The 115,343-nt window shown below is 47.4% G+C and carries 106 protein-coding genes and 3 tRNA genes (2 of these 109 cut by a window edge); 32 read left to right on the forward strand and 77 right to left on the reverse strand.

All coding sequences use genetic code 11. The features are described 5' to 3' along the window. The 3 genes from DSZ37_RS01585 to DSZ37_RS01595 all read right to left on the reverse strand — a co-directional run. On the reverse strand, positions 1-1,109 hold the 5' portion of the coding sequence (locus tag DSZ37_RS01585; RefSeq protein WP_109725219.1) for a DUF4011 domain-containing protein. It extends 4,660 nt beyond the left edge of the window; only the first 1,109 of its 5,769 coding nucleotides appear in the window; its start codon is at positions 1,107-1,109; the stop codon falls past the left edge of the window. A 134-nt stretch (positions 1,110-1,243) separates the two neighbouring features. Next, positions 1,244-2,119 (reverse strand): hypothetical protein, encoded by an 876-nt coding sequence (locus tag DSZ37_RS01590; RefSeq protein WP_109725220.1) that lies wholly within the window; start codon positions 2,117-2,119, stop codon positions 1,244-1,246. Between the two features lie 14 nt (positions 2,120-2,133). Continuing rightward, entirely contained in the window at positions 2,134-2,799 is a 666-nt protein-coding gene (locus DSZ37_RS01595) for a UDP-N-acetylglucosamine pyrophosphorylase (RefSeq protein WP_109725221.1), read from the reverse strand. Between the two features lie 201 nt (positions 2,800-3,000). Between DSZ37_RS01595 and DSZ37_RS01600 the strand changes: the two genes are divergently transcribed. Further along, positions 3,001-3,894, forward strand: coding sequence for a GDSL-type esterase/lipase family protein (locus DSZ37_RS01600; RefSeq protein ID WP_109725222.1), 894 nt, complete (start codon positions 3,001-3,003; stop codon positions 3,892-3,894). 373 nt (positions 3,895-4,267) lie between these two features. Here the strand turns inward: DSZ37_RS01600 and hisE are convergent, their stop codons facing one another. From hisE to pyrH, 21 genes are all read right to left on the reverse strand, one after another. After that, entirely contained in the window at positions 4,268-4,606 is a 339-nt protein-coding gene (gene hisE / locus DSZ37_RS01610) for a phosphoribosyl-ATP diphosphatase (protein ID WP_028520346.1), read from the reverse strand. Next, entirely contained in the window at positions 4,606-4,956 is a 351-nt protein-coding gene (gene hisI, locus DSZ37_RS01615) for a phosphoribosyl-AMP cyclohydrolase (protein ID WP_072951279.1), read from the reverse strand. The genes hisE and hisI overlap by 1 nt, the downstream gene beginning before the upstream one ends. After that, entirely contained in the window at positions 4,953-5,345 is a 393-nt protein-coding gene (locus DSZ37_RS01620) for an SdpI family protein (RefSeq protein WP_109725223.1), read from the reverse strand. Before DSZ37_RS01620 ends, hisI begins: the two co-directional genes overlap by 4 nt. Before the next feature lie 3 nt (positions 5,346-5,348). Further along, positions 5,349-6,104 (reverse strand): imidazole glycerol phosphate synthase subunit HisF, encoded by a 756-nt coding sequence (gene hisF / locus DSZ37_RS01625; protein WP_109725224.1) that lies wholly within the window; start codon positions 6,102-6,104, stop codon positions 5,349-5,351. A 2-nt stretch (positions 6,105-6,106) separates the two neighbouring features. Continuing rightward, positions 6,107-6,832, reverse strand: coding sequence for a 1-(5-phosphoribosyl)-5-[(5-phosphoribosylamino)methylideneamino]imidazole-4-carboxamide isomerase (gene hisA, locus DSZ37_RS01630; protein ID WP_109725225.1), 726 nt, complete (start codon positions 6,830-6,832; stop codon positions 6,107-6,109). After that, the gene (locus DSZ37_RS17900; protein WP_242978537.1) at positions 6,829-8,001 is read right to left on the reverse strand and encodes a tyrosine-protein phosphatase; all 1,173 of its coding nucleotides are present in this window, start codon (positions 7,999-8,001) and stop codon (positions 6,829-6,831) included. Before DSZ37_RS17900 ends, hisA begins: the two co-directional genes overlap by 4 nt. Beyond that, positions 7,998-8,603, reverse strand: a complete 606-nt coding sequence (gene hisH / locus DSZ37_RS01640; protein ID WP_109725226.1) for an imidazole glycerol phosphate synthase subunit HisH — start codon at positions 8,601-8,603, stop codon at positions 7,998-8,000. The genes DSZ37_RS17900 and hisH overlap by 4 nt, the downstream gene beginning before the upstream one ends. Continuing rightward, positions 8,603-9,184: an imidazoleglycerol-phosphate dehydratase HisB gene (hisB, locus tag DSZ37_RS01645; RefSeq protein ID WP_109725227.1), complete on the reverse strand. Its 582-nt coding sequence runs from the start codon at positions 9,182-9,184 to the stop codon at positions 8,603-8,605. Before hisB ends, hisH begins: the two co-directional genes overlap by 1 nt. An 11-nt stretch (positions 9,185-9,195) precedes the next feature. Beyond that, entirely contained in the window at positions 9,196-10,254 is a 1,059-nt protein-coding gene (locus DSZ37_RS01650) for a pyridoxal phosphate-dependent aminotransferase (protein ID WP_109725228.1), read from the reverse strand. Between the two features lie 63 nt (positions 10,255-10,317). Continuing rightward, a complete protein-coding gene (gene hisD / locus DSZ37_RS01655; protein ID WP_109725229.1) occupies positions 10,318-11,607 on the reverse strand; it encodes a histidinol dehydrogenase in 1,290 nt (429 codons plus the stop codon). Continuing rightward, positions 11,604-12,233, reverse strand: a complete 630-nt coding sequence (hisG, locus tag DSZ37_RS01660; protein WP_019678602.1) for an ATP phosphoribosyltransferase — start codon at positions 12,231-12,233, stop codon at positions 11,604-11,606. Before hisG ends, hisD begins: the two co-directional genes overlap by 4 nt. Next, positions 12,230-13,426: an ATP phosphoribosyltransferase regulatory subunit gene (gene hisZ / locus DSZ37_RS01665; RefSeq protein ID WP_109725230.1), complete on the reverse strand. Its 1,197-nt coding sequence runs from the start codon at positions 13,424-13,426 to the stop codon at positions 12,230-12,232. The genes hisG and hisZ overlap by 4 nt, the downstream gene beginning before the upstream one ends. Positions 13,427-13,502: 76 nt before the next feature. Then, complete coding sequence (locus DSZ37_RS01670; protein ID WP_109725231.1) at positions 13,503-17,828, reverse strand: PolC-type DNA polymerase III; 4,326 nt, start codon at positions 17,826-17,828, stop codon at positions 13,503-13,505. A 69-nt stretch (positions 17,829-17,897) separates the two neighbouring features. Beyond that, a complete protein-coding gene (gene ispG / locus DSZ37_RS01675) occupies positions 17,898-18,935 on the reverse strand; it encodes a flavodoxin-dependent (E)-4-hydroxy-3-methylbut-2-enyl-diphosphate synthase (protein WP_109725232.1) in 1,038 nt (345 codons plus the stop codon). Between the two features lie 12 nt (positions 18,936-18,947). After that, on the reverse strand, positions 18,948-19,862 hold the full coding sequence (locus DSZ37_RS01680; RefSeq protein ID WP_109725233.1) for a ribonuclease Z: 915 nt from the start codon (positions 19,860-19,862) through the stop codon (positions 18,948-18,950). Then, positions 19,855-20,928, reverse strand: coding sequence for a M50 family metallopeptidase (locus tag DSZ37_RS01685; RefSeq protein WP_109725234.1), 1,074 nt, complete (start codon positions 20,926-20,928; stop codon positions 19,855-19,857). Before DSZ37_RS01685 ends, DSZ37_RS01680 begins: the two co-directional genes overlap by 8 nt. A 27-nt stretch (positions 20,929-20,955) precedes the next feature. Further along, positions 20,956-22,107 (reverse strand): 1-deoxy-D-xylulose-5-phosphate reductoisomerase, encoded by a 1,152-nt coding sequence (locus DSZ37_RS01690; RefSeq protein WP_109725235.1) that lies wholly within the window; start codon positions 22,105-22,107, stop codon positions 20,956-20,958. Positions 22,108-22,212: 105 nt separating this feature from the next. Continuing rightward, positions 22,213-23,103: a phosphatidate cytidylyltransferase gene (locus tag DSZ37_RS01695; RefSeq protein WP_109725236.1), complete on the reverse strand. Its 891-nt coding sequence runs from the start codon at positions 23,101-23,103 to the stop codon at positions 22,213-22,215. Continuing rightward, complete coding sequence (uppS, locus tag DSZ37_RS01700) at positions 23,103-23,843, reverse strand: polyprenyl diphosphate synthase (RefSeq protein ID WP_109725237.1); 741 nt, start codon at positions 23,841-23,843, stop codon at positions 23,103-23,105. Before uppS ends, DSZ37_RS01695 begins: the two co-directional genes overlap by 1 nt. Before the next feature lie 10 nt (positions 23,844-23,853). Continuing rightward, the gene (frr, locus tag DSZ37_RS01705) at positions 23,854-24,408 is read right to left on the reverse strand and encodes a ribosome recycling factor (RefSeq protein ID WP_109725238.1); all 555 of its coding nucleotides are present in this window, start codon (positions 24,406-24,408) and stop codon (positions 23,854-23,856) included. Positions 24,409-24,444: 36 nt separating this feature from the next. Next, positions 24,445-25,155 carry a UMP kinase gene (gene pyrH, locus DSZ37_RS01710; protein ID WP_028520325.1) on the reverse strand — a complete coding sequence of 237 codons (711 nt, stop codon included), beginning with the start codon at positions 25,153-25,155 and terminating at the stop codon, positions 24,445-24,447. Positions 25,156-25,423: 268 nt separating this feature from the next. Here pyrH and DSZ37_RS01715 point away from each other — a divergent pair. From DSZ37_RS01715 to DSZ37_RS01725, 3 genes are all read left to right on the forward strand, one after another. Then, positions 25,424-25,512: transfer RNA gene (locus tag DSZ37_RS01715), tRNA-Ser, on the forward strand. Positions 25,513-25,549: 37 nt separating this feature from the next. After that, positions 25,550-25,639, forward strand: a tRNA-Ser gene (locus tag DSZ37_RS01720). A gap of 246 nt (positions 25,640-25,885) precedes the next feature. Further along, positions 25,886-26,839 (forward strand): glycoside hydrolase family 5 protein, encoded by a 954-nt coding sequence (locus DSZ37_RS01725; protein ID WP_109725239.1) that lies wholly within the window; start codon positions 25,886-25,888, stop codon positions 26,837-26,839. 41 nt (positions 26,840-26,880) lie between these two features. Here the strand turns inward: DSZ37_RS01725 and DSZ37_RS01730 are convergent, their stop codons facing one another. Together DSZ37_RS01730 and DSZ37_RS01735 are read right to left on the reverse strand one after the other, a co-directional pair. After that, entirely contained in the window at positions 26,881-28,821 is a 1,941-nt protein-coding gene (locus DSZ37_RS01730; protein WP_109725240.1) for a hypothetical protein, read from the reverse strand. Between the two features lie 11 nt (positions 28,822-28,832). Beyond that, entirely contained in the window at positions 28,833-29,390 is a 558-nt protein-coding gene (locus DSZ37_RS01735; protein ID WP_181380194.1) for an RNA polymerase sigma factor, read from the reverse strand. A gap of 238 nt (positions 29,391-29,628) precedes the next feature. On the opposite strand from DSZ37_RS01735, the gene DSZ37_RS01740 reads away from it, so the two are divergent. Together DSZ37_RS01740 and DSZ37_RS01745 are read left to right on the forward strand one after the other, a co-directional pair. After that, positions 29,629-30,264, forward strand: a complete 636-nt coding sequence (locus DSZ37_RS01740) for a glycerol-3-phosphate acyltransferase (protein ID WP_109725242.1) — start codon at positions 29,629-29,631, stop codon at positions 30,262-30,264. An 81-nt stretch (positions 30,265-30,345) separates the two neighbouring features. Beyond that, on the forward strand, positions 30,346-31,710 hold the full coding sequence (locus DSZ37_RS01745; RefSeq protein ID WP_109725243.1) for an MATE family efflux transporter: 1,365 nt from the start codon (positions 30,346-30,348) through the stop codon (positions 31,708-31,710). 77 nt (positions 31,711-31,787) lie between these two features. Here DSZ37_RS01745 and DSZ37_RS01750 read toward each other — a convergent pair whose 3' ends face one another. The 5 genes from DSZ37_RS01750 to DSZ37_RS01770 all read right to left on the reverse strand — a co-directional run bounded on the left by DSZ37_RS01750 (position 31,788) and on the right by DSZ37_RS01770 (position 36,972). Further along, the gene (locus DSZ37_RS01750) at positions 31,788-32,405 is read right to left on the reverse strand and encodes a rubrerythrin family protein (protein ID WP_109725244.1); all 618 of its coding nucleotides are present in this window, start codon (positions 32,403-32,405) and stop codon (positions 31,788-31,790) included. 44 nt (positions 32,406-32,449) lie between these two features. After that, a complete protein-coding gene (locus DSZ37_RS01755; protein ID WP_109725245.1) occupies positions 32,450-32,677 on the reverse strand; it encodes a hypothetical protein in 228 nt (75 codons plus the stop codon). Positions 32,678-32,784: 107 nt separating this feature from the next. Continuing rightward, positions 32,785-34,533 (reverse strand): NADH-dependent [FeFe] hydrogenase, group A6, encoded by a 1,749-nt coding sequence (locus DSZ37_RS01760; protein WP_109725246.1) that lies wholly within the window; start codon positions 34,531-34,533, stop codon positions 32,785-32,787. A gap of 14 nt (positions 34,534-34,547) precedes the next feature. After that, on the reverse strand, positions 34,548-36,407 hold the full coding sequence (locus DSZ37_RS01765) for an NADH-quinone oxidoreductase subunit NuoF (RefSeq protein WP_109725373.1): 1,860 nt from the start codon (positions 36,405-36,407) through the stop codon (positions 34,548-34,550). A 70-nt stretch (positions 36,408-36,477) separates the two neighbouring features. Then, a complete protein-coding gene (locus DSZ37_RS01770) occupies positions 36,478-36,972 on the reverse strand; it encodes a complex I 24 kDa subunit family protein (protein ID WP_109725247.1) in 495 nt (164 codons plus the stop codon). Between the two features lie 607 nt (positions 36,973-37,579). On the opposite strand from DSZ37_RS01770, the gene DSZ37_RS01775 reads away from it, so the two are divergent. Together DSZ37_RS01775 and DSZ37_RS01780 are read left to right on the forward strand one after the other, a co-directional pair. Further along, the gene (locus DSZ37_RS01775) at positions 37,580-37,756 is read left to right on the forward strand and encodes a DUF4250 domain-containing protein (RefSeq protein ID WP_109725248.1); all 177 of its coding nucleotides are present in this window, start codon (positions 37,580-37,582) and stop codon (positions 37,754-37,756) included. Between the two features lie 52 nt (positions 37,757-37,808). Further along, complete coding sequence (locus DSZ37_RS01780) at positions 37,809-39,233, forward strand: InlB B-repeat-containing protein (protein ID WP_181380195.1); 1,425 nt, start codon at positions 37,809-37,811, stop codon at positions 39,231-39,233. Positions 39,234-39,304: 71 nt separating this feature from the next. Here the strand turns inward: DSZ37_RS01780 and DSZ37_RS01785 are convergent, their stop codons facing one another. The 22 genes from DSZ37_RS01785 to DSZ37_RS01895 all read right to left on the reverse strand — a co-directional run bounded on the left by DSZ37_RS01785 (position 39,305) and on the right by DSZ37_RS01895 (position 58,632). After that, entirely contained in the window at positions 39,305-39,871 is a 567-nt protein-coding gene (locus tag DSZ37_RS01785) for a manganese efflux pump MntP (protein WP_181380196.1), read from the reverse strand. 234 nt (positions 39,872-40,105) lie between these two features. Beyond that, positions 40,106-40,606: a GNAT family N-acetyltransferase gene (locus DSZ37_RS01790; RefSeq protein WP_109725250.1), complete on the reverse strand. Its 501-nt coding sequence runs from the start codon at positions 40,604-40,606 to the stop codon at positions 40,106-40,108. A 53-nt stretch (positions 40,607-40,659) separates the two neighbouring features. Next, positions 40,660-41,394: a YebC/PmpR family DNA-binding transcriptional regulator gene (locus tag DSZ37_RS01795; protein WP_109725251.1), complete on the reverse strand. Its 735-nt coding sequence runs from the start codon at positions 41,392-41,394 to the stop codon at positions 40,660-40,662. A 4-nt stretch (positions 41,395-41,398) separates the two neighbouring features. Next, positions 41,399-41,821: a Mini-ribonuclease 3 gene (locus DSZ37_RS01800; protein ID WP_109725252.1), complete on the reverse strand. Its 423-nt coding sequence runs from the start codon at positions 41,819-41,821 to the stop codon at positions 41,399-41,401. A 1-nt stretch (position 41,822) separates the two neighbouring features. Then, positions 41,823-43,100: a GTPase ObgE gene (obgE, locus tag DSZ37_RS01805; protein ID WP_109725253.1), complete on the reverse strand. Its 1,278-nt coding sequence runs from the start codon at positions 43,098-43,100 to the stop codon at positions 41,823-41,825. 67 nt (positions 43,101-43,167) lie between these two features. Further along, positions 43,168-43,452 (reverse strand): 50S ribosomal protein L27, encoded by a 285-nt coding sequence (gene rpmA, locus DSZ37_RS01810; RefSeq protein WP_019678572.1) that lies wholly within the window; start codon positions 43,450-43,452, stop codon positions 43,168-43,170. A gap of 2 nt (positions 43,453-43,454) precedes the next feature. Continuing rightward, a complete protein-coding gene (locus DSZ37_RS01815) occupies positions 43,455-43,766 on the reverse strand; it encodes a ribosomal-processing cysteine protease Prp (protein ID WP_173369986.1) in 312 nt (103 codons plus the stop codon). A gap of 2 nt (positions 43,767-43,768) precedes the next feature. After that, positions 43,769-44,080, reverse strand: a complete 312-nt coding sequence (rplU, locus tag DSZ37_RS01820; protein WP_024859279.1) for a 50S ribosomal protein L21 — start codon at positions 44,078-44,080, stop codon at positions 43,769-43,771. 179 nt (positions 44,081-44,259) lie between these two features. Beyond that, on the reverse strand, positions 44,260-45,468 hold the full coding sequence (locus DSZ37_RS01825) for a DUF6348 family protein (RefSeq protein WP_109725255.1): 1,209 nt from the start codon (positions 45,466-45,468) through the stop codon (positions 44,260-44,262). Positions 45,469-45,518: 50 nt separating this feature from the next. Beyond that, positions 45,519-46,484 (reverse strand): 50S ribosomal protein L11 methyltransferase, encoded by a 966-nt coding sequence (prmA, locus tag DSZ37_RS01830; RefSeq protein ID WP_109725256.1) that lies wholly within the window; start codon positions 46,482-46,484, stop codon positions 45,519-45,521. Between the two features lie 15 nt (positions 46,485-46,499). Then, a complete protein-coding gene (locus DSZ37_RS17465) occupies positions 46,500-47,711 on the reverse strand; it encodes a dockerin type I repeat-containing protein (RefSeq protein ID WP_146198141.1) in 1,212 nt (403 codons plus the stop codon). A gap of 13 nt (positions 47,712-47,724) precedes the next feature. Continuing rightward, a complete protein-coding gene (locus DSZ37_RS01845) occupies positions 47,725-50,034 on the reverse strand; it encodes a transglutaminase domain-containing protein (RefSeq protein WP_109725259.1) in 2,310 nt (769 codons plus the stop codon). Positions 50,035-50,037: 3 nt separating this feature from the next. After that, positions 50,038-51,210, reverse strand: coding sequence for a DUF58 domain-containing protein (locus DSZ37_RS01850; protein WP_109725260.1), 1,173 nt, complete (start codon positions 51,208-51,210; stop codon positions 50,038-50,040). Continuing rightward, positions 51,207-52,145, reverse strand: a complete 939-nt coding sequence (locus tag DSZ37_RS01855) for an AAA family ATPase (RefSeq protein WP_109725261.1) — start codon at positions 52,143-52,145, stop codon at positions 51,207-51,209. Before DSZ37_RS01855 ends, DSZ37_RS01850 begins: the two co-directional genes overlap by 4 nt. A 227-nt stretch (positions 52,146-52,372) precedes the next feature. Then, positions 52,373-53,050 (reverse strand): hypothetical protein, encoded by a 678-nt coding sequence (locus DSZ37_RS01860; RefSeq protein WP_146198142.1) that lies wholly within the window; start codon positions 53,048-53,050, stop codon positions 52,373-52,375. Between the two features lie 61 nt (positions 53,051-53,111). Then, positions 53,112-54,029 carry a translation elongation factor Ts gene (gene tsf / locus DSZ37_RS01865; RefSeq protein WP_109725263.1) on the reverse strand — a complete coding sequence of 306 codons (918 nt, stop codon included), beginning with the start codon at positions 54,027-54,029 and terminating at the stop codon, positions 53,112-53,114. Positions 54,030-54,109: 80 nt separating this feature from the next. Then, positions 54,110-54,874 carry a 30S ribosomal protein S2 gene (rpsB, locus tag DSZ37_RS01870; protein WP_028520297.1) on the reverse strand — a complete coding sequence of 255 codons (765 nt, stop codon included), beginning with the start codon at positions 54,872-54,874 and terminating at the stop codon, positions 54,110-54,112. Positions 54,875-55,033: 159 nt separating this feature from the next. Continuing rightward, positions 55,034-55,327, reverse strand: coding sequence for a YlmC/YmxH family sporulation protein (locus tag DSZ37_RS01875; protein WP_242978548.1), 294 nt, complete (start codon positions 55,325-55,327; stop codon positions 55,034-55,036). Positions 55,328-55,365: 38 nt separating this feature from the next. Beyond that, positions 55,366-56,457 carry a leucine-rich repeat protein gene (locus DSZ37_RS01880; RefSeq protein WP_109725265.1) on the reverse strand — a complete coding sequence of 364 codons (1,092 nt, stop codon included), beginning with the start codon at positions 56,455-56,457 and terminating at the stop codon, positions 55,366-55,368. Between the two features lie 142 nt (positions 56,458-56,599). Next, positions 56,600-56,767 carry an LPXTG cell wall anchor domain-containing protein gene (locus DSZ37_RS01885; protein WP_109725266.1) on the reverse strand — a complete coding sequence of 56 codons (168 nt, stop codon included), beginning with the start codon at positions 56,765-56,767 and terminating at the stop codon, positions 56,600-56,602. Positions 56,768-56,900: 133 nt separating this feature from the next. Next, positions 56,901-58,352, reverse strand: coding sequence for a [FeFe] hydrogenase H-cluster radical SAM maturase HydG (gene hydG, locus DSZ37_RS01890; RefSeq protein WP_109725267.1), 1,452 nt, complete (start codon positions 58,350-58,352; stop codon positions 56,901-56,903). A 31-nt stretch (positions 58,353-58,383) separates the two neighbouring features. Next, entirely contained in the window at positions 58,384-58,632 is a 249-nt protein-coding gene (locus tag DSZ37_RS01895; protein ID WP_028520294.1) for a TM1266 family iron-only hydrogenase system putative regulator, read from the reverse strand. A gap of 434 nt (positions 58,633-59,066) precedes the next feature. On the opposite strand from DSZ37_RS01895, the gene DSZ37_RS01900 reads away from it, so the two are divergent. The 5 genes from DSZ37_RS01900 (at position 59,067) to DSZ37_RS01920 (ending at position 62,091) form a co-directional block, all read left to right on the forward strand. Next, on the forward strand, positions 59,067-59,582 hold the full coding sequence (locus DSZ37_RS01900; protein WP_242978538.1) for a hypothetical protein: 516 nt from the start codon (positions 59,067-59,069) through the stop codon (positions 59,580-59,582). A 55-nt stretch (positions 59,583-59,637) separates the two neighbouring features. Further along, positions 59,638-60,540, forward strand: coding sequence for a hypothetical protein (locus tag DSZ37_RS01905; RefSeq protein WP_109725268.1), 903 nt, complete (start codon positions 59,638-59,640; stop codon positions 60,538-60,540). Between the two features lie 113 nt (positions 60,541-60,653). Further along, entirely contained in the window at positions 60,654-61,133 is a 480-nt protein-coding gene (locus DSZ37_RS01910; RefSeq protein ID WP_109725269.1) for a hypothetical protein, read from the forward strand. Between the two features lie 112 nt (positions 61,134-61,245). Continuing rightward, positions 61,246-61,330 (forward strand) — tRNA-Leu (locus DSZ37_RS01915). A gap of 44 nt (positions 61,331-61,374) precedes the next feature. Continuing rightward, complete coding sequence (locus DSZ37_RS01920; RefSeq protein ID WP_109725270.1) at positions 61,375-62,091, forward strand: potassium channel family protein; 717 nt, start codon at positions 61,375-61,377, stop codon at positions 62,089-62,091. A gap of 40 nt (positions 62,092-62,131) precedes the next feature. Here the strand turns inward: DSZ37_RS01920 and DSZ37_RS17905 are convergent, their stop codons facing one another. Together DSZ37_RS17905 and DSZ37_RS17550 are read right to left on the reverse strand one after the other, a co-directional pair. Beyond that, positions 62,132-65,467, reverse strand: a complete 3,336-nt coding sequence (locus tag DSZ37_RS17905) for a family 43 glycosylhydrolase (RefSeq protein ID WP_242978539.1) — start codon at positions 65,465-65,467, stop codon at positions 62,132-62,134. Between the two features lie 12 nt (positions 65,468-65,479). After that, positions 65,480-65,773 (reverse strand): hypothetical protein, encoded by a 294-nt coding sequence (locus DSZ37_RS17550; RefSeq protein ID WP_181380207.1) that lies wholly within the window; start codon positions 65,771-65,773, stop codon positions 65,480-65,482. 160 nt (positions 65,774-65,933) lie between these two features. Here DSZ37_RS17550 and DSZ37_RS01930 point away from each other — a divergent pair, with 160 nt between their 5' ends. Beyond that, positions 65,934-66,233, forward strand: a complete 300-nt coding sequence (locus DSZ37_RS01930) for a metal ABC transporter solute-binding protein, Zn/Mn family (protein ID WP_109725271.1) — start codon at positions 65,934-65,936, stop codon at positions 66,231-66,233. Further along, positions 66,211-66,525 (forward strand): hypothetical protein, encoded by a 315-nt coding sequence (locus tag DSZ37_RS01935; RefSeq protein WP_146198143.1) that lies wholly within the window; start codon positions 66,211-66,213, stop codon positions 66,523-66,525. The genes DSZ37_RS01930 and DSZ37_RS01935 overlap by 23 nt, the downstream gene beginning before the upstream one ends. A 317-nt stretch (positions 66,526-66,842) precedes the next feature. Here the strand turns inward: DSZ37_RS01935 and DSZ37_RS18190 are convergent, their stop codons facing one another. Next, positions 66,843-67,061: a zinc-ribbon domain-containing protein gene (locus tag DSZ37_RS18190; protein WP_109725273.1), complete on the reverse strand. Its 219-nt coding sequence runs from the start codon at positions 67,059-67,061 to the stop codon at positions 66,843-66,845. A 154-nt stretch (positions 67,062-67,215) separates the two neighbouring features. On the opposite strand from DSZ37_RS18190, the gene DSZ37_RS01945 reads away from it, so the two are divergent. From DSZ37_RS01945 to DSZ37_RS01960, 4 genes are read left to right on the forward strand one after another with little or no spacing between them, the layout of a single operon-like run. After that, positions 67,216-67,731: a flavodoxin gene (locus tag DSZ37_RS01945; protein ID WP_109725274.1), complete on the forward strand. Its 516-nt coding sequence runs from the start codon at positions 67,216-67,218 to the stop codon at positions 67,729-67,731. Further along, positions 67,710-68,096 carry a nuclear transport factor 2 family protein gene (locus DSZ37_RS01950; protein ID WP_109725275.1) on the forward strand — a complete coding sequence of 129 codons (387 nt, stop codon included), beginning with the start codon at positions 67,710-67,712 and terminating at the stop codon, positions 68,094-68,096. The genes DSZ37_RS01945 and DSZ37_RS01950 overlap by 22 nt, the downstream gene beginning before the upstream one ends. Before the next feature lie 9 nt (positions 68,097-68,105). After that, the gene (locus DSZ37_RS01955; RefSeq protein WP_109725276.1) at positions 68,106-68,978 is read left to right on the forward strand and encodes a LysR family transcriptional regulator; all 873 of its coding nucleotides are present in this window, start codon (positions 68,106-68,108) and stop codon (positions 68,976-68,978) included. Between the two features lie 59 nt (positions 68,979-69,037). After that, the gene (locus DSZ37_RS01960; RefSeq protein ID WP_109725277.1) at positions 69,038-69,637 is read left to right on the forward strand and encodes a maltose acetyltransferase; all 600 of its coding nucleotides are present in this window, start codon (positions 69,038-69,040) and stop codon (positions 69,635-69,637) included. 71 nt (positions 69,638-69,708) lie between these two features. On the opposite strand, the gene DSZ37_RS01965 is transcribed toward DSZ37_RS01960, so the two are convergent. The 5 genes from DSZ37_RS01965 to DSZ37_RS18090 form a co-directional block, all read right to left on the reverse strand. Further along, positions 69,709-70,674, reverse strand: a complete 966-nt coding sequence (locus DSZ37_RS01965) for an aldo/keto reductase (protein ID WP_109725278.1) — start codon at positions 70,672-70,674, stop codon at positions 69,709-69,711. A gap of 12 nt (positions 70,675-70,686) precedes the next feature. Beyond that, a complete protein-coding gene (locus DSZ37_RS01970) occupies positions 70,687-71,151 on the reverse strand; it encodes a nuclear transport factor 2 family protein (RefSeq protein WP_109725279.1) in 465 nt (154 codons plus the stop codon). Between the two features lie 90 nt (positions 71,152-71,241). After that, positions 71,242-72,099: an SDR family oxidoreductase gene (locus DSZ37_RS01975; RefSeq protein WP_207655902.1), complete on the reverse strand. Its 858-nt coding sequence runs from the start codon at positions 72,097-72,099 to the stop codon at positions 71,242-71,244. 12 nt (positions 72,100-72,111) lie between these two features. Beyond that, complete coding sequence (locus tag DSZ37_RS01980; protein WP_109725280.1) at positions 72,112-72,345, reverse strand: aldo/keto reductase; 234 nt, start codon at positions 72,343-72,345, stop codon at positions 72,112-72,114. Beyond that, a complete protein-coding gene (locus tag DSZ37_RS18090) occupies positions 72,321-72,449 on the reverse strand; it encodes a hypothetical protein (protein ID WP_278297857.1) in 129 nt (42 codons plus the stop codon). Before DSZ37_RS18090 ends, DSZ37_RS01980 begins: the two co-directional genes overlap by 25 nt. Before the next feature lie 155 nt (positions 72,450-72,604). Between DSZ37_RS18090 and DSZ37_RS01985 the strand changes: the two genes are divergently transcribed. After that, positions 72,605-73,489, forward strand: coding sequence for a LysR family transcriptional regulator (locus DSZ37_RS01985; RefSeq protein ID WP_109725281.1), 885 nt, complete (start codon positions 72,605-72,607; stop codon positions 73,487-73,489). Positions 73,490-73,832: 343 nt separating this feature from the next. Continuing rightward, complete coding sequence (locus tag DSZ37_RS01990) at positions 73,833-74,327, forward strand: SMI1/KNR4 family protein (RefSeq protein ID WP_109725282.1); 495 nt, start codon at positions 73,833-73,835, stop codon at positions 74,325-74,327. A 155-nt stretch (positions 74,328-74,482) separates the two neighbouring features. On the opposite strand, the gene asnB is transcribed toward DSZ37_RS01990, so the two are convergent. The 6 genes from asnB to gltB form a co-directional block, all read right to left on the reverse strand. Beyond that, positions 74,483-76,060: an asparagine synthase B gene (asnB, locus tag DSZ37_RS01995; protein WP_109725283.1), complete on the reverse strand. Its 1,578-nt coding sequence runs from the start codon at positions 76,058-76,060 to the stop codon at positions 74,483-74,485. 69 nt (positions 76,061-76,129) lie between these two features. Further along, the gene (purF, locus tag DSZ37_RS02000) at positions 76,130-77,551 is read right to left on the reverse strand and encodes an amidophosphoribosyltransferase (protein ID WP_109725284.1); all 1,422 of its coding nucleotides are present in this window, start codon (positions 77,549-77,551) and stop codon (positions 76,130-76,132) included. An 11-nt stretch (positions 77,552-77,562) separates the two neighbouring features. After that, complete coding sequence (locus DSZ37_RS02005) at positions 77,563-78,144, reverse strand: ANTAR domain-containing response regulator (RefSeq protein WP_109725285.1); 582 nt, start codon at positions 78,142-78,144, stop codon at positions 77,563-77,565. Between the two features lie 12 nt (positions 78,145-78,156). Then, complete coding sequence (locus tag DSZ37_RS02010) at positions 78,157-79,434, reverse strand: glutamine synthetase family protein (protein ID WP_109725286.1); 1,278 nt, start codon at positions 79,432-79,434, stop codon at positions 78,157-78,159. A gap of 11 nt (positions 79,435-79,445) precedes the next feature. Beyond that, on the reverse strand, positions 79,446-80,930 hold the full coding sequence (locus tag DSZ37_RS02015; RefSeq protein ID WP_109725287.1) for a glutamate synthase subunit beta: 1,485 nt from the start codon (positions 80,928-80,930) through the stop codon (positions 79,446-79,448). Between the two features lie 3 nt (positions 80,931-80,933). Next, the gene (gene gltB, locus DSZ37_RS02020; RefSeq protein ID WP_109725376.1) at positions 80,934-85,463 is read right to left on the reverse strand and encodes a glutamate synthase large subunit; all 4,530 of its coding nucleotides are present in this window, start codon (positions 85,461-85,463) and stop codon (positions 80,934-80,936) included. A gap of 424 nt (positions 85,464-85,887) precedes the next feature. On the opposite strand from gltB, the gene DSZ37_RS02025 reads away from it, so the two are divergent. The 5 genes from DSZ37_RS02025 to DSZ37_RS02045 all read left to right on the forward strand — a co-directional run bounded on the left by DSZ37_RS02025 (position 85,888) and on the right by DSZ37_RS02045 (position 93,526). Further along, complete coding sequence (locus DSZ37_RS02025) at positions 85,888-87,675, forward strand: ammonium transporter (protein WP_109725288.1); 1,788 nt, start codon at positions 85,888-85,890, stop codon at positions 87,673-87,675. Between the two features lie 100 nt (positions 87,676-87,775). Then, positions 87,776-89,377 (forward strand): CTP synthase, encoded by a 1,602-nt coding sequence (locus DSZ37_RS02030; protein ID WP_109725289.1) that lies wholly within the window; start codon positions 87,776-87,778, stop codon positions 89,375-89,377. Between the two features lie 2 nt (positions 89,378-89,379). Further along, a complete protein-coding gene (locus DSZ37_RS02035) occupies positions 89,380-91,467 on the forward strand; it encodes a glutamine synthetase III (RefSeq protein ID WP_109725290.1) in 2,088 nt (695 codons plus the stop codon). A gap of 5 nt (positions 91,468-91,472) precedes the next feature. Further along, positions 91,473-92,309 (forward strand): diaminopimelate epimerase, encoded by an 837-nt coding sequence (gene dapF / locus DSZ37_RS02040; RefSeq protein ID WP_109725291.1) that lies wholly within the window; start codon positions 91,473-91,475, stop codon positions 92,307-92,309. Positions 92,310-92,320: 11 nt separating this feature from the next. Then, entirely contained in the window at positions 92,321-93,526 is a 1,206-nt protein-coding gene (locus DSZ37_RS02045; protein WP_109725292.1) for an LL-diaminopimelate aminotransferase, read from the forward strand. A gap of 91 nt (positions 93,527-93,617) precedes the next feature. Here DSZ37_RS02045 and DSZ37_RS02050 read toward each other — a convergent pair whose 3' ends face one another. The 3 genes from DSZ37_RS02050 to DSZ37_RS02060 form a co-directional block, all read right to left on the reverse strand. Then, positions 93,618-94,841, reverse strand: a complete 1,224-nt coding sequence (locus tag DSZ37_RS02050) for an extracellular solute-binding protein (RefSeq protein WP_109725293.1) — start codon at positions 94,839-94,841, stop codon at positions 93,618-93,620. Positions 94,842-94,868: 27 nt separating this feature from the next. Continuing rightward, a complete protein-coding gene (locus DSZ37_RS02055; protein WP_109725294.1) occupies positions 94,869-96,062 on the reverse strand; it encodes a diguanylate cyclase domain-containing protein in 1,194 nt (397 codons plus the stop codon). A 512-nt stretch (positions 96,063-96,574) separates the two neighbouring features. After that, positions 96,575-98,950 carry a hypothetical protein gene (locus DSZ37_RS02060; RefSeq protein WP_109725295.1) on the reverse strand — a complete coding sequence of 792 codons (2,376 nt, stop codon included), beginning with the start codon at positions 98,948-98,950 and terminating at the stop codon, positions 96,575-96,577. 265 nt (positions 98,951-99,215) lie between these two features. On the opposite strand from DSZ37_RS02060, the gene DSZ37_RS02065 reads away from it, so the two are divergent. The 3 genes from DSZ37_RS02065 (at position 99,216) to DSZ37_RS02075 (ending at position 103,603) form a co-directional block, all read left to right on the forward strand. Beyond that, positions 99,216-101,417: a helix-turn-helix domain-containing protein gene (locus tag DSZ37_RS02065; RefSeq protein ID WP_181380198.1), complete on the forward strand. Its 2,202-nt coding sequence runs from the start codon at positions 99,216-99,218 to the stop codon at positions 101,415-101,417. Positions 101,418-101,772: 355 nt separating this feature from the next. After that, positions 101,773-103,083, forward strand: coding sequence for a class I SAM-dependent methyltransferase (locus DSZ37_RS18145; protein WP_347504344.1), 1,311 nt, complete (start codon positions 101,773-101,775; stop codon positions 103,081-103,083). A 25-nt stretch (positions 103,084-103,108) separates the two neighbouring features. Continuing rightward, positions 103,109-103,603 (forward strand): hypothetical protein, encoded by a 495-nt coding sequence (locus DSZ37_RS02075; RefSeq protein ID WP_109725297.1) that lies wholly within the window; start codon positions 103,109-103,111, stop codon positions 103,601-103,603. Between the two features lie 82 nt (positions 103,604-103,685). Here the strand turns inward: DSZ37_RS02075 and DSZ37_RS02080 are convergent, their stop codons facing one another. Beyond that, positions 103,686-104,864 (reverse strand): nucleotide disphospho-sugar-binding domain-containing protein, encoded by a 1,179-nt coding sequence (locus tag DSZ37_RS02080; RefSeq protein WP_109725298.1) that lies wholly within the window; start codon positions 104,862-104,864, stop codon positions 103,686-103,688. Positions 104,865-105,248: 384 nt separating this feature from the next. Here DSZ37_RS02080 and DSZ37_RS02085 point away from each other — a divergent pair, with 384 nt between their 5' ends. Next, entirely contained in the window at positions 105,249-106,232 is a 984-nt protein-coding gene (locus DSZ37_RS02085; protein ID WP_109725299.1) for a GDP-mannose 4,6-dehydratase, read from the forward strand. Positions 106,233-106,348: 116 nt separating this feature from the next. Here the strand turns inward: DSZ37_RS02085 and DSZ37_RS02090 are convergent, their stop codons facing one another. The 4 genes from DSZ37_RS02090 to DSZ37_RS02105 are packed head-to-tail and all read right to left on the reverse strand — an operon-like array spanning position 106,349 to position 112,735. Further along, positions 106,349-106,849, reverse strand: coding sequence for a signal peptidase I (locus tag DSZ37_RS02090; protein WP_109725300.1), 501 nt, complete (start codon positions 106,847-106,849; stop codon positions 106,349-106,351). After that, positions 106,830-107,438, reverse strand: a complete 609-nt coding sequence (locus tag DSZ37_RS02095) for a SipW-dependent-type signal peptide-containing protein (protein ID WP_109725301.1) — start codon at positions 107,436-107,438, stop codon at positions 106,830-106,832. The genes DSZ37_RS02090 and DSZ37_RS02095 overlap by 20 nt, the downstream gene beginning before the upstream one ends. 10 nt (positions 107,439-107,448) lie before the next feature. Then, on the reverse strand, positions 107,449-109,854 hold the full coding sequence (locus tag DSZ37_RS02100; RefSeq protein ID WP_109725302.1) for an MSCRAMM family protein: 2,406 nt from the start codon (positions 109,852-109,854) through the stop codon (positions 107,449-107,451). Further along, complete coding sequence (locus DSZ37_RS02105) at positions 109,829-112,735, reverse strand: hypothetical protein (RefSeq protein ID WP_109725303.1); 2,907 nt, start codon at positions 112,733-112,735, stop codon at positions 109,829-109,831. The genes DSZ37_RS02100 and DSZ37_RS02105 overlap by 26 nt, the downstream gene beginning before the upstream one ends. Positions 112,736-112,806: 71 nt before the next feature. On the opposite strand from DSZ37_RS02105, the gene DSZ37_RS17470 reads away from it, so the two are divergent. Then, positions 112,807-113,160 carry a hypothetical protein gene (locus DSZ37_RS17470; RefSeq protein ID WP_146198145.1) on the forward strand — a complete coding sequence of 118 codons (354 nt, stop codon included), beginning with the start codon at positions 112,807-112,809 and terminating at the stop codon, positions 113,158-113,160. A 65-nt stretch (positions 113,161-113,225) separates the two neighbouring features. Here the strand turns inward: DSZ37_RS17470 and DSZ37_RS02115 are convergent, their stop codons facing one another. Then, a complete protein-coding gene (locus DSZ37_RS02115; RefSeq protein WP_109725305.1) occupies positions 113,226-114,254 on the reverse strand; it encodes a 3-deoxy-7-phosphoheptulonate synthase in 1,029 nt (342 codons plus the stop codon). 281 nt (positions 114,255-114,535) lie between these two features. On the opposite strand from DSZ37_RS02115, the gene DSZ37_RS02120 reads away from it, so the two are divergent. Beyond that, positions 114,536-115,099, forward strand: coding sequence for a DUF3592 domain-containing protein (locus DSZ37_RS02120; protein WP_109725306.1), 564 nt, complete (start codon positions 114,536-114,538; stop codon positions 115,097-115,099). A 128-nt stretch (positions 115,100-115,227) separates the two neighbouring features. On the opposite strand, the gene DSZ37_RS02125 is transcribed toward DSZ37_RS02120, so the two are convergent. After that, positions 115,228-115,343, reverse strand: the 3' end of a protein-coding gene (locus DSZ37_RS02125) for a rhodanese-like domain-containing protein (protein WP_109725307.1). 187 nt of this gene lie beyond the right edge of the window; the window shows 116 of its 303 coding nt (coding positions 188-303); its start codon lies off the right edge, out of view; the stop codon is at positions 115,228-115,230.

Raw genomic sequence — 115,343 nt, forward strand, 5'->3', positions numbered from 1 at the left:
TCCCTGCCCTCACCTGCGGCAATAGCCTGCTGAGCTATCTCATTGGGAGCAGAGGTTATCTCCGACTTCTTTCGGCTGCCGTAGTCCACAGCCTTGAATGTGCCGTTTTCGGATATTCTCGACGGTACGGGGCGTATTCCGCTTGAACGTGTACGGGTTATATCTATGGCAAAACAGAACTTTGCCGCATCATCAAGATGTGCCGCAGCGTGCTTCTCGGCACTGTCAAAGTCTGTATTCTTTCCTGCAACAAAATCCGTACACTCAACTATGCTGATTGCGTCTATACCGTGAGCGATACGCTTTGTAACTGCGGACATATCGTATTGCAGGCAGTCGGAAAAGGTCTCCTCCTCCAGCCAGCAGCCTGCAAAGGCGTGTCCCTGTATCATAATAAGCAGTGGATTGAGTCCCACAGCCTCAAGGCATGAGCAGTACAGCACAGCCAGATCGAGGCAGGTTCCCTGTTTGCCGTCAAGGACCGCATCGGGCATACGGATACGCTGTGCCTCCTCAAAGCTTGCGGGGGGCATGGTGTAGGCTATATTCTGCTCCTGAAGAGCCGCATAGATCGCTCCCATCTGCTGCTTGACGATGTTAGGGTTTCTGGTCTGATAGCCTGTGAATGCAGGATCGCCGCACCATTTCTTCATATAAACTCCCGCCGCAGAAATGATCTCCTGCACCTTGGGATGATTGGGCGTGACAAAGGCTGCTGCGGTCTCGGGCATAAAGTTTATTCCCGACCACTGATCGTAGGCAAGAAGCTCAATAGTCCTGCTCTCCTGTCCTATGACCTCATCGCCCTGAAGGGCTTCGATGGTGACGCTGCCCACAAGCTTCTCCGTAAGGTTGAAAAGCTCATCGGCAAGCATGATTATATTTACGGGAGCTATCTCAACGGGCTGAGATGGCGCAAGATCCACGGGTACTGACTCGAAGGTCTTTGCAAATTCAGGCTCAAAGCTGATCCTGAGACGAACGCTTTTCAACTCCTCATCGGTATTATTTGTCATTACCATATTTCTGAACACGGGAACGTAGTTCTGCTGCATCGCAAAATTGATCTGTGCGGTCATACTGCCGCTGAAAACAACTTTATTCTCCATACAGTCCTCCAATCTGCCAAAGGCTATGCGAATACTATTTCTATGATACCACATTTCGGCAGATTTTACAATATTTACTTTAAAAAATATATAAAAAAGCTGCCGCGGAAAAGCTCCGCGGCAGCAATTCTGTGTCAGCTGACGTAAAGATTTATATGATGTCCGTCTGTCTCGTTGAAGTTTCTTCCGTCGGCAGTGAATACGCCCTCAAAGTCGATGAACTTCTGATCCTCGGTCTTTTCCATCCACTCAGAGCCTGTGAAGCTTGCGGTTATCCTGCCGTCGGGAGCGATATTCGTTATCTGTCCCACGCTGATAAAGCTTGCTTTTTTGCCTGCTTCGGGCTCGAACTCGAATACAGCCTGAAGCTCGCCGTGAACGTCGGCAGTCTCTATATTGAACTTTATACGGTTATCGCCCTTGTCGGGAGTATATTTTCCGTCATAGCTGTTGAGAAGAATGCTCAGGTCTGCACCTGCGGACTTCTTCAGGTTAATCTCGTAATCGTCTGAGGTGAGAGTGCCGTTCTTCAGGTCAAATTCACCCGTAAAATCAAGGATATGGTATGTATCGGGGTGCTTCTCCCACTCCGAGCCTGTGAACTCCACCTTGATGATGTCATCATCGTCAGAGTCCTTTACAGTTCCCTGCATGAGATAGCTTCCCGTTGGAACGCCCTTATTGGCAGGGTCCTCATGGAATGAGAAAAGTGCCTGTATAACGCCCTCATCATCGGTACCGAATACGGAAAAATCGAGAGCGGTAAGTCCCTGTGTAGCTACATATGTACCCGAATATGTATTCACCAGCTCGGGATACTCTTTCTTTGCTGCTGTGGTTGCTTCTGTTGTAGCTTCTGTCGTTGTGACTGTAGTAGTTGTCTCTGTCTCGGTTGCGGTCGTAACTATCTCCGAGAGGTAGTCATCAGTATTATTGTCCGAGCAGGCAGCTGTAGCCGCAAGCCCCATAGCGCAGGCAAGAACTGCCGCAGATATTATCTTCCTTTTCAATTTTCCGCCTCCGTTCAGGACTTATGAACTACTACTCCGCCTGTCTTGTATATGCTGTCCGCAGGGATAACTCCTCTTACGCAGCTTGTGGGGTAGATATTGGAATTTCTGCCGATAACTGTACCGGGATTGAGAACGCTGTTACAGCCCACTTCTACACAGTCGCCCAGCATTGCGCCTATTTTCTTTATGCCTGTTTCAAGCTGCTCGTTCCCGTCCTTGATAACGACATTGGTCTTGTCGGACTTGACATTGGAGGTTATGGAGCCTGCTCCCATGTGGGACTTGTAGCCGAGAATGCTGTCACCCACATAATTGTAGTGTGGAGTCTGTACGTTGTCAAAGAGTATTACGTTCTTCAGTTCAACGGAGTTGCCCACAACACAGTTCTCGCCGACGAGAGCGCTCCCTCTTACGAAAGCACCGTGGCGCACCTCTGTACCTGCTCCGATGATGCAGGGAGCCCCCAGATAAGCTGTGGGGAAAACCTTTGCGGTCTTATGTACCCATACGTTCTCGGAGGGATTATCATACTCATCGGGACTGAGAGTCTTTCCCAGCTCGATTATAAAGCTGCTGATGCCCTTGAGAGCTTCCCACGGATATGTGAACCTGCTGAGATAATCCTTTGCAGCTGTATGAGAGAGATCGTAAAGATCTGATATTTTAACATTGTTCATGCTATTCAACTCCTGATCAAAATATATGCAACTATAATTATACCCTTACTTCGCCACATTGTCAAGAAAATATGTGCAAAATCTGTCATATCTGTCATATCTCTTTACTTTTATGGTAATATGTGGTAAAATATAATGCGGCAGTAATGAAGCTCGTCTGTGAGCCTCGGAAGCTGCCGCTAAAAAACAGGAAGTGTTTATATGAAAAGCTTATTATACAGTCTCAGGAGCAAAAGTCACATCTTCTGCCTCATACTGTTCATGTCGATCATATCACTGTTCTCCCTTACATCTGCCGATATCCCGGCACCTCCGCCAAGAAGTGCTGACAGTGTTCTTGTAAGCGCAATGAACAAGGCTGCCGAGGCAATATCAGAGGAGATGACACAGTATACCTTCACCACTTCGACTACCGTAACAACTACCACCACTACAACAGTCTCGGTATCGCCCTACGCTGTATGCGCTCCGACCACTTACACAGGAAGCTCCCCTAACAGTCAGTTCTATCAGGACAGGCTCGCCGTTGCAGGCGACTCCCTTGCACTGGGACTTGACGTATACGGCTTTGTACCCGATATACATAACATCGCTGGCGAATCCGTGTCCATGTGGAATCTGGACTACTTTACCTTTGATGTGGGCGGCGGTGAGATGGGACTTATCGACGCGGTGGAGTACATACATCCCCAGCTGCTGTATATCTCCATTGGTATGAACGATGTCAACATGAACTATCCCGACCCCTATGTGACACGCTACCGCGAGGTCATTGACGAACTCATACGGCGTATGCCGGATATAAATATTGTTGTCGCTTCAATTACGCCTGTCTGCTCCTACTGCGAGGTGGTTCGCAACGACATCATAAGGGAGTACAACGCCGAACTCAAAAAAATGGTTGATGATATGAACTCGCCGCAGGTGGTCTTTTTCGACGTTTATTCCGTAGTCTGCGACGAGAATCTTGACCTCCGCGAGGACTATACCTCGGGAGACGGTCTGCACCTTTATATCCCCTGCTACAGTGATATACTGTCTGCCCTGTTCGATTTTCTCGATACAACTGATTTTAAAGCCCGAATGGGCGGATAATAAAAGCTGCCTATTAATCGTGGTGCCTATATACCAGTTTATGTGTAATTATCGGGGACAAACCTTTCTGAGGAAAGGTTCTCCTCTGACGGAGGCGCGCCCCTCTGTCACTGCGTGACATCTCCCCGCACTGCGGGGAGTCACCCCGAGCCCCTTTTCCAAAGACTTTATAACTGAATTTAGCCCCGACAGGGCGCTCCACACAAGATGTGAAAATCAGTAATAATACTGAGAGCGCCCTGACTGGGCTAAATTTAATGCTGAAAGATTTAGGAAAGGAGTTTGAGGAAGAACCCTTTTTCAAAAGGGTTTTCCTCAATATCACTTGTAAAACTTCTATAAGAGTACCGCCCTTAAACGGCAGCTTTTTTCATCATGTATTCTTATCTACCTCATGGAACTTCTTGAGGTTTCCGATCTTCTCATTGCGCTCGTCAAGTACCTTCTCCACCTCGGACCAGTCAAGTCCCTGATTTGCACAGAGAACCATAACATGATAGAGCAGATCATTGATCTCGTTCTTCAGCTCGTCGTTGTCACCGTTCTTTGCAGCGATAACAGTTTCGGTAGCTTCCTCGCCGACCTTCTTGCATATCTTGTCGACACCCTTGTCAAAAAGATAGCAGGTATATGAATTCTCAGCAGCAGTTCCGTTCTCGAACTGCTTTTTTCTTTCCTTGATGACCTCAAAAATTTCCTGATAAACTGTCATTATTCATTCTCCTCATTATTATATATTTCGTTGAAAAAGCAGCTGTAGCTTCCTGTATGACAGGCAACTCCCGTCTGCTCAACATTTACCAGCAGTGTGTCATTGTCACAGTCTCCGTATATAGAGACAACCTTCTGAAGATGTCCCGAAGTAGCGCCCTTGTTCCAGTACTCCTGACGGGAGCGGCTCCAGAACCATGTATAGCCTGTCTCGAGAGTCTTTTTCAGGCTCTCCTTGTTCATATACGCAAGCATAAGAACAGTTTTTGTATTGACCTCATAGCATATCGCAGGGATAAGCTCTCCCTTAACGAAGAACTTGTCAAGGTCATTAAGATCGATCTTGATCATTTTTTACTCCTTTTTTCGATAGGTTTACCGTTTTCATCAAATTTATCACTGATGCTCCTTGAAACATTAATAACCGATACACACTGTATTATAGTGAAAAACTCCAGATAAACAAACAGGAGAGCTATTGCGATACTCTCGCCTTTCCACCAATACATCATCATTGCTATGGGCATTCCAAGGCATATCTCGATCACTCCGACTGCCATCCAGCTTCTTCCGCAGCTGATATTCGCAAATTCCCATGCTTCCCTGCTCTTCAGGGAACCTGAGATGCGGAGACCGTGCTTCATAGCCTCGTCCTTCGGCGCCCTGTATCTCATGTAGTATCCGCCGAGTATTGCCGCTGCAGCCATAATTATATCAATTATCAGAAACAGCCCGAACATATCCTACCTCACGATGACGCCCTTGCCGCGGCAGTAATCCTTGACCTCGCCCACAGTGAGCTCCTTGAAGTGGAAAAGTGAAGCCGCGAGTGCAGCTGTTGCGCCTGTCTTCTCGAATACCTCGTAGAAGTCGTTTATCCTGCCTGCTCCGCCGCTGGCGATAACAGGTATTGAGCAGTTATCACAGACAGCCTTCAGCATGGGGATATCAAAGCCCTCCTTGGTGCCGTCGGCGTCAATGGAATTGAGGCATATCTCGCCTGCTCCCAGCTTTTCGATGGTGTGTACCCAGTCTATAAGGTCGATTCCCATATCCTTGCGTCCGCCGTTGATATAGACGGTCCATTTGTTGTCGGCTATCTTCTTTGCATCGATACCGACGCATATACACTGGCTGCCGAAAATATCAGCTCCGTCCTTTATGAGCTGCGGATTCTGCACAGCCTGAGAGTTGACAGAGACCTTGTCCGCACCTGCTCTCAGCGCCTCGCGAATGTCGTCAACGGTCTTTATTCCGCCGCCGACGGTAAGTGGCACAAAGACCTTCTTGGCAGTATCGCGGACCACATCGAGGAAAACTCCGCGTCCCTCGAATGATGCGGTTATATCATAGAATACGATCTCGTCTGCGCCCTGCTTGTTGTACTCCTCCGCACACTCAACAGGATCGCCTACGTCGCGTACTCCTTCAAAATTTACACCCTTGACTACCTTGCCGTTTCTGACATCAAGGCATGGGATTATTCTCTTTGCAAGCATTTTTACACCTCCGCGTACTTTACAGCCTCTCTCAGGTCAAGAGTGCCCTTGTATATGGACTTTCCGCAGATAGTGCCGTAAAGTCCCATTTCCTTGCAGGCGATGATGTCATCCATGGTGTGGACTCCGCCGCTTGCAACTATATTTGCTCTGCCCTCGGTTGCATCGGCAAGCTTTTTGAGCTGCTCACGGTTGACGCCCGAGAGAGTTCCGTCCTTTGAGATGTCGGTAAAGATGAAGTACTTGACACCTGACTCAATCATTTTGTTTGCAAGGTCGATGTAGTGAACATCGGAGCTCTCCAGCCAACCCTCTGTTGCCACCATCTCATTCATGGCATCTATCCCAACGACTATCTTCTCGCTGCCGAACTTCTCAACAGCATCGCGGACAAGCTTTGGATCTTTCAGAGCGACCGAGCCGAGAATAACTCTTGTGATACCCATTTCAAGGTACTCCCTTATGGTCTCAAGGCTGCGGATACCGCCGCCCAGCTCAACTTTAAGTCCTGTTTTTTCGGCAACATCGTTGTATATCTTTGTGTTGACAGGTCTGCCCTCCTTGGCGCCGTCAAGGTCCACCATGTGTATCCACTGAGCACCTGCCGCCTCAAAGCTCCTTGCAGTCTCGAGGTAGTCGGAAGCCACCTTTTCAACTGTGGAAAAGTCACCCTTGAACAGGCGGACGCAGTTGCCGTCCTTGATATCTATTGCAGGAAAAATTATCATAAACTATCTCCTCTGTAAGTGTTGTTATACTCCGAATATTTACGGAAACTGTATTTTCTTGCAGGAATGTCAAAGCTTTCGATGCAGGGCACTCCGTCACTGTACACCCAGCGCTGGATGTAAGCCGGACGCAGCACAAAGAGCCTTTCGTTTTCAAGCCCGGAATATGCGTCATAGGAGCCCTTGAAGCAGCTGCGGAATACCTCGCAGAAATCAGGGCTGTTAACAGGCCTTCCTGTTTCCTCGCATACGCCCTCTATCTGAATATTGTCAATGCAGAGTGCTGCATTTTTATTGGCGGAAAGCTGACGATACTTCCTCAGCTCTGTATCCGTTTGAAAGTAAAAGCCATCGTCTATCCTTACTACGCTCATCATCCTTGACGAGACCCTGTCATTTTCGGAGGTTGAGAGCACCATAGTCCTGCCGCTTCCGAAATCGCTGAGAAAAGCGCTCAGCTTTTCCGTGAACTCGTCTGTACCTATGAGCCTTTGCCTTATCATATCCGCATGAGCGGCTGTCAGCCCCAGAAACTCAAAGTAGTTCTCAACAGTGCCGAAGCGCTCTCTGAAAAGCTTCATAAAGCCCCTCATACTCTTTTCGTTGGCAAAAACTGTCTCCCTGTTGACCTCAGGATGTGCAGCCAGAAAGGCAGCAAGTCTCTCCTTGTTGTATTCACGGCTGACCACATAGTCGCTGACTATGCTCTCCTCCTCGGCTCCGCAAGCCATAAGGATTATAGCTGAAACTACGCCAGTCCTGTCCTTGCCTGCGGTGCAGTGGAAAATGACTCCGCCCTCGGCTTCCGCCATGGTCTTCATTACCTTCGGCATATTCTCGGCGGTTGCAATGGTCATGTAAGACCGCGGAACAGCTTCAAGGCTTTCGGGAACTCCGCTTCCCTCGGTTATGGGAAAATGCTCATAGTCAAAGCCCTCCAGTTCAGCAGTTCCGTCGGGAGCCTTCTTAACCTCGGCTTCAGTACGCATATCTATGATAGTGGTCATGCCGCTGCTGAGCAGCTTCTCCATGTCCTCTGCTGAGAGAGTTCCGAGTGTATCGCTGCGCCAGAATACGCCATTTCTTGTGAAACCGCAGTTAACTGTCTTTATTCCGCCAAGCTCTCTTGTATTGCGTGAGCATGAAAGCAAACTGACATATTCGCTCATTTTATAAGCCCTCCGAAGCTTCTGAGAATCTTCAGACCTGTCTCACCGCTCTTTTCGGGGTGAAACTGTGCTCCGTAGACGTACTTTCCGTCGTATACAAGTGCAGGAACTCTGCCGCCGTATTCAACATACGCAGCTATATCCCTGTCCTCGCAGTGTGCCTTGTATGAGTGAACGAAGTAAACATACTCGTTGTCCCCAACGTTCTCCAGAAGCGGACATTCATTGAGCTTCTCAAGCTTGTTCCAGCCCATGTGGGGAATTATCAGCTCGGGCTCCTCCATCTTGCGGACAGTTCCGCCGATAAGTCCCAGACCATCGCACTCCTCGAACTCATAGCCCTTGTCAAAAATGAGCTGCATACCGAGACAGATGCCGAGAAAGGGCTTTCTTGCAGCCTCCTCCTTGATGGTGTCAACAAGTCCCGTAGCCTCAAGTTTTCTCATTGCCGCAGTGAATGCTCCTACTCCCGGAAGAATAACAGCATCGGATGCCTTTACGGACTCCTTGTCGCTTATCAGTCTGCTTTCAAGTCCAAGGTAGTCAAGAGCGTTCTTTACGCTGAAAATATTGCCTGCGCCGTAGTCGATTATCGCTATCATCAGAGAACTCCTTTCGTGGAGAGTGTTGAACCGTCGGCATTCTCGGTCACAGCAGTTTTCAGTGCGTGTGCCACAGCCTTGTATATCGCCTCTGCCTTGTGGTGGTCATTGCTTCCGTAGAGGAGGTTTATATGGAGTGTCATTCCCGAATTGAATGCAAATGCGCGGAAGAACTCCTCTGTCATGCAGAGGTCGTAGCCGCCGCAGCTCTGATTTGTAAACTCACAGTTGAATACCAGAAATGGACGGTTGCTCAGGTCAAGGCTTGCCATGGCAAGAGACTCGTCCATGGGGATATATGCTGTTCCGTAGCGGACTATGCCCGATTTTGTACCGAGAGCCTGTCCCAGAGCCTGTCCGAGAGCTATTCCCGTGTCCTCAATAGTGTGGTGGCAGTCAACGTGCAGGTCGCCCCTGACCTTGATATCCATGCTGATACCGCTGTGAACGGAGAGAGCTGTGAGCATATGGTCGAAAAATCCCACGCCCGTATCTATATCAGCCTTTCCCTTGCCGTCAAGGCTGACGGATATCTTTATCTGAGTTTCCTTGGTATTGCGCTCGATAGTTCCTGTACGCATAATTACCTCCCTTATTTACTGAAATATTTTTCAAGCACTTCGATAAATCTTGCATTTTCCGCTTCTGTGCCTGCGGTTATCCTGATAGCTCCCCTGAACTTTCTGATAGCTATAGAGTTTTCCAGCATAAACTTGTATATATCCTCATACTTGTCCGTAATGATGAATACGAAGTTTGTGCAGGGCTCCATTATCTTGTCAAAGCAGCTGTACTTCTCGTTTATGGCAAGAATATCGCTGTAAAGCTTTTTTGTATTGGCAACTATGATGTCACGGCACTCCTTCAGATATTCCTTTTCGCTGAGGATATCGGAAACTATTGTCTGTGCCACGGTATCGTTATTGTAAGGCGACTTAGCCGCCCTGATAGCGTTGGTTATGGTCTTGTTTGAAACTGCAAAGCCGAATCTCACCGCCGCAAGTCCTATTGCCTTTGAGCAGGTCTTGAGGATAATGAGGTTGTCGTAGTTGTTGACCTCGTCAAGGAGAGACTGATCCCAGAAGTCCATGTAAGCCTCGTCAAGAATGACCAGACAGCCGTCCAGCGACTCAATTATCTTTCTTACGGAAGCCCTGTCAAGTCCCAGAGATGTGGGATTGCAGGGGTTGGAAAAGATAAGTCCCTTTGCGCCATTTTCCTTGCAGAAGGCGATGAGCTTGTCGGGGTCTATGGTCAGGTCGGCTTCCTTCTGGTAGGTGGCAACTTTTACCTCATAGAGCTGAGCATAGAACTCATACATCGAAAAGTCGTAGGAAACATTTACAATGGTGTCCCCTGCCTCAAAGAAGCAGCTGGAGATGATGCTGATGAGCTCGTCGGAGCCGTTTCCTGCACTTATAAGCTCCTCGGGAACGTTGTAAAGCTCCGAAAAAGCTTTTGTGGGAGCCTTTGCAAGGCAGTCGGGATAGCGGTTGAAGTCTATCTGCGAAATACTCCTGCCTATCTTTTCCTTTAAGCTGTCATTAAGGTTGAAGCAGCTCTCGTTTGCGTCCAGTCTTATGTCATAGTGTCCTGTGATTGGATCATAGGGCACCAGATTTATCAGCTTTTTGTTCAGTTTGTAACTCATATTCTATCCTTTCCGAAAAACACCTAAAGGGCAGCTGTTTTTCAAGCCGCCCCATTGCGTGATTCAGTCTTCAAATCTTACCTTGATAGCATTGGCGTGAGCGGTAAGTCCCTCGCGCTCTGCAATGAGAACGATGTCGTCCTTTGCCTGTCTCAGTGCGTCCTCTGTGTAGTAGGTATAAGCTGTACGCTTTGTGAAGCTTGCAACACCCAGAGGCGAGAAGAAACGAGCAGTACCGCTTGTGGGAAGAACGTGGTTTGGACCTGCATAGTAGTCGCCCAGAGGCTCGGAAGCATAGTGTCCGAGGAATATTGAGCCCGCATTGTCAAGGCTTCCCAGAAGCTCAAAGGGGTTCTCCATAAGCACCTCAAGGTGCTCGGGAGCTATCTCGTTTGCCAGCTCTACGCACTTTTCGCGGCTGTCAGCGATGATGATTGCACCGTAGTCCTCAAGAGACTTCTCAATGATAGCCTTTCTCTCAAGGTACTCCTTCTGGCGGTCGATCTCCTTCATGGTAGCGTCAGCCAGCTTTTCGCTGGTGGTCACCATGATAGCGGAAGCCAGAACATCGTGCTCTGCCTGTGACATAAGATCTGCAGCAGCGAACTTGGGATTTGCTGTATCATCGGCTATAACAAGTATCTCGCTGGGACCTGCGATCATATCTATGTCAACAACTCCGTAGAGCAGCTTCTTGGCTGTGGCAACATAGATGTTTCCGGGACCTACGATCTTGTCGCACTTTGGTATCTCCTCTGTACCGTATGCAAGGGCTGCAATAGCCTGTGCTCCGCCTGAAAGGAACACTCGGTCAACTCCGCAGATAGCTGCTGCAACAAGTATGTCCTTGTTGGGTGTGCCGTCCTTCAGAGGAGGAGTTACCATGATTATCTCCTTGACGCCTGCGATCTTTGCAGGTACAGCATTCATGAGAACGCTTGAAGGATAGGCAGCTGTGCCGCCGGGAACGTATAGTCCTACTCTGTGGAGTCCGCGGACACGCTGTCCCATGATAACGCCGTTCTCCTTGGGAGAGATGAAGCTCTGCTCCACCTGTCTCTTGTGGAAGTCGGCAATGTTCTCCTGAGCATTCAGGAGAGCGTCAACAAAGTCCTGATCTGCCTCTGTGAGGGCATCGTTTATGACATCACGGGGAACCTCATAGTACTGAGGAAGATTTCCGTCAAATTTGAGAGTGTAGTTCTTTACAGCCTCGTCACCGTTCTCCTTAACATTCTCGATGATCTCGGAAACTACCTCTGTGACCTTCTTATTTGTCTCGCCGCTTCTCTTTTTGAGGTCATTGAGGAAAGCGACCTCATCGGTTCCGTTTGCAAATATTTTTTTCATCAAAGATTCTCCTCTATAAGTGTGATAAGTCTGTCTATTTCAGCGTGTCTCATTTTGAGACTAACGGTGTTTGCGATAAGTCTTGCAGAGATTGGTGCAACGTCCTCAATGACCTCGAGACCGTTCTCCTTGAGAGTTGTACCTGTCTCAACAATATCAACGATACCGTCAGCCAGCTCCAGAAGGGGTGCCAGCTCAACCGATCCCTCGATCTTGATTATCTCTGTATCCATGCCCTTCTTCTCAAAGAAACTTCTTGCAACATTCGGGTACTTTGTGGCGATGGTCTTAATACCGTAGCCGCTGTAAAAATCGTAGCCCTTCTTGGTTGCAAGAGCGAATTTGCATTTTCCGAAGCCAAGGTCAACAAGCTCGTAGAACTTGCCCTTCATCTCCATGATAGTATCCTTGCCCACAACACCCATATCGCACACACCATGCTCAACATAGGTGATAACATCGTTTGCCTTTGCGAGAACTACCTCGAGATTTGCATCGGGAACAGGAAGAATAAGCTTTCTTCCCTTTTCGCGTACTGCTGTGCAGTCAAATCCCAGCTTTTCAAGGAGCCCTACTGTGTCCTTTTCCAGTCTGCCCTTTGTAAGAGCCATTCTGATAGGCTTGTTCATATATTGACCTCCTTGCTTTCTCCGTCGATAACAACGACCTTGGCTATCTTCTTCTCCATAGCGTACTCGCGGACGCTCTCAAGGTCGTCAAAGAGAGCATTCTCAACGATAAGTCCCTGCTCACGCAGCTCTCTTGCCGCCTTCAGTGCTGCGACCTCACAGCCCTCCTCGGCGTAGACGATAACATCTGCCTTGGGCTCTGCGGGAAGAACATCGCTTTTTTCCATAAGCTTTGCAACTGCGTTGATATTTACAGCAAAACCAATGGCAGGAACGTCATAGCCGAACTCTGAAATGAGTCTGTCGTATCTTCCGCCGGAGAGGACTTCCTCTCCGTGCCCCTGTAAATAGCCCTTTATTATAAGACCTGTGTAATAATCGGTCTTGTTAACAAGTCCGAGGTCAACAGTTATTGAACCGTCACCGCCGCAGAGCTCGGAAGCATCTGCGTAGACCTCTCTGAGCTCGTCAAGTATATGCTTGATATTCTCATCGGGCATGAGCTCCTCAGCCTTCTCGAATACCTCCTCACCGCCGAAAAGTGCGGGAAGCTTCTTCAATGCTGTAATAACGGGAGAACTGCCGAAGCTGTCAAGCAGGTCGTTGAGAGCAGGGAAATTCTTGTTCTCGATGAGCTTTCTGATAGCTTCCTTGTCCTTGTCGGAGGCTTCAAGCTTGCCAACAAGCTCCTTGAAAATGCCAATATGGCCAAGTTCCAGAGAGAACTCCATGCCGAATGAGCTGAGGGAGTCTACTGCTGTGGAGATGACCTCAAGGTCAGCCATTTTCAGCTGTGAACCGATAAGCTCAATACCTGTCTGTACAACTTCATCGCTTCTGCCCTTCAGTGAAGGCTCGGTAGTGTAAACCGCCTGAGCATAGCAAAGCTTCAAAGGCAGATCAGCGTCTCTGAGACGAGTAGCCACAATTCTTGCGATAGGCATCGTATTGTCGGGACGCATAACAAGGAGCCTTCCCTTGCTGTCGGTGAGCTTATAAAGGTTCTCCTGCGGGAAATAGCGTGAATTAAGGTTGAATACATCGTAAAACTCCAGACCGGGAGTAATTGTCTCGCTGTATCCCCTGCTTCTGAAAAGTCCCATAAGGGAACTCTCTATATTTCGTCTGACTATGCACTCGCCGAAGAGCAAATCCTTTGTGCCCTCGGGAGTGATAAGATCGTAATTCTTCATAATTACCTCCTTGGGTATTATCACTTTAGTCTGCTAACATGATAATATGATAACATATTACTAAAAGAAAGTCAAGTTAAAAGAAGGACATCTGAGTTGATTCGGGTAAATCACCAAAGGCTCCTATGTTTTTCAACATATCAATTGTTGTTTTTGACGCTCCGCTCTCGCTCTGGAACTCCTCTATGGACATGAAGCCGCCCTTCTGGGCTGCCTCGTAAATGCCCTTTGCAGCGTTGTCGCCGACACCGCTCATAGCCGAGAAAGGTATCCTCAGCTTGCCATCCTCCACAAGGTAATCCGTAGCGTGGGACTTGAACAGGTCAATGGGCAGGAACTCGTATCCGCGCGCCATCATCTCGTTGGTGATGAGCAGGATATCATACAGAGCACTCTCCTTATTGGACTTATCGTTGCCCAGTGCCTTTATCTCCTCTATTCTTGCTCGGACTGCAGCCCTGCCCTTTACGGCAAGCTCTGCGTCAAAGTCCTCGCCTCTTACAGAGAAGTATGTGGCGTAGTATTCCAGCGGCATATGCAGCTTGAACCATCCCAACTTTATGGCGGCGATAACGTAAGCTGCCGCGTGAGCCTTGGGGAACATATACTTTATCTTCAGACAGCTCTCGATGTACCACTCAGGCACATTATGGTCACGGAGCATCTGGATTATCTCGGGTGTGAACTGCTTTGGAGCCTTTCCCTTACGGGTCCACTCCATTATCTGAAACGCCATCTTCGGCTCTACGCCCTTATATAAAAGGTAGGTCATGATAGAGTCACGGGTTCCGATAACGTCGGAAATAGTACAAACACCGTTATCGATGAGGTCCTTTGCGTTTCCCAGCCAAACATCGGTACCGTGGGACAGTCCCGATATCTGGAGGAAGTCGCTGAACTTGGTGGGCTTGGCATCCAGAAGCATCTGTATAGTGAAACCCGTACCCATCTCGGGGATACCTAGACTTCCCGTCTTGCAGTAGATGTCCTCGGGAGTTACTCCAAGCACATCGCAGTTGGTACACATACGGATAACATCGGGGTCAGACGTCGGAACGTCCTTTATCTTTATGCCCGTCAGGTCCTCAAGATGCTTGTAGAGAGTCGGAACAACGTGTCCCAGCTCGTCAAGCTTCAGGATAGTATCGTGGAGTGAGTTGAAAGTGAAGTGCGTGGTGATTATCTCAGAGTCCGCAGTATCCGCAGGGTGCTGAACGGGAGTGAAGTCGTAAACATCATAATCAGACGGAACAACGACCATTCCTCCCGGGTGCTGACCTGTGGTCCTCTTGATACCTGTACAGCCGATAGCAAGTCTGCTCAGCTCTGCGTTGTTGAGAGTTATTTCGTTCTCCTCGCAGTACTTCTTGACGTAGCCGTATGCGGTCTTTTCCGCAACTACGGATATAGTTCCTGCCTTGAAAACGTTTGACTTTCCGAACAGCTCCTCCGTATATCTGTGAGCCCAGAACTGATACTCATCGGAGAAGTTAAGGTCTATATCAGGAGCCTTGTCACCGTCAAATCCAAGGAATGTCTCGAAGGGGATGTCATGTCCGTCGCGGTTCATATCCTTGCCGCAGTCGGGACACTTTTTCGGCGGCAGGTCAAAGCCTGAACCGTAAACACCGTCCAGCAGGAACTCACTGTGCTTGCAGTTGGGGCATACATAGTGAGGCGGCAGCGGATTTACTTCCGAGATACCTGCCATAGAAGCTACGAATGATGAACCGACGGAGCCTCTTGAGCCTACCAGATAGCCATTTTCAACGGAGTTCCAAACAAGCTTCTGTGCGATGATATAAAGAACGGAAAATCCGTGCTTGATGATAGACGAAAGCTCTCTGTCAAGGCGCTTTTCTACAAGCTCGGGAAGCGGATCGCCGTATATCTCATGAGCCTTGTCGTGTGTTATCTTGACAAGCTCCTCCTCCGCACCATCGATAGTGGGAGTAAATGTGCCCTTGGGGATAGGTCTCACCATCTCTATCTGGTCGGCAATGGCATTGGTGTTGGTGATAACTACCTCCTTTGCCTTTTCCTCGCCCAGATACTCAAACTCAGCCATCATCTCCTCGGTAGTACGCAGATAGAGCGGAGCCTGCTGCTCGGCGTCCTTGAAGCCCATGCTGGCAAGGATTATCTTACGATATATAGCGTCCTTAGGGTCAAGGAAGTGGACATCGCAGGTAGCGCAGGTGGGTATGCCGAGTCGGTCGCCCATGTCAACGATGTAGCGGTTGAAGTCCTTCAGCTCCTCATCGTCCTTTGCAACACCGTCACGGACCATGAACTCATTGTTGCCTATGGGCTGTATCTCCAGATAATCATAGAACTTTGCCAGATCATCGATGTAGTCCTGATCACGCATATCCAGCATAGCCTGAAAAAGCTCTCCTGCCTCACAGGCGCTGCCGTAGATAAGTCCCTCACGGTGCTCTATGAGCTTGGACTTGGGGATAAGCGGCTTTTTATAGAAGTATTCAAGGTTGCTGAGTGATACCAGTCTGTAGAGGTTTTTCAGTCCTGCCTGATTGCGGACAAGTATGATGTGGTGGTAGCTTTTAAGCTTCTTGGTCTCTATCTCGCCCACCAGCACATTGAGCTGCTGGAGCGTGGAAAAGCTTCTCTCGCTCTTTAGTCTGCCAACGAGCTCTATGTATATCTTTGCGAGCATGAGAGCGTCGTCGGAAGCGCGGTGGTGGTCGAACTTGCCCAGCTTCAGTTGCTTTGCCACCATATTCAGCCTGTGTCGTCCCATTTCGGGAAGCATGGACTGACACATAACAAGGGTGTCTATCCATGTGTAATCAAAGTCGATGCCCTGACGCTTTTTCACCTGATTTATCATGTTGGTATCATAACGGGCATTGTGGGCAACAAGCACGGGCTTGTCTCCGCAGAACTCCATGAACATACGGAGCGCTTCTGCTTCGTCGGGTGCGTTTGCCACATCGGCATCGCTGATACCCGTGAGCTCGGTTATCTTTTCGGGGATATGGAAGCCCGGGTTCACCTTGGTATTGAAGCTGTCCACCACCTGAAGGTTTTTCAGCTTTACAGCACCTATCTCGGTGAGCCTGTCATTTCGGAAGCTGAGACCTGTGGTCTCAACGTCAAAAACTATTATCTCGTCGTCAAAGCTTCTGTCATCATCGCCGTAAATGACCATATCACGCTCAATATCATTTACGACGTAAGCCTCCATGCCGTAGATGACCTTGAAGTTCTTGGGCATATTGTACATACAGTCGGGGAAAGCCTGCACGCAGCCGTGATCGGTTATCGCCATGGCAGGATGTCCCCACTCTGCCGCCCTGTTTATGAGCTTGACGGGGTCAGTGACAGCGTCCATTGCTGACATATTGCTATGGCAGTGGAGCTCAACGCGCTTCTCGGGATAGCTGTCGGTCTTTGGAATGCGCTTTACCTTGATGAGGGAGTTTACTGTAATAACGATATCACGGGCGTAGGAGTCATAGTCCAGCTTGCCAGATACAAGAAGTGTAGCACCGCTCTTGATGGAGCCCAGTTTCAGTTCCTCCACTTCCTCGTTTTTGGCAAATATTTTCAGCTTCAGCGAACCGCTGTAATCGGTGACATCAAAGGTGACAACGGTCTTTTCGCCCCTTATCTCCTTGAATTCCGAGGCAAAAACATCGCCGACCACTACTACCTTCTCCCCAAGGCGCTGTACCGCCTCACAAATGGGAGTTGGCTTTTCGCGGATAGCTCTGCCCTTGACGATCTCAGCAGACTCTGCGTCAAAGTCCTTGTTAAGAGCAGTAACATCTATGGTGGCAGTTGGAATTACAGACTTCATCTCCTCCGCCCTTATCTCCTCGGCAGTCTTGTCGGGAACGAGCTGTGCGCTGTAATCAGGCATATCCGCCTCGATGCGCTCTATCATCTCGTCAAACTGCTCCTCGCTTACGGAGCTCTCTCCGTCAAGCACTACCTTGATGCGGACTCCGAACTGATTATATATCATCCGTGAAAAATTCTGGCAGAAATAGAACCTGTCCAGTATATCCCTGCCGCCGTGAACTATCTTTATTCGGAGCTCCCCGTTGCTGAGCTGTACCTCAGCATCATCGAGAAAGCCATTTACCACGGGGATATCGCGTTTCAGAAGCTTTACCAGCTCGCCGTAGCAGTCCATTCCGAACTTCTCAGAGGGATATCGGCAGGCAAGTCTCACCTGCTCTACTTTTATAGCTGCTTCAACAGCCTTCTCAAATGCGAATATATCATCGCTGGGAACTATCTCGGGAAAAAGCGCATGAAAGCGTATGCTTTCAAGGTTTTCCGTATAGGTGAGCTTGAATATCTCACCGCCTGTGACAGTCTCGGGCAATTCCGAGGTATACTCCTTGAGAAAATCGGATATTTTTACCTGCATCTTAAAACTCCCGTCCATAAAATTGAGAATGAATATGTCCATACGCGGACATATTGCAATTCTGCATCCTTAAAGCTTGTCAACCTCCGCAAGAAGCTCGGGAACGATCTCCTCCTCCCTTATCTTGCGCTGAGTGCCGTCCTTGCGGAAAATGATAGCGCAGCCGTCGCCGCCTGCAATTCCCACATCGGCTTCGCGGGCTTCTCCCGGACCGTTGACGATACAGCCCATGACAGCCACGGTAATGTCCTTGTCCATGTCCTTGACTGCTTCCTCAACCATTTTCGCAGCCTTAACAAGGTCAATACGGGTCCTTCCGCAGGTGGGACATGAAACTATCCTTACTCCGCCTCTCTTGCCGATACTTTTCAGTATATCCTTTGCGGCAGCTATCTCCCTGATGGGATCGTCTGTAAGGGAAACTCTTATAGTCTCGCCAATGCCGTCACATAGCAGCGAGCCTATACCGATAGCGGACTTGATAAGTCCCATGCGCTCAGTGCCTGCCTCGGTAACGCCAAGGTGCAGAGGATAACTGCACTTCTCGGCAGCAAGACGGTATGAAGCAATCATTCTGCCTACGTCCGAGGACTTGATAGAGATAACGATGTCATTGAAGTCAAAATGCTCCAGCATAGCCGCATGGTTGAGAGCGCTCTCCACCAGCGCTTCGGGAGTGGGCGAACCGTACTTGGCAAGAAGCTCCTTTTCCAGCGAGCCCGAGTTGACACCGATACGGATGGGAAGCTGTCTTGCGCGGCAGGCATCAACAACAGCCTTTACCCTGTCCATTCCGCCGATATTTCCGGGGTTGATCCTTATCTTGTCAACACCTGCGGCTGCGGACTCTATTGCCAGCTTGTAGTCGAAGTGTATATCCGCTACCAGAGGTATCTTCACAGCCTCCTTGATGGCAGGGATAAGTTTTACGGCTTCCATGTTGGGTATGGCTGCACGGATGATCTCGCAGCCTGCCTTTTCAAGCTCAACCGCCTGTCTGACACTGCCTTCGATATCGTCCGAGCGCATATTCAGCATTGACTGTATGTATATATGTTTTCCGTCGAGGACACAGTCCCCTACCTTTACAGGTCTGACATTTCTCATAATATCCTCCATTTAAAGAGTTATTTTTTCCCCGTCCGCAGAGATAACAGCTTCGGGAAATATCCTGTGAAGCTCCTCGGCATAAACGGCAGGTTCCTTTTCCGCAGGGCTGTAATGTGTCAGCCACAGCCGCTTTGCCTTTGCCTCTGACGCTAAGCTGCAGGCGTCCTGCATGAGCATATGGCGCTTCTCGTTCATGGAAGCCTTTTTCTCGGGCTGTCCGTACATACCCTCGCAGATGAACAGGTCTGCTCCCTGTGCAAACTCGGCAATATCCTCATCGGGCAGTGTATCGGTGGTGTAGGTTATCTTCATGGGTGCTGGTTTCGGTCCCGTAACTGCCTCGGGAGGAACTCTCGTACCGTCCTCAAGAACTACAGTCTCGCCGCTGTGGAGCTGCTTCCAGAACTCCACGGGAACTCCTATCGCCTTTGCATTGTTGGGCAGGAACGGCGGCTTCTTTTTCAGCAGCAGTGTATATCCCAGACAGCTTACCCTGTGTGAAAGGGGCAGCGTCCTCACCGAAAGCATGGGATCGACCATGTCAGCTGTAAAGCCGAATGGTCTGTCCTCGGGAAGTCCGCGTATCTCCAGCTCATAGGGCAGTCCGCCGCAAATGCTCACAAGATTTTTAATAACAGGCACACAGCTCTCGGGAGCCGCTATGATAAGAGGCTCTGTCCTTGAACTGTTGCCTATGGAGAGCAGAAGTCCCGGAAGTCCCGCCACATGGTCGGCGTGGCAGTGAGTGATGAGTATAAGCTCTATCCTGCTCATTTTAAGTCCATGCTTTGCGATGGCGACCTGTGTACCCTCTCCGCAATCTATAAGGACAGCCTTTCCGTTATACTCCGCATAAAGAGATGTGAGAAACCTGTCCTTCAGCGGCATCATGCCGCCTGTTCCAAGCAGACATATCTCAGCCATTCTTAACTCCCGTAATTAATCTTACTATATCGTTGTATGTTGCGAATATCATTACTCCGAAGAGGAGCACCATTCCTGCAAGGTGAACATATCCCTCATGCTCCGGCTTTACAGGCTTGCGGCGTACAAGCTCTATGAAGCAGAAAAGCAGTCTGCCGCCGTCAAGTCCGGGAATGGGAAGAAGATTGAATATACCGACATTTATAGTTATAAGCGCTGTCATGTAGATGACCTGGAAAAGCGCATCAAGGAAGCTCTCCGACTCCTCGGTGGACTCGCTTATGGCGGAAACTACGCCAACAGGTCCCGAAACGTCCTCTTTGTGAAGCTGTCCCGAGAACATCTGCTTTATGGACAGTCCGACGATATGGGTCATGGACATGAACAGGTCTCCCGAGCCCTTTATGACGGTCAGCGGATTTTTGTTCTTGTATATGACCGCAAAATCGACTACACCGCCGTCGCCGTAGGTATTCTTGAAGAATACACCGTCCAGCTTCACGCGCTCTCCGTCGCGCTTTATAACTACCTTGTGTCCCACATTCGGGTCGCAGGTATCAAAAACATAGTTGAGATCAAGTGTGCTGTATATCCTTGTTCCGTCAATTGAGATTATCTTGTCATTCTGTCTGAGTCCTGTTTCGTAGCTCTGTGCGTAGTATGTAACAGCACCGTCAGCTGCGATCGTCCTCTTGAAGTCATCCACGGTTGTGGTGGGAACTCCGTCCATCATGCTGACCAGTATGATGAGCATTACAAAGCCGAGAACGAAGTTCATGCCTGCTCCCGCAAAGAGAACAATGATGCGCTTCCAGAGCTTTGCGTTGCGGAAGCTTCTGGGGTCGCTGTTTGTGGAATCCTCGCCCTCCATAGCGCAGTATCCGCCTACGGGGAGAAGTCTCAGGGAGTATTTGGTCTCCCCCTTTGCCTTCTGTAAGAGCTTGGGACCCATGCCCACTGAAAACTCCAGCACTTTTATTCCGCTGAGTTTTGCACAGATAAAATGACCGAACTCATGTACTGTTACGATAAGTCCGAAAATAAGTATTGCGATAACTATGCCCATTTGTTTTTCCTTTCTCTATACGGGAGCTTACTTTGCGGCTATGCGCTCCCTTACATATGCTCTTGCCGCTTTGTCTGCTTTCATTACGTCCTCGTAGCTGTTTATCTCCGATGGAGCAAAATGCTCAAGGACAGATGATACCGTCTCGCCGATGTCAATGAATCCAGTCTCATCATGGAGGAACGCCTTTACGGCTTCCTCATTGGCTGAATTTACAAGACATGGATATGCTCCGCCGCGCTTTATAGCTTCGATAGCCGCCGAAAGACACTTGAATGTGTCGTAGTCGGGCTTCTCAAAGGTCAGCTTTCCGTAGTCCGTCAGTGAGAGACGTCCCGTAGGACAGCTCATGCGGTCCGGATAAAGCAGAGCGTACTGTATTGGTATCTTCATGTCCGGAACTCCCAGCTGAGCGATCACCGAGTAATCGTTATACTCAACAGCTGAATGCACCACGCTCTGACGGTGTACCACTATCTCGATCTGGTCGGGAGCAAGGTCAAAGAGCCACTTTGCCTCGATGAACTCCAGTCCCTTGTTCATAAGTGTAGCAGAGTCGATGGTTATTTTATTCCCCATGTCCCAGTTGGGGTGGTGGAGAGCCTGTGCCTTGGTGACAGTTTTCAACTCCTCATAGCTTCTTCCGAAGAAGGGACCGCCCGAGGCTGTCAGGATAATCTTGCTGAGCTGCGAGCGCTTGTTGCCCTGCAAGCACTGGAATATAGCCGAATGCTCGCTGTCCACGGGATATATCCTCACGCCCTTGTCGGCAGCAGCCTTCATTACCAGTTCGCCGCCTGCCACAAGAGTCTCCTTGTTGGCAAGAGCTATGTCCTTGCCTGCGTCGATGGCAGTAAGTGTGGGGAGAAGTCCCACCATTCCCACAACGGAATTGAGTATTATATCAGCCTCATCCAGTGAAGCGAGGGTGCATAGTCCCTCCATGCCCGTGAGGAGCTTGACGTCCATATCCTTTATCCTGCATTTAAGGTCGCTGTATTTGTCCTCGTTGAAAATACAAGCGTATGCAGGGCGGAACTTCCTTATCTGCTGCTCAAGAGCCTCAACGCTGCTGTGAGCAGCAAGTGCAGCCACCTTCAGTCCGTGCTTCTCACAGACCTCAAGGGACTGAGTACCGATAGAGCCTGTGGAGCCGAGTATCGACACCGTTTTATTCATTATATTTTCCCCTTTTCGCGGAAATAACTTCCCGATATATTTTCAGAACAAAGTTCATTATAAAATGCGAAAGGGACTATCCGTAAATAGTCCGTTTCAACAATATCACTGTACGCCGAATAAGGCGATGAATGCATAAAATGTGGGCAGCACGAAAAGAACGCTGTCGAAGCGATCCATGAGTCCGCCGTGTCCCGGCATTATCTTGCCGTAGTCCTTGAAGCCTATCTGGCGCTTTACCATAGAAGCGGAAAGGTCTCCCACAGTACCGATGACTGCGCAGACTGCTCCCGTAACGAAAGCAATGACTGCTCTCTTTGCGGTAAAGCCGTAGTAAACTGAAAATGCCACGGTATATACGATAGCAGTTGTAAGGATACCGCCCACAAGTCCCTCGATAGTCTTCTTGGGGCTTATTTCGGGGCAGAGCTTGTGCTTGCCGATAGCTACTCCCGTAAAGTAAGCTCCCGTATCAGCTATCCACGCGCCGCAGAGTCCCATAATGAGCAGGAAAAGTCCGCTGCTCAACATATCATCGGTCATCTGCCAGCTGCGCTCAATGCGGATCATAGTAGTCATAGCCTGGGGTACAAGTATCATTACCGCAAGTACGAAGAATACCTGCTCGTAGCGTATCTCCTTGTGCTTTCTCAGCCATGTTACAAATATGACAAAAGCCGCTGCAAGCACTATACAGAAAAGTATGATATGATAATGATCATCAGGCGGATCTATTGTCTTGAAAGATCTGATAAAGTAGTGAAAATCCTTTACCTCATGCGAAATATGGTAAAGTATTGGCACGGCTATTCCGCAAGCCTCTGCCGCTATGAGTATGGGCAGACACTTGTGGAGCTTTACTGCGCGGAGAAGCTCAAAGAGCATTACTGCGATTATGGCTGCCACCGCTATGGGCAGAACAATGGTGTCGTGGAAGAAAAGCACAGCGCCCAGCAGTACAACTCCCACAGCTCCCGAAATGATTCGTGTAAGCATCAGACACCTCCGAAGCGGCGGTGTCTTCCGTCGAAGTCGATGAGAGCCTTGTCAAGCTCGGCAGGAGTAAAATCAGGCCAGAGAATGTCCGTAAAGTAGTACTCCGCATAGGCGCACTGCCAGATAAGATAGTTGGAGAGTCTCAGCTCGCCGCTGGGACGTATAACAAGGTCCACATCGGGGATACCCTTGGTGTAGAGCTCATTTGCGATAGACTGCTCGTTGATGTCCTCGGGACGTATCTCGCCGTTCACAGCCTTCTGCGCAAGTATCCTTGCAGCATGGGCTATCTCGTCACGGCCGCCGTAGTTGACCGCCATCATGAGAGTCATCTCGTCATACTTGGCGGTGTCCTCTTCAAGTTTTATCATTTTTTCCTGCAAGTCCTCGTCAAAGGCGCTCTTGTCCCCGAGGAATATCATACGGGTGTTCTCGCTGAGGAAGTTTCTTACGTCCACGATATAATCACGGAAAAGCTCCATGATAGTGTTTACCTCATCAGAGGGGCGCTGCCAGTTCTCTGTGGAAAAGGCATAGAAGCTGATGTTCTTCAGTCCGATGTCCTTGCAGTAGCGGACGATCTTCTTGAAGTTCTTTGCACCCTCACGGTGTCCGAAGGAACGGGGCAGACCGCGCTTCTTAGCCCATCTGCCGTTTCCGTCCATTATGAAGCCGACGTGCTCGGGAAGCTTCTCGGGCAGCGTCAGCTCAGTTTTTTCCTTTTTTCCGAATAATGCCATATTTCACCAATCAGACTGTCATGATCTCTTTTTCTTTGTCTGCAACCATCTTGTCAACGTCAGCACACATCTTGTCTGTAAGGTCCTGGACCTTCTTCTCGCAGTCCTTCAGATCGTCCTCTGTGATCTCGGAGTTCTTCTTCATAGCCTTGTACTTTTCCATAGTATCGCGTCTGATAGAGCGGACTGTTACCTTACACTCCTCGCCGTACTTCTTGATGCTCTTGCAGAGCTCCTTACGGCGGTCCTCAGTGAGCTGAGGGAAAGCAAGACGGATAACGTTTCCGTCGTTTACGGGCTGGATACCGATATCCGAAGCCTGAATAGCCTTCTCGATGAGCTTGAGTGTTGACTTGTCCCAAGGCTGGATAACGAGTATTCTTGCCTCTGATACGGAAACTGCTGCCATCTGATTAACAGGTGTGGGAGCTCCGTAGTAATCTACCATTACCTTGTCAAGCACGCCGGGATTTGCTCTGCCAGCACGGATAGATGCGAATTCGTTGCCGAGAGCGTTAAGGCTCTTGGTCATTTTTTCCTTAGCAATATTAAGCTGTTCTTTCATAGGTGTAACATTCCTTTCGGTTGAGTTTTTGGTTTATCAGTCCTCGGATACAACTGTACCGATGTTTTCGCCCATAACGGCGTCATAGATATTGTCGGGACGGCTGAGATCGAATACCAGCATCTTCATGTGGTTATCACGGCACATTGCAGCAGCCGTGCTGTCCATAACACCAAGGTCCTCGCCGATGACCTGTGAGAAGGTAAGGGTATCGTACTTCTTGGCGTCGTCAAATTTGTGGGGGTCCTTATCATATACACCATCAACGAGGGTAGCCTTGAGAAGGATATCAGCCTCGATCTCTACAGAACGGAGAGCAGCAGCTGTATCTGTGGAGAAGAAGGGGTTACCTGTTCCGCAGCCGAATATAACTATCCTGCCCTTGTCAAGGTGTCTTACAGCTCTGTTGCGGATATAGGGCTCCGCTACCTGAGACATCGCAATAGCAGTCTGTACTCTTACAGTACAGCCCAGTGATTCAAGAACGTCTGCGAGAGCCAGAGCATTCATGGTAGTTGCAAGCATACCGATGTGATCTGCGCGTGTTCTGTCCATAGCGCCGCTGGAGCGTCCTCTCCAGAAGTTGCCGCCGCCTACAACAACAGCTACCTGAACGCCTGCGTCAGCACACTTCTTTATGCTTTTGCAGATCTCTGTTACAACATCATAGTTGAGTCCAGTCTTATTGTCGCCTGCAAGAGCCTCGCCGCTGACTTTTAATAAGATTCTTTTATACTTTGGTTCCATATAAGCACCTCACAAAAAATATATCTATAGTTTATTTTACACTAATTTCAATGATATGTAAAGTATATTTTCCGAAAAAGCCGAAAAAAATTCTCGGATATTTTTACTTCTTGCCGAAAAACCGAGATCAGAAATATCTTCGCGAAGAATACCGTCATTATGCACAAAAATGTTGATAAATTATTGTTGCTGTTCATTTTGTTTTTTTCTTGACAACTCCTGCCCGTCGTGGTATAATATAAAAGCTGATTAATTCGGCAGTAAAAATGGAGAGGTATCGAAGCGGTCATAACGAGGCGGTCTTGAAAACCGTTTGACTTAACGGTCACGTGGGTTCGAATCCCACCCTCTCCGCCATTATTTTTTTATCGGTGGGCTTCTCGCTCGTCGGTTTGCGGATTTACCCAAGTGGTGAAGGGGCTCCCCTGCTAAGGGAGTAGGTCGGGAAACCGGCGCGAGAGTTCAAATCTCTCAATCCGCGCCATGAACCTGTATCGTCTGATACAGGTTTTTTATTTTATACTATGCTATATTATAAAGAAAAGCCCCTCCGAACGGAAGGGCTTTTCTCGTAGTAGAAGTTCTGTGATCTCTCACAGCTATATTATATACCCGCTTTCACAGTTTGTCAAGTACATTTTTGATATATCATAAATTTACTATTTTTTACATTATTCATGTATATTTTTCTTACTCAGTCTGCTATACTGTATACAGGAGGCGATATGAGATGAAAAAAATAAACGGTTTCAATAAAGGGGTTAATTTAGGCGGCTGGCTCTCACAGTGCAGCTACGAAAAGGAGCACCTGGACACCTTCGTCTGCGAAAAAGACTTTGAAATAATCGCGTCGTGGGGAGCTGATCATGTGCGTGTTCCCTTCGATTACAATATAATCGAGAACTCCGACGGCACTTTCAGTAATGAGGGCTTTGCCTATCTCGACAAGGCTGTTGCCTGTGCAAAAAAGAACGGTCTGAACATCATTCTCGACCTGCATAAGACTGCCGGCTTTTCCTTTGATTACTACGGCGAGAGCGAGAGCGGCTTCTTTGACAGTGCCGAGTATCAGGAGCGTTTCTACCGCCTGTGGGAGGAAGTTGCAAGGCGATACGGCTCACTTGCTCCCAATGCAGCGTTCGAGCTGCTCAATGAAGTAACCGATGCCGAGTTCATAGACAAGTGGAACATGATCGCCAAAGAGTGCATAAAGCGCATCAGAAAGATAGCTCCCGATATCCTTATACTTGTGGGAAGCTACCACAACAACAGCGCCGATACAGTTCAGTTCCTTGACGAGCCTTTCGACAGCAACGTCATCTATAATATGCACTGCTATGAGCCCCTGAAGTTCACTCATCAGGGCGCATACTGGACTACCGCTATCGACCCCAAGGAGCGAATCCCCTTTGAGAACAGCGTTACCTCTCCGGAGTACTTTGAGGAGCTTTTCTCCACCGCCATTGCCAAGGCTGAGGAAAACGGAAGCGGTCTCTACTGCGGCGAGTATGGCTGCATAGACGTGGTAAGTCCCGAGGATACCGTAAAATGGTTCAGAACTATTAACTCCGTATTCAAAAAGCACGGCATCGGCAGAGCCGCATGGAACTACAAGGCTATGGACTTCGGTCTTTCCGACCGTCGCCTTGACGGCGTCCGCAGCCAGCTTATCGAATTACTTTAAAAAAGTGATCCCCTTTGCACTCCGCAAAGGGGATCTTTGTTTTAGCCGTCTGATCTGGCGTAGCCGGTAAGGTCAATATCTATATGTTCAACAGGCATATTGAGTTCGATGCTGCTCACGCTCATCATATGAACCTCGGTGGAATTGTCAAGGTCCTCAGTATATCGCATAATGATACCTGTTCTCAGATCCATGAGCATCTCCTTAAAGTAGCCGTTTTCCTCTGTTCTGACAGCTACACACTGTCTTCCGAGTATTTCCTCAACGCCTTCGATATACCAGTTTTCAAAAATGTACCAGTTTCCGGGATATGTATAAAGGCAATCATATTCGATGCTTCCAAGGATGGACGGGAAGCATATCACTGCCCAGCCCGGGTCTGAGCCCATATACTCAAATGTACGGTAATTATCAGGGACGTAGTTAAACTCATAATCAAGATTGGATGAGTCAGAGGTCGTGAATGTTCTCTCGAAATTATCTGCTTTAGTCAGAATCCCCTGATTATAGCACGCGCTGTCGGAAACAGGCTGAGTACCTGTATCTACGGTGGTGTCTACGCGGAAGTAATTGGCTCTGTTGTCAACTATCTCGTGTCTGTTAGTGATCCATGTCTTTTCCGTAGATTGACCGTTGATAGTATAGCTCACCTCTGCCGTGTCAAAATAACGGTATGAATTCATAAGCACATGATATACATAGCTCTTGTTCTCAAGAGTATTAAGCTCATCGAACGAAGCAGCGTTCCAGATCTGTTGTGTATACTTCTCTGTATCCACCTTTTTGAACTGATATGTGCCATTCATCCAGCCATAGTTTATTTCATCAAGAAGCGCATTCGCTTCATCGTCATTTGCAAATACAGGGACCTGATGGAGCTGAAGCTCGCCGAACTCTCCGTTGTTAGCATTTACAGATGAAGTGGTAACGGGAACTGTGGTAACGGCAGCTGTGGTAACGACCTGATCCTCAATATTCTCTCCAACGTTATACGAACCAATCTTCCATGCGTTATCCTCGTTGACAAGAATGAGCTCTGCTCTTACTCTTGTGCCGTCCTTACGCTGATATATCCTCTTGCAGGTCATGGTCTCAAGACCGTCATCAAGGAGACCGTCTTCAATGAGTCCCTTTATGCGGTGCTCATCATTGGGCAGGAACTCCGAGGAAATAAGCTCATAATTGCTGAAGTTGAATGTATTTGCAAAATTTGATGAATAGCTTGCGTTTGGCATTACCGATGCTTCGGAATACACGTTGCCGTTATAGATTATGAACGCCCGCAGGTTCTGCTTTATAAAGCTTGCGTCATTGAATCCTACACCGTTCTCGTGTTCGCTCATATCTCCGCCCATATACTTCTCACGGGTATTGCTGCTGTAAGTGGACTCCATTATCTTCTCATATTCATCAAAAGTATCAAGCTTTTCATCGGTAACACGGTAATAGTTTATATTGGAAGGAGCATTTGCATCAATAGTGCTGATGAATGTCAGGCTGTCATCAATATCAACACCTTCCTGAGACATTGCTTTGTGGATATGCTCCAGACCATCCGTAAGCTTATCCACGACCTTATCCATGTCCACCCTGACGATCTCGCCGTCATCGGTGATGGTAGTCACCTCAACAGCCGTGACTGTCTCCGCAGGATTACTGGACTCGATATCTATCCTGTCGACCTTCTTCGACCTTGTAAGGAACACACCGCCGCATACTCCCGTCAGGAGCACTACTGCCGCAGCCGCCGCACTTACAAAGCGTATCCACTTTGGACGTGAATATCTCTCTACGCCCTCGGCTTCCTTTATAAATCCGTCCTCTGAGGTGTTTGCTTCCTCCTCTCTGAGTATATTGTATTTCTTTCTTGTGATTTCATATATCTTTTCTTTCTCTTTGTTCCCTGCCGCAGTATATTTCTCTGCGACTCTATCTATGTCACTGTCCTTATTGCTGAACAGGTAATCAAGTTTATCCTTCATCATCTATCCTCCTATCTTGTGAAACCTGCCGAAAGCAGTATATCCTTCAGGCGCTTGACTGCCCTGCTGCATCTTGCTCTAACATTATCTGACGACAACTGTACTATATCCGCGATCTCCTTGGAGCTTCGCCCGAAAAAGTACTTCTGTATGATTATGGTCGAGTCGGGTTCGCCAAGCTCCTCCACCTTATCGTAGAGCAGCTTTCTCATTTCCGACTCCTCGGCAGACTGTGCGATATTCTCTCCTGATTCTATCTCGCCTGCGTCGTCTATTGGGATATTGCTGCTGTGTCTTATGACTCTTCTGTATGTATCTATCGCCTTTCTTCTTGCCACAGAAGCCGTAAAAGCTTTCAGATTGCCCTGAACGACCTCCTGCTTATCAAAGAAGATGAAGCACTGTGCGAAAACATCTCCCACGCACTCGTCCACATCCTCTATTGATGCAATCGTCTTCAGTTTTGCAAACACGATGGTATACACATAATTGAAGTATTTGTCATAAAACGCACGCTGACCCTTTTCGGGCTCAGCTTTCAGCAGATGCTGAAGCTCATTATCTGTCATTTTCATCTCTCCTGATCATGCGCATGATTTTTTCCCCTTCATATACTCTAATCGCAGATAACTGCCGATACGAAACAGGGAACAATTATTTTTTTATTTTAACCTTTTATTTTTAAAAAAAATCAAAAATGGTACTTTACTTTTAAACGCAAATATGCTATTATATTATGTATGTAAGGTCAGTTCGACATATATTTAACGATCCGTCCTTTTGTTTTTATTTCATGGGGGGGTTTTTATGCAGATCGCACTCTGCGCTCTTATAGGTTACTTTTTCGGAAACATCAACCCTGCATTCATCATCGCCAAGATCAAGGGCTTCGACATAAGACAGAGAGGCTCGGGAAATGCAGGTGCATCAAACACTGTTATCACTATCGGAAAAAAAGCAGGGCTTTTTGTGGCGCTCTTTGACATTGCAAAGGCAGTCGCAGCTTCTCTTATAGCCGCTTACTTTTTTCCACAGATCAAATTCGCAAAGATACTTTCGGGATCATGCTGTATACTGGGACACATCTTCCCCGTACTTATGCGTTTTCACGGAGGAAAGGGTCTCGCCTCTCTCGGCGGCACCATACTCGCCTTCAATCCCTGTGTATTCATCCTTCTTCTCGGCTTCGAGATAATCCTCGGTTTTTCCATGGATTACGTCTGCATCGTACCTGTTACGGGCTCGGTAATATTCACTCTGATATATGCCCTGCTCACAGGCGACTGCATCGGAACCGCCATACTCTCAGCAGTCTCACTTATCATACTTTTCAAGCATATAGAAAACTTCAAGCGTATCCAGAACGGCACGGAAGCCCATATAAGCTTCCTGTGGAAAAAGGATCAGGAGATCGCAAGGATCAGAAAAAACGGAAGTACATGATAAAAAGTCCCTTCGGGGGCTTTTTTGCGCCCTTACGCGCAGCCGCAGCGCCATAATATGCGGCAGAACGGAGTCTTTTTTATGCCAAGAAAAGCAGCGGATATGTGTGAGGGTCCTCTTATAAGCAGGATCATACTCTACACCATACCGATCATACTCACGGGAGTTCTTCAGCTCCTGTTCAACGCCGCCGATCTCGTAGTCGTTGGTCGGTGCTGCGGAAGCAATTCCGTGGGAGCTGTGGGCTCCACCGGAGCTATCATCAACCTCATGGTAAACCTTTTCATAGGTCTTTCCGTGGGCGCAGGCGTTACTGTTGCACACGGTCTCGGCTCGGGAAGGGTCGAGGACGTCCGCAGGACAGTCCATACTGCTATCCCCACGGCTATCGTCAGCGGAGCAGTTCTCACGCTGGTGGGGGTGCTGTTTTCCGGAAAATTTCTCAGCCTCATGGACACGCCGAAAGAGCAGCTCCACCTCGCCACATCCTATATGCGCATCTATTTCTGCGGAACTATCGCCAGCATGATATACAACTTCGGCTCGGCAATTCTCCGCGCCGCAGGTGATACACAGAGTCCCCTCTACTATCTGACAGCCGCAGGAGTTCTCAATGTTCTCCTCAATCTGTTTTTTGTAATCGTTTTCAGAATGGACGTTGCAGGGGTAGCACTTGCGACAACTATATCACAGATACTGTCGGCACTACTTATACTCCGCGCTCTCATGAAGCGCGAGGACGCCTGTAAGCTTGACCTAAGGAAGATGCATATCTACGGCAGACAGCTGAAAAGGATAATCCAGATAGGCTTTCCCGCAGGTATACAAGGCTCGCTGTTCTCAGCTTCAAATGTTATCATACAGTCATCTATAAACTCGTTCGGTCCCATCGTCAACTCGGGAAACGCCGCCGCTCAGAACATTGAAGGCTTCGTATACACATCCATGAACTCCTACAGCCAGACCGCTCTCAACTTCACAGGTCAGAACTTCGGTGCAGGCAAATTCGACCGTATCCGAAAGATAATGTGGATATGCCTTATCGCTGTCTTCTGCACGGGTGCAGCACTCGGTGTGACTGCACTTTTCTTCGGAAAGCCTCTCCTCGGCATCTATATTACCGATTCCGAGGAAGCCATAAAGTACGGACTTGTGAGAATGACCTACATTATGCTCCCATACTTTCTCTGCGGACTCATGGATGTTACTACGGGACTTATCCGCGGTCTGGGAAGCTCCGTGACCCCCATGCTCATAACCATAGCCGGAGTGGTCGGAATACGTCTGGGCTGGATATATGTTGTTTTCAGGATACCGCAGTATCACTCCATCAAGAGTCTTTACCTTTCATATGCCATTTCATGGGCAATCACCTTCCTTGCTGAGCTGATCGTTTTTATAGTGCTGATGAACAAGCTGAAGAAACGGCAGAACAAACAAGAATAGTTCGGACTTCATACAGAAGTTCAGCCCCGAGTTTTACCTCGGGGCTTGTTTATTTTAATAAAGCATATGCATAAGACTTACGCTGATACGGTGTCGCAGGAAGTGAATGCCGCTTCCTCACGGCGGATAAAATATCCCTGTTCAGCCCTGCACACGGGGCACTCCTGAGGTGGTTCGCTGCCCTTGTGGATGTGTCCGCAGTTAAGGCAGATCCAGCACTGCTCTGTGTCATTGCTTCGGAAAAGCATACCGCTGCGGTAAAGCTCTCCGTAGTATCTGAACCGCGCTCTGTGGCTGTTTTCTATATCGGCGATCATCCTGAACTTGGACGCTGCCTCGGTAAAGCCCTCATCGGCAGCAATTCGTGCAAAATCAGGATACACCACCGAGAACTCCTTCTTCTCCTCCCTCTCGGAAGCGTCAAGGAGCTTCTGTATCTCCTCGGTGACCTCGGCAGGAAAGCCTGCTGAGATGTCTATATCTTGTCCCGTCCCCTCCTTCAGCAGCTTCCAGAACACAATGGCATGGCGCTCCTCCTGTTCGGCGGTAAAACGGAACATCCGCTCAAGTCCCACAAGCTTCTGCTGCTGGGCGGTCAGGGCAGCCTGATAATACCTCTGCCGAGACTGACACTCACCTGCAAAGGCTCGCATAAGATTGATACGGGTCTGACTTTCTGAAAAACTTGTCTGCATGATAATACCTCCTTTTGGAAGTAGTATGTGCAGATATTTTTTTATTATACACTTTCCCCCGGGATAGTATAGCGGTATTTCATTATATTCTCGGGATTTTTGAGGCGAAGGTTCTGGATATGACCGCAGCGCGGACAGGCATCACAGATGACCTGACTCCTCTTCGGCTTCAGTTTTTGCTCCTCACCTTCCGGATAAAACTGGACAGCGTAGGGTGTAACGAGAGTACCTGATACTACCTTTGCTGCGCAGAATTCACATACGTTATCCATATTGTTTCCCCCTAATTTAAGATATTACAATTATAGCACTTTGCGCTGTTCATGTCAATAAAGAAGGGCGGACAAATTTGTCCGCCCTCAATGAATTCAGCTTTTGATTATATCTCGTTAACTTTTCTCTTAACGTAGGATGTGTGGAGAACCTCGTGAGCCTTGTGGCTGCCGGGCTTCTCAAAGAACTCCTCGTAAACCTTCTTGATAGCAGGGTTCTCGTGAGACTGTCTGAGAGGCATTGACTTGTCGAGGTTGTAGAGAACCTTAGCTCTCTCCTCTCTGATGTCAACGAAGTTTCTTACGCCCATAGGAACCTGAGGCTGACCGCCGCCGTTTACACAGCCGCCGGGACAAGCCATAACTTCTACGAACTGAGCATCGCACTTGCCTGCTCTTATATCGTCAAGAACCTTTCTTGCATTTGCAAGACCGCTTGTTACGATGACCTTGACATCGTTGCCTGCAACGTTGTATGTAGCTTCCTTGATAGCCTTTGTACCACGAACCTCGGGGAGATCTGTTACGTTCTCGCCTGTGAGTGTGTATACAGCTGTTCTGAGAGCAGCCTCCATAACACCGCCTGTTGCACCGAAGATAACGCCTGCACCTGTAGAGATTCCAAGCGGATCATCGAACTTCTCATCGGGAAGTGAGTTGAACAGGATACCTGCGCGCTCGATCATTCTGCCGAGCTCACGGGTTGTAAGAGCGTAATCAACATCGGGTACGCCTGCAGCGCTCTGATCGGGTCTGCCGATCTCGAACTTCTTAGCTGTACAAGGCATGATAGATACCATAACAATGTTCTTGGGATCAAGACCCATCTTCTGAGCGTAGTATGTCTTAGCAGTTGCACCGAACATCTGCTGAGGAGACTTACATGAAGAAAGGTGATCGAGAAGATCGGGATAATAGTGCTCACAGAACTTGACCCATCCGGGTGAGCATGATGTGATGAGAGGAAGTGTTCCGCCGTTTGTGAAACGATCGAGGAACTCGTTAGCCTCTTCCATGATAGTGAGGTCAGCAGCAAAGTCTGTATCGAATACCTTGTCGAAGCCCAGTCTGCGGAGAGCAGCTGCCATTTTGCCTTCAACATTTGTACCTATAGGATTGCCAAAGCACTCGCCGAGACCGGCACGAACAGCAGGAGCTGTCTGAACGAGAACAGTCTTCTCGGGATCAGCGATAGCTGCCAGAACTTCCTTGGTGTAATCCTTCTCTGAGAGTGCGCCTACAGGACAAACAGCGATACACTGACCGCAGGATACACAGCTTGTCTCGCCGAGACCCATGTCAAATGAAGAGCCGATATATGTCTTGAAGCCTCTCTCGTTAGCACCGATAACACCGATACCCTGTGTCTTTGCACACACTGCTACGCAGCGGCGGCAAAGGATACACTTGTTGTTGTCACGGTACATATGTGCAGCAGTGTTGTCTACCTCATACTCATTCTTGATGCCGTCGTATACAGTAGCGTCCTCAACACCGTAATCCTTAGCAAGCTTCTGGAGCTCACAGTTGCCGCTTCTTACGCAGGAGAGACACTTTCTGTCATGAGTTGAAAGAATGAGCTCGAGAGTTCTCTTTCTTGACTCGATGACCTTGGGTGAGCTTGTGAGTATCTCCATGTTGTTGGAACAGGGATATACGCAGCCTGCTACGAGACGGAAGCCTCTGCCCTCGTTTACCTCTGTAACGCAGATACGGCAGGCACCGATCTCGTTGATCTCTTTCATATAGCAAAGTGTAGGAATTTCAAAGCCGGCCATGTGAGCAGCTTCAAGAACAGTAGTGCCCTTGGGGACTTCTAATTCTACACCGTTGATTTTAACAGTTATATTTTCCATTACTATTCCTCCGCTTACTTCTTGATGATTGCCTTGAACTTACATGTTGCGATACAAGCGCCGCACTTTACGCACTTGCTCTTATCGATCTCCATAGCGGCAAGCTTCTTGCCGGGAGCGATATAGTCAGTTCTTGTGATAGCGGATGCAGGACACTGCTTAGCACACATACCGCAGCCGATACACTTGTCCTTTTCGATCTCGAAGCTGAGGAGGTCCTTACATACGCCTGCGGGACACTTCTTGTCAACAACGTGAGCGATGTACTCGTCACGGAAGCATCTGAGTGTGGAGAGAACAGGGTTAGGAGCTGTCTGTCCAAGACCGCAGAGTGAGTTAGCCTTGATGTGATATGCCAGTTCTTCCAGCTTGTCAAGATCCTCGAGAGTACCCTTGCCCTTTGTGATCTTGTCAAGGATCTCCCACATTCTCTTTGTACCGATACGGCAGGGTGTACACTTACCGCAGGACTCATCAACAGTGAACTCGAGGAAGAACTTAGCGATGTCGACCATACAGTTGTCCTCGTCCATAACGATAAGTCCGCCAGAACCCATCATTGAGCCGATACCGATGAGGTTATCGTAATCGATGGGGATATCGAAGTTGGATGCATCGATACATCCGCCTGAAGGACCACCTGTCTGAGCAGCCTTGAACTTCTTTCCGTTGGGGATACCGCCGCCGATCTCTTCGATAACTTCGCGGAGAGTTGTACCCATAGGAACTTCAACGAGACCTGTGTTCTTGATCTTGCCGCCGAGGGCGAATACCTTGGTACCCTTTGACTTCTCGGTACCCATAGATGCGAACCAGTCAGCACCGTTGAGGATGATCTGGGGGATGTTTGCATATGTCTCAACATTGTTGAGGATAGTAGGCTTCTGGAAGAGACCCTTTTCAGCAGGGAAAGGAGGTCTCGGACGGGGCTCACCACGGTTGCCCTCGATAGATGTCATAAGAGCTGTCTCCTCACCGCAGACGAAAGCGCCTGCACCGAGACGAAGGTCGATATCGAAGCAGAAATCTGTTCCGAAGATGTTCTTACCGAGCATACCGTTCTCACGAGCCTGCTTGATAGCGATATTAAGACGCTCAACAGCGATAGGATACTCAGCACGAACGTAGATGTAACCCTGTGTTGCGCCGATAGCGTAACCTGCGATGGACATAGCCTCAAGTACAACGTGGGGATCGCCCTCGAGTACAGAACGGTCCATGAATGCACCCGGGTCGCCCTCGTCGGCGTTACAGCATACATACTTCTGGTCAGCGTTGGGAACGATGTTTCTTGCAAGCTTCCACTTCATACCTGTGGGGAAGCCGCCGCCTCCGCGTCCGCGGAGACCGGAGTCGAGGATAGTCTGGATAACGTCCTCGGGAGTCATAGTTGTGAGGACCTTGCCGAGAGCCTGATAGCCGTCACGGCCTATGTACTCATTGATGTCCTCGGGGTTGATAACACCGCAGTTTCTGAGAGCAACACGGTGCTGCTTTTTGTAGAATGATGTATCGTCAAGTGCCTTGATCTCGTCGCCTGCAACAGTCTCCTCATAGAGGAACTCCTTGACAGGATTGCCGCCGATAAGGTGCTCATCAACGATGCGGGGGATCTCATCTACCTTAACACGTGAGTAGAATGAGCCCTCTGGATATACGATCATGATAGGACCGCGCTCGCAAAGTCCGAAGCAGCCTGTCTTAACGATCTTTACCTTATCTGTAAGTCCCTTTTCTGCGAATTCCTTCTCAAGCTCCGCAATGATCTTGGGTGAGCCCGAAGAGGTACATCCTGTACCGCCGCAGACAAGGACGTGTCTTTCATATTTTGAAGAAGCATTGCCATGTGTTCTGAGAGCGACCTCGCCCACCATGCTGTCTCTGACAACCTTGAGTTCTTCAAGAGTCTTCATAAGTTAACCTCCTAAATGGTAATGTTTGGAATTAAGCGTATTTTGCAATGATCTTGTCAACGTCGTCAACAGTGAGACGGCCGTAAACATCTTCATTAACTGTAAGAACGGGTGCAAGTCCGCAAGCGCCTATGCAGCGGCAAGCATCAAGAGAGAACTTACCGTCGGGAGTGCATTCGCCACCGCCGATTCCAAGCTTTTCCTGGAGCTTATTGTAGATATCTCCGGAACCCTTTACATAGCAAGCTGTACCGAGACAGACTGAGATCGTGTACTCTCCCTTGGGATAGAGTGAGAACTGAGCGTAGAAGGTAACAACGCCGTAGATCTTTTCAAGCGGGATGCCTGTGTTGTCGGAAATAAGAGCCTGGACCTCAATTGGAAGGTAGCCGTAGATCTCCTGAGCCTTCTGGAGTATCGGCATAAGAGAACCCTTATCGTTCTTCTTTTCTTCGATAACCTTGAGAAGCTCAGCTTCCTGCTCGGGAGTACCCTTGAAGGGAACAGTTGATTTAGCTGAATTCATTTAATGGACCTCCTTGTTTTAGCTGTGAAAAATGTAACAATGTCACGCATAAAAAAGATAATGAGACAACATATCACATCTCACATATCTTAATGTATTATACCATATATAAAAGAAAATTTCTATCTCCAATTTAGCCTAATTCGGCTTTAGATTACTGTGCATTTTATACAATAATGTCGAATAATCGATTGTTAGTATCATATAACATTTACAAGTGTCAATGTTCTTTAGTTTCCCCTATTATCTTTATCGTCAAGCTTCAGGTTTATGTCATGTCAGAGTTTGAACTAATTGTAAATAAAGCATATGTAATTCTAATTAAAAATTGTTCTGCTCACTGGCATTTTCGCCATAAAACCATAGCTGATTATGCATTTTTTGTTATCCCTTCGCCTGAAGATAAAAATATTAAAACAGATTACATATTTACCAAAAGTTCTATTTTTCGTTTTTTCAAAATTTATTGACAAAACCTCGTTCTTATTGTATATTAATTTTAGAACATATAAATAAGCGCAGAATTTCGCGTTTTCTGCTCAGCTGTGGTAATGTCCTGCACTGCATTCCACCGCTGTTTTACCGTCTGAATGGCAAAGGAGTTATTATGAATTTACCAAACGATCCCGTTATTTTATTAAGCTATGTAAATACTCTCCTCCGTGATGAGTATCCGTCCTTCGAGGAGCTCTGCAAAAGCCTGTGCGTCCCCGAGGAGGATATCAGCAGCAAACTGAGCAGCATCGGATATGTTTATGATCCAAATTCTAATTCATTCAGATAGTGACCCGTCATGACGGTCACTGACGATGCTGCCGCATCGGATGGGAGGGCTTATGAAATCAATCGCTAAAACTATCACGTCTCTCACAGCAGCCGCTGTGATGACGTTCTGCTCCGCAAATATCGGTATGTCTTTCGGAGCAGATACAGAGACAAAAGACAAATGTATCGTACACTATGACATCAGCGGAGAGGGTATCTTTATCCCCGATGATGAGGATGGAAATCCACAGAGCATCGAGGACGAGGAAACTTCCCCCAACAGCTCTATCTTTATAACAGATATCGAGCCCGAGCGCGAAGGCTATTATTTCAGCTGCTGGACCTACGATGATGTTTACGCTTATACTGCCGGCTCAGTTATGCAGGTATTCGACGATGATATCACTCTGCACCCTGTATGGGTCGAAAAGGGAGACACCACCGTCCATAAGATCACATTCAGAGTTGAATATGACGGAGTTATAGATACCGCAGCCGAAAAGGCCGTGCCTCCGCAAAAACAAGTGGCGGGAAGATATGTAACCATCCCTCATACTTCATTTGCACCCGACGGCTACAAGCAGAGAGGCTGGACCGATGGTATACATGAGTTCCCCGGCGATTCAAAAATGCTCGTAGGCAATGAGGATATTATTCTCCGCCCTAATCTCAAAAAGATATATATGCTCAGATATTCTGTTGGTGATGTCGACGGTATCATCGGTACCACCTCGCAGGAATACGAAAACGCAGAGACAGTCGCAACAAATCTTCAGGCTGCCGATCGTTTCTCAAGAATTGGATACGAGATCAAGAGCTGGCACTGTGTTACAGACGGCAAGGACTATGAACCCAACGCATATTATGTAATGCCCTCAAGTGATGTTCTCATGGTCCCCAACTGGGAGCCTATCAGATACGTCGTAGTTTTCAGACCCGGCACAGGCACAAAGGACAACATCAAGGTCCCGGGTTACACAGGTTCAGAGATAACGGTTCCTGAGTGTACAGTCACTAAGGACGGCTTCACATTCGGAGGTTGGCAGATAGAAGATACTATCGTTCAGCCCGGTGAGCAGTACACCATCAAGGGAGCAGCTCCGGGTCTCGGAATTTCCTTTAACGCTGTATGGAACGCTGCGGGTTCAGAGGTAACAACTTCCACAACTACCACTGTTACCACAACTACGACCACTTCTTCTGAAACAACTACTACCACATCGACCACATCAGGTCCCGTGTCGGAGATCGTTTACGGCGACTCAAACTGTGACGGCACAGTCGAGCTTGCTGACGCTATCCTTCTTATGCAGTCAATGGCTAACCCCAACAAGTACGGCACAAAGGGCAGCGATGAAAAGCACCTGACTGATCAGGGCGTTCTCAACGGTGACGTTGATAGTTCTGTTGTAGGTATCACAGCAAATGATGCTCTTATGATACAGGAATTCCTGCTTCATAAGATCAATACACTGACTCCAGCTGCAAAGGCATAAAAAAAGACTGCACAAAGCAGTCTCATAAAGTAAGTTTACCGAGGGTCCTTCAAAAAGCCCTCGGTTTTCTGTTATATAACACCGAGCCCGTCAAGGAGCAGCTTTACGCCTATAAGTATAAGAATAACACCTCCTGCGATCTCTGCTTTCTTTTCGTACTTATTGCCAAACCGGTGTCCGATAAATACTCCTGCAAATGAGAGCAGGAATGTAACGACTCCGATGACCGTAACGGAGAATACGAGAGGAGTTCCTTCGGCGGCAAATACAATACCTACTGCCAGAGCATCTATACTTGTAGCAACTGCAAGCACAAAAAGTTCCTTTATGTCAAGACTGTATTCCTTACAGTCCCCGTCATTATTCTCCCTTACAGCCTCTATCACCATTTTTCCTCCTATAACGGCAAGGAGTCCGAAGGATAACCAGTGGCTGAATGAGCTTATGACATCTGCAAAACGGCTTCCGAGGAAAAATCCTATCATTGGCATGAGTGCCTGAAAGACTCCGAAGAACAGTGCGGTTATAACTCCGCCCTTCAGATCAAGCTTTTTCATGCTCAGCCCCTTACAGACAGACACCGAAAAAGCGTCCATAGCCAGCCCCACAGAAATGAGCAGTAACTCTGTTATTCCCATACAAACGTCCTCTCAAAAAAAATTCGGATACCTGCGTACCCGAAAGATCGCTCAGGTACAGCAAAAAACTATACATGAGTCTCATTATTCAAGGCAAAACCGGACGCATGATGCGTCAGTATGTCGGCTTGCCGCACACATCAGTGTGTTAACTACTCCCTCATATAACATAGCTTATTATACATTATATAAAAGAGCAAGTCAATATATTACTGTTTGTATCTTAAAACCTTATCAAAGCTCATAGGTCATTATGTAATCGTCCATCACATAACCGCCGCCGATATCGGTGACCACCTCATCGGTAACTGTAAAACCCTTTTTCTTGTATACATCTATTGCATGGTCGTTGTGCTTGTTTACTGTGAGATATACCTCAGACTTGCCGTTGTCTCTTGCCTCCTCAAACACCTTTTCAAGCATCTGTGAGGCAATACCGCTTCCGCGCTTATCCTTGCGAAGATAAAGCTTACTGAGGAAGAAGCGGCTGTCTTTCTCGGGTCTGACTCCGATATAGCCGCAAAGCTCTCCATCGTCACGAACTGCAAAATAACTGTAATCCTGATCGATGAGCTGCTTTGTCATAGCCTTGTATGACTGGAATTTATCGACCATATAGTCGATCTGTCCTTCACTTATTATGCCCGTGAAGCACTCGTGCCAGATAATGTCCGCCAGCTGCGCTGTCTCCTTGAGTTCGGTATCGCTGCCGATCTTCTTTATGGTAATAGCCATATACAAGCTCCTGTTCGCTGTAATAGTGGGGGCAGCGGAGCTGCCCGCGGTGGTTATTCTTCCTCGGGCATCTCCCAGTTATGATATACGTTCTGAACGTCGTCGTTCTCCTCAAGGTGCTCAAGAAGCAGATTCATTTTCTTGATGTGATCCTCATCGGTGAGAGTTGTATAGTTTGCGGGGATCATTTCAGCCTCTGCTGAAAGTACGTTGTAGCCCTTTGCTGTAAGAGCCTCACGAACCTCGCCTACACTCTCGGGAGCACACTCGATCTCAACAGTCTCCTCATTGATATCGAAGTCATCTCCGCCGCACTCGAATACATCGTCCATTACCTTGTCCTCATCGAGACCTGTGTTCTCAAGGATAACGATACCCTTGTTTGTGAACATGAAAGACACGCATCCGATAGTACCGAGGTTACCGCCGAACTTGTCGAAATAGTGACGAATCTCGCCTGCTGTTCTGTTTCTGTTGTCGGTAAGGCACTCTACGATAACAGCAACACCGTTAGGGCCATATCCTTCGTATGTTATGTTCTCGTAGTTGTTCTTGTCGCCGTCGCCGGCTGCCTTCTTGATGATACGCTCGATATTGTCGTTAGGCACGTTGTTTGACTTTGCCTTGGCGATAAGGTCACGAAGCTTTGCGTTGTTGTTGGGGTCGGGACCGCCTTCCTTTACAACGACTGTGATCTCACGGCCGATCTTGGTGAAGATCTTGCCCTTTGCAGCATCGGTCGCTTCCTTCTTGCGCTTGATATTATTCCATTTTGAATGACCTGACATAGTTTTACACTCCTATCTGTTCATTTACGTTTAGATCTGAATTTATGATAAGTTCAAACAGCTCGCTGATACGCTCGTTTCCGCCTGTCAGATAAAGGTATCCGAAAAGGCACTCAAGAGCAGTGGCGCGGCGGTACTCCGCAGCGTCTGCGTGCTTCGGAACAGTATTGCCCGTAGCATTGCGTCCCCTTTTTAAGACCGCAAGCTCATGCTCCGAAAGCTGCTCTGCAACGAGATCGTATGCTTTTGACTGGAACTCCGCACAGACCAGTCTGATCTTGGCTGAGTGGAGCTTCGCCACAGGCATATTCGCCTTGCGGAGAAGATACTCCCTCACCAGTGTATCGTACACGCTGTCACCCAGAAAAGCAAGAGTCAGCGGACTGTATGAATTAGCTTCACGCTCTGTAAGTTTTTCTCTGCTCATATCAGTTTACAAAGTCGAACTCGAAGCCCTCAAGGCTTACGGTATCGCCCTCCTGAATGCCCATTTCCTCAAGCTTTGCAATGATACCGCTGTTGATGAGAACGCGCTGGAAATACTGGAGCGACGAATAGTCGTCGGGGTCAACAGTACGCATGATAGGCTGTATCCACGGAGCGTCCACGAAGTAAATGCCGTCCTCAACGGTTATCTCGAACTTCTTGTCAACGCCCAGCATCTCATCCAGCTCCTCCTGCGGGATAGGCTCTGCCTCAAATTCCCTGATGGGAGGAAGGGTATCCAGCACCTCCGAGACCTTGTTAATAAGCTCGGCAGTACCCTGTGTGGTGGCTGCTGATATGCAGAAAAATGGTATATTCTTGTCCTCAATATATTTACGGAACTTCTCGATCTGTTCCTCTGTCGCCATGTCGGACTTGTTTGCCGCTACGATCTGCGGACGGACCGCAAGCTCCTCGTTGAACTTTGCAAGCTCAGCATTGATGACCTCGAAATCCTCGCAGGGATCACGTCCCTCAATGCCTGAAACGTCTACAACATGGACTATAAGGCGGCATCTTTCAACGTGTCTCAGGAACTCATGTCCCAGACCGACACCGTCGCCTGCACCTTCGATAAGTCCGGGGATATCCGCCATAACGAAGGACTTTTCCTCATCCACCCTGACAACTCCGAGAACGGGAGTAAGGGTAGTAAAATGGTAATTTGCTATCTTAGGCTTTGCGGCGCTCACAACAGATATAAGTGTTGACTTTCCCACATTGGGATAGCCCACAAGTCCCACATCCGCAAGGAGTTTCAGCTCCAGAGTGACCTCGAACTCCTCGCCGGGGAAACCGGGCTTTGCGAACTTGGGTATCTGGCGTGTTGAGGTGGCAAAATGGACATTGCCCTTGCCGCCCTGACCGCCTCTCGCAAGCACCTTTGGCTCGTCCGTGGACATATCAGCCATTATCCTTCCGCTTTTGGCGTCGCGTATAACGGTACCTCTCGGCACCTTGATTATAAGCGGCTGAGCGCTTTTGCCCGTACAGTTTCTGCTGCTGCCGTTCTCACCGCGGTCCGCCACATATTTTCTCTTGTATCTGAAGTCTATAAGGGTCGAAAAATTATCATCGACCTGAAAAACTACATCTCCGCCGCGTCCGCCGTCGCCACCGTCGGGACCTCCCGCCGCAACATATTTTTCACGGTGAAAGGACACTGCTCCGTCGCCGCCGTCACCTGCTTTGATCTTTATCTTCGCCTGATCAACGAACATTTCCGACCTCCGTTTCTAAAGAAAAAACCCAAGCAAATGCTCGGGTTTTATTGTCACGTTATGGCTGTTACTGCTCAATCTCGTAAACAGAAACCTTCTTACGGTCGCGGCCGTAACGCTCAAACTTAACCTTACCGCTTACTGTAGCGAATAATGTATCATCTGAACCGATACCAACGCCGTTACCGGGATGGATATGTGTACCTCTCTGACGAACGAGAATGTTGCCTGCCTTAACGAACTGACCGTCTGCTCTCTTGACACCGAGTCTCTTAGCCTCAGAGTCACGTCCGTTCTTAGTAGAACCAACACCCTTCTTATGAGCGAAGAACTGCATACTGATCTTTAACATACTTACACCTCCGAAATAATGATTTTGATCGTGTTAGGGAACTCTTCCAGTATAGCCTCAAAATGCTGTTTCAAAACATTCAGCAGTCGCGGCGGTATCTCTCCGCCGTCCTCGCAGATACATTCGATGACGTTATCGCCGACAGTGATCTTCGGCTGCAGCCCGAACTCTCCGAGGATATTTGCGGTAAGCTGTACAGCTGAGGAAACAGCCGCACAGGCCACATCCTCGCCTGCCTCGGCATAACCCGAATGGCCGCTGAACCTAAAGCCTGTCAGAAGTCCCTGCTTTTCATAAAATTCTGCGCGGATCATGATCAAGCCTTGATAGCTTCGATCTTCACCTGAGTGTAAGGCTGTCTGTGACCCTGCTTCTTCTTCTCACCCTTCTTAGGCTTGTAAGTGAAAACAGTGATCTTCTTAGCCTTGCCGTTCTTCAGAACCTTAGCGCTTACTGCTGCACCGTCAACATAGGGTGTACCGATCTTGAGTCCATCGTCTGCTCCGAGAGCAACTACCTTATCAAAAGTAACTGTCTCATCAGCCTCTGCTGCGAGCTTCTCGATGAAGATGATATCTCCCTCATTAACCTGATACTGCTTTCCGCCGGTTTCAATAACTGCGTACATATTGTGGCACCTGCCTTTTCAATAAACTCGCTGTTACAGGCGTGTGATGGCACAACTTTAGAGCCTGTTTACAAGCGGCAATAATATTTTATCACAAACAAAGGGCTTTGTCAAGCTTTTTTTACTATATTTCGTGAAAAAAACTTCCCCTGCACAGTACAGGGGAAGTGTAGATGGTCTTACCAGACTCTGTAGCCCTCATGGCCGATCTTATAGGAAGTTCCGGGAACATAAAGATCCTCCGGCTTCAGTTCCTTACCGTCAGCCTTTGCAGCGTCAAGAGCCTTCTTCAGCTCTCTGAACGCAACGCTGTTGGTAACGATACGGGAAACGTCCTCCTGAGAAGGCCTTGTGCTGAGATACTCAAGGATAGCCTGCTGGAGGTAGAAGTATGAGCGGAGCTGAGTCTTCTTGAACTCGATGCTCTGCTGCTCATCGCCTTCACCCTCAAGGAGGAAGAGGCTGTCGCCCTCGCGGTAGCCCAGAGTGAGCTTAGCTAATATCTCGGGAATGAATACTCTGATCTCGGCAGCAAGGTCCTTGTTGCCCTCTGTGAGTTCCTCGAGCTTTTTGGACATTTCCATGTACTCCTCTCTCGAGGTGATCTTTGTCATAGCTTCGATCGTCTCCTTAGCGGCAGACATTACGAGGTCCTTCTTGAAAGGACACTGATCGTCCTCAGTCTGAACGAAGATAGCATACTGCTTCTCGGAAACAAAAGTATCCTCGCCGTTCATCTCTTTCTCAACATACTCCTTGAAGTACTGAGGAAGCTCCATGAGCACAGAGCCGTTGAGTCTTACCTCGATGATCTGCTTTTCCTTGTACTTGGCAAGGTATATCCTGAGCCAGTAATATTTCTTTGAGCCGATGTACTTGGGTATCTCGTTCCTGATGAAGTTTACCAGCATTGTAGGCTCCTTGTCCTTAACGCCTATTCTCACAACAGACTGGCAGTACATATCGAATTCATAGTGCTGTCTGAGGTAGTTGATGGAAAGGTGCTGAGGATTTTTCTTGGCACAGCTCTGGTCGATAGGATGCCAAACCGCGCCGTAGAATATCTCAACAGCCATATTGGAAGCTTCCTCATCAGTGGTGCCCTGTGAGTCAACAGGCTCGATGAGGGGCTCGTCGAAATCGTCATGTTTTACGATGAAAATTGTCTGGAGCACCTTAATGCCATCAGTCTCCTCAAGTCTTCCGATCTGAACGTCGATCGTAAAGCCCTTGGGCATGATAACGCAGTCATCATAGAGTGTACCGTTGAGCTTAGCGTTCAGCCCGTCAAGTACCATCTTCTTGATGCTTTCTCTGGGGTCTGCTGCAGAAGCAGCAGCGGCAGCTGCTTCTTCCTTCTGATTATTCTTCTTCTTAAAAAGTCCCATTTTCTATTCTCCTTATATGATGATGATATCAATATATGCTTTGCATAATATTAAACTGTAAATTTGACGGCTGCCCAGCCCTCGCGGACTTCGGGCTCGGGGTCCTTGAAGCCCACTGACTTCAGCGCGTCGATGACCTCGTCCATGCGCTCCTCAATGATGCCCGATACAATAAGGATACCGCCTTTTTTCAGATATCGGAGGAAGCTTTCCTTCATTGCGATGAGCACATCGGCAACGATATTTGCGGCGATGATATCATACTTATCATCTATTTCGTCCGCCAGCTTCTCATCTGTGAGGATATTGCCGAAGTAGGTCTTGTACTTCTCCTTTGGAATGTGATTCTTGACAGCGTTCTCAAGAGCTGTTACCGCTGCGTTTTCTTCGATATCAACTGCAACTGCACTGTCTGCTCCGAGGAGCATGGCTCCTATGGAGAGTATACCGCTTCCGCAGCCCATATCCAGCAATCTGTCGCCCTTATTGAGATACTTCTCAAGCACCTCCAGACAGAGTCTTGTGGTGTGGTGTTTGCCTGTTCCGAAGCTTGACGCAGGGTCTATCTCGAGGATCAACCTGCCGTCACTGTTATCGTAGTCCTCCCATGAGGGCTTTATGACCAGCTTCTCGCCGACCTTGAAGGGTTTGAAGTACTGTTTCCAGTTGTTTGCCCAGTCCTCCTCGCGGATACTTGACATCTCAGCTTCAAGACGTCCGTAAACGCCCTCGGTGTCAGCAGCCTTCATCTCGGCAAGCATCGACTTTATGGCAAGAAGCATTTCTGCTCCCTGTCCGTTTGAGGGTATGTATACCGTGATACAGGTCTCACACTCGGAAAGGCCCATAAGATCGTCGTCAATGTAATCCCACTGACCGTTCTTGTTTTCAAGGAACTCCTTGAAGTCCTCGGGATCCTTGATAGAAAATCCCTTGATGCCTATATCCGTTAGCTTAGAGCAAAGAAGCTCTATACCCTCTGTTGTGGTGTAAATATTGACTTCTGTCCATTCCATCAGTAAAAGTTCTCCTTAATTACAGATGCGCATGAGATACATGATAACATCCGTATCGTCTATCAGACCGTCGCCGCTTATATCCGCAGCAGCAATCTCCGACTTTGTCAGCACGGAAACGCCCTCGGGAAGCCTTGAACGGCTGATGATATATTCATTTATAAGTGCTAGATCATATGTGTTGAAGGCACCGTCGTTATTGATGTCTCCCAGCACCAGATCAAGCTCCTTGCCTGCAAAGACAAGCTCCGAAAGCTTTACTCTGCATTTCTTTCCGTCTATGATAACTTCGCCCATATTGCCGTTTACAGCAGTTACATCTACGATATTGCCTTCCTCCAGAACAGCAGCAGTATCCTTGCCGTTTTCTGACCATACCGTAACCGTTCTGCTGCCTGCACAGTAATACTCGCCCTTGCAGTATGTAACTGTTGTGGAAACAGGCTTTGCAGTAGTCGCCGACGTTTTTGTTGTTGACACCTTGGCAGTAGTTGTCGCCTTAGTCGTGGTAGTAGTTGTAGTAGTTGTCGTGGTGGTGGTTGTAGTAGTGGTGGTAGATGTTGAGGTCGAAGAAGTGGTCACAGGTGCTTTTCCCGCGGGTGTATACAGAGGAGTAAATCCGCTGTACGGCTTTTTGCCCTTGAGAAGCTGATATACTGTGATGTTTGCATTGCTGTAAGCGTCAAACATGAGTATGTCGTCCTTTGCAGGATCAGCCATATACACATCGTCGCCGATGACACCGTCGATATAGACCCAGTGTCCGCCAACATTGCATATCACATAGCTGCCCTTGTCAAGAGCTGCTTTGATCTCGGCAGCCTTTCCCTTCCGGTCTGATGACTTGAAGCTGAGGTTAGCCGAATCGATGCTTATCTCGTTTACTACCTTGTTTACGGAAGCCCATGAGCTGAGTCCGCCCGAGTAGTTGAATGCGCCTATGTTATTGAGCTGCTGAGCAAACACTCCCGGATTGAAGCTCGATGTGTCTCTGGCGCCCGAAGCGACTGCGACCATAGCGATCGAGGTGATATAGCAACCCGATCTGCGTACATTTGAGCCGCCAATGGCTGTGTTTCCCCAGCGGCTGTCCATCTGGCGCCACAGTCGGAAATCCTCTGCAGCCTTAGCCGTCTGAGATGGTCTGTACACTCCTGCCATCACTCCCACTATTATCAGGAAAGTGAGCAGGAGCCGCATTATTCCGTTGTCTTTTACCGTTCGCATAATTAACCTCCATTCACGAGATTTGTCGGTTTGTTATGCCCCTTCTTTTTTTAGATTGCCTGAGCGCTGTATATGCAGCGATATATTCGCCCAGAGCTGTATATTTCTCGCTCTCGCTGAGAGCTTCCCCACCGTATGCTGCTCTGTCGAAAAGCAGTGCGGTCTCGCAGATATCTGCGCCTGATCTCTCGCGGACCAGTCCCGCCGCCTCCGCAGATGTATTGACGTCCTCTATATCATACAGTCTGCATATCCTGAGCATGATGCTCTTGACAACATCCGCAGGAGCCTTCTTCTGAGCACTTCTGACAAAGAGCTTGTGAGAAAGACGCGGATACAGGAACAGAGCAAACAGCACAAGAAGTGCGCCTGCAAGAATGATCAGACCTGCTCTTGCGAGCATATTAGTAGCCGATACATCATTATTTTTGGTCAGAACGGGATCTGTAACTGTCGGCTCAAAGTCCATCCAGCCGTAGCCTCTTATGTACAGCTGAGGGAAGCCGTGAGCATCCTTTGTTGTAACGACATGGTCAGCAGAAGGATTCCAGTAGCCGCGTTCTCTTTGTGTCATACTGTAGCCTTCACAGTATCTTGCAGGGATGCCTGCGGCTCTTGCAAGAAGTACCATTGATGTTGCGTACTCATAGCATACGCCTGTTTTCGTCTCAAAAATGAAGTCCTCGGCGTTCTCGCCTTTAGCCTTTACATATTCAAGATCGTAGTTATAATCATTATTATAGAAATAGCTCTCAAGTATACGAGCCTTGTCATAATCCGACTCGGCGTCCTTGGTAAGCTCATCTGCAAGCTGCTTTATTCGCTCATTGTCACCGTAGTCAAGGAGATCGCTCAGATAATCGTCATAGTATCTGTAGTCAGTGGCGAAACTATCATACGCCAGCTTGATATCCTCTTCATCGCTGTATTTTTCAAACATTAAGGCATTTTCTGTATCCTCAAGGAGCTCCTTGTAATCATACTTCTCGAGATGCTCCACAAACTCCTTATTTACGGGAGTATTGAAGAAATCATCGGGAACATACTCAAACGTGAAGCTATCGGAATTGCTGAACTCAGACTTGACAGCAACGACAGTTCCTCCTGTCAGTGTAGCAAGCTCGCCCTTCTTTGAGCAGCGTGTCAGCCTGACAGCATTCTGCGGTACAGGAGCCGTATCGTTATTGTAGCCGAGACCGCCGGCACCTATTACAGTGTAAAAAGTTGCTTTTTTTACTTCCGGAGCTTTGAGCCCGCTGTCAAGATATTTTTTCAGGTCATACTTTTCAGCGTAAGTCTCGTCCACCTCTGCGGCGTGCAGGAAAGCGTCAGCCAGTCCCATGGGAGAGCCGATATCAAGAGGAAGCTCCTCTGTTCTCTGATCGTAATACAGATCGAGATCGCCTACGTTCCATGTGTCCTCATCATAATCATATGTTGAGAACGTAGCCATCTTCAAGTGGAAATCGTCATCAGACCTGACCTCAAAGACGACCACATCTCTAACCTTTGTCCTGAAGCGCTGACCTCCCGTAGAGCTTCGGAACATATTCAGCATATTTACCAGCTTATCAGTAAGGGCATCCGCACTGATAAGGGTCTCAAGAGTAGTTCTGTCCGCCTCGATATAAGGCTTCGGGAACAGTGCAGCCACAGCTGCAAATATGACAGCATAGGCAGATATGGTCTTCCATGATCTTCGCCTTTCAACGAAAATCGTATCATCTGAATTTTTCAGCTGCCTGTAATACACCATCAGCAGGATATATCCTACTGCAAGGAGTATTATCATAAGAGTAGGCATTTTCTCATATTCCTTACCGTAGATCACGAAGGGAATGATGAAGATCAGGAAATTCATGAATATCCTGTATCTTACCCTCGTAAAGTAATATATGACAGACGTCATGAATATAAGGAACAGCAGAAAAAAGGTTATCGCAAACCAGAAATTGTAGTCAACAGAATCCTGCGGAGTCAGGAACCAGAGCATCCATGTGATGGGATAGTCTTTCTGTCCCAGCAAAAGGGTCACCTTTACCGCTATGGCAAAGGCTCCCACAGCCGCCAGATAGGCAGCCGAGCCGATGATATGGTGCTTCTGGATAAAATCGAATAACCTGAAAAGCAGCCAGCCGACGACAAGTGTCACCGCTCCGCATCCGAGAGCAAGAATATATCCCAGATTGTCGTCCTTGTCCCTGTTGCGGAAATGATACATGAGAGATGTCATTATCAGAACAGTATACCAAAGAACAGGATCGGTGAGAGTCCTCAGCATGAATGACTTCAGGCTGAATGGTTTTTTGTTGGTTTCTTTCATTATTTATACCGATTTGAAGTTATTTTCCTCATCAAGATACCACATTGGCAATGAAGTACCATTGGGAGTTGTGGGTGACAGACCGATAATGCTGATATTATCGGGGCTGTCCACATGACGTGTGATGACACCGAAATCTCCGGCAGCATCCGTAGTCGCTATGACGCAGGCACAAACTGAACCTCCGACGTGTGACAGATCAACTCGTTTGTCGGGGATCACCTTGGCAGCAAGAACTTTCAGCAATAGCTGATCCGGATAATCGGGATTATCCACACACTCACTGACAGTCTCTCCCGAGCTTGTGCGATAGATGAAATTGCAGGCTATCCCCTGCTTTACAAGAAGTGAAAGGAGCCCGAAAACAGACCTTATGAGCTTTTCCTCGCCGATCACCACATTTTCAACAGGGAAAACGCTGTGACGGTAAAGGTCAAGCACTACAACAGGCTGTACAGAGGCAACCGCCTCATCAAGACGCACCATCATCTTGCCCTTTTTCGATGAAAGCTTCCAGTTGATACGCTTCAGGGGATCGCCCAGCTCATACTCGCGGTGTTCATATCCCGGTGAGGTATTTGCCGAGAACAGCATAGCCGTATCATTCTCCTCCTCTTCATCACTGGTCAGCACCACATCCGCAATAGAGCGAAAAAGCTGTGATGAAGCCTTTATCTCGGGGACAGGCGGTATAACGCCGATAGAGATCGGCTGCGGGAGCGGAGTTCTCAGCGGTAGCTTGAAAAAGCCCATAAATCCGCATGAATACATCTCTTTTATGCCAACTTCACCGTTTCCGCCGATAAGAGCATCAAGCTCAATGGTGAAGGTCCTTCTGGTCTCATTAAACATGGTAAGCTTTCGCTTTTTTATATCCTGCCCGAATATCTCGGATGCATAGGGAACTATCTCCACGATAGCAAGCGGGAATATTCCCGTCTTTGTCACAGTGACCTTAACGGGAAGCTTTCCTCCCTTGGGCACATACGCATCGCAGTTGAAGCTGACCTTCACTCTTTTTCTTGCATAGAGCAGGAATCCCAGCGAAACAAGAGGGGCAAACAGGACAAACGCCAGCAGTATTATGCCCATTTCGCCGTCAATATAAAAAGTGAAGATGTAGACAAGAAATGCGACAGCAATAACGCTTACTATGCTTTTGATATGCTTGATCATCTGATCATTGCAGGGACCTGACAGGTCCTCAGGAGGTTTTCGATATAAGCCTCGCCTGTGCCGAATGCAGTCTTGCCCTGCGGCGAAAGGATTATCCTGTGAGCCAGTACAGAAACAGCAACGTGCTTAACATCGTCGGGAGTAACATACTGTCTGTCATAAATGTACGCGAAGGCTCTTGAAGCCTTGAAAAGTGCAATGCTTCCACGGGGACTTATGCCGAGAACGACATTTCTGTCCTGACGGGTCGATGCCACAAGGTTTACGATATAAGCCTTGACATCGTCAGTTACCATTATGCGCTTGACCTCCTCCTGCATTGCAGCGACGTCATTAACATTCATAACGGGTTCTGATATATTAGCGATAGGGTTATATCTTTCTGTTCTGCCAAGGATCATGATCTCCTCCTGAACAGTGGGATACCCCATAGAAAGCTTCATAAAGAATCTGTCCATCTGAGCCTCTGGCAGATGGAAGGTACCATAGGTCTCAACAGGGTTCTGCGTAGCCATTACAAGAAATGGTCTGGGAAGTTTATGTGTAACGCCGTCAAGACTTATCTGGCGTTCCTCCATAGCCTCCAGCAGCGCTGACTGGACCTTCGGCGAGGCACGATTTATCTCATCTGCAAGGAGAAAATTACACATTACAGCACCGTCGCGGTAAACAAACTCGCCCTTAGCAGAATCAAGCATTGTAAAGCCTGCGATGTCAGAGGGCATGATGTCGGGAGTAAGCTGTATTCTGTTGAATTTTCCGCCGATAGAACGAGAAAGAGCGGTTATGAGCTGGGTTTTGCCTACACCGGGGACATCCTCTAGAAGAACGTGACCCTCACACAACAGAGCTGCGATGAGCTTCACGATAGTATCCTGCTTTCCGACGATGACTCTGCTGACGGATTCGGCAAGTCTGCTTATATTTGCATTCATATTTGTACCTCATCATTCTGAATATATTATCCAATTAAAACTATTATATCATATTTTGACAATAACTGCAAGGGAAATCCATACGAAAAAAAGCCTGTATTATTGTAACATCTCACAATAATACAGGCACTATAATGTGGAAAATTTGTCCAATTAGTTTTTCAATCAGGTGATTTCGCTCAGAAGAAGCACTTCTGTACCTAACTGCGAAAACAGTGTTTTTCTGATCAATACCGTGGTCCCGACGCCATTTTTTTCTTTTTCATTATAGGAATGATTATTCCTCCGGCTCCGTATAACAATCCCACGACTCCAATTATGATCAGTACAAAGGAGGTTTTGTCGGGTCTTGAGTCCATGGCCTTGAGCTCGGCAAGCTCCCAGTCCTCAATGCCCATATCCTTTAAGGCGTCGCTTCTGAAGTTTTTATAGTCATCATCAGTCGGCTGCTCCCAGAGTCTGCCTTCAAAGTGAACAGGCTCAGGAATAGTCTCTGTTTCTTCGTCAAAAAAGTCGTTCCAGCCATCGATATTCTCATCGAATTGCTTTCTCAGTTCCTCCGAACTTACAGATACAACATAAACAAAAGCGCCATTTGGATAGTCACCTGTCTCGAGATACTTATTGATCTGGTCTGATGTAAGGCTCTCAACCATATAATAGTATGTCTGTTTCGTGCTTGTTGTTATAAAACCCAGAGCTTTGCTCTTTTCCTCAATTACAGCAAATTGAGTATCAACACAGGCAATGTCGCCTTCAACTACGTTTTTCTCAGAAAAGTCCTCCATTGTTGCAGTGCTGAGGTCCATTGATTCACCGCTTAGGTATATCCTCGTCTCATTTATACCGATAACCAGCAAACCTATTCCTACGATTAATGCTACCAATTTATATGCTATACTCATAATAAATCACCTTAATAAAAAAGCGGCAGCGCAAAAACGCCGCCGCTGTATATACCATTGATCACTTGATCATCTTAGCGATCTCGTCAGCAAGGTTGTCTTCCTTCTTCTCAACGCCTTCGCCGCGCTCGTAACGAACAACGTCAACGACCTTGATAGAACCACCGAGCTTCTTAGCCTCAGCATCAACATAACCCTGAACACTCATCTTGTCGTCCTTAACGAAAGCCTGCTCGAGGAGGCAGTTCTCACTGTAGTACTTGCCTATCTTACCCTCAACGATCTTCGCACGAACCTGCTCGGGCTTGGAAGCCATCTTGGGATCCTCAGCCATCTGTGCCATCATGATCTCCTTCTCCTTCTCAAGTACCTCAGCAGGAACCTGCTCACGGCAGAGGTATGCAGCGTTAAGAGCAGCAGACTGCATAGCTACGTCCTTACCGATAGAAGCTACCTGATCAGCAGCAAGGTCTGTGTCCATCTTTACGAGAACGCCGATGCTGCCGCCATTGTGGATGTAAGAAGCAAGCTTGCCCTCGAGTCTTACGAAACGACGGATAACGATGTTCTCACGGATCTTCATGCCTGCGAGCTCTGTGAGGACCTCGCCTACTGTATTGCTGCCGCCGCTGATCTGCATCTCCTTGAGAGCTTCAACGTCAGCAGGATTCTTCTCAATGATAGTGTTAGCTACATTAGCAACGAAGTTTCTGATATCGTCTGTGTTAGCAGCGAAGTCAGTCTCTGTGTTTACTTCGAGGAGAACGCCTACCTCGCCTTTTACAACAGCAGTTACAACGCCCTCAGCAGCAGCTCTGCCGCTCTTCTTAGCCTGTGTAGCAAGTCCTTTTTCTCTGAGGAACTCGATAGCCTTGTCCATATCGCCATCGTTCTCTTCGAGAGCCTTCTTACAGTCCATCATACCAACGCCTGTGGACTTCATGAGTTCTTTAATTTCAGCAACGGAAACCTTTCCCATTGTAATTACCTCCTGTTATTTTAATATTAAATCCGCAAAAACCCGAAGGGTTAGTTCGGGTTTTTGATTGTATTCTATGATTATTCAGCGTCAGCCTCAGCTGTTTCAGCAGCAGCTTCCTCTGCGGGAGCCTCCTGAGCTTCCTCAGCAGCAGCTGTGTCATCGCCCTGTCTGCCTTCGATAACAGCGTTAGCGATCGTGCCTGCGATAAGCTTTACAGCTCTGATAGCGTCGTCGTTACCGGGGATAACGTAGTCAACTTCATCAGGATCGCAGTTTGTATCAACGATAGCAACGATCGGGATGTTGAGCTTCTTAGCCTCAGCTACAGCGATCTTTTCCTTGCGGGGGTCTACGATGAAGAGTGCTGCGGGGAGCTTCTTCATTGTCTTGATACCGCCGAGGAACTTCTCGAGCTTCTCTATTTCAAGGTTGAGCTTAACAACTTCCTTCTTGGGGAGGAGTGCGAATGTGCCGTCCTCTTCCATAGCGTGGAGCTGCTCAAGTCTCTTGATTCTTGTCTGGATCGTCTTGAAGTTGGTGAGCATACCGCCCAGCCATCTTGCATTTACATAATGAGCACCTGCTCTTGTAGCCTCTTCCTTAACGGAATCGCCGGCCTGCTTCTTTGTACCTACGAAAAGAACCTCGCCGCCCTGTGAAGCGATGTCGCGAACGAACATATAAGCTTCCTCAAGCTTCTTTACGGTCTTCTGAAGGTCGATGATGTAGATGCCGTTTCTCTCTGTGAAAATGTAGGGTGCCATTTTCGGGTTCCATCTTCTTGTCTGGTGTCCGAAATGAACGCCTGCCTCAAGAAGCTGCTTCATTGATACTACTCCCATGGTGTAGTCCTCCTTAAAATTGGTTATTATTAATCCTCCGCCCGACTTAGCTCAGCAGCAACACAGACATCTGTGCACCAACCGCCGAAAGTACAAGCGTGCGAATTGCCTTAATATTATATCATTTTCCGCGATATTTTTCAAGCTTTTTCGCAATATCTATTTCAACAAACTTGAAAGTGAGTTTCTGCGCTTTTTTGTCGATTTCAGCTCATGAGGCTTTGCAGAGCGCTCCACAAGGATGATATCCTCCCCTACTACCCGTATCTCATCGCAGCTCAGTATCGTATCATCGTCCCTGCCAAGAAGACCGAAAAGTCTGCTGCTGCCGAATATGATGAGAGAGGTTATCCTCCCGCCGGAAATATCCAGCTCCACATCGTCTATGAAGCCGAGTCGCTCTCCCGATATCATATCTATGACTTCTTTCCTGCATATCTCATCGAAGCACACCTGCAAGTCATCGCCCCCTCATACATTATATATGTATATCAGCGCTGGAAAAAGAACTCCTCGGGAGTGTAATTCTTGCCGCTTGAGATAAACGCATAATAGGAAAGAACAAGTGAAGCGTCGATGGCATCCACAACAAAATCATCGTTCAGATCTGCTTTGAGTGCCTCAGAGTGTGAAAATGCGGAAACATTATCTTTAACGGAGCTGTTTGCGTAGTCCGCAAGTATCAGCGAAGCATCGTTTGCGTCCACTTTGCCGTCATTGTTCATATCTCCGTACTTAAAGTCGAATTCCACAAAATCAAAGCCATGATTCTTCGCATACTGCTCAGCCGCAGTTCCCTTGACTCCGAATATCTCGATATCCAAGGGCTGATCATAATCTCCTTCAAAATATGTATAGCCTATACTGTACGGTGCTATATCGGTCACAGTTGGTGGGATTATAACGCGCTTCTGATACATATTGTTAAGCGCAGCATCCTTCTCTACGATCTTTACGCCCGTGCAGAGTCTGAGTGTGTAAAGACTGCTCATGAACTGACAGGTGTGGTCTGTGAAAACCTCCATTCTGCCGGGGATAGAAAGGCTCTTTGCACCTGTGCATGCCTGAAATACTGCTATTTCCATTTTTTCAAGGCCTCTGTTTAATTTTATGGGCCACAGGTCATAGCAGTTGCTGAAAGCAAGGGCGTCTATCTGTTCAAGGCAGTTAGGGAAATTGAACTCATGAAGATTTTCACACTTAAAAAACGCATAAGTACCGATGGTCCTTATAGACTCTGGAAGCTTTACGGAGTAGAGTTCCTTCCTCTCTTTAAAGGCATATTTTCCTATCCTGTCAACTATGAGATTGTCCACGACCTCGGGCACCTCTATTTCCCTGTCATCAGTAAGGCAGGACTTCACTTCCAGCCTTGTGGGACCAAGCTGATAAACAGAGAACTTCAGTCCGTCCTTGATTATTTCATCGCCGATATCATAGTCCCAGTCGGATTTTATCGGCGTTTCAGTAGTTTCTTCCGTTGTTTCTACAATAGTTTCACCGTCGTCCGCAAATGCTGTAAAAGGCACAGCTGATGTAAGCACGAATGCTGCGAGCAAGGCTGCAAATGGTCTGTTTTTCATACCGATCACTCCGTTCTTAATTATAATGTATTGCTGACTATCACAACAGCTCCACGTTCATGAAAAGCTGTTCATCATCCTGCACAGCTAAAAAAACCGCGGCAGCCGCTATTGCAGCCGCCGCAGCTATCAGACTATGACATTATTCCTCGTCGTCGTCATCATCGTCCTTGCTCTTTTTCTTGGCAAAGACAGCTGTTCCTACAGCAAGGAGCAAAGCTCCGATAATGATACCGATGAGTAATCCCTTGGGGAAAGTATCTCCTGTCTGCGGAATTGCCGCAGCTAATACAGCTAACATTTCTGCCATTTTATTGTCCTCCTGTTATATGTATATTGCTTCACTGATTATTGTAACACATTGAACCTGATTTGTCAAATATCAAAAAGCCATGCTTAACCGTTGGATTTGTACAGCAGTTTTACGGGCAATATTGATTTGATCAGAATCTGAAATCACGCTTGCCGCCGTTCTTTATTTCGTCAAGATAATCCATAGCACGCTGTCTGCGCTTCTCGTCGGGAACGTTGAGTATCTCCTTTGCGATGAGAGCCTCGCCTACCGCCTTCGTCTCGGGCGAAGCATAATCGGTAAGGTACTCCTGAAGGGTCATTAGCGCATTGGGGTGACAGCAGTTCTGTATCTGCCCCACCTTACAAAGAGCCATGAAGCGGTCGCCTGTTCTGCCCTCGCGGTAGCAGGCTGTGCAGAATGACGGGATATGTCCCATGTCCATGAGCCATTTTACTACCTCATCGAGAGAACGCTGGTCGGAAACGTCAAACTGCTCTGTATCGTGAGGTCTCTCCTCGGGAGTATATCCTGCATAGCCGCCGACAGATGTTCTCGAACCGCCTGAGATCTGTGATACGCCAAGCTCAAGCACCTTTTCACGACATGACTCATTCTCACGGGTAGAAATGATCATGCCGGTGTAAGGAACTGCTATTCTGATACAAGCGATTATCTTTGCAAAGGTATCGTCATCGATTCCGTTGTCGAAAACAGTGGGGTCGATATCGGAAGCTCTCTTTACTCGTGGAACGCTTATGGTGTGGGGACCTACACCGTGAACTGCTTCGAGGTGCTCAGCGTGCATGAGAAGTCCAGCGAACTCATACTTGTACATATCAAGTCCGAAGAGAACGCCCAGACCAACATCGTCGATACCGCCCTCCATAGCGCGGTCCATAGCTTCGGTATGGTAAGCATAGTTGTGCTTGGGTCCTGCAGGGTGGAGCCTCTCATAGCTCTCCTTGTGGTAGGTCTCCTGAAAAAGGATATATGTACCGATGCCGGCATCATGGAGCTTCTTGTAGTTCTCAACAGTTGTAGCCGCAATGTTTACATTAACACGGCGGATAGCTCCGTTCTTGTGTTTGATGGAGTAGATAGTATTGATACATTCGAGAATGTACTCGATAGGATTGTTTACAGGGTCCTCGCCCGACTCGATGGCAAGACGCTTGTGACCCATATCCTGAAGAGCAATGACCTCCTGACGAATCTCATCCTGAGTAAGCTTCTTTCGGGGAATCTCCTTGTTCTGCATATGATAGGGACAGTATACACACTGATTAACGCAGTAATTGGAGAGGTAAAGAGGAGCAAACATAACTATTCTGTTGCCGTAGAAGGCTTCCTTTATCTCACGTGCAAGGTCGTACATCTTCTCTGTCATCTCGGGGATATCACAGGCGAGAAGCACACTTGCCTCACGGTGTGAAAGACCAGCACATTCAACACCTCTGCCTGTCTTTCTGGGTCTTGCCTTTTCCAGTATCTGCTCGATGAGAGCGCGGTTATGCTTGTTCTGCTCTGCATACTCCAGAGTAGCCTTTATTTCTTCATCGTTTATAAACTCCTCAGCCTTGAGGGACTTCATATCGTACATAATTATTCCTCCTGTTTGAAATTTAAACCTATTACTTTTTGGATATTGCAGCCTTTACAGATACTCCCTGTATCTGCCCGAGCCTGCCTGTGAGACTGCTGATAACATCAGGCTCTGCGTCAAGAGCAACGGATATCAGCGATATTCCGCGCTCTTTGTACGGTATTCCCATACGTCCGATGATGATGTCGCTGTAATCGTGAAGAACATTGTTCACCTCTACAGCTGCAGACTGCTCATCGATTACGATAGCAGCTACCGCGATACGTTTATTTTCCATTTCTCCTCCTTTGAAGGCAGAAAAGCGGCAGTCAACAAAAAACTCCGCCCATAGTACGGGCGGAGATAGTCTGCTATATGATACTCATATGGATCAACTGCCATCCGATAACAGAGTATACACCCTGCTGCCCGAAAACAATATTTTTTCACAGCCAAACAAAGAATAAATCCCCAGTTCCGCTGTATACATTCTAACACATTGTTATAACATTGTCAATCTCAATTTGTTAGTATCCACTAAGTTGTACAGCTGTAAAGCTTGTATAATTAATATTACGGTTTATATAACCAGTAAGCAGTAGTATCCTTTGTGCAAATCAGACAATGCGGCACCTTATTTTTCAAATAAATATATAATTTTTCAAAAATCACTGGACAAAAGAATTTATTTGTGATATACTTATTTTAGATTTATTTTTGAGGTGATTATTAATGGGTTTATTCTCATTTTTCCAGGGCGGAGCTAAATATTTCGATAAAAAGATCGATCCTAAGTGCGATTACTGTTCATTCGGTAAAAGGACTAAGGACGGAAACAGAGTCCTCTGTGAAAAAAGAGGTCTTGTTGAACAGAATTATTCATGTAAGGCATTCATCTATTCTCCCCTCAAGAGAATACCTGTAAAGCAGCTCAGATTTGTCGGCAGTATCGCTGACGACGATCTCTACATAGAGTCAAAGGGCGACCGTTCAGAGAAGGAAGCAGCTGAAAAGCTGGCAAACGAGGAGAACGCTGCAAAGGACAGCAAGGATGCAAAGGCACCTGCTCAGGCAGCAGCTCCTGCTCCTGCACAGCCTGTCGCTCCCGCACCTGCTCCTGTTCAGGAAGCTCCTGCAGAAGCTGCTCCCGTACAGCAGGCTGTAAACGAAGCTGCTCAAGGAGCTTCATCACTCGCAGAGGCTGCTAAAGCGGCTGAGGAAGCGCTCAACGGCGCAAATAACGAATAAGATACTATCACAAAAGAGGAACGTTATGCTCCTCTTTTTGTTTTTCGGAGGTCAAATGATAATTCAGAGCATTAACGGTATAAGCTACAGACTAAGGACCGCACATGATCTGTCGTGGCTCAGTAATTACGGCAGGGTCTTTTCAGTTGTCGATGAAACAGGCTCGGGATGTATCTGCTTCGGAGTTGAAAAAAACGACGGCAGATTCTTCTTCAAGATCGCAGGTGCCGATACCATAGAGGGTGAGGTCTCGCCTGCTGAGTCTGTGACAGCGCTGAAAAATGCGGTGCAGATATATCGCGATCTTGCTCACCCGTCCCTCATATCTCTCAGGGACAGCTTCCGGCATGGTGAGCTGTATGCTGCGGTTTTCGACTGGGCTGACGGTGAGGGACTGTTCGATCACTGGAACTTTGATAAATATTCAGCCGAGAATATAACTCCTCCATATCAGCGATTCAAAAAGCTTCCCATAGATAAGCGTCTGAATGCAGTATCGGATATTATCTCATTCCTCGAGAATACTGCCGCCAAGGGATACGTTGCCTGCGACTTCTATGACGGCAGTCTTATCTACGATTTTGACCGTGATAAGCTCACCATCTGCGATATCGACTTATTCCGCAAGGCACCTGTGGTTAATTCTGTCGGTGAGGACTACTGGGGCACTAAACGCCTGAAGGCTCCCGAGGAGTACATAAAGGGAGCTGTTATAGATGAGGCCACTAACGTTTTTACTCTCGGAGCTATTATATTCGATATCTTCGGAAGCTTCTCCGACACAGATATAGCCAAAAGATACGAAAAATGTGCATTCGTCCCCTGCTCCCGCGACAAATGGGAGCTTTCCGACGCGGCTTACAAAGTGGTCCTCAGAGCTGTGTCCCACGAAAGAGAGCAGCGATATATGTCCATTAGCGCCTTTGCGGAACATTTCCGCAATGCTCTCAACAAGTGATATATTTTCCCCTTGACAAATTCCTTACAAAACTGTATAATTAATATTGTGTTGTTCACAAGTAATGTCACACACCTACATCGTTTTTCCTTTCCATGTCATTGGAGTATTCTATGTTTGGTAAAAAGCAATCTTGTACATTCAGAGTATGCGGTCCTTTCGATATTATTTTATATGGCTATGATTACGCTGAATCTAAAACGCTTCTCCCCGATATCATGGAGCTTCTTGATGTTACTGTAGATGTCGGAGAAGTAGAAAAGACCTTTTTGAACACTCCTTCCGGTCAGGGAGATATATGGGTCTATGGAGATCACACAAGTAACTGTCTTGTTTTTGACTTATTCCGCGATCCCACAGATCAGATGGATACCATTGAATTCGGTGTAGTTTGCAGCAATAAAATGTATGACAGAATGTATGAACTTTTTTGGGCAATGTACAAGGAGATCGATAAGAAAATAAAATACAGCGCGTATGACATTAATACAACAACTTGGGGACAATCAGTTATCAATGGTGATGATGTTTTAGAATACTATAACTATAGGGATAAAACTCTTGCTACACAGAAAATCAGATATATAAAGTAAATATGCGGGTATGGCGAAATTGGCATACGCACCAGATTTCGTTCGCGCTACGTCATTGGTTTTATAATACTGCTCCTGTCGGCAGTCCAAATCGACAGTAAAAATTTAATATGCGGGTGTGGTGAAATTGGCAGACACGTCAGATTTAGGTTCTGATGCCGTAAGGTGTGCAGGTTCAAGTCCTGTCACCCGCACCATTCAAAAAGTCCGATTATTCGGGCTTTTTTAATAGGGTGATAATATGAGAGAAAAGCTTTTTAAGATAATCGACGTAAGTACCGAGGACAATTCCCTGAGTCACGGTTATGACAGCTTTATGATGATCGTTATCATAGTCAGCCTCGTTCCATTAGCCTTTAAAACAACAAATACTGTTTTTCTGATAATTGAATATGTTTCAACTTTTGTTTTTATTATTGACTATCTACTCAGACTGATAACCGCTGATTTTAAGACAGGGCTAAAGCATCCTGCTGCTGCCATTGTTTATCCATTCACGCCTATGGCAGCTATTGATTTGCTTGTTATACTCTCATCTTTCTCTTTTTTAAGCAGTGGATTTCGTGTTCTTAAAGTTCTGCGTTTATTACGCACGTTAAGAGTGCTTAGAGCCGCAAAAATGTTAAGATATTCCAAGAGCCTCCTTATTATCATTAATGTGTTCAAAAAAGAAAAACACGCTCTATCAGCAGTTGCAACAATGGCGATTGCATACATTGTAGTTTCTGCTCTTGTGATTTTTAATGTCGAACCCGATTCGTTTGAAACATTTTTTGATGCTATATACTGGGCAACTGTTTCTCTAACAACGGTAGGCTATGGCGATATTTACCCAGTTTCAACGATAGGAAGAATCGTCACAATGATTTCTTCGGTATTTGGCATTGCTATTATTGCACTTCCATCAGGTATTATAACCGGTGGTTATCTTAATGAAATTAATAAAAAAGATGATTAATAAATTGATAGCCGCAGGTCTCCCTGCGGCTTTTTCTGCTTTAATCGTTAATCTCAAAGCACCCAGTGCTTGTATCCTTGAAGTCACCGTTGAATTCAAGGTTTACATCAAGGCTGCCGTCCTCGTTTTCGTGGACGTTTATCTTCCGAACGAGCAGGCGCATATTCGCATCCGAGATGTACGGCTCCAGTAGCACCTTGTCAATCAGCTCTGCTGTGGACATCAGCTCGTCACGGCGCTTCTTGCTGAATTCGTCGAACTTCCTGCATCCCTCTATTTTCTTTGTCAGCTCAGCTATCTCAGCTTCACGCTTTTCGATCATGGAATTGTAGACCTTGGCGTTTTCGCGCCAGCGATAAGCATAGATAAGGTAATAGTCGCCGTAATAGCTTCCGTCCTCATGCTGACGTCTGTACAGCCACGGAGCTTCGGTATACATATTCAGTCCTCTGCCACGGTAGAAAACATCTCCGTTCGTACCTTCGCCGCCGAATGTTATCTTACCGTCTCCGTTAAGGTCCTGGATACTTATCATATCATCATTAAGCTCACAGATATAGTATCTGCTGTTGCCCCATGCAAGATATTGATGTTCCACACCATTCTTATCATTCTCGATCCATACTGTAGGATCAATATCATCCCAATTGCTGGACTGATCATTAGTATGCGTTCCCCTTACAAGTGGATATCCGATGTCCCTGAACGGTCCTTTCGGAGAATCGGAAACTGCGACTCCTATTGACTGTTTTCCTTCGGACGTTCTGTCCCAAGAGCAAAAGTAAAGATAGTATCTGCCATTGTGCTTCGTTACCTGTCCTGCCCATGCACTTTTGGGGTCTCCCCATGAAACATCCGACATCTTCATCACTACGCCCTCATAATTCCAATTGATGAGGTCTTTAGTAGAATAACAGAGGTACTCGGGTATATTATAGATCGCTCTGTCCACTTCCGCGTTAGTAGAGACATCATGTCCTGTATATGCATAGACCGTGTCACCCTCAACAAAGGCAGCAGGGTCTCCACCGTAATTGTAATGCTCATTCTGCTTTGTGATATTGCCCGCAAACGGATTTGTATTCCTGCTCACAGCCAGCCCCACAGGCAGACATACATCAGTAGTATCATTCTCCGCCTCGGATACAGCCTCCAGAACAAAGTGCTGTCCGTCACCGCCCCAGTACTCCCACTGGCAGATGTTCACACCGTCATCAAGGCTTATCTCATAAACGTCCGCACACCTTGTACCGCCAGATGAAACTGTGAGCAGAGAATATGTGCCGTCCTTACTGCACTGAATGATGAATTTCTGAGAGCTGTCGCCCCTGAATTCAGCAAGCTTTATGTCAGCACCGTCCTCAGCAGAGTTATTCTCAACTGTAAGAGCCTTGCTATCAGCAGTCTGAATGGTGTATGTGCCGTCATTCTGCTTGGTAATGTTCCAGTTCTGTGCATCGCTCTGTACTGCACTTCCTTTATTGTCAGCAATGTATCTTCCGCTGTTGAGATTCTTTATGGTGTATGCACCGCTTGGAACTGTTGGACATACTGCCTCGATCTTCCAGAGCTGGCAATCATATTCGTTATATGCGTACTGATTTACATTGCCGCCGTTCTCAGTGGACCACTCAAATACGTCAAGAGCCCCCTTGCCTGCCGAGCACTTGGAAACGATTCCGTAATAGCTGCCGCTTTTAACAAGTCTGAAAAGCTGATTATCAGCGCCTGTATATGTCTGTAATTCCACATTGATACCGTCCTTTGCGGAATTCTCCGAAACTGCAACACATTTGCTCTCATCACCGATAGAAACGATGCGGAAATAGCTGTCATCCACAGAAACAAGTCTCCACTGCTGTGCCCAGCTCTTGTTGAAGTCCCACTGCTGGATATTTCTACCTGCGTCAAGTGCTCCCTCGGGCAGATCAAGTGAAAGGCCGCTGTTTTTGTTGGTTATATAATATGTTGCACCGCTGATAAGATCGGTACCGCTGAGCTTCACTGACTTGCTCTTTTCGCCGACTGTTTCGGGAGCCATTACCAGTTCCGCCTCCGGATTGGTATAATCAGAAAGAGAAGCTCTTTCACTGCCTGTGTATTTCTTGTTCTGAGCGCCCCATATGCTTTGATTATTGCTGCCAACTGCCGTAAATGACATTACCTTGGTGCCTTTTTCATTCTCGGCAGCTATGAAGTATCCGCTGTAACGCTGATTACCGATAGTGAGCGTTGCAGCAGCACTGTCCGCAGCCTGCTCCCACTTACCCGAAACTGCGCCAGAAATGGTATGGTCTGCGTTGAGCTTGATATTCTGATAGTTTATAAGATTTGCATTTGTACCGTTTCCGTGATTGATATACTCATAATCGCCTGCAATATCGGCTTCTTCGTAGCCGCCGTCGGAGATGTGATCTCCGACGTATTCAAATGGTGTGGCAACAGGCCAGCCGTCCTCGCTGAAGAACATTTCGTGTACCCTTACCTGATGCATATTATTGTTCTGGAAACGTGTATGGTATATAAGATACCAGCGGCCATCGTCATCTCTGAGGACTGAGTTGTGACCGGGAGCAAAATATGCCGCGTCCAGCGTGCTGAACTTGTAATTGCCCATTACCTTGACACCAACGCTGTCAAGATTTGTAGCAGGGTCAAGAACAGCTTTCCTTCCCGCCGCATCTGTAAACGGACCCAACGGGCTCTTTGAGCGTGATACACGCATATTGTATCCGCCATCCCAAGCAAGTCCTCCGTAGGTCGTCCAGAGGTAATAGTAGTCTGTATCGGGATTATATTCAATAAAGGGACCCTCGCCTGACTTTCCGTAGCCTCCTGCTATCTTGGTACCAAAATAGCTGTCCACCATTCTGCCGTCCGATGTAGTTCCGGTCTTCGGGTGGATAACACGGCCTGTTTGCGGATTGATCTCAAGGGTAAAAATACCTCCCGACCACGAACCATAGGTCATGTACATCTTTCCGTCCGTACCATAGTAGATCGTAGGATCGATGGCGTTGGGGAAAAGCTGGTTGTTGAAATTATTTCCGCTGAACCAGCTGTTATTCATTGTTACCTCACCCTTTTCGATAAGGTCGTCAACATTTGTTGTTGTGTACTTCTTGTTTACATTCTTTGTGGCGCTTGATACATACTGGTCATTCTTTGTAAATCCGGAATATATGAGTGTATCACCAAATGTATAGGGTCCCTGTATGTTCTTGGATGTGGTAAAGCATATGACTGATCTTATATAAGTCGATGAGGTACAGAAATACATGACATATGCACCTGTTGTACCGTCAGCGTTACGAAAATCAGGGTTCCAGATCACATCAGGCGCCCATACAGCAAATCCGCCTGCACAGTCCTCCAAGTCTTCACCGCTTCATGCAAACGCCTTTTTCAGATTTTCCGAAAGTTTGCCGAACTCCACATTATTCGTTCTGGCATAGCCGTTTGAAAAGCGTGTCCAGTTCTGAAGGTCATTGCTTTTTGCAGCATCAATATGCGAACCGAAGATGTAAGAAGAATTCCCGTCCTTGATAACAGAGGGATCATGAACAGAAACGCGGGCTTTGTTTGCAGCTGCATCTGATGTAATAACTTGAGGCGAAATATGCGGCGACACTATAAGCATAGCACCTGAGAGGGCAAGTGCTGCCGCTTTGTGCAGTATCATTATAAAACCTCACTCTGAACATACAACTCTTATTTCGCTTAAAGTAGAACTTCTGAATTGAATTTTTCTGACCATATATTATAAACTCTTGTTCTGATATCCCACCTGATATATTACGAACAATTTCGATCTAATTATTCAATTCGGAGGTTCTATCTTTATGTTTAAGAAAAAAATCGGCATTTATGCCTTAACATTCGCTATGGCTGCAATCGGAATGACAGACTGCTCATCGGGCAGTTCTTCAAGCAGCAAGACAGAAGTGACCACACAAGCTGCTAATAAAGCAAGCTCTGAGCCCTTCAGTGTAGTTTGCACTATTTTTCCGAAATATGACTGGGTAAGAGAGATACTCGGTGATCACGCGGACAATGTGGATATATCCTATCTTCTTGACAGCGGCGTTGACCTGCATAACTATCAGCCTAAGTGCAGGTATGGTATACGCACAGGTATATGATATGGTCAATAACGGCGACAACTATCTTGGTAAAACAGTAAAGGCTAAAGGTCCGTTTTCATATTTTCAGGAATCAGACGGCAGAGAATTTTTTGCAGTTATTATCAGTGACGCCACTGCTTGCTGTTCCCAAGGTATAGAATTCGTTCTCGATGGAGACTATTCATATCCTGATGATTATCCTGCCATTGGTACAGAGATTACCGTTGTCGGTAAATTCAACTATTATAAGGAGGGTTTTTATACCTACTGTCAGCTTACGGATGCGACTATGGCGGCTGATGAGACTTAAAACTGTCAGCAGCCGTGTAATAAGTCGAAAAGCTTTATACATATATATATGCCCCAAAAAACAAGCCGCAGGGAGACCTGCGGCTTTGACTTTACGGTTCATCATAGAAATGACATTATTCTATTTTTATCATCATTATCGGTCTTATATTTCCATATAAATCCTCCTATAGTCTCTCCTTCACCTCTGCATACCTTATGTATTGATTTTATTCCTGTTTGTCTTTCAGCTTCCATTGCACTTGAATATTCAGCAATGATTGTTACATCTAATGAATATGTATTACTGACTTCGCCTTTTGATCATTTGCGGGTGCTTTACGACATTTTTGGACAGCCTCCCCCCATTGCTCTGCTATTTACATATGCTTCCCATTCATATCCATTTTGACATATCCACCGGACTTTTTCTGATCCGAGAAGTATCATATTTGGAAGCAAACCTCCATTTTTTATAGGATGCCACTGCTTTGCAAGTTCGGAATTCAGCGTTTTTAGGTCATAAATACCTGCTAACTCCCTATGACCTGAACATATAGGGCATCATCTACGAGACAAACCAAATAGCGTCTCGTTCAGAGATTTTTATATTGATAAGAATAACTTATCTTTATTAGCTGAATTCCAGATTGATTTATCTAAAAAACTATGTTAAACTATAATTACCAAATCAATCATGGAGGTAATCACTATGGCTAATATACTTATGGTTTACTATTCCCGCAAGGGCGAAAACTACTGGAACGGCGGTCTTAAAACTATCACAAAGGGCAATACCGAGCGGGTTGCCGAATTCATTCAGAACGCAGTGGGCGGCGAGCTCTTTGAGGTCGATACGGTAAAACCCTACTCCGAGAGCTACATGACCTGCATCGAGGAGGCAAAACAGGAGCTTCGCAGCAAGGCACGCCCCGAGATCAAGGAATATCCCGACAATTTTGAGGACTACGACACTATCTTTGTGGGCTATCCCAACTGGTGGGGAACGATGCCCATGTGTATGTTCACGCTGCTTGAAAAGTACGACCTGACAGGCAAGACTATCATTCCCTTCTGTACCAATGAGGGCAGTGGTATGGGTTCCAGCGAGCGTGATCTGAAAGCTCTCTGCAAGGGTGCAACTGTCAAGGCTGGGCTTTCGGTTCACGGTGCAGAAGCCGCCGAGAGTGAGAGCAAAGTCGCAGCATGGGCGAAAAAAAACGTATGACCGACAAGAAACAGATCATTCAGCTCTACAATGAGATGTACTCCGCAATGGTGAACAAGGACAAGGCAGAGCTTGAACGTGTCCACGATGACAGCTTTGTGCTTGTTCACATGACGGGTATGCGGCAGAGCAAGCAGGAATATATAAATGCGATCATGAACGGAACGCTTAATTATTATTCTGCCGAACATGAAGATATGCAGGCGGAAATCAAAGGTGACTCCGCTGTGCTGGTAGGCAGAAGCCGTGTTACTGCGGCGGTGTTCGGCGGCGGAAAGCACACATGGCAGTTACAGCTTCGGTTTCAGCTTGTGAAGAAAAACGGCGAATGGCGCTTTGCACTTGCAAGCGCCTCGACCTATTGAGGTGAGATCATGCTGAAACAGATACGCTATTTTCAGTCGGTGGTGCGGCTCGGCAGCTTCACCGCCGCCGCAGAGGAACATTATATCTCCCAGTCGGCAATTTCGCAGCAGATCAAGGCACTGGAGGAAGAACTTGGCGTGACGCTTCTTGAACGCAAAAAGCGCAGCTTCACATTGACACCCGCTGGCGAGTTTTTCTACAAGAAAAGCCTTGTGCTGGTGGCGGATTATGATAACATCGTCCGTGAGCTGCAAAAGGTTTCGGGCAATAGCGGCGAGCTTCTGAAGGTCGGACTGCTCAAGGGCTACAGCGGCAAGGAGTTTAACAGCGCCGTGTCTGAGTTTACAGTGCAGTATCCCGATGTAACGGTGGAGGTCACTCACGGAAATCACGACGCACTTTATGCCCTCCTGCGAAACGGAGAGATCGATATTGTTCTGAATGACCAGCGCAGAGCGTTCTCGGACGAATATGTGAACATCGTTCTCGATATTCGGGAATATTATGTGGAAATATCGGCTAATTCTCCCCTTGCACAGCTTGACGAGGTCGAAATATCAGACCTGAAAAACACGCCTCTGATACTTCTCTCCTCCCCCGACCAGCAGGAAACAGAGCGCAGCTTTTACGCGAATGACTTGGGCTTTCAGAGCGAGATATATTTCACGGAATATATCGACGATGCACTTATGCAGGTCATTCAGGGCAATGGCTTTATGCCCATAGAGGGCAGCGGTGAAGCGGTGCAGACCACTACAAAAGCCTTGCGGCTCCTGCGGAACGGCAAGCCCATCATCAGGCGGTACTGTGCTTTTATGAAAGCTGATAATCCGAAAAAACATACGAATGAGTTTATCGAAATTCTGAAGAAACAATTCTGAGGATCGACACGGATAAGGAGCAAAATAAGGAATACGAAAGCGGCTATGTATATGAGCTTATGGATAAAGGCGGTCCGACAAAAGTGACCGAGCCTTACTTCAAAGAAGCAGTTGATGAAATGATGAGGGCGAGAACGCTGTGTGCAAAGGCAAATGCATTCCTTCCCGATGATACGTCCTATATCGACTATCTGGAGGAACTTTTCGGGCGCAAGCTCAATGATGTCAGGATACTCACACCGTTTACCTGTGATTTCGGAAACCGTGTGAAATTCGGAAAGGGCGTATTTATCAATCACTCTGCTATCCTTTCTGCATCGGGCGGTATCGAGTTCGAGGACGGCGTAATGGCTGCACCGGGACTGAGAATTGCTACGATCAATCACGATATGTACGACCGCCACACCACCTACACCTACGGCAAAGTCACGGTCAGGAAAAATGCTTGGCTCGGTATGGGCTGTACGATCTGTCCGGGCGTGACCATCGGCAAATATGCTGTAGTTGCGGCAGGGGCAGTTGTCACAAAGGACGTTCCCGATTATGCGGTAGTCGGCGGTGTTCCTGCCAAGGTGATCAAAATGCTTGACCCTGAGCAACAGCACAGGAGTTCAGCTCCGATACACAGCAGTCCGTTCGTGACTGGCTTGACGGTTTAGGATTTTAGTGATAATATAAACGGCGGTTCAATAATGAATCGCCGTTTTGTTCTGCTATTTTTTATACTGTTTTAAAATCCTCCAAGCCCACGGTGTCCGTAAACCTTGTGCTTGTTCAGCTTGCTGTCAAGCGCCTTGAATTCCTCGTCTGTAAGCTCCACATCGGCAGCGTTCAGGTTTTCGATGATACGCTCCTTGTTTTTCGAGCCGGGTATCGGCACTACATTCGGGTATTTGTGCAGCATCCACGCAAGGGAGATTTGTGCAGGCGTGGCGTTCTTCTTGTTTGCAAAATCCTTCAGCATTTCCACGATCGGCATATTGCCCTCGATATTCCGACGAGATAACTGCGGCACCCAATTCCGCACATCGTCATTGCGTTCAAACTGCGTTTCGGCGGTTATCTTTCCCGAGAGCAAACCGCTTGCGATGGGTGAAAACGGCACAAAACCGATGTTATGCTCCATGCAGTATGGGATAATTCGGCGCTCGCAGTCACGTTCCACCATTGAGTAGATGTTCTGTATTGCCGTCAGCGGAGTGACGTTTTGTGCTGCGTCTATCACATCAACATCGACCTGAGAAAGTCCCCAGCCACGGATCAGACCGTCATCAATTAGCCTACCCATAGCTTCTGCGATCTTTTCCACAGGCACACCGCCCATTCGGTGCAGATAATAAATATCCACATAGTCGGTTCTGAGTCGGTCAAGTGAGCCTTCAAGGTGTCGGAGAACTTCATCATAAACGCTCTTACGGAAACCCACAGAATGGAGCATCAGCTTTGTGGCAATAACTACATCATCGCGCACATCTTCCAGCGCCTTGCCTACTATCAGTTCATTGTGACCTATCCCTGACAAATTCGGGCTGTATACCTCCGCCGTGTCAAAGAAATTGCAGCCGTGCTGATAAGCGTTCCGTATCGCGTCGATGCTGTACTCCTCGGACGGTATCTTGCCGTAGCCGTGGGAAAACGCCATGCAGCCCATGCCGACTGCGGAAACTTCTATATCTTTCAGTTTTCTTGTTTTCATTATGACTCCTCCTTATCGGTCAGGAGAATTTACGGCGATCCATTCACCGTCACGCTTTTCGTAATAATGCGTGCCTTTCATGCGATATGTTCCTCTTGCACCGTAGGCATTGGCATTCAGCACCGAGGTATAAGTCACACTTGCGGTATCGCCGCTGACCTCGATTTTCGGGCTGTCCATACCGATCGTGAAGTACCGCAGGCTGCCGTCGGCGATGTCTGCAAAGTATTCCTCACGGGTCTGTGTCATACCGCTCATGTGGGTATAGGTCATATCCTCGGAGACAAGCTCACGCATTGTATCAATATCCTCATCGGTCATAGCCTGACAGTATCTCGCCTGTGCGTACAGAACAGAAAGCTGTTCATCGTTCATCGAACCGAGGTCTGCATTTATCAGCTCAACATTTGTCAGTGCTGAAAAGTTGTAATTCTTCATATCATCACCGCTTTCGATCGTGGAAATTTCGGAGTTCATACTTATAGCTGATCGCTCGTCATTTTTTTGCAAGAGGTCAGGCAAAACATTGCTGCGACTAATAGAATAGCTGACTTCATCGTGAAATTCTCATCTGCCGAGGTTAAATTTTTTGTTTTTCAGCGCAGCTATCGTTCCGCCGTCCACCAGCAGGTCTGTGCCAGTCACATAGCTTGCGTCATCGCTGAGCAGGAACGCACCTGCCGCACCTATCTCGTCGGGCGAACCCACACGGCGCATCGGTGTTGCGTCGATCATTCGCTGATAGCCTGCACCATTTGCATTGAACTCGTCATAGGCAAGGGGTGTGACAATAACTCCAGGGCTAATGGTGTTTATCCTTGCACCTCGCTCGCCCCATTCGTGAGCTGCTGAATACTGCACCTGCAAGTGATTTGCCTTTTTTGAAACGATGTAAGCCGTTCCCGAATTGGTGATACGCTCGGGTGACAGGCAGGGCAGGTCTTTCAGCTTATCCGCAGGAGTGGTCATGATCTGATACTCCTCCTCGGCGGAAAGCGGCGGGAACATATAGCCTGTCTGACTGGAGATCAGCAGCCCTGCACCGCCCTTTGCGATGACCTTTCCGAAAGCATCGAGTGCATACTTTGAGCCGATGAGATCAAGGTCGATGATCTTCTCAGGGCTTGCCTGATTGGGCGAATGTCCTGCTGTGTGAATGTAGTATTTCACCTCACCAAGCTCAGCTGCTTTTGCGGCAAAGGCTTCGATGCTCTCTTTACTGTTGGCATCCACCACCATTGTTTCCACCGCATAGCCGTAACCCTGATACTCACGCTTTACTTCATCAAGGCGCTTCTCGCTGATATCACCGAAAAGCAGCGTCATTCCTGCACACACACGGCGCAGGATCGCTGTTCCCATGCTGCCTGCACCAAGCAGAACAGCAACCTTTCTGTTCTCGTTTCTGTCAAATACCATAGCCATAAAAATACCTCCTTAATAGTCCGCAAAGCGTTCGTTTTTATCAATTGCAGTGAGCTGTGCCATTTCGTCAGCACTTAGCTCAAAGTCGAATATCTCGCAGTTTTCCTGAATGTGGTCGGGATTGCTGCTGCCGGGAATTGAGATATTCCCAGCCTGCAAGTGCCACCGCAGAATGATCTGTGCAGAGGTCTTTCCGTGAGCCGCTGCGATTGACGAGATAGTCAGGTCATTGAATAGTGTCTGCATTTTTTCCCGACAGCTTCCTCCGTCGGACCATTGTTCGGTACCATAAATACACCGAAGCCTGTTACGGGAATTGTTGTATTATCGTTGAGTGTAAAATTCGTCATACAGATCACCTCATAAAGATTTCTTTAATACCATTTTATCACATTAATAGTGGTAAGTCTAATAGAAAACTTTAATAACCGATAGAAAAATTAAATTACTCAGTATACCTTTACAAAACAAAATGACTATGCTATAATTGATCCGAGGTGATACCATGACCACAAAGCAGCTTACATATGCCGCCGAGCTTGCACGCACGCAGAATTTCAACCGAGCAGCCGAAAATTTATTTATCTCCCAGCCCACACTGACCTACCAGATACGCCTTTTAGAGGACGAGATCGGCTTTGAGATATTCGCGCGTTCTGGCAAGGGCGCGACCCTCACTCCCGCAGGCGAGCAGTTTATCGTGACGATCAGAAACGTGCTGACAGAGCTGAACAAGGCGATCGAAAACGGACAGAATTTCAGCTCAAAGTACAAGGGCAATATCAATATCTGTATGCCCGTGCGGTCTGCACTTTATTATCTGCCGCAGATCATCATGGAGTTTGCAAAGGTCTATCCCGATATTTCCGTCACGCCGTACTTTATTTATTCGGGCTACTTAGAGCGATTTTTCGCAGGAGAAATGGACGTGACTTTCTCTCTCGAACATCAGATGAAGCGTATCCATGATGTGAAAAAACACCACCTTTTCGACAGCGGCATTTACCTTATCTGCAAGAAGAATGATATGCTATCACGCAAGCGGATTATCCGTGAAAGCGACCTCTCGGGGCGGACACTTATGGTGGGCAATACCTCGCCGCCCGAACTGAAAGCTGTGCAGCAGCGTCTCATCGCAGGGGGCAATATCAGCTATTTCAACAGTCCCGACCACAACACCACGCTGACAAATGTAGCGTCCGAGCGTGGCATCTGCCTGTCACCGGGTTTCCTCAACGACCATACGGGAGAGTTTGTGTGGATACCTTTTGACTGTCAGGAGAAAATGCCCTGTGCCCTTTATACCCACAAATCCGAGAGCCGAAAGTTCGTGCTGGATTTTGTAAAAATGGTTCAAGATAAATATAAAGACGATCCGCTTGATGTATGACGATTTATTTTTTCTATCTGCTATTAAATATTTCAATTAGACTTACCTCTGCTCTGTATGCTACAATAGAAGTAGCAAATTAGAACGGAGGTATTTTTATGAAACACTTTATTTCTTTGGTACTTGCAGGTGTGATGACCGCTGAATTCAAGCGTTACGTCAAGGACCGCTTTTCTACCTGCGCAACCGTAAACAGTCTCGACGAACTTTTTGAGTGTGATACACACATTCTATTAGCATTTTACTGAAAGTCGGCATTGTTTTTTCATGATCTGTATGGTATAATAAAAACTGAGGGAACTTTGTCTATTACTCTTAATACATTTTCAAGGAGAAATCTATTATGTTTACGGAAGAAATTGAAATCATGAAATTACTATCTGAAAAATACTCTGATGATATTCGTATCTTCTTTAAATCGCCAAAAAGCATTGATGAAATAATAAGCTTTGAAAAGGAAACCGGTATCAGACTCCCTGATGAACTCAGAGAATTATACAAGCTGACAAATGGATTTGACAGCAATATAGCATACATGAATCTATGGAGCCTTGAAACTATCAAAAAACATTTCAATGAGGGATATAATGATTGGATCGAGGAGGGTGACAGTGATAAATACATCGTGTTAGGGTCTGATGGCTCATGTGGGTATTTACTGATGGAAATTGCCACAGGTAATTATCTCAGCTATGGTGATGAAGGTGAAGTTATGCCTATTGATTCCATAAAGGATCTGTTGTGTTGGAATATAGATCATATATACGATAGTGTACGCGATTTTGAAGGAGATGATAAAGTGAATAATTACCTTGAACGAAATGCAGATAGATTATAATGATATTTACAAGCAGTGGAACGATTCGTCGCTCCGCTCTATAAGCATACAATTGAGTTTATTGAAATACAGAAAAGCCTGAAAGCAATTAGTTTGCTTTCAGGCTTTTTTCAGCTTTTATCATCAAAGGGCGTCCTTTCGGAACTCCCTTATTATCACATTCCGCTCTCTCCGTAGTTCGAGAGTACACGGGCTGACGGGTCGTTTACGTTGCAGCCTTCCCACTCCTTGTTCGGCATCCAGAAGTCCGCGATCATTTCGCTGTTATCCTTATAGTATTTCTCGAATATCTCGCGGTACAGCAGTGACTCCTTTGTAAACGGTCTTGCATGATCGTATTTCGTACACAGAAGCTCATATTCCTCATCTGAGTAATAATCCTCTGCATATTCTTTAAGATGATCCACCATTGAATGTCCCACGGCATCGGAAAATGCAGCCTTTTCACGGTAAAGGATATCATGCGGCAGATAGTCTCCCTCAAAGGCATGGCGCAGCAGATACTTGCCCTTGTTATACTTGTTCAGCTTCATTTCGGGGTCAACTGCCATGACATATTTCACGAAGTCAAGGTCACCGAAAGGAACTCTTGCTTCAAGGGAATTTACGGAGATACACCTGTCCGCACGGAGAACATCGTACATATGGAGCTCGCGGACACGCTTCACTGACTCTGCCTGAAAAGCCTCTGCTGAGGGAGCAAAATCAGTGTACTTATAGCCGAAAAGCTCGTCGGATATCTCGCCTGTGAGAAGAACACGGATATCGGTCTGTTCGTGTATAGCCTTACAGAGCAGATACATTCCCATACTTGCACGGATAGTGGTGATGTCATAGGTCCCGAGGAGGTGGATAACGTCCTCAAGGGCAGCTATCACATCGTCCTTGGTGATGATCACCTCTGTATGCTCACTTCCTATGTAGTCAGCCACCTGCTTTGCGTATTTCAGGTCGATAGCGTCGGTATTCATTCCTATAGCAAAGGTGCGTATCGGCTTATCCATTTCGCGCTGAGCAATAGCGCAGACCAGTGAGGAGTCCAGTCCGCCAGACAGCAGAAAGCCCACCTTTGCGTCTGCGTCAAGGCGTTTCCTGACGCCTGACACAAGCTTATCATGGATATTTTTGCAGACAGTCTCAATATCATCGTGAATTACACTGTCAACGGCAGTTATATCACAGTAACAGCAGAACTGACCGTCCTTGTAGTAATGACCCGGCGGAAAGGGCTTTATTTTATTGCACACCTTCACGAGGTTCTTAGCTTCACTGGCAAATACAATGGTTTCGCCGTCATAGCCGTAATACAGGGGACGAATACCTATGGGGTCACGGGCAGCTATAAACGTGCGCTGCTCGCTGTCATATATGATGCAGGCAAATTCAGCGTCCAGCATCGCAAACATATCCATGCCGTATTCTCTGTACATGGGCAGCAGTATCTCGCAGTCGCTGTCACTGCGGAAGCTGCAGCCCTTTGCGATAAGCTCCTCCCGTATTTTTTTGAAGCCGTATATCTCGCCGTTGCATACAGCGTAATTACCGTCAAGCTCAAAGGGCTGCATCCCCTCGGGAGTCAGTCCCATTATGGAAAGGCGCTGAAAGCCCAGAACGCCGTCTTTCAGGTCAATTATCCTCTCGTCGTCGGGACCTCTTGACACAGTAGCCGTAAGTCCCTCCGAAACCTTCTGCATACCGCAGTCCTTGCCGCAGTATCCCATTATCGTACACATTTTCTATTCCTCCGAATTATTGTAATATTAAGAGCCTGTATCCCCATTGATACAAGCCCTTTGAAAATGTCACCCATGTATTTTTTCGTCAAATTTGTTCTTGCTGCCTGCTCCCGTCGTATCAACGGGGTAATCACCTGTGAAGCAGCCGCAGCAATAGCCGCACTTCTTATCTATGAGCTCGCCAAGGGCGTTAATTGGCAGATACGCCAGTGAATCCGCGCCAATGTACTCCGCTATCTCCTCAGTCGAATGGCACCTGCCTGCAATGAGATTTTCCTCGGAGTCTATATCCGTACCGAAATAGCAGGAGTGCAGAAAGGGCGGAGATGATATGCGGACGTGTACCTCTTTCGCACCTGCATCTCGAAGAAGCTTCACTATTCTCGCACTTGTGGTGCCTCTCACAATAGAGTCATCTATCATTATGACACGCTTTCCCGCAACGCTCTCACGGACCGCATTGAGCTTAATCTTAACGGCATTTTCGCGCTGAGCCTGCTGGGGCTGTATAAAGCTCCTGCCGATGTATTTGTTCTTGATGAAGCCGATACCGTAAGGGATACCGCTTTCATTTGCATAGCCCAGAGCCGCATCAAGTCCCGAATCCGGAACGCCGATGACTATGTCCGCATCCACGGGACTGTGCTTAGCGAGGAGCTCCCCTGCTTTGAGCCTTGCGTGGTGAACGGATACGCCCTCAATTACAGAATCGGGACGGGCAAAATAGATATACTCGAATATGCAGATATTCTGCTTTTTACCGCAGTTGGTATCTATTGAGCGCAGACCGTCCTTTCCGATGACCACTATCTCCCCTGCCCTGACATCGCGGACGAACTCCGCTCCCACAGTCTCAAGGGCGCAGGACTCGGAAGCAACAACATAGGCTCCGTCGTGAGCTCTGCCGATACACAGCGGACGGAATCCGTCGGGGTCACGGAAGGCAATGAGCTTGGTGGCAGTCATAAGTATGCAGGAATATGCTCCCCTGAGACGGGGCATCGCACGCTCCACTGCCTCCTCAGTAGAGTGGCAGTTAAGGCGCTCACGCACTATCTCATAGGCTATCGCCTCAGTGTCGGATGTGCCGTGGAATATCGCACCCGACATCTCGAATGAACGTCTAAGCTCCGCCGCATTGACCAGATTGCCGTTATGGACAAGAGCCATATTTCCCTTGATATGGCGGATAACAAGGGGCTGGATATTGTTGGGATTATGCCCTCCCGTAGTGGAATAGCGGACGTGTCCCACAGCTATATTGCCCTTTCCCAGCTTGTCGAGCTCCTCACGGCTGAACACCTCCGATACAAGACCGTCAGCCCTTTTGTGCCTGAAAACTCCGTCGTCGCAGACCGCAATGCCGCAGCTCTCCTGACCGCGGTGCTGGAGCGCGTACAGTCCGAAATATGCCGAGGAAGCGGTATCACCGCGGCTGTCTTCATATATGCCGAAAACTCCGCATTCCTCATGTATGGAATCAAACATTTTTACACCTCTTACAGATACTGCTCGTTTATCCTGTCAATCAGTTCAAGAGCCGCAATGCTTTTCTTCTTGCGCTTGTTCATGGCGTACTGCTCCAGATATGCGTGAGCCTCAGCCTCCGTCATTTCCTTGTACTCCATGAGCAGGAACTTTGCCTTGTCGATAGTCTGTATCTCTCTTATCTTCTCCTCGAGACGGAGGTTCTCGCTGTACAGCTTCAGAGAGCGTGTCACAGCAATATCCAGCGTCTTTAACAGCTGATAAAGGAGAGTCCTGCTGAAGGGCTTGCCCACGATGATTATACCGCATTTTTCGGCGCGGTCATTAATCTTTTCGATGTGCTCTTCCTTTATCATAAAGATACAGTTTGCGGCTGTTTTTTCGATTATGTACTCCGCAAGCTCAAAGCCAGATTCGTCCATCAGGGGTGAGTTTATGACAGCCAGCTCCACAGAGGGCTCACTGTCGAGATAAGTCTTTGCCTGATAAGCCGATTCCACCAGCTTTGGCGTACATCGGAACGAGTCACGGATAAATTTTACGAGAGCTTCAGAGGCGCTTTTATTGCTTGATATTACAAGTACCTTTTCCAAAGCCGACCTCCGTTATAAACTGTAAAAATACTTCTGATCTTCAAAAGCTTCCTTGTCATAGGCGGTGGAATACTCCTTCCACTCAGTCCTGCTGTATGATATGAGAGTTTCAAGGATATTCTCAGGAATGTATTTTCTGATGAAGTCCGAGCCCTCAGCACAGTCCGCCGCATCTTCAAGCGATACGGGCAGCCTGCCCCTGCTTTCTTTTTCCGCAGGGAGCTGCGCCTTTCCGGATATGCCCTCCAGAGCAGCATATATCATAAGTCCAAGCACAAAGTAGGGGTTGCACACACAGTCAGCCGCTCTCAGCTCCACAGCAGTCTCATCGCTGTCAGGATTCATTCTTATGAGCTGCGAGCCCTCATCGGAAGCCCAGAGTATATCTCGCGGAGCTGTGAACTCTCCCAGTCTTTCATAGGAATTAACAGTAGAATTGGTAAACAGCGTAAAGTCACGGATATGCTCCATTATGCCTGCTGCTGCGCTTTTCAGCTCATCGCCTGTTCCTGTGCTGCGCTCCTCGAGAAAGTCGCTGTCGGGGAAGATATTGAAGCTGATGTGCATACCGTTTCCGCAGTCTGTTCGCAGCGGCTTTGGCATGAAGCTTGCATGGACACCGTGAGTCTCTGCCACGGATTTCACCGCAGACTTGAAGCTGAGAAATGTATCCGCGGCTTTAAGTGCCGATGAAGCGTTGAAATCTATCTCATGCTGACCGCAGCCGCTCTCGTGACGGGATGATACAGGGTGTATGCCCATCTGCTCCAGCGTCAGACAAACATCGCGGCGGATATTCTCTCCCTTGTCATCGGGAGCTGTATCGCAGTAGCCTGCGTTATCGTGAGGTATCTTTGTAGGGATTCCATTCTCGTCATTTCTGAAAAGTGTGAACTCGCAGGACGTTCCGAAGCGGAAGCAGTAGCCTGCGGAAACTGCGGCTTTCATGGCTTTTTTCAGGAAATATCTTCCGTCACCCTCAAAAGGAGTGCCGTCCTTATAGCGGATATAGCAGAACATTCTGATAACTCTGCCCTGCTGAGGTCTCCACGGCAAGACCATCATTGTTTTTGCATCGGGGAAAAGATAAAGGTCCTTTCCGTCAGCGACTTCAAAGCCTGATATCTTCTTTGCGGTTATCCTTGCTCCGTTTTCAAAAGTAACAGCGAGCTCGGAAGAAAGTATTGAGATGTTTTTAAGTCTGCCGTGCAGGTCACAGAAGGTCAGCTTCACGAACTTGACATCGTTTTCCTCAATATACTGTAGTATTTCATTTTCCGAATATATCATTTCGTCCTCCGTTAAAGATTTGTATAGCCCATAAGGTATCTGTCCGTCTCTGCGGCAGCGTCCCTGCCTTCACGGATAGCTCTTACCACAAGAGACTGTCCGATATGCATATCGCCTGCGGTAAATACCTTGGGAATGTTTGTGGCATGACTGCCTGTTTCGGTCTTTATGTTTGTACGCCGGTCAAGCTCTGCCCCGAAAGCCTCGGCAACATAGCTCTGACATCCGAGGAAGCCTGCGGCAATAAGACAAAGCTCACAGGGAAGTATCTCCTCGCTGCCCTCTATCTCCTTTAGCACCTTTCTTCCGCTTTTCTCATCTGTGACAAATTCAAGCTTTACCGTCTTAACTGCGGTAAGAGCGCCCTTGTCGTCCTTGATGAACTCCTTTACAGTGGTAGTATAAATTCTCGGGTCGTGACCGAACACAGCTATGGCTTCCTCCTGACCGTAGTCCGTCTTGCAAACTCTCGGCCACTGAGGCCACGGATTGCTTTCCGCTCTCTCATCGGGGAGCTTAGGCATCATTTCCAGCTGTGTCACTGACTTACAGCCGTGACGGACAGCTGTTCCCACGCAGTCATTTCCCGTATCACCGCCGCCGATTATTACAACATTTTTATCCTTTGCGGAAATGGCTTTGCCGTCTGTAAGGTTGGAATCCAGCAGGCTCTTTGTGGTTGCCTTCAGGAAGTCCACAGCAAAGTAAATGCCCTCTGCCTCCCTGCCATCAGCCTTTATATCACGGGGATTTGATGAGCCGCAGGCAAGTATCACAGCGTCAAAGTTCTTCATTATCTCATCGGCGGACACATCTGCTCCCACATTGGCATTGGTGATGAAATTCACGCCCTCAGCTGCCATAAGTTCTGTGCGGCGCTCAATGATATGCTTTTCAAGCTTCATGTTCGGTATACCGTACATGAGAAGTCCGCCTGCACGGTCGGAGCGCTCGTAAACCGTTACACTGTGACCGCGCTTGTTGAGAGTATCTGCGGCGGCAAGTCCCGAGGGACCCGAACCGATAACAGCTACCCTTTTTCCGCTGCGGACCTTTGGTATCTGCGGCTCCATAAGTCCGTTTTCAAAGCCGTATTCAATGATGGAGCGCTCATTCTCCCTGACAGTCACGGGAGAGCTGTCAAGTCCGCAGGTGCAGGCTTTTTCACAGAGCGCAGGGCAGACCCTTGATGTGAACTCGGGAAAGTTATTGGTCATCAGCAGTCGGCTGAGAGCCTGTTCCCTCTGCCCGTGATAAAGCAGGTCGTTCCACTCGGGAATGAGGTTATTAAGCGGACAGCCCGAGATCATTCCGCAGAGCATTTTTCCGTTCTGACAGAAGGGCACACCGCAGTCCATACATCTTGCCGCCTGTTCGCATCTCTGCTCCTCACTGAGAGGGATATGGAACTCGTTAAAGTCCTTTATGCGTTCAAGAGGCTCTTTTGCAGTTGTTTCAACTCTTGTATATTCAAGAAATCCTGTTGCCTTTCCCATGGCTCACGCCTCCTTTCTCAGAAGCTCAAAGGCTTCTATCTCAGCTTGTTCATAGGGAACTCCCGACTTTTCAAGTGCCTTGACAGTAGTTTGTATCTTCGCATAATCGTGTGGGATTATTTTCTTGAACTTTGAAATATAGCTTTCAAAGTCAGCAAGGATAGTCTTTGCCTTTTCCGAGCCGGTTGCCTCGGCATGTTCTTCGATGATGGTTTTCAGCTCAGCGATATCCTCCTCAGCTGTAACAGCTTCGAGAGAGACAAGAGCCTTGTTGAGACGGGTATACAGATCGTGCTCCTCATCGAGAACATAAGCGATACCGCCCGACATTCCCGCAGCGAAATTCTTGCCCGTTCTGCCGAGGATAACAGCACGTCCGCCTGTCATGTATTCGCAGCCGTGATCGCCTGTGCCCTCGCATACAGCGATAGCACCCGAGTTTCTCACGCAGAAGCGCTCACCTGCGACGCCGTTTATAAAGGCTTTTCCCGAGGTCGCACCGTAGAGTGCCACATTGCCGACGATTATATTTTCATCGGGTCTGAACGCGGAATTTTTCGGTGGATAAAGCACAAGCTTTCCGCCCGAGAGTCCCTTGCCGAAATAGTCATTGCTGTCGCCGCAGAGCTCCAGAGTAAGTCCCTTTGGAATAAATGCGCCGAAGGACTGTCCGCCGCTGCCGCTGCATTTTACTGTGAATGTATCGTCAGAGAGAGCATTCTCGCCGTGGATACGGGTGATCTCAGCGCCTGTTAGAGTTCCCACGGAGCGGTCTGTGTTCACCACATCTATGGAGATAGTTTTAGCGTAGCCGCTTTTCAGCGAGCTTCCCAGCTTCTTCATTATAACACGGCGGTCTATGGTGCTGTCAAGAGCAAAATCGTAAATATCATCAGCGTCGAAGTGCTGCTTGCTTTCCGAAGCAGAAACGCCCAGTACAGCCGAGAAGTCGATACCGTGAGTATCCTTTTTCGGCACGAGCAGATCAGTGCGTCCCACAAGCTCGTCCACAGTGCGTATGCCCAGCTTTGCCATATACTCGCGGAGCTCCTGTGCAATGAAGTGCATGAAGTTCACGATATATTCGGGCTTGCCGCGGAAGCGCTTTCTGAGCTCGGGGTTCTGTGTGGCGATACCCATAGGACAGGTATCAAGATTGCACACTCTCATCATTACACAGCCCATTGTAACAAGCGGAGCAGTTGCGAATCCGAACTCCTCAGCTCCGAGGAGTGCCGCAACGAGAACGTCTCTTCCTGTCATGAGCTTTCCGTCGGTCTCTATGCGGACTCTCGAGCGCAGACCGTTGAGCATAAGTGTCTGGTGAGCCTCAGCAAGTCCCAGCTCCCACGGAAGTCCTGCATTGTAAATTGAGCTTCTGGGAGCAGCGCCTGTTCCGCCGTCATAACCCGAAATGAGTATTACCTGTGCTCCTGCCTTGGCAACACCTGCCGCGACAGTTCCAACGCCTGCCTCGGAGACAAGCTTTACGGAGATACGCGCCTTGTCGTTGGCATTTTTCAGGTCATAGATGAGCTGTGCCAGATCCTCAATGGAGTAGATATCATGATGTGGAGGAGGAGATATAAGTCCGACTCCTGCGGTGGAATGACGAGTCTTGGCGATCCACGGATAGACCTTTCCCGAAGGCAGATGTCCACCCTCACCGGGTTTAGCGCCCTGCGCCATTTTTATCTGTATCTCCTGAGCCGAAACAAGGTATTCGCTTGTTACGCCAAATCGTCCCGAAGCTACCTGCTTGATGGCTGAGCAACGGTCGGATTTCAGCCTTTCGGGGCTTTCACCGCCCTCGCCGCTGTTGGACTTTCCTCCGATACGGTTCATAGCCACAGCCATGCATTCATGAGCTTCCTGCGAAATAGAGCCGTAGGACATTGCTCCCGTCTTGAAACGAGTGCAGATACTTTCCACAGACTCGACCTCGTCAATAGGAATGCCGCCCTTTTCATCAAATCTGATGTCGAGGAGACTTCTCAGCGTCAGCTCGTTGTCCTCAAGGGTGAGACACTCGCTGTACTTCTTGAATGTGTCATAGCTGCCTGTCATTGCAGCCTGCTGAAGCAGATGTATAGTCTCGGGCGTGTAAAGATGCTCAGACTTGCCGCTGCGGAGCTTATGGCTGCCTGCGCTGCCGATACTGTCGTTGACGGTAAGTCCCAGCGGATCAAATGCTGCTGTGTGGAGCTTTTCTGTGCGGCGGCTTATATCTGCAAGACCTATGCCGCCGATACGGCTGACAGTTCCTGAAAAATACCTGTCGATCAGCTCCTTTGAAACACCTACGGCTTCAAAGAGTTTGCTGCCCTGATAGGACTGGATAGTGGAAATGCCCATTTTAGACGCTATCTTAACGATACCGTGGAGAATAGCTGAATTATAGTCGTCCTCGGCTGCATAGAAGTCCTTGTCAAGAGTTCCCTCATCAATGAGCGAGCGGATAGTTTCATGAGCGAGATAGGGATTTACCGCACAGGCTCCGTAGCCCAGAAGCGCCGCAAAATGGTGTACCTCTCTCGGCTCTGCGGACTCCAGTATCATTGCCACAGCAGTGCGCTTTTTAGTGGAGACAAGGTGCTGCTGGAGAGCTGAAACTGCAAGGAGCGAGGGAATAGGACAGTGGAACTCGTCCACACCGCGGTCGGAGAGAATGAGTATGGTCGCACCGTCGCGGTAAGCTTTGTCTGCCTCGATGAAAAGCCTTTCTATTGCCTTTTCAAAAGGTGTACCGATATAATAGGTTATAGGTATAACAGCGCTTTTCAGCCCATCTGAGCTGAGAGCCTTTATCTTCAGCATATCAGTTTCCGTGAGAATGGGGTTCTCGATCTTGAGAACATGGCAGTTCTCGGGACGCTCCTCAAGGAGGTTTCCGTCCTTGCCGATGTATACGCTCGTATCTGTAACGATCTCCTCACGGATAGCGTCAAAGGGAGGATTTGTTACCTGTGCAAAGAGCTGGCGGAAATAGTTGAAAAGCGGCGGAGACTGCTTGTCCAGCGGCGGCAGAGGGATATCGCTTCCCATGGAAGCAATGGGCTCTGCGCCTTTTTCAGCCATTGGCAGTATAGATGTGCGGATATCCTCATATGCATAGCCGAAAGCCTTCTGAAGCTTTGCAAGCTCCTCTCCCGAATAGGTCTGCACGCCCTTGTTCGGGATATGCAGATCGTGAAGACGTACCAGATTTGCATCCAGCCACTCGCCGTAGGGCTGTCTGAGTGCATAAGCAGACTTTATCTCGTCGTCCTCGATGATGCGTCCCTGAGTTGTGTCTGCAAGGAGCATCTTTCCGGGGCGGAGTCGGTCTTTCTTAACTATCTTGTCCGCAGGGATATCGATACATCCTGTCTCTGAGGAGAGAATGAGATATCCGTCACTTGTTACGCAGTAACGAGACGGACGCAGACCATTTCTGTCGAGGACAGCTCCCATGACCTCGCCGTCCGAGAAGATTATAGACGCAGGACCGTCCCAAGGCTCCATCATAGTTGCGTAATACTGATAAAGATCGTATTTGGAGCGAGAGATGGTCTTGTCGTTCTTCCACGGCTCGGGAATTGTTATCATTACTGCCAGCGGCAGGGGCATTCCCGACATCACCATGAATTCGAGAGCGTTGTCCAGCCTTGCGGAGTCTGAGCCGTTCACATTTATGGCTGGAAGTATCTTGTACATATCATTTTTCAGAGCCTCGCAGGTCATGCTCTCCTCACGGGCAAGCATCTTATCCGCATTGCCTGTTATGGTGTTTATCTCGCCGTTGTGGACAATGAAACGGTTCGGGTGAGCTTTCTGCCAGCTGGGGTTTGTATTTGTGGAAAAACGGGAATGCACCATAGCGATTGCGGAGGTAAAATCCTCACTCTGGAGATCTGTGTAGAAGCGTCTCAGCTCATCAACCAGAAACATTCCCTTATATACTATAGTACGCGAGGAAAGTGAGCAGACGTATGTATTCTCATCGGACTGCTCAAACTCCCGTCTTGCTATAAAAAGCTTACGGTCGAAATCAAGCCCCTTGGGACATCCCTCGGGACGCTTCACAAAAGCCTGCATGATATAAGGCATACTTTCAAGTGCCTTATGTCCGAGGATATCAGCCGATACAGGTACAGTACGCCAGCATATGAGCTTCAAGCCGTTCTTCTTTGCTATAAGCTCGAAAAGCTTCATAGCCTGTCCGCGCTTCATCTCGCTCTGCGGGAAGAAGAACATTCCCACACCGAAATCACCTTTGCCGCCGATATCGTATCCCAGCTCTGAAGTCTTACTTATAAAGAAGTTATAGGGCATCTGCACCAGTATACCGACACCGTCGCCTGTTTTGCCCTCGGCATCCTTGCCAGCACGGTGCTCAAGCTTTTCGACGATGGTGAGAGCACTGTCCACAACGTATCTGGACTGCTCTCCCCTGATATTCACTACCGCACCTATGCCGCAGTTATCATGTTCAAATCGCGGGTCATAGAGTCCCTGCTGCTCATACGGAGCTTCCTCTCTGAATAAATCCATATCCTTCACTTGCCTTTCCGATGCAGAGCGCCTTTGATCTGCACCGATAAAATAAAAAAGACGCCCGGGCAGACAGATAGTCTGCTCAAACGTCTTTGTTCCTGCATCTATATTAGCACGTCAAAGTGCAAATGTCAATAGGCGACGGAGGCTTTTTTGCAGTTTCGTTGATTTTTACAGTTATTTTCTGCTAACGCAAAAATAAAAATGTGCGATACGTCAAATTTCAAAAAAGCTCTTGACAAATCTCCTCGCAGGGGCTATAATGGCATTGTAAACAGCAAGGGAGCTGCGGATAAGATATCCGTAGCTCTCTTTTTTTGGTTTATAGCGCTAATTCCATACACAAAGGGGTGTATGAAGTCTCAGGACTTCTGCACCCCTTTGATATTTTTGCTGTAATACGATCTTAGGAGGAATTATTATGGACGCACAGGCGATCATTCAGGAATTGACTGAGCATACAGATAAAACAGTATTCGGCGTATGGTTTATGATAGCGGTAGCTCTCGTATTCTTTATGCAGGCAGGCTTCGCAATGGTAGAGACAGGTTTCACCCGCGCAAAGAACGCAGGCAATATAATCATGAAAAACCTTATGGATTTCTGTATCGGCACAGTAATGTTCATAATTATAGGCTTCGGACTCATGTTCGGAGAAGATATGGTAGGTCTTATCGGACAGCCGGGATTTGACATATTCACAAGCTACAGTAATTTTGAATGGGATCAGTTCGTATTCAACCTTGTATTCTGTGCCACAACTTCCACTATAGTCTCGGGAGCAATGGCTGAAAGAACAAAGTTCCTTTCTTACTGCATATACTCGGGTATTATCAGCGCTCTGATATATCCTGTTGAAGCACACTGGATCTGGGGCGGCGGCTGGCTTGCACAGATGGGCTTCCACGATCTCTCGGGCTCATGTGCGATACACATGGTAGGCGGTATATGTGCTCTCATCGGTGCAAAGATCGTCGGCGCCCGTATCGGCAAATTCCAGAAAAACAAGAAGGGCGAGGTCAAGGTAAACGCTATCCCCGGTCATAACCTCACTATCGGCGCACTGGGCGTGTTCATTCTCTGGTTCGGCTGGTACGGTTTCAACCCTGCGGCAGCATCAAGCGTAGGACAGCTTGACTCCATATTCCTTACAACCACAGTTGCTCCCGCAGTTGCAACAGTTACCTGCATGATCTTCACTTGGATAAAGTACGGCAAGCCGGATGTTTCCATGTGCCTCAACGCTTCACTGGCAGGACTTGTCGGCATTACAGCAGGCTGTGACGTCATGGACTGCTTCGGCTCCATAGCCGTAGGTGTAGTATCGGGACTTCTGGTCTGCTTCGGAGTATGGCTCCTTGACTACAAGCTCCACATCGACGACCCCGTCGGCGCAGTTGCAGTACACATGATGAACGGTATCTGGGGCACTATCGCAGTGGGACTTTTCGCAACATCATCAGCTCCCGGATATGCTATACAGCTTGAAAGCGGCGGAATCAAGGCAGAAGGACTTTTCTACGGCGGCGGCTTTGAACAGCTCGGCTTACAGCTCCTCGGATTTGTTTCCGTAGCAGCATGGGCAGCTGTTGCTATAACAGTTACATTCCTCATTATAAAGAAGACCATAGGTCTCCGCGCTTCAGAGCAGGAGGAAGTTCTCGGTCTTGACATCACAGAGCACGGACTCATCTCCTCTTATGCAGACTTTGCACCCTCTATGGGTGACATCTCCATGAAGGGCTACACAAAAGACGACGCAAAGAGCGTTGTCAAGGTACCTGTTGACGAGGCTGTAAAGGTGGAGAACTACTCCGCACCTGCTCCCGACGGCAGACCCAAGATGACAAATATAGTCGTTGTGTTCAAGCAGCAGAAGCTCCAGCAGTTCATTGAAGCTATGGAAGCCATTGACGTAAAGGGCATCACAGTCACCAACGTAATGGGCTGCGGTATGCAAAACGGACAGAGGAACTACTACCGCGGTACTACAGTTGAGATGAACCTGCTTCCCAAGGTAAAGGCAGAGATCGCAGTATGTGCGGTTCCCGTTGATAAGGTCGTAAGCGCCGCAAAGGCAGCTCTCTATACAGGCAACTACGGCGACGGCAAGATGTTCATTTACGACATCGAGAACGTCATCAAGATAAGAACAGGCGAGGAGGGCTACAACGCGCTCCATGATTCCGAGGAATGGGAGCGTTCATAAGCTGACAAGGGCATCTGCGGATAATAAAATAATATCTGAAAAATCTCCCGCTATCCGCAGATAGCCTTTATCATAAATGTATTTCAAGGAGCATATGCAAATGTCAAAGTTCATTTTTGTAACAGGCGGAGTCGTTTCGGGTCTTGGCAAGGGTATCACAGCGGCTTCACTTGGAAGACTTCTCAAGCAGCGCGGATATAAGGTGACGATACAGAAATTTGACCCCTATATCAATGTAGACCCGGGTACGATGTCTCCCTTCCAGCACGGCGAGGTATTCGTGACCGATGACGGTGCGGAGACCGACCTTGACCTCGGTCACTACGAGCGATTTGTTGACGAAAATCTGTCGGTACACTCCAACGTGACCACAGGAAAGATATACTGGAACGTCATCACCAAGGAGCGCCGCGGCGATTATCTCGGCGGTACAGTACAGGTCATACCACACATCACCAACGAGATAAAGGACAGAGTTTACAGTGCTGCCAATGAAGCCAATGCAGATGTGGTCATCACAGAGATAGGCGGAACCGTAGGCGATATCGAGTCCACACCTTTTCTCGAGGCGATACGTCAGGTGGGTACAGAACAGGGGCGCGAGAATGTATGCTATATCCACGTTACTCTGGTGCCCTATATCGCAGGCTCTGAGGAGCTTAAATCCAAACCCACCCAGCACTCCACAAAGGAGCTTCTCTCCATCGGCATACAGCCCGATATAATCGTCTGCCGCACGGAAAAACGGATCCCCGACGATATGGCTGAGAAGATAGCTCTGTTCTGCAATATCCGCAAGGATGACGTTATCCAGAATCTTACAGCACCGTCGCTGTATGAGGTGCCACTGTGGCTTGAAGATGAAGGACTGGCACATTCCGTATGCCGTCATCTTGGACTTGCGGACAGCGCTCCCGACCTGACAGAGTGGACGGAAATGGTGCGCCGCGCAGAGAATGCACACAAAAATGTAACTATCGGACTTGTTGGAAAGTATGTGGAGCTTCACGACGCATATCTTTCCGTAGCAGAAGCTCTCCGTCACGGCGGTATAGTCAATGATGCCGCAGTTGATATAAAGTGGATAGACTCCGAGACGATAACCCATGACAACGCCGCAGAGGTCTTTGCGGAATGCGACGGTATCATCGTTCCGGGAGGCTTTGGTCACAGAGGCGTAGAGGGCATGATAGAGTCCATACGCTATGCTCGTGAGAATAAAGTGCCGTTTTTTGGTATCTGCCTCGGTATGCAGATGTCGGTCATCGAATACGCGAGAAACGTCTGCGGACTTGAGGGCGCCAACTCAGCGGAATTCGGCGATACACCCTATCCCGTCATAGACATCATGGATGAGCAGAGAAATATCGACCAGAAAGGCGGCACAATGCGGCTGGGACTTTACCCATGCAAGCTCTCTGACAGCTCCAGATGCCGCAGTATATACGGTGAGGAGCTTATCTATGAGCGTCACCGCCACCGCTATGAGTTCAATAACGCCTACCGCAAAGTCCTCACAACAGGCGGACTCCACATCGCAGGTCTTTCACCCGATGAGAAGCTGGTAGAAATAGTGGAGCTTCCCGACCACCCGTGGTTCGTGGGAGTACAGTTCCACCCCGAATTCAAATCCCGTCCCAACAAGTCCCACAGGCTGTTTGCGGACTTTATAAAAGCATCACTTGATAAAAAAGGAGAATGATTATGGAAAAGGTAACAGAGTATTTCGGTTCAATGGTATTTGACGACAGAATAATGAAGGCAACTCTTTCTGAAAAGGTGTACAAGTCACTGAAAAGGACTATCGACAGAGGTACCCCCCTTGATATCTCGGTAGCTAATGCAGTTGCAGCTGCCATGAAGGATTGGGCGATCGAGCTTGGAGCCACACACTACACCCACTGGTTCCAGCCCATGACAGGCGTTACTGCCGAGAAGCACGACAGCTTCATCTCCCCTGCTCCCGACGGCAGAGTCATCATGGAGTTCTCGGGCAAGGAGCTTGTAAAGGGCGAGCCTGACGCTTCGTCCTTCCCTTCGGGCGGACTCCGCGCCACATTCGAGGCAAGAGGCTACACCGCATGGGACCCCACCTCATATGCATTCGTCAAGGACGGTACACTCTACATCCCCACAGCCTTCTGCTCCTACACAGGTGAGGCACTGGACAAGAAAGTCCCCCTCCTCCGCTCCATGGAAGCCATCAACAAGCAGGCGCTGCGTATACTGAAGCTCTTCGGCAATACCAAAGTAAAGAGCGTCAAGACCTCGGTTGGTCCCGAGCAGGAATACTTCCTTGTTGACCGTGATATGTGGAAGCAGAGAAAGGACCTCATCATGACGGGAAGAACTCTTTTCGGTGCAATGCCTCCCAAGGGACAGGAAATGGACGACCACTACTTTGGCTCAATCAAGCCCAGAGTTGCCGAGTACATGGCTGATCTCGACCGCGAGCTGTGGAAGCTGGGCATCCTCGCCAAGACCAAGCACAACGAGGTAGCTCCCGCTCAGCACGAGCTGGCTCCCATCTATGATACCACAAATATCGCCGCCGACCACAACCAGCTTACCATGGAGGTAATGCAGAAGGTGGCACAGCGTCACAACCTTGTTTGTCTGCTCCACGAAAAGCCCTTTGCAGGCGTAAACGGCTCAGGCAAGCACAACAACTGGTCTATCTCCACAGATCAGGGCGAAAACCTGCTCTCTCCAGGTGAAACACCTGCCGAGAACGCACAGTTTCTGCTGTTCCTCGCAGCAGTTATCAAGGCAGTTGACGACTATCAGGATCTGCTGAGACTTTCCGTAGCCACAGCAGGCAACGACCACCGTCTCGGTGCAAACGAAGCTCCTCCTGCTGTGATCTCCATATTCCTCGGTGACGAGCTTACCTCAGTTCTTGACGCCATCGAAAAGGACAAGCCCTACGGCGGCACAGCAAAGGAAAAGATGAAACTGGGCGTTGATGTACTGCCCCAGTTCAGCAAGGACTCCACCGACCGCAACCGTACCTCACCCTTTGCTTTCACAGGCAACAAGTTCGAGTTCCGTATGCTTGGCTCATCAAACAGCATATCCTGTGCAAATATCCACCTCAATGCAGCAGTTGCCGAGGTGCTCAGACAGTTTGCCGACAAGCTGGAAAAGTCAAAGGACTTCAACAAGGCGCTCCACGATCTTATCAAGAAGACCATCAAGGATCACAAGCGTATAATCTTCAACGGCAACGGCTATGACGACGCATGGATTGCAGAGGCTGAGAAGCGCGGACTCATGAACCTGAAGACAACTGCCGATGCAATGCCCCATATCTGCGACAAGAAGAACGTTGATATGCTCACATCACACGGCATTTTTACCGAAGCCGAGATATTCTCACGCCGCGACATCATGCTCGAGAACTACATCAAGACAGTCAACATCGAAGCTGTTACCATGATCGATATGGCTCGCAAGGAGATAATCCCTGCGGTAGCTAAATTCGCAGCAGATACCGCAAACGCTGTCGCTGTCAAGAAGTCAGTATCCAAGGCAGCCTGCAAGTACGAGACAAAGCTTGTGACAGAGCTTTCCGAGCTCATTGATGAGATGGACTCCGCAACAGCTGCGCTGGAAAAGGCAGTTGCAAAGTTCAGAACAATCGATGTCATCGTAAAGGCTTCCGAGTTTATCAGGGACACTGTACTGCCTGCAATGGATAAGCTCCGCAGCGCAGCAGACAAGGCTGAGACCGTTACAGCCGAGACCTACTGGCCCTTCCCTGCATACGACAAGCTGCTTTTCGGAGTGTGATATAAATGAGATTTACAAAAATGCAGGGCTGCGGCAATGATTACATCTACGTCAACTGCTTTGAGGAGAGTCTTACCTCTCCTCAGCAGCTTGCAAAAACAATAAGTGACAGACATTTCGGCATCGGCTCAGACGGTCTGGTGCTGATAATGCCAAGCGAGACCGCGGACTGCCGTATGCGTATGTTCAATTCCGACGGCAGCGAGTCCGAAATGTGCGGCAATGCAATTCGCTGTGTTGCCAAATACGTCTACGACCGCGATATCATCCACAAGCGTCAGCTGTCCGTTGAGACTCTCGCAGGCATAAAGTACATCAGTATCAACGCTGACGATAACGATATTGCGCGGACTATGACCGTGGATATGGGCGCTCCCGTAACCGAAGCCGCAAATATTCCTGTTTTTGCAGACCGCTCTCCTGTCACAGACCTGAAGCTCACCGCTTTCGGTCGTGAGTTCACATTCACCTGTGTATCAATGGGTAATCCCCATGCAGTTACATTTATTGAAGAACCTGTCAGCAGCTTCGATGTGGAGAAGTTCGGCAAGGTGTTCGAGGTGTACGGCCATTTTCCGCGCAGGTCCAACATAGAATTCGCAGAGGTGATATCCCCCACTCATCTGAAAATGAGAGTGTGGGAGCGCGGTGCAGGCGAGACACTTGCCTGCGGAACAGGTACCTGTGCAACTGTTGCGGCGGCTTGTCTTAACGGCATATGTCCCCGCGAGCCCGTGACAGTAGACCTGCTTGGCGGTCAGCTTATCATAGAATGGAAGGAGACCGATGGTCATATCTATATGACGGGTCCCGCAGAATTTGTATTTGACGGCGAGATTTAACGGAGGAAGCTATGGCAAGATTTAACGAAAATTTTCTTGAGCTGAAGGAAAGCTATCTGTTCAGCGAGGTCGCAAAGCGCGTCAGCACATTTAAAGAGAAACACCCCGAAAGATCGGTCATACGCCTCGGCATAGGTGATGTAACACTTCCTCTCGGGAAAGCTGTCGTAGAGGCTATGCACAGAGCCGCCGATGAAATGGGCAAGGCTGAGACTTTCCGCGGCTACGGTCCCGAGCAGGGCTATGATTTTCTGAGAAAGGCTATCGCCGGACATTACCGCAGCTTCGGCGTTGAGCTTGACATCGACGAGATATTCGTTTCCGACGGAGCTAAGTCCGACACAGGAAACATCACCGACCTTTTCGGCAGGGATAACACCGTACTTATCCCCGACCCCGTTTACCCCGTCTATGTGGACACCAATACCATGAACAGCAGAAATATCGTCTATATCAACGGCACTGCCGAGAATGATTTTCTGCCTATGCCTGACAGGAGTATCCATGCGGATATCATCTATATCTGCTCGCCGAATAATCCCACGGGAGCCTGCTACAACAGGGCTCAGCTGCGGGAATGGGTGGACTATGCTCTTGAAAACGATGCAGTTATCCTCTTTGATTCCGCCTATGAGAGCTTTGTATCCGACAGCAGTCTCCCCCACTCCATCTATGAGATAGAGGGAGCAGAAAGCTGTGCAGTTGAGTTCTGCTCACTTTCCAAAACAGCAGGCTTCACAGGTACAAGATGCGGATATACCATAGTTCCCAAGGCGATAACATCTGTCTCTGCCGACGGCAGAGAGATGAGTCTCAACAAGATGTGGAACCGCCGCCAGTGTACGAAGTTCAACGGCGTTCCCTATGTGATACAGCGTGCCGCCGAAGCAGTTTTCTCCGAGGAGGGCAAGGAAGAAGCAAAGGCTATGACCGATGCTTATATGCAGAACGCCCGTATCATATCCGACACCATGGAGAGGCTCGGGATACGCTATACAGGCGGCATAAACTCACCGTACATATGGTTTGAGTGTCCATTCGGCATGAACAGCTGGGACTTCTTCGACTTTCTGCTTGAAAAAGCCGGAGTTGTCGGAACTCCCGGTGCAGGCTTCGGCAGCAACGGAGATAACTGGTTCCGTCTTACAGCCTTTAACAGCAAGGAAAACACTGTCGAAGCCATGGAAAGATTTCGCTCACTGCTAAAAAAGGATTGATTCAGCAGCATTGACTGCTGTTTATAAAGCGATAAAAGACCTCCTATGGTACATTATAAACCATAGGAGGTCTTTACAAAGTGGGTAGGTACTATCGTGCGTTTATTTCTGCTGTGACTCCGTCAAGCAATTCCTGAAGGTCAATCTTATCGGGATTGCCTGCTGCAAGAGTACTTCCCAGCAGAGATGAAGGTGTCCAGTATGCATCCGTTACGTTCTGTCGTACAGAAAAAGCAGACTGCTCACCAAGTGCCACAACAGCAGGTGACGACTGAACTTCCTCAGCCTGCATAGCCTCAACATTTGAGGGACATTCACCTGTTACCCTGAAGCGTTCTACCTGATTATCGTAATTTGATACCCATTCAGCAAACTTTACAGCCCAGTCGGGATTTTTTGTACCCGAGTATACGCCGACATACTTATAGCCCATAAATCCTGACATCTGGACCTGATCGCCGTTGACTGTAAATGTGGGCAGCTTTGTGGCTCTGAGATCGTCGCCCCATATACCGCGAAGATTCTCATAATCCCACTGTCCGCTGACAAATGCTATAACACTGTCATCCGAAGCTCCGTCAATGGGGCTCTCCGTGCTTCTGAAGCCCTTGCTGCTGCTTATATCCAGCATTGCCTGAGCCACATCTACACCCTTATACTTATTCTCGGTAGAGTTCCAGTCACATACGTTATAGGTGCCGCCGGGATTTGCCTCGGCACTAAGTCCTGCTCCGCCGAAGAAGGAATATGTATACCAGCCCGAAGACCAGTCCATAGCGAAGAACTTGTTCTTCTTACCTGCAATTTCGAGTATACTATCAAGTGACTGAACGTCTGATTCGTTCAGATACTTTGCGTTATAGTAGAGGAAATAACCGTTTCCTGCTGTAATGGGACAGGCATAGAGTTTAAGATCTCTTACTACACATGAGATGACATCGGTATATCTTCCGCCGTTGTCAGCGATGATCTGATCCTTATTCTCTGTTATGGGGAGAAGATATCCCGCATTATAGAGCTGATCCAGCTGATCGTCGGCGAAGTACAGTATATCAGCAGAATCATCGGGATTTTCCTGAATATACTCCGTCATAGAGTGCTCGGGCTTGTTTCCAAGTATTATCTCGATATCTGCCTCATCTTTATAGTGCTCGACGAAGTTGTCAGCCATCTGCTGAAGCAGAGCCTCGTCCTCCATTTTCCACACATTAAGCGTTACCTTTTCACGCTTCTTGCTTGATTTATTGCCGCATGATGCCATAGTCAAAAGGCATACAGCTGAACATGTAACAGCCATTATCTTCTTGATATTCATTTCCAGTCCTCCTTATTTACTTACCGTTCAATCTTTGTAATAGCGCCAGTTGCCCGATGTGAAGCTGCTTCCGTGAGTGAAAGCCTGTTTGAGCTGATTATGTATATTCATATCAACTGTATCGGGACTTTCTTTTCTTACAAGAGAAATATCGTAATCCACTGAAATACGGGTGTTATTGACCTCATAATCCGATGTAAGCGATCTGTATGTCCTTTCAACAAGATTTGCCACCTTGGTGAAGCTGTCCTGTGAATCATCGGTCTTGATCACTGCAACGAACTCATCTGATCCTGTACGATAGATGGTACCGTCTTCAAATACATCGCCGATTCGCTCAACAGTCATCGCGAGTATCTTATCACCTGCATAGGTGCCGTATTTGAGATTGATATCGCTGAAATCCTTTATGTCATACATCACAAAGTACATTGCCTCACCCTCGGAAATCTCCACGGGCTCTCCGCCGTATTCAAGAACAAAGGATATTCTGTTATTTGAAGATGTGACATTATCTGTGAACATGGCTTTGTTAAGGGACTGCTGGGTCTTTTCGTTTGCATCAACGGCTGTTTCGAGGTTCTTGGCGATCCTCTTTCTGCGTGATTCGAGCATATTAAGGAGAACAAGAACGATGATCCCGAAGCCGATGAAGAATACACGAAGCACCTTTGCATTGAATTCAGCCTTGTCATAGCGCTTGTCAATAGTTTCGTTCGTAACAGTCAGAAGCTGGTTCAGACTGTCATCAAGACTGTTTCTTTTATTGATGAAACGTTCAAAGTAAATGGAGTTTGCTGTTTCAAAATATCCGGCGTCTATCTGAGCAAGGAGCTCGTTTGAAACTATCTCGTTATACTGGTTCATAGCAGTTTTAACAAGCTGATACTGCTTTTCTTCATCACCATTTCTCTTTATAGCCTCATACTTTTTCATAAGCTCCTTGCATTCGCTCATGGAAGAATTGATCTTTTCAACATAGCTCTCGATAGCCTCTGCATTATCGGTCGAATCTGCATTGCGCCCCAGATTTATGGTAATACACAGATCTGTTTCAAGCTCATGGAGTTTTATCGAGCTCTGCTGAAGATAATTCCGTGAAGCGATATCGTTATCCACAACGTCGGAATACTCGGTTATAACAAGAGTGAAGCCTATTGCACCGAGTACAATAAAAAGGATAACGACAATGTTTGTAATGACATTACTCTTATTTTTCATAATACTTACCCACTTTCATAAATTTATAAGCACGAACAGGATTATCAGGAAAAGAGTCCTCCCTCCTCTTTTCAATAGATTTGATACTGTCTCTTGCGAGCCTTTGCCTGTTTCATACATTACTAAACTTATCACCTCTGCGCCTATACGCAGCACTGAAGAATAAAATGTCAGGTTCAAATAATTGCGCTCATCAATGCGTTCCCGAAGGAATGCTCCTTTTTACATAATAAAAAAGGCACCTATAAAAATACAGCATATTATCACACAAATTCAAAAACTGAAACAAAATGTAATGATAATTGCTGCATCTGAGGCGCCTTATAGTAGAATTTTGTTTTACAACTATAGATTATCATAATATAGCCACTAATACAATAACATTTTACACAATGATTCTTACATTTCACATAATATTATCCTTCCCTGAACATTTCAGAAACAAAGAACTCCCATGGAGCCCCCCACAGGAGTTCTTTGCTTGTCATAAAGCTATTATCAGTCAGGAATTATCATCCTATCGTAACGGTGTATTTTCCGTCATTGAGCTCGCCAACTGTTATTGTAAGCCCCGTCTCAACAGTTTGTCCGCCGTTGGAGTCGTACCAGTGGAATCCCGAAATACTGCCGTTTATCACATCGCCCGAGTGGTAAAGATTGTCCTTTTCCGTATCATCGATCACACGGATAAGGCGTCTGCCCTTGTCCTTATTCGTGAATTCGCTTCCGCTTGCATATCGGAAATATGTATTCCAGCCGTACTCAGTGGTCGCATCTATATGATAGATACGGACGCCCTCTCCCGTCTTTACCCACCAGCCTGTCTTTGAGCCGACAGCACTGTTGTTGCCGTCCTTTGTTATGTACTCGATAATGAAGTATTCAGAGAAATAGTCATCAGCAAGCTTGCCCTTGGGGATAATAATGCAGTTGCCGCTGTTGGTCTGGGCATTGCTCAGAGTAAATGTCTGTGTTCCCTTTGATGGATCAAAAACCTGAACCTGTCCGTCATGATACCAGCCCTCCATAAGCTTGGAGAATGCACCGAAATCAGAGCCTGCATCGGTATCCATGAGCTCGATGCCTGCCGTACCGTGCATACCCTCGCTGTCAGCGGGATTTGTAAACAGATAATAATCGGGCAGTCCCGTACAGTGACCCAGCTCGTGACAGTACGAACTTATGTAATTTATATAGTCCTTGGTGGAGCCTATCTGTGCATTGCCTGTTATGATATGTCCGACGCCGACGCCGTCAACACGGTACTGAGGGTCGCCGAAAGCTCCTGCACAGGGCCACCAGTGGTCTGTTCCTGCTTTTTCGGGAACTGTGAACAGAGTCGCATCGATCCTGCCGTCACCATTGCCGTCAAACTGAGAGAAGTCCACCTGATCCTTGAAAGCCTCATAGCACTCCTCGGCGATCTTTACCTTGTTATCGTCATATACAGCCTGTTTTTCCTTTGTAGTATAGCGGAACACCTGACCGTCAAGCTCCATGGCGCCTTTAGAGGCTCTGCCGTAAAAGGCAGAAAAGCTCTCAAAAGGATAGCACTGAGATGACTCATCTGCCGCTCCGAAGGAAATACTGTTGAGCTCCTCTGTGCTTGGAGAATAGTCGTATTTACAGTCAGGGAAGTCCACATAGAAAATGACCATTTTTGCTCTTCCCTGAGTCGGCAGAGAAGCACCATGCTTAGCCATATTCGCGGTAATGAAGCTGCCCTGCGGTTCTTCATACGGGCTTTCTCCCTCAAGAAGCAGTTTTCTCATGCGGCACAGGTCAAATACATCAAGACCATCGTCCTCGCAGAGATCGGCTGCCTTCCAGTCGGCAAGAACTGCATCATCTCGTCCCAGCAGCCAGTGCTGTAACAATACAAGGTCTGCTACATTGAAGCTTCCGTCTGCATTGACATCGCCCTTTAAGCTTGCAGCAGGCGCAGGTGCCGAAAGATCGAACCTGCCCTCATCATTCTTTATCTCAGACCAGATATATCTCAGCATCCAGCCGTCAAAATCAGTTATCTTTGCAGCCGAACCTGCCATCATTATTGAGTTTTCGCCGCCGGGGAAGCCTCCGGGCGGAAAACCGTCCATTTCACCTTCACCGCCGTAAAAATCGGTCATACCGAAGCCGTGACCTATCTCGTGTTCAAGAACATGGCTGCCGAAGCCGCCAAGCATACTGAGGTATGCGGTATCGGAGAGACGCTGTCCCCAGTCGCCTCCGCAGCCGCCGATATCGGGAAATCCCTGAGTTGCCCACATATACATATCGAAGCGCTTGTCAAGTCCGCCGGGATAAGCATAGTTTTTGTCCTGAAAATGCTCAAATCTGGAAAGCTCCAACGGCGCATAAGGCTCCTTATCGGGGATAGTATCCCGTCCGTTTGAGGTATCATATTGAGCGTCATAATACTTTGTATCGGTGTAAACAGTCTCATCGTCGTGAAGGTCCAGCAGGCAGTTCTTATCTATGACAGCCCATCCGACTACCTTAACATCGATATGGTCGTATTTCCAGCCGTCGTAACCTGCAAGGCGGTCATTCCACGCATTGATACTGTCCGAGAGCAATTTCTCGAACTGCTGTCTCTGCTCATATGTAACAGTACGGTATGACTGCCATTTCACAACATAATTGATAGTTCCCTTGCCTGCTTCTATCTGGTCAAAGATAGTATTGCGGCGCTCTGTGGACTTTTCGCGTTCGATGCGGTTGGTCCATATCCAGTCCGCAGCGTATTTGTATTCCTCGGGAAACTCAGACACGGTGACAGCCGATGCACTGAGCTTCACAGGCATACCGCTGCTTTGCGGCACTGCCATTATCGACATACACATTGCCGCTGATAACAATCCTGCAAGTAATCTGATGCGCTTCATAATAATCCTCCAAAAACAATTATCTCCCCATTACTGTCCCGAATATTCCCCGTACAGCAGCCTTTTTCACCAAAATCGGCTTGCCGTTATCGCAGATAACATCTGCTTTACTGTATACTTTTTCACTATCACCCATTATTTAGATAATAGCATAATAAATATGCCAATTCAATAACATTTTACACAATTGCACTTACACAATACATAATTTTTATTGACATCTCTCCTCATTTTGATGTATAATACTGTAAAGGACGGTGATACGATGAAAAGGATAGGCGTGATAATACCATCAATAACCGACGATCTGCAAGTTGAGGTTCTCGACGGGATATATAAGACCGCCTCTGCTGCGGACTGCGATATCATAGTCCTGACGACCGCAACAAATGGAATGGAATTCCATATCCAGAACGAAATAATGACCGGCGAGGAAAGTATCTACCTCCTGCTTGAACGTGCCGAGCTTGATGGTATACTGCTCGTCTCGCAGTATTTTGTCAAGGCAACCGTCCGTAAAACTCTCTCCGAGCTGATCAGGAGAGCCGCCATTCCCTGTGTGGACCTCGGAGGAACAGAACTCGGCTTTGAAACGGTATCTATACCTCAGGCAGAAGCAGTATGTGAACTTACAGACCACATCATCGAAAAACACAACTGCCGCGACCTGATATTTCTTGCAGGTCCCGAAGGGATCCCCGATTCCGAGCAGCGTATCTCGGGATTTCTGCGTTCTGCCAATAAACACGGCTGCTCGTATGAGATTATTTACGGAGACTTCTGGAAATTCCGCGCGACCGAACTCGGAAACGAATTCATCGAGCATAAGCGCAGACTTCCCGATGCTGTCTTATGTGCAAGCGATACTATGGCAGTTGCCCTTTGTGACGCTCTGCACAGCGGTGGTATCTCCGTTCCCGACGATGTGATAGTTACGGGCTATGACGGGCATATAGCTGCCATATCAAACTTTCCTTCCTTAACGACCGTAAGCGGAAATATGTTTGAGCTTGGCAAAGCAGGCGTTAATAAGCTTTTAGGGATAGCTGCTGATGCACAGAAGTCTGATATGCACATTATTTACGGCGCAAGCTGCGGATGCGTAGAGCGTATGACCGATTATCAGACTGCTGCCCTGAAAGTGCGTGAACAGATACAGCGCGATGCCGAAATCGGCGCTATGCTTGAAATGCGCGTAAATGCCAATGTCATCACAAGAACATCAAGTGTAGACTCTCTTGATGAGCTGACCGATATAGTCGATCAGACAGCTCATATAATTAAAAGCTATAAATCCCTGTATATATGCATTCTGCCCAATTGGGACAGCGATCCCGAACATCCCGACGTCTGTCCGACACAGCCATTTCCCGAACAGATGCTTTGCGCGCTGTCAAAAGACGCATGGACCACAGGCGTTAAAGGCAGCATATTTCCGACAAAGGATATAGTTCCCGTTCTCATGGGTCCGCATAGACCGACGCTGGTATTTGTCCTTCCGCTTCATGCCTCATCGCAGGTATTCGGCTATTTCGGATTTACCTATGAGAGTGCCCTTGATTTTACTGTATCGCTGATGCTGTTCAACTATATGAGCTCGCTTGCAAACGGTCTGCGTATCCTGCGGCATAAGCTCTATGCCGAATATCTGCAAAAGAAGATCGAGGAGTCCTCCCTCTATGATAAAATGACTGATATGCTCAGTAAAAAGGGACTTCTCCTATATCTTGAAAAGCAAAAAGAGTTAAGCGGCAGAAACTTTATAATGCTGGTCACTGTCTCGCAGTTAGCTGCTGTTCCGAACAGACGGACAAAAAACGATCTTTCAGATATTTTTTTGCAGTCCGATCTCCTGCTTGCAAACGCAATACGCCTGATATCGGGACGTAATAAGGTGACGGCACATCTTGATAAGATGACATTTGCTATCGTATTTCAACCACCTGAAAATGGAGCTCCCGAAACGCTGGCGGAAGAACTGATCATACAACTCGAAATGCTTATACGAAAAATGCAGGAAGGAACAGCAGCGGCTTTTCTTCCCGAACCGTACTATGTCTGCGGAGAAGCATCCTATCCTGCAGAAAAATGCGTTTCCGAGCTGTGGGACCTGCTGAACGCCCGCAAACCAAAAGAAAAAGGCTTTACAGGTATAAGCGAGCTGAAGAAGTTAAGGCGAGAAATACATAAAGCTCCCGAGCTGAACTGGACCCTCAATGAGCTTGCAAAGCGCCTGAATATCAGTAAAAGCTATGTTCAGAAGCTGTACAAGGATCATTTCGGCATAAGCTACATCGACGATCTACTTGAAGCCCGCATAGAAATGGCAAGACAGCTCCTGCAGACAACAGACCTGCGTATCAGCGAAGTTGCTGCTTCCTGCGGCTATCAGAATGCCACTCATTTTATGCGACAGTTCAAGGATAAAGTCGGTATGTCACCGTCAGAGTTCAGAAAAAGCAAATAACCGGTCAACTGTTATTTAAAGGTCAAAAAAGGCGGACTCACAAGAGTCCGCTTGATTATTCAGATCTATTCGGTTATCCTGTTCAGGAAAGTCATTGAATTCAGTTTATCATTTTTGCGGTCATTATAATATCAATAAAATTATTCCTTGGAGCCCTGTGCTCGTTAACTATTGGACTCGATCCGCGGCAAAAATCTTGCAAAAACAAAAATGCTGTGTTATAATATTGTTAGCAGCTTCTAACGAATAATAAATTATAAATTTGCTTCTGACTTTCAGAGCGTTAAATATAAGCGAACTGTTGTAAGCTTTACATTGCTGATACCATTCAGCAGCAAAAAAAGGAGGAACTGTTTTGAACGCAAAGGAATACAAAGATCTATCTGTAAAGGAATTTACCAAGGCCGCGGAGGTCTATGAATCTGACGAGGCAGGGATTTACAAGCTGTGTAAGCAGGACTATCCCGACGTATTGGCAGAGCTTGAAAAAGAGCCTTTCACCGACCTTCTGGACTGCGGCTGCGGAACGGGTCCAATGCTTACTCTGCTGAATAAAAAATACCCCGACAAACACTACACGGGCATTGACCTTACTCCGAAGATGATAGAGGTCGCAAAGCGCAAGAACATGAAAAATGTGGAACTCGTAGTCGGAGACTGCGAAAAACTGCCATTTGCCGACAACTCTTTCGATGTGGTGATATGCTGTGAAAGCTTTCACCACTACCCCGACCCTCAGAGCTTTTTTAACAGTGTGAGCCGTGTTCTTCGTCCGAACGGGAGACTCGTTCTGCGCGATATGACTATGGATTCTGCGGCAATACGCTGGTTGTGCAATAATGTGGAGATACCGCTTGCACATCTCATAGGCAAGGGCGATTTCCGCATTTACGGCAGAGAGGATATCAGAAAGCTTTGCAATAATGCAGGACTTCATATGGAATCCTTTGAAAAGCGCGGATTCTGCCGCCTGCACTGCGTTGTAAGGAAATCCGCAGAGTCTGCGGAACAATATACAAATATAACAAGCTCATACAGACAGTCACGGGATATATACGACGATGTTCTCACGCAGGATAAGTGGTGGAGCAAGCTCTACATACGCCTGTTCTGGAGCGGTGTTGATGACAATATGATAGCCGAAAAGGTTCTTTCGTTTATTCCGGATGATCTTTCGGGCAAGCTCCTTGATGTTCCCGCAGGCACAGCTGTTTTCACGCATAAAAAGTATTCCGCAATGCAAAGCGCGGATATAACCTGTCTTGATTACAGCGAGGATATGCTCTCACAGGCTCGTGAGAGGCTTGGCTCCCTTGAAAATGTGAAGCTTTCACAAGGCGATGTCGGGAAGCTTCCATATGAAAACGGAACATTTGACATTGTTCTGAGCATGAACGGCTTTCACGCATTTCCCGATAAGAAAGCTGCATTCCGCGAGACCTTCCGTGTTCTGAAAAAGGGCGGAAAATTCATAGCCTGCTTTTACATAAGAGGAGAGTCGAAGGTCACCGACAGCCTTGTACGGAACATACTTGCAAAAAAGGGCTGGTTCACACCGCCATTTGATACAGCTAAGATGTTGAAAAAGCGTCTGGAAAAGGCATATGACCTCACTGATTTTATCGTTGAGGGCTCTATGGTGTATTTCTGTGCGGTAAAGAGATAGTGTAATATAGCATAAAGGAGCAAAAATGACAACACTTGTTTTAACTTTCATCATGATGGCAGGACTTCTTCTCCTGCTCTGGGGAGCTGTGGGATTTATTCAGGATAAACGCTTCTTCTCATCAGCTCCGAAGGAAATTCAGGAAGCCGCTCAGCCAAAGCCCGAACGCTTCAAAGGACAGCATATACTTGGCTGGTGTATGCTGATAATTGCACTTCTGTTGATGGCGGGAGCTGTACTGCTGGGCGCATGGGACGGTATAAGGAATTATTTCGCAATAGGGCAGTTTTTTCTGAGGTTCATTATAATGTTTCTGGGAATGAAAGCCTTTGATATTGCTTTTTTTGACTGGTTCCTGCTGTGCCACAGCAACTTCTTCCCCCATTATTACCCCGAAGTGAAAAACATCGTGGGACCGCATCTGTTTGGCTACAACACAAAAGCACATCTGAAAGAGATCATCGCCTATATCGCCGCAAGCGGCGTCCTTGCACTGATATGCACCGCATTATCCAGATAATGGTGTATTGACTCATAATAATAAAAAACGGATAGCCGTCACGCTTGGACGAGCTATCCGTTTTAATTATCTCATATTGGGATCAGGCAAATATTTCATCGTATATTGCTTTTCTGTTGCTTATAGCTTCATTGAATGAATCCATGATAGCCTTTGTGCCTGCCTTGAACTCATCTCTCCTTGCATAAGCACTGTCAACTGCATTCTTGATCACATCAGCAGTTATATTGATCTCATGCTTGTTGAGAGCTATGCCTGCGTTCAGCTTCTGAACAACTTTGGCAACGTCAAACTGGTCAACTGCCTGAGGAACCAGTACCATAGCAGCTCCGCTTGCCAGACCTTCAGAGGTTGAATTGAAGCCTGCATGAGTGATGAAAACATCAACATCAGGCAGAAGCTGAGTCTGGGGAACGTAATTGTAGATGCTGAAGTTCTTGGGTATCTCCTTGAAAGTCTGTTCGATATCGACAAATTTGCCCACAGACATGATGACCTGATATTCGTCAGAGTCTCTGAAAGCCTCGATACACTGGTGATAGAAATCAAGGTCTTTTCCGAAGATAGTTCCAAGTGAGATGAACAGCAGTTTCTTGTTCACATCCTTCTTGAAGTCGAAGTTCTTGTCAACAACTCTCTTTTCTATATGAGGACCTATGAAGTAGCAGGTCTCATCGGTATCCTCGGGTCTGAGATGGAAGAATTTGGAAGTAAGTATCAGCTTCTTGAACTTATTGGGAGTAAATATAAGACCAACAAAATCATGAAGATTGATATTATAATGCTGACTTGTCCACTGAAGTCCTACTAATCTGATGTTGTCAAACTGGTTTTCGTCTGTAAGTATGAAAGAGGGATAGATAATAGTAAATTTGGAAGGATCGATCTTTAGTATTTTGTTCATTTCTTCTATATCGAAGAAGCAGTCCCAGATATAATAATCATAGTCTGTCTCATCTTTCTGCAATAACTCGATGAGCGTGTATGTAGCTCTGCCCACCATAAATGAGTTGATCGCAAAAGGCGGAGCATATGGGGGAAGTCTTTTTGCGACTTCGCTGACATCTGCGGAATAAACTATTTTCTTTACGGGAATATCATTAAGCCTGTCTGCAAATTCTTCCGTAACATAGCAGGTAACATCATAGCCTAATGAATAAAGCTCTCTTACCACTTCAACGCTTCCCGTAAAATGGCCGTGAAGGATTCCGTTTAAAACGGCGATCTTTTTGGGCTTGTGCTCTCCTGGAGTATTATTCATTTTCCTCTCCCTCTCTGAATCCGATGTGTTTTATGCAGCAAGACAGATACGGCTCGCATCATGGTTTGCTGCGGTGTATGACGAGTATACTCACACAGCGTACTCTCAAACAAGATACGATAATGCTATTGCAAAGCAACGTATACACTGCATTTTCACTCAAACCATGTTATTATAGCACAAATATTATACTCAGTCAAGAGTTAACGCAAAAAAAATGAGCTGCACAGATTTAAATAAATAAAATAACACTTGACAAATGCCGGTGAATATGATAAAATATTAATTCGATATGACCTGTTATGTAAAACACTATTGAACGCTTAAATCGACAATTTAAATCAATCACCCATACAACAGGCAAAACAGAAAGGTGAGAAAAGAATGAACATGAAGGATAAGCGTATTTTTATAACAGGTGCTACAGGTTTTGTGGGCGCTCACATCACAAAGCATCTTATCGAGCAGGGGGCAAATGTGACCGTGCTCATAGAAAGATGCGACAGCACAAGTTATTTCAGTATATGCGGTCTTGATAAGAAAGTCAACATATACTACGGCGATATCAGCAACGGAGCTCTCATAGAGCAGATAATCGTAGAGCAGAAGATCGAGGTAATATTCCACCTTGCCGCAGTTGCTCTTCAGGACCTTGCATACAAGATGCCTAAGGTTACTTTTCAGGTAAACATTGTCGGTACATATAATATCCTCGATGCAGCAAGACTGCACATGGATACTGTAAAAAGCGTTCTTGTTGCATCCAGTGACAAGGTCTACGGAGACAGCGATGTTCTGCCCTATAATGAGACAATGATACTTCAGGGAAGCAATCCCTATGACGTTTCCAAGGTGTGTCAGGATATGCTTGCAAGAAGCTTCTATCACAGCTACGGTCTTCCTGTTGTAGTAGGCAGATTCGGAAACATCTACGGCCCCGGAGACAATAACTTCAACAGACTTATCCCCGGAACTATCCAGAAACTCGAAAACGGCGAATCTCCGGTGATCAGACACCCTGCAAACGGAGTCTTCAAAAGGGATTTCCTCTATATCAATGATATCGTCAACGCATATATGTATATGCTCTATAACATTGAAAAAGAGGACGTTGTCGGAAACGCATTCAATTTCGGAACAGGTATCGCAACTGATATAGAGACAGTTGTCAACAAGCTCAAGTCAATAATGAACTGCGAGGATATCCCCTCTGTTGTACAGCAGAGCGAGGTCTCCGAGATACTTATACAGCAGCTTGATGCTACCAAGGCATTTGAGCGTCTCGGCTGGAAGGCTGAGTATTCTGTTGACAGAGGACTTGCCGAGACAGTAGACTGGTACAGAAACGTATATTTCAAACAGAACTGAACTGCATGATATACGCGGTGAGCCGCCGTCCTATGTATATCAATGCTTTTATGAAATAGCAAAAAGACAGATACTTCACAAGAGGTATCTGTCTTTTTTGTTTGATATAAACTGTATTATACTGAGGTTTCCTTCCTGTCAAGGAGGTGATCGCCCGCTATCAGCAATATTATGAGCATTACTACCGCCACTATCCCATAGGGACTTCTGAGAAATCTGACAGCATTTCCTATCATTGGTATGTTGAATACGCATTTGCCGATAAAGCTTTCTTGCGTTACTGCTTCTTCATCCTCTGCATTGTTTGCATCGCCCTTTGTGTAAACACAGCCGTCCTCTATCCTGACAGCCCTGTGAGTGACAGCGGTTTCCTCCGACACACTGAACGTAATGACATCACCCTGCTTTATGTCTGCGAACTCTGCTCTGCTATCCACAAAGCATATGCTGCCTGTTTTGATCTCGGGCTCCATTGAACCTGTCCTGACGACGTAAGCTCGTATCCCGAAGATCAGCAGCAAAACAATAGCTGCCGCAATTACCGCAAACAGGGCTATTACACCGTTTACAGCGAAACGCAGTATCTTTCTCAGTGAACTACCTCCACGCTTCTTCATATGTCATTCGTTCACCGTCTTCATCGTCGGCAGGAACTGCCTCGGAATATACATAAATGTCGTACTCGTCGGTATCAACGCTGTCATCATCAGGGAAAACAGTCTTTACCCATTTTATCAGGGACGCTGTTCTGTCCGAAGGAGCCACGGCTTCGGTATAGTAGTAGAAGCCGTCCTCCTCTCTGTACTCCCAGCCATCAGGCAGCGAGGAATACCGATATTCGGACGCATTGATATAGGCATCTTCATTATCCTTTTCATCATCATTTGACAGCCACGATATATCTCTGACCTCCGATGATGAAAACTCAAGCCTTACTCTGATATAGCAGTCGATATTGCCGTTATTTTCGATCTGTACACTTTTCTGAAAGGGCTCGTCACTTTTCTCGGTGGGCGGCTCGAAAATCTCCGTAACAGTTATATCAGCTACCGGTTTCTCCTCAGGAGGATATACACCCATGAATCTGTTGGTGACCTCGTCCGAGCTTGTGAAATATGCGAGGGTAAATGCTGTGACAGCGATCAGCACAGCTGACAGTACCAGAACTATATACTTCTTTTTTATTTTCTTGATCCTGAGCTTCATAGCTGACACCTCAATTCTCGCTGCCCTGTGAGGCAGGATAGGTTATCTTGTTATCAGCAAACGCTGTATCGCTTACGGGAACTACTCCTTCAAAGCGGTTATCGAAAGCCACTGTCACCGTATCTTGTGAAGAAATGGTCACAGAAGCCTTGGTATTGCTGCTTATAACGGAATGTCTGTCCCCTTCCACAGTCAGCCCCGAAGCTGTATAATTCAGTGAATCCAGCTCCTCAACAAGGTATGTACCCATCGGAAGGTCGCTGAGCAATGTCTCCTTGGTGTAATCGCTGTCAGAACTGTCATAGGATATGGTGCCGACATACTCGGGACCCGACCTTATACTGTTGCCGTGTTCATCCTTTATTCGGGTCACCTTGAACATAAATGCGGGGAAACCTCTTGAATAAACTATGCGGTCTATGGTCTTTCTGATCTTTATACTGCCTTTAGCCTTTTCATTGGGTATACTGATCCTTACGCTGTCATCATTCGTCTGGAGCCATTCACTCAGAACATCGTCCACTGTAACATATTTCCCCGACTCACTGTCATACCTTACGGTATAAAGCTGGTCTATGGCGCCGTTCTCCGGTCTTATGTGAAAAACTGTGCTGAGATCCGACTTGAAATAGCCGTTAGGAGCGTTGACCTCCTCGACAAGATAATAACCGCTGGTAAGTACATCACCGAAGAATATGCCGTTTTCGTCCGATACTAAATTCTGACGGTCGGTAAGCGGATACGTCCTGTTCTGTGCCTTGTCAAACTGATACAGATTGAACACACCGTCCTTCAGCGGAACTCCGTCTGTATCCGTCTTTCTGAGCAGTATACCGTTCTGCTCATTCTTTATTGTCAGTGTGCCGCTCTTTCTGTCCGCAGAAAGTGCAGCAGTGATATTATCGGAATCCGCAGGCTGATACTGTATATCGATCTGCTCGTTTTCGTCAACATAGATCATCACGGAACCATGCAGTGATCTGAAGCCGTTTGGAGCCATTGTTTCGTCCAGTCTGTATGTGTGTCCCGCGGTAAAGAAAGCATCTGTCACCCATCCGTTCTTATCGGAAGTAAAAGTGTTTATGAGATATTCACCGTTTGTTACATCATAAACAGCAAATACAGCGCCTCTCAGCGGCTCACCGTCTTCGGTCTGTTTCAGTATCTGCAGGTGATCTCTTGAATTGGTGATAGTATCTGTTCTGATGTTGTGTCCCGTACCGCCGACCTCTCCCTGCTCATATCCTACTTTATAGGAAAAGTCATATGTTTCTCCGCCTAAAGTCTCAGCGCTGAGCTCTGTCAGGGAATCGGCTGCATATGGCTGACAGCTTGTGACTTTTGAAGCATCTCCGTCCCAGTCAGCAGGCTGTATGGAATTCGTAACGACCTCCATAGCGATATACTCGCTTGCCTCCTGCTCGTCGTTGAAGTAGTATATGGTAGTATTGGGCGAGATGAGTTCTCTAAGGGTATTCTCCACATATTCGCCATCTCTGCTGAAAAGGGCTATATATATGGACTCATGGCTATCCGTGTACTTTTCATCTGCCCATTTCTTATTGACTGTGATACCGAAGCCCTTCTGGTTGGTAACGATCATATGAGCATTTGTATTCTCACGGATCTCTCCGATGTTATACACACCGCTCTCTGTAAGGTTATATGTAGCTCCCTCGCTGTCGGTGACTCTCTCGTAGCTCCTCCACTGATAACCCAGCGGCATTTTTTCCTCCAGCTCCTCGACTGCAAAAACGGTGCGGGGCAGAAGATTTTCAACGACAACAGACAATCCGTCGGGTATACCTGCAATAGAACCGTTGTTTCCCGAAACGCTGCAAACAACTTTTTCTCTGCCGTGCTTTGACAGCTTTCCGTTTACATAAACGTAATAGTTGTCATCGTCATCCATAACATAGTATTCGCTTTTCTGATACGGAACAACTTCACCTGCTTCATTGACAAATCCCAGCTGGAACTCGAAGCCCGTCTTATCGTTCTCAACATGATTGCCGTCCTTGTCAACAACGTTTTTGGTGATTATAAGCTTTTTCAGATAATCCGAATCTATGTGATTATCATAGACCACTCGCTTACGATTTGCAATAGTCTCCACAGATGACTCAACATCGGAGAATTTCCTCTCCCGTGTTGCGGCATAGTCACTGCTGTATGCCCTTTCGCCGTTTATATCCACATAGTCATACTCCTGATTTAATACGGCAAGCTCGGAAAAATAGTATTCCGTATCCTTGTTCGGCATGGTAAACCCTGCTTTTTCACCTGCGCGGAGATAAAACACATTATTGTAGACGGTACCGTTTATCTCAGCGGACTCATCATAACCAACAAAGGCATTCTGCCCCTCATAGTGAGCCTTCATGCTGTCCTCACCGGGAGTTTGAGTAAAGGACAAACTCATCGCTTCCCTCTGGCTTATAGTAAAGCTGGTAAGCATATTTTGTATTGGAATAGTCGGTAGTCTGAGTTCCGGTCAGCTTCTTTTCAAGGAAAACGCTTTTTTCGTCTACTGTGGCAAGATTAAAGCGCAGTCTGAGGTTTGAAGCGCCTGCACCTCGCTCCATGTAGAATATTTTCATGGTGTGAGAGCTGTAATCCTTGAATACGCCCTCGCTGCTCTGGAAGCTGCCGTCATTTTTAAAGTATGTACTGATCCTGCTGTCATCCCATGGAGAACCATCAGGAAAAACTCCTGCATTGCGGAAGCAGTCCATAAGTGTGCTGTAAGTGTAAGTATTCTTTGTAGAGCCGTCATATGTTGCGACCTCACCGGTACTGAAATTGACCGAGCCCGATAATGAATCATGTACTCCTCCGATATCCAGCACAAGTATATCATCAATATAAAGCCAGAAATCATCATCACCCGTAAACTCAAAGATAAGAGGATTTCCGTTGGCGTCGCAGCCCTTTTCGGGGATCATAAAGGTAGCTTCCAGTGACATTCCGAAATAGTAATCCGGATCATTCTGAACATAAATGTTTTCCTTATATCTCGGGTCATCAGTGGGTATAGAGTTAGAGCCGCTGTCATAGAGGTTCTGGGTCTTGACGTCCTGACTGTCGACATGATCGAAGGGAAGGAAGTTGCCTCGGCAGTAGGATTTTTTATTAAGATCCCTGCCGGGTGAGACAAGCTCCTGATAAACGCTGAAATCGTATACATCAGTGTAGCCCTCGGCAGAGGCAACAGCGCCTTCGCCGTCCTCATTCATGAGAAAGGCAGAATTCTCGAAACAGCTGTATTCAAAGTATCCCGTTTCGTCATAGGTACTTTTTATGAACAGATGATTTGCTTCTCGTTCAGGAAATGTGTTATTTGAGGTAAAAAGCGGTTCAAGGGAGGTACCGTTTTTTAATACCGGGAACCCTTCAGGACTAAGAGCATTGGTAACAAGGCTTGTAGCTCCTCCGCCTGCCGTATAGTTGTACCCACCCATAATGTTCTTCTGATAATTTGCATCATAGTCATACATTTTTATGGTAATGCCTGCTGCCTTGCTGTCAACTGTCTCTACCGGCTGGAATTTATCTTCATTTCTTTCAACGGCAAAGCACATCTCCGTCGACTCTGTATCAATGACAGGTATCAGAGTTCCCTTATCGGAATACTTGTATCCGTACCAGCTCCATACATTCTCATCCCAAGCCGCAACGGTAGAAGTATACTCTCCGTTCTCTCTGCCTGTCAGTGTCACGCCTATAGTGCTGTTGGAAAGATTTTGTCCGTTCTGTGGAGCAAGGTACATTCCCGTTACAGGATTGTAAAAATCGTAGTAGCCGGAGTCTCCATACTGTATGAACTGCCAGTAAATGCTTGAAGCAGCGGTATTGTTCTCACGCCATTGTATCACATCTCCGCTTTCCCATACCTTTACCAGATCTCCTTCACCGTTTATTGCATAATTCACATATTCGCCGTTCTCATACTTTTTGGCATAGATAACGACATTTACGCCGTCATGCAGCTTTTCTGTATCAGAAACGCTGACTTTTTCCGCAGTGATCACATCTGATTTGAGAACCGTATCCTCAGAAAGCGCAGCAAGGATAAACCATTCGTTCGGGTCCTGATTTCCGTTCCACGAGCCGAAGCCGACAGTATAACTATTATTATAACGATTGAGTGCATAATTGTTTGAATTTCGGAAACGAAGCTTATTCTCACGATTTGTCCCTTTATTACCGTTATTATCAATATATATCCGTGAATACTGATCCGGGGTATCAAGAAGCTGAACAGCTGAATTGGTGATCGTCATATATTTTGTAACGCCGTCAACTTCAGTGGTGATGTAATAGTATCCTCCGTTCTGATATGAAAAATGCCATATTGGTACATTATCAGAAAAGAAGTACTGTGTGTACAGATCAGCATCTTCCCCTTCTACCGGATAATAATTACCCGCCCGACTGTCCTCATGATAGAAAACCGCTTTTTCTATTCCAAGTCTGTCAGTCCTTCCGGAAACATATTTATTCATTACAACAGCCAATGTATCTGCGGAACCTGTTGTGCTCTCATTTCCGTCAAACCAAGCTATCGCGAGATCCTTACCATCAAGAATGTCTCCGATATTATTATCCGCAACATTGTAGAACAGAATACCATACGCCGAGAACGACTGAGTTTCAAACTTCATCATATCCTGAACAGAAACTGCCTTTTCAGACTCCTCCGCAGGCTCATCGGAGGACATGATATCCTGTTCGCTTGAAGCCTCCATAAGCTCAGCCTGCTCCCCGGAGAAATGAATGACATCCGAAGCGATATCAAATGTATTATAGTCAAGCTCGGGTCTGTTGTATGCTATCTCAACGGAAACAGCTGCCTCGGGTTCGATCTCCGTCCCGTTATGTATAAACTTTATATCAAAGAATCGTGCGTGCTGAATTTCGACCACAGCACCGCCGTTTTCATTGAGAGAATCATTCAGAATCGTGTTGGATTCTTCAAAATAATCCGCATACTGCAATGAATCCGAAACTATCTCCTTCATGGAGAGCACTGCTCCCTCGGGGATATTTGCATCTTCCGTAAATGATGCATTTATTCTTATATCATCTGAACCTATCGTCGCTGTAAACAAGCCATTCTCGCTTTTTCTCACAACAGCATCGCCGTCATTATCCTGAACAATATCCTCTGTACTGCGTTCAGGCGCTCCATGAGAATATGTGGTAAGTCTGTAAATATCGGCAGACGAAAGGAATAATGAAAGGCACATAAAAATGACAATGAATCTTCTCAAAAATCTAAGATCATTTTTCTTCATTCTCTCACCTCTTTTAACACATACTGCTTTACATTATTATATAGTAATCAAAAAAATATAGATATTATATCATGTTTTTAACAAAAAAGCAAGAAATGCCGAGAAAAAAATGTGGTTTATCCATCCTTCCTGCAAAGTTTTCAAAAAAAGCCGCAGGCATTAAGAGCAACACTCTTATAGAAGTTTTACAAGTGATATTGAGGGAAACCCTTTTGAAAAAGGGTTCTTCCTCAAACTCCTTTCCTAAAACTTTCAGCATTAAATTTAGCCCCGTCAGGGCACTCTCAGTATTATTACTGATTTTCACATCTTGTGTGGAGCGCCCTGTCGGGGCTAAATTCAGTTATAAAGTCTTTGAAAAAAGGGGGCTTGGGGGAAAAGAACCTTTCCTCAGAAAGGTTTTTTCCTCCAATAATTACATATAAACTTCTATATAAGTACCGCCCTTATATCCTGCGGTTTTAGTTTTATTCCGTATAGATAACCGGTATTATATCCTATCGGCAATATCGAGTATCATTTTCTCGGTCTTTTCCCATCCGAGACAGGGGTCGGTTATGGACTTTCCGTAAATATGCTCATCGACCTTCTGATTGCCGTCCTCTATGTAGCTTTCTATCATGAAGCCTTTTACAAGCTTGCGAATTTTTTCGTCATATCTGCGGCTGCTGAGCACCTCCTTGACGATACGGGGCTGTTCAAGATGACGCTTGCCCGAGTTGCAGTGGTTTGTATCAATTATTGCAGCAGGGTTGCTGAAGCCCTTTGCCTCATAGAACTGGTTGAGCAGCTGAAGGTCCTCATAATGGTAATTGGGCATACTCTGGCTATGATGATTTTCATATCCTCTGAGTATAGCATGAGCGAGAGGATTTCCCTCAGTAACGACCTCCCAGCCTCTGTAAAGGAAAGTGTGCCCCGACTGGGCAGCCTCTATGGAGTTCATGAGCACAGGCATACTTCCGCTTACGGGATTCTTCATACCGACAGGGATATTAAGACCGCTGGCAGTAAGACGGTGCTGCTGGTTCTCAACGGAACGGGCGCCGACTGCTACATAGCCCAGAAGGTCATTGACGTAACGGTGGTTCTCGGGATAGAGCATCTCGTCAGCACAGGTAAAACCTGTTTCCTGAATAGCTCTGAGGTGCATTTTTCTTATGGCAACGATACCCTTGTACATATCGGGCTTCTGGCTGGGGTCAGGCTGATGAAGCATACCCTTGTAGCCCTTGCCTGTGGTACGGGGCTTGTTTGTGTAGATACGGGGAACAATAAGTATCTTGTCATTGACCTTTTCCTGCACCTCTCTGAGGCGGCAGATATAATCAATAACGCTGTCCTCATTGTCAGCGGAACAGGGACCGATGATAAGAAGCAGCCTGTCATTGTCTCCTCTGATTATCTCGGCTATCTTTTCGTTTCTCTCTGCGATGACCTTGCCGAGCTCCTCGGAAACGGGGTATTCGCTCTTTACTTCGGCAGGTATTGGCAGTTTGCACTTGAAGTTCATATTCATGATTACATTATCCTTTCTGTCTCAATTCAGAATTTCTATTCTATTATAGCACATTATTTTATTAATAGCAAGAAACGCGGCGAAAAAACTGCCCTGCATAAGAACTCTGCCGCGAAAAGGGCAGCGGGGGCTCCCCGCTTATAGCACACTATTTAGCAAATAGCAAGAACTGCGGCATAAGAGCTCCAAGCATAAAACCTCCGACATCCGAACTTTTTATCCCATAGCCTTGCATTATAACGGCAAAGGTGTTATAATAGGTTAACAAAGGGGAGATTTTTATGACAGTGGGAACTGTATTATTACTTACGGGAATTTTTATTATAATTATAGGAGCCATAACCACCGCCCTCATGGTGTGGTTCGGGTTCAAGCGTCCGAAATACAGAAAGGAACACTTCACAGCAAGGACAACGGGCACTGTCGAGAGAATGTCCAACTTCTACAGCAATGATATCCGCGTTCCTCTTGTCAGTTACACAGTTGAGGGACAGACCTATAAGGTGGCAGGTCCGAGATTTGCAGGCAGCACTATTGTCACCTTCAATGTCGGTCACAGTCAGCTCCTCACCGGCAGTTCCAACATCACCACAGAGGGAGAGCTTCCGACGGTGGTAAAGATGAGGGGCAGCAAAGACGCAGCACAAAGTGCAATGACTGCAAGATACCCCGTGGGAAAGACCGTTGACGTATTCTACGACCCTGATGCTCCCAAGCACGCATTTGTAGAACGTGACGCACCGATGTCAAAGACCGTTGCAGCGCTTCTTACCGCTGTCGGCGGAGCACTCACTGCTACGGGAGTGGTCATGGCGGCAATAGGCATTCTTATCCTTACGCACTAATACACGAATACGATCAGCCGCAGAGGTCTATCCCCTGCGGCTTTTTTAATATAGGAAAAACCTATAACGCTGCCACTTGAAAAGGCTGCCTGCCTGTGGTATACTTATTAAATAAGTAGGAATTGTAGTTACAGCTCTGTTCCTGCAAGAAATGCCACATATGCAGCATATCCGCCATCGATATTACAGACCTCGTATCCGCGGTCCTCAAGTATCTCGGCAATCTCCTCACTGAGGTCCCCCG

The organism is Ruminococcus flavefaciens (assembly GCF_900116855.1).
In the GTDB taxonomy this organism is placed as follows: domain Bacteria; phylum Bacillota; class Clostridia; order Oscillospirales; family Ruminococcaceae; genus Ruminococcus; species Ruminococcus flavefaciens_R.

Coding starts and splice junctions, on each gene's coding strand:
- DSZ37_RS01595 (WP_109725221.1), bottom strand. CDS start 2,799: ATGAACAATGTTAAAATATCAGATCTTTACGATCTCTCTCATACAGCT.
- DSZ37_RS01600 (WP_109725222.1), top strand. CDS start 3,001: ATGAAAAGCTTATTATACAGTCTCAGGAGCAAAAGTCACATCTTCTGC.
- hisE (WP_028520346.1), bottom strand. CDS start 4,606: ATGACAGTTTATCAGGAAATTTTTGAGGTCATCAAGGAAAGAAAAAAG.
- hisI (WP_072951279.1), bottom strand. CDS start 4,956: ATGATCAAGATCGATCTTAATGACCTTGACAAGTTCTTCGTTAAGGGA.
- DSZ37_RS01620 (WP_109725223.1), bottom strand. CDS start 5,345: ATGTTCGGGCTGTTTCTGATAATTGATATAATTATGGCTGCAGCGGCA.
- hisF (WP_109725224.1), bottom strand. CDS start 6,104: ATGCTTGCAAAGAGAATAATCCCATGCCTTGATGTCAGAAACGGCAAG.
- hisA (WP_109725225.1), bottom strand. CDS start 6,832: ATGATAATTTTTCCTGCAATAGATATCAAGGACGGCAACTGCGTCCGC.
- DSZ37_RS17900 (WP_242978537.1), bottom strand. CDS start 8,001: ATGAGCGAATATGTCAGTTTGCTTTCATGCTCACGCAATACAAGAGAG.
- hisH (WP_109725226.1), bottom strand. CDS start 8,603: ATGATAGCGATAATCGACTACGGCGCAGGCAATATTTTCAGCGTAAAG.
- hisB (WP_109725227.1), bottom strand. CDS start 9,184: ATGCGTACAGGAACTATCGAGCGCAATACCAAGGAAACTCAGATAAAG.
- DSZ37_RS01650 (WP_109725228.1), bottom strand. CDS start 10,254: ATGAGTTACAAACTGAACAAAAAGCTGATAAATCTGGTGCCCTATGAT.
- hisG (WP_019678602.1), bottom strand. CDS start 12,233: ATGAACAAGCCTATCAGAATGGCTCTTACAAAGGGCAGACTGGAAAAG.
- hisZ (WP_109725230.1), bottom strand. CDS start 13,426: ATGAAGAATTACGATCTTATCACTCCCGAGGGCACAAAGGATTTGCTC.
- DSZ37_RS01670 (WP_109725231.1), bottom strand. CDS start 17,828: ATGCAGGTAAAAATATCCGATTTTCTCAAGGAGTATACCTCGGAATTG.
- ispG (WP_109725232.1), bottom strand. CDS start 18,935: ATGAGAAATGTCAGACCTGTAAAGGTAGGGGACTGTGTCCTCGACGGA.
- DSZ37_RS01680 (WP_109725233.1), bottom strand. CDS start 19,862: ATGGCTGAGATATGTCTGCTTGGAACAGGCGGCATGATGCCGCTGAAG.
- DSZ37_RS01685 (WP_109725234.1), bottom strand. CDS start 20,928: ATGGGCATAGTTATCGCAATACTTATTTTCGGACTTATCGTAACAGTA.
- DSZ37_RS01690 (WP_109725235.1), bottom strand. CDS start 22,107: ATGAATAAAACGGTGTCGATACTCGGCTCCACAGGCTCTATCGGTACT.
- DSZ37_RS01695 (WP_109725236.1), bottom strand. CDS start 23,103: ATGCTTACACGAATCATTTCGGGAGCTGTGGGAGTTGTACTGCTGGGC.
- uppS (WP_109725237.1), bottom strand. CDS start 23,843: ATGGCATTATTCGGAAAAAAGGAAAAAACTGAGCTGACGCTGCCCGAG.
- frr (WP_109725238.1), bottom strand. CDS start 24,408: ATGAAAGAACAGCTTAATATTGCTAAGGAAAAAATGACCAAGAGCCTT.
- pyrH (WP_028520325.1), bottom strand. CDS start 25,155: ATGGAACCAAAGTATAAAAGAATCTTATTAAAAGTCAGCGGCGAGGCT.
- DSZ37_RS01725 (WP_109725239.1), top strand. CDS start 25,886: ATGAAAAAAATAAACGGTTTCAATAAAGGGGTTAATTTAGGCGGCTGG.
- DSZ37_RS01730 (WP_109725240.1), bottom strand. CDS start 28,821: ATGAAGGATAAACTTGATTACCTGTTCAGCAATAAGGACAGTGACATA.
- DSZ37_RS01735 (WP_181380194.1), bottom strand. CDS start 29,390: ATGACAGATAATGAGCTTCAGCATCTGCTGAAAGCTGAGCCCGAAAAG.
- DSZ37_RS01740 (WP_109725242.1), top strand. CDS start 29,629: ATGCAGATCGCACTCTGCGCTCTTATAGGTTACTTTTTCGGAAACATC.
- DSZ37_RS01745 (WP_109725243.1), top strand. CDS start 30,346: ATGCCAAGAAAAGCAGCGGATATGTGTGAGGGTCCTCTTATAAGCAGG.
- DSZ37_RS01750 (WP_109725244.1), bottom strand. CDS start 32,405: ATGCAGACAAGTTTTTCAGAAAGTCAGACCCGTATCAATCTTATGCGA.
- DSZ37_RS01755 (WP_109725245.1), bottom strand. CDS start 32,677: ATGGATAACGTATGTGAATTCTGCGCAGCAAAGGTAGTATCAGGTACT.
- DSZ37_RS01760 (WP_109725246.1), bottom strand. CDS start 34,533: ATGGAAAATATAACTGTTAAAATCAACGGTGTAGAATTAGAAGTCCCC.
- DSZ37_RS01765 (WP_109725373.1), bottom strand. CDS start 36,407: ATGGTGGGCGAGGTCGCTCTCAGAACACATGGCAATGCTTCTTCAAAA.
- DSZ37_RS01770 (WP_109725247.1), bottom strand. CDS start 36,972: ATGAATTCAGCTAAATCAACTGTTCCCTTCAAGGGTACTCCCGAGCAG.
- DSZ37_RS01775 (WP_109725248.1), top strand. CDS start 37,580: ATGAATTTACCAAACGATCCCGTTATTTTATTAAGCTATGTAAATACT.
- DSZ37_RS01780 (WP_181380195.1), top strand. CDS start 37,809: ATGAAATCAATCGCTAAAACTATCACGTCTCTCACAGCAGCCGCTGTG.
- DSZ37_RS01785 (WP_181380196.1), bottom strand. CDS start 39,871: ATGGGAATAACAGAGTTACTGCTCATTTCTGTGGGGCTGGCTATGGAC.
- DSZ37_RS01790 (WP_109725250.1), bottom strand. CDS start 40,606: ATGGCTATTACCATAAAGAAGATCGGCAGCGATACCGAACTCAAGGAG.
- DSZ37_RS01795 (WP_109725251.1), bottom strand. CDS start 41,394: ATGTCAGGTCATTCAAAATGGAATAATATCAAGCGCAAGAAGGAAGCG.
- DSZ37_RS01800 (WP_109725252.1), bottom strand. CDS start 41,821: ATGAGCAGAGAAAAACTTACAGAGCGTGAAGCTAATTCATACAGTCCG.
- obgE (WP_109725253.1), bottom strand. CDS start 43,100: ATGTTCGTTGATCAGGCGAAGATAAAGATCAAAGCAGGTGACGGCGGC.
- rpmA (WP_019678572.1), bottom strand. CDS start 43,452: ATGTTAAAGATCAGTATGCAGTTCTTCGCTCATAAGAAGGGTGTTGGT.
- DSZ37_RS01815 (WP_173369986.1), bottom strand. CDS start 43,766: ATGATCCGCGCAGAATTTTATGAAAAGCAGGGACTTCTGACAGGCTTT.
- rplU (WP_024859279.1), bottom strand. CDS start 44,080: ATGTACGCAGTTATTGAAACCGGCGGAAAGCAGTATCAGGTTAATGAG.
- DSZ37_RS01825 (WP_109725255.1), bottom strand. CDS start 45,468: ATGGGACTTTTTAAGAAGAAGAATAATCAGAAGGAAGAAGCAGCTGCC.
- prmA (WP_109725256.1), bottom strand. CDS start 46,484: ATGGAATGGACAGAAGTCAATATTTACACCACAACAGAGGGTATAGAG.
- DSZ37_RS17465 (WP_146198141.1), bottom strand. CDS start 47,711: ATGCGAACGGTAAAAGACAACGGAATAATGCGGCTCCTGCTCACTTTC.
- DSZ37_RS01845 (WP_109725259.1), bottom strand. CDS start 50,034: ATGAAAGAAACCAACAAAAAACCATTCAGCCTGAAGTCATTCATGCTG.
- DSZ37_RS01850 (WP_109725260.1), bottom strand. CDS start 51,210: ATGATCAAGCATATCAAAAGCATAGTAAGCGTTATTGCTGTCGCATTT.
- DSZ37_RS01855 (WP_109725261.1), bottom strand. CDS start 52,145: ATGAATGCAAATATAAGCAGACTTGCCGAATCCGTCAGCAGAGTCATC.
- DSZ37_RS01860 (WP_146198142.1), bottom strand. CDS start 53,050: ATGAGTATAGCATATAAATTGGTAGCATTAATCGTAGGAATAGGTTTG.
- tsf (WP_109725263.1), bottom strand. CDS start 54,029: ATGGGAAAGGTTTCCGTTGCTGAAATTAAAGAACTCATGAAGTCCACA.
- rpsB (WP_028520297.1), bottom strand. CDS start 54,874: ATGGGAGTAGTATCAATGAAGCAGCTTCTTGAGGCAGGCGTTCATTTC.
- DSZ37_RS01880 (WP_109725265.1), bottom strand. CDS start 56,457: ATGAAAAACAGACCATTTGCAGCCTTGCTCGCAGCATTCGTGCTTACA.
- DSZ37_RS01885 (WP_109725266.1), bottom strand. CDS start 56,767: ATGGCAGAAATGTTAGCTGTATTAGCTGCGGCAATTCCGCAGACAGGA.
- hydG (WP_109725267.1), bottom strand. CDS start 58,352: ATGTACGATATGAAGTCCCTCAAGGCTGAGGAGTTTATAAACGATGAA.
- DSZ37_RS01895 (WP_028520294.1), bottom strand. CDS start 58,632: ATGGAAAATAAACGTATCGCGGTAGCTGCTATCGTAATCGATGAGCAG.
- DSZ37_RS01900 (WP_242978538.1), top strand. CDS start 59,067: ATGGGTTTATTCTCATTTTTCCAGGGCGGAGCTAAATATTTCGATAAA.
- DSZ37_RS01905 (WP_109725268.1), top strand. CDS start 59,638: ATGATAATTCAGAGCATTAACGGTATAAGCTACAGACTAAGGACCGCA.
- DSZ37_RS01910 (WP_109725269.1), top strand. CDS start 60,654: ATGTTTGGTAAAAAGCAATCTTGTACATTCAGAGTATGCGGTCCTTTC.
- DSZ37_RS01920 (WP_109725270.1), top strand. CDS start 61,375: ATGAGAGAAAAGCTTTTTAAGATAATCGACGTAAGTACCGAGGACAAT.
- DSZ37_RS17550 (WP_181380207.1), bottom strand. CDS start 65,773: ATGATACTGCACAAAGCGGCAGCACTTGCCCTCTCAGGTGCTATGCTT.
- DSZ37_RS01930 (WP_109725271.1), top strand. CDS start 65,934: ATGTTTAAGAAAAAAATCGGCATTTATGCCTTAACATTCGCTATGGCT.
- DSZ37_RS01935 (WP_146198143.1), top strand. CDS start 66,211: ATGGTATACGCACAGGTATATGATATGGTCAATAACGGCGACAACTAT.
- DSZ37_RS01945 (WP_109725274.1), top strand. CDS start 67,216: ATGGCTAATATACTTATGGTTTACTATTCCCGCAAGGGCGAAAACTAC.
- DSZ37_RS01950 (WP_109725275.1), top strand. CDS start 67,710: ATGGGCGAAAAAAAACGTATGACCGACAAGAAACAGATCATTCAGCTC.
- DSZ37_RS01955 (WP_109725276.1), top strand. CDS start 68,106: ATGCTGAAACAGATACGCTATTTTCAGTCGGTGGTGCGGCTCGGCAGC.
- DSZ37_RS01960 (WP_109725277.1), top strand. CDS start 69,038: ATGGATAAAGGCGGTCCGACAAAAGTGACCGAGCCTTACTTCAAAGAA.
- DSZ37_RS01965 (WP_109725278.1), bottom strand. CDS start 70,674: ATGAAAACAAGAAAACTGAAAGATATAGAAGTTTCCGCAGTCGGCATG.
- DSZ37_RS01970 (WP_109725279.1), bottom strand. CDS start 71,151: ATGAACTCCGAAATTTCCACGATCGAAAGCGGTGATGATATGAAGAAT.
- DSZ37_RS01975 (WP_207655902.1), bottom strand. CDS start 72,099: ATGGCTATGGTATTTGACAGAAACGAGAACAGAAAGGTTGCTGTTCTG.
- DSZ37_RS01980 (WP_109725280.1), bottom strand. CDS start 72,345: ATGCAGACACTATTCAATGACCTGACTATCTCGTCAATCGCAGCGGCT.
- DSZ37_RS18090 (WP_278297857.1), bottom strand. CDS start 72,449: ATGACGAATTTTACACTCAACGATAATACAACAATTCCCGTAACAGGC.
- DSZ37_RS01985 (WP_109725281.1), top strand. CDS start 72,605: ATGACCACAAAGCAGCTTACATATGCCGCCGAGCTTGCACGCACGCAG.
- DSZ37_RS01990 (WP_109725282.1), top strand. CDS start 73,833: ATGTTTACGGAAGAAATTGAAATCATGAAATTACTATCTGAAAAATAC.
- asnB (WP_109725283.1), bottom strand. CDS start 76,060: ATGTGTACGATAATGGGATACTGCGGCAAGGACTGCGGTATGCAGAAG.
- purF (WP_109725284.1), bottom strand. CDS start 77,551: ATGTTTGATTCCATACATGAGGAATGCGGAGTTTTCGGCATATATGAA.
- DSZ37_RS02010 (WP_109725286.1), bottom strand. CDS start 79,434: ATGATATATTCGGAAAATGAAATACTACAGTATATTGAGGAAAACGAT.
- DSZ37_RS02015 (WP_109725287.1), bottom strand. CDS start 80,930: ATGGGAAAGGCAACAGGATTTCTTGAATATACAAGAGTTGAAACAACT.
- gltB (WP_109725376.1), bottom strand. CDS start 85,463: ATGGATTTATTCAGAGAGGAAGCTCCGTATGAGCAGCAGGGACTCTAT.
- DSZ37_RS02025 (WP_109725288.1), top strand. CDS start 85,888: ATGGACGCACAGGCGATCATTCAGGAATTGACTGAGCATACAGATAAA.
- DSZ37_RS02030 (WP_109725289.1), top strand. CDS start 87,776: ATGTCAAAGTTCATTTTTGTAACAGGCGGAGTCGTTTCGGGTCTTGGC.
- DSZ37_RS02035 (WP_109725290.1), top strand. CDS start 89,380: ATGGAAAAGGTAACAGAGTATTTCGGTTCAATGGTATTTGACGACAGA.
- dapF (WP_109725291.1), top strand. CDS start 91,473: ATGAGATTTACAAAAATGCAGGGCTGCGGCAATGATTACATCTACGTC.
- DSZ37_RS02045 (WP_109725292.1), top strand. CDS start 92,321: ATGGCAAGATTTAACGAAAATTTTCTTGAGCTGAAGGAAAGCTATCTG.
- DSZ37_RS02050 (WP_109725293.1), bottom strand. CDS start 94,841: ATGAATATCAAGAAGATAATGGCTGTTACATGTTCAGCTGTATGCCTT.
- DSZ37_RS02055 (WP_109725294.1), bottom strand. CDS start 96,062: ATGAAAAATAAGAGTAATGTCATTACAAACATTGTCGTTATCCTTTTT.
- DSZ37_RS02060 (WP_109725295.1), bottom strand. CDS start 98,950: ATGAAGCGCATCAGATTACTTGCAGGATTGTTATCAGCGGCAATGTGT.
- DSZ37_RS02065 (WP_181380198.1), top strand. CDS start 99,216: ATGAAAAGGATAGGCGTGATAATACCATCAATAACCGACGATCTGCAA.
- DSZ37_RS02075 (WP_109725297.1), top strand. CDS start 103,109: ATGACAACACTTGTTTTAACTTTCATCATGATGGCAGGACTTCTTCTC.
- DSZ37_RS02080 (WP_109725298.1), bottom strand. CDS start 104,864: ATGAATAATACTCCAGGAGAGCACAAGCCCAAAAAGATCGCCGTTTTA.
- DSZ37_RS02085 (WP_109725299.1), top strand. CDS start 105,249: ATGAACATGAAGGATAAGCGTATTTTTATAACAGGTGCTACAGGTTTT.
- DSZ37_RS02090 (WP_109725300.1), bottom strand. CDS start 106,849: ATGAAGAAGCGTGGAGGTAGTTCACTGAGAAAGATACTGCGTTTCGCT.
- DSZ37_RS02095 (WP_109725301.1), bottom strand. CDS start 107,438: ATGAAGCTCAGGATCAAGAAAATAAAAAAGAAGTATATAGTTCTGGTA.
- DSZ37_RS02105 (WP_109725303.1), bottom strand. CDS start 112,735: ATGAAGAAAAATGATCTTAGATTTTTGAGAAGATTCATTGTCATTTTT.
- DSZ37_RS17470 (WP_146198145.1), top strand. CDS start 112,807: ATGTTTTTAACAAAAAAGCAAGAAATGCCGAGAAAAAAATGTGGTTTA.
- DSZ37_RS02115 (WP_109725305.1), bottom strand. CDS start 114,254: ATGAATATGAACTTCAAGTGCAAACTGCCAATACCTGCCGAAGTAAAG.
- DSZ37_RS02120 (WP_109725306.1), top strand. CDS start 114,536: ATGACAGTGGGAACTGTATTATTACTTACGGGAATTTTTATTATAATT.